The organism is Luteibacter sp. HA06 (assembly GCF_054061215.1).
Map to the genome: position 1 here is coordinate 4305007 of NZ_JBSSDZ010000001.1, position 113043 is coordinate 4418049.

Annotated in this window: 104 protein-coding genes and 2 pseudogenes (2 of these 106 cut by a window edge); 37 read left to right on the top strand and 69 right to left on the bottom strand. The window is 63.2% G+C overall.

What is annotated here, in order from left to right:
- Nucleotides 1-84: the start of an NAD(P)H:quinone oxidoreductase gene (gene wrbA, locus ACVWWJ_RS19935; protein ID WP_456969200.1), read on the bottom strand. It extends 516 nt beyond the left edge of the window; only the first 84 of its 600 coding nucleotides appear in the window; the start codon lies at nucleotides 82-84; its stop codon lies off the left edge, out of view.
- 72 nt (nucleotides 85-156) lie between these two features.
- Here wrbA and ACVWWJ_RS19940 point away from each other — a divergent pair, with 72 nt between their 5' ends.
- The 4 genes from ACVWWJ_RS19940 to ACVWWJ_RS19955 are packed head-to-tail and all read left to right on the top strand — an operon-like array spanning nucleotide 157 to nucleotide 2275.
- Nucleotides 157-429, top strand: a complete 273-nt coding sequence (locus ACVWWJ_RS19940) for a hypothetical protein (RefSeq protein ID WP_159891767.1) — start codon at nucleotides 157-159, stop codon at nucleotides 427-429.
- 54 nt (nucleotides 430-483) lie between these two features.
- Nucleotides 484-1455, top strand: a complete 972-nt coding sequence (locus ACVWWJ_RS19945) for a hypothetical protein (RefSeq protein ID WP_456969201.1) — start codon at nucleotides 484-486, stop codon at nucleotides 1453-1455.
- 43 nt (nucleotides 1456-1498) lie between these two features.
- Nucleotides 1499-1675, top strand: coding sequence for a hypothetical protein (locus tag ACVWWJ_RS19950; protein ID WP_456969202.1), 177 nt, complete (start codon nucleotides 1499-1501; stop codon nucleotides 1673-1675).
- Nucleotides 1676-1696: 21 nt separating this feature from the next.
- Nucleotides 1697-2275 (top strand): hypothetical protein, encoded by a 579-nt coding sequence (locus ACVWWJ_RS19955; protein ID WP_456969203.1) that lies wholly within the window; start codon nucleotides 1697-1699, stop codon nucleotides 2273-2275.
- On the opposite strand, the gene ACVWWJ_RS19960 is transcribed toward ACVWWJ_RS19955, so the two are convergent.
- Nucleotides 2263-3828: an alpha-amylase family glycosyl hydrolase gene (locus ACVWWJ_RS19960; protein ID WP_456969204.1), complete on the bottom strand. Its 1566-nt coding sequence runs from the start codon at nucleotides 3826-3828 to the stop codon at nucleotides 2263-2265. The genes ACVWWJ_RS19955 and ACVWWJ_RS19960 overlap by 13 nt on opposite strands.
- A 163-nt stretch (nucleotides 3829-3991) precedes the next feature.
- Between ACVWWJ_RS19960 and ACVWWJ_RS19965 the strand changes: the two genes are divergently transcribed.
- The 3 genes from ACVWWJ_RS19965 (at nucleotide 3992) to ACVWWJ_RS19975 (ending at nucleotide 7009) form a co-directional block, all read left to right on the top strand.
- Nucleotides 3992-5647, top strand: coding sequence for an alpha-amylase family protein (locus ACVWWJ_RS19965; protein ID WP_456969205.1), 1656 nt, complete (start codon nucleotides 3992-3994; stop codon nucleotides 5645-5647).
- A gap of 103 nt (nucleotides 5648-5750) precedes the next feature.
- Complete coding sequence (locus tag ACVWWJ_RS19970) at nucleotides 5751-6518, top strand: helix-turn-helix domain-containing protein (protein ID WP_456969206.1); 768 nt, start codon at nucleotides 5751-5753, stop codon at nucleotides 6516-6518.
- A 41-nt stretch (nucleotides 6519-6559) separates the two neighbouring features.
- A complete protein-coding gene (locus ACVWWJ_RS19975; RefSeq protein WP_456969207.1) occupies nucleotides 6560-7009 on the top strand; it encodes a MarR family winged helix-turn-helix transcriptional regulator in 450 nt (149 codons plus the stop codon).
- A 531-nt stretch (nucleotides 7010-7540) separates the two neighbouring features.
- On the opposite strand, the gene rhtC is transcribed toward ACVWWJ_RS19975, so the two are convergent.
- Complete coding sequence (gene rhtC, locus ACVWWJ_RS19980; RefSeq protein ID WP_456969208.1) at nucleotides 7541-8170, bottom strand: threonine export protein RhtC; 630 nt, start codon at nucleotides 8168-8170, stop codon at nucleotides 7541-7543.
- A 147-nt stretch (nucleotides 8171-8317) separates the two neighbouring features.
- On the opposite strand from rhtC, the gene ACVWWJ_RS19985 reads away from it, so the two are divergent.
- Both ACVWWJ_RS19985 and ACVWWJ_RS19990 read left to right on the top strand, forming a co-directional pair.
- Complete coding sequence (locus ACVWWJ_RS19985; protein WP_159894607.1) at nucleotides 8318-9622, top strand: nucleoside transporter C-terminal domain-containing protein; 1305 nt, start codon at nucleotides 8318-8320, stop codon at nucleotides 9620-9622.
- A 3-nt stretch (nucleotides 9623-9625) separates the two neighbouring features.
- The gene (locus ACVWWJ_RS19990; RefSeq protein WP_456969209.1) at nucleotides 9626-10474 is read left to right on the top strand and encodes a PfkB family carbohydrate kinase; all 849 of its coding nucleotides are present in this window, start codon (nucleotides 9626-9628) and stop codon (nucleotides 10472-10474) included.
- A gap of 87 nt (nucleotides 10475-10561) precedes the next feature.
- Here ACVWWJ_RS19990 and ACVWWJ_RS19995 read toward each other — a convergent pair whose 3' ends face one another.
- The 11 genes from ACVWWJ_RS19995 to ACVWWJ_RS20045 form a co-directional block, all read right to left on the bottom strand.
- Nucleotides 10562-11341, bottom strand: a complete 780-nt coding sequence (locus ACVWWJ_RS19995) for a glutaminyl-peptide cyclotransferase (RefSeq protein WP_456969210.1) — start codon at nucleotides 11339-11341, stop codon at nucleotides 10562-10564.
- 32 nt (nucleotides 11342-11373) lie between these two features.
- Nucleotides 11374-11496 carry a hypothetical protein gene (locus tag ACVWWJ_RS20000; protein ID WP_456969211.1) on the bottom strand — a complete coding sequence of 41 codons (123 nt, stop codon included), beginning with the start codon at nucleotides 11494-11496 and terminating at the stop codon, nucleotides 11374-11376.
- Between the two features lie 327 nt (nucleotides 11497-11823).
- A complete protein-coding gene (locus ACVWWJ_RS20005) occupies nucleotides 11824-14460 on the bottom strand; it encodes a M1 family metallopeptidase (protein WP_456969212.1) in 2637 nt (878 codons plus the stop codon).
- Nucleotides 14461-14586: 126 nt separating this feature from the next.
- Nucleotides 14587-15828: a tetratricopeptide repeat protein gene (locus ACVWWJ_RS20010; protein ID WP_456969213.1), complete on the bottom strand. Its 1242-nt coding sequence runs from the start codon at nucleotides 15826-15828 to the stop codon at nucleotides 14587-14589.
- Nucleotides 15829-15909: 81 nt separating this feature from the next.
- Complete coding sequence (locus tag ACVWWJ_RS20015) at nucleotides 15910-16929, bottom strand: SDR family oxidoreductase (RefSeq protein ID WP_456969214.1); 1020 nt, start codon at nucleotides 16927-16929, stop codon at nucleotides 15910-15912.
- A gap of 134 nt (nucleotides 16930-17063) precedes the next feature.
- Complete coding sequence (locus ACVWWJ_RS20020) at nucleotides 17064-18998, bottom strand: response regulator (RefSeq protein WP_456969215.1); 1935 nt, start codon at nucleotides 18996-18998, stop codon at nucleotides 17064-17066.
- Nucleotides 18985-19836: an ATP-binding protein gene (locus tag ACVWWJ_RS20025; protein ID WP_159894626.1), complete on the bottom strand. Its 852-nt coding sequence runs from the start codon at nucleotides 19834-19836 to the stop codon at nucleotides 18985-18987. Before ACVWWJ_RS20025 ends, ACVWWJ_RS20020 begins: the two co-directional genes overlap by 14 nt.
- The gene (locus tag ACVWWJ_RS20030) at nucleotides 19833-20846 is read right to left on the bottom strand and encodes an ATP-binding protein (RefSeq protein ID WP_456969216.1); all 1014 of its coding nucleotides are present in this window, start codon (nucleotides 20844-20846) and stop codon (nucleotides 19833-19835) included. The genes ACVWWJ_RS20025 and ACVWWJ_RS20030 overlap by 4 nt, the downstream gene beginning before the upstream one ends.
- A complete protein-coding gene (locus ACVWWJ_RS20035; RefSeq protein WP_159894631.1) occupies nucleotides 20837-21241 on the bottom strand; it encodes an anti-sigma regulatory factor in 405 nt (134 codons plus the stop codon). Before ACVWWJ_RS20035 ends, ACVWWJ_RS20030 begins: the two co-directional genes overlap by 10 nt.
- A complete protein-coding gene (locus tag ACVWWJ_RS20040) occupies nucleotides 21238-21600 on the bottom strand; it encodes an STAS domain-containing protein (RefSeq protein ID WP_456969217.1) in 363 nt (120 codons plus the stop codon). Before ACVWWJ_RS20040 ends, ACVWWJ_RS20035 begins: the two co-directional genes overlap by 4 nt.
- 1 nt (nucleotide 21601) lies before the next feature.
- Nucleotides 21602-22459, bottom strand: a complete 858-nt coding sequence (locus ACVWWJ_RS20045) for an STAS domain-containing protein (protein WP_456969218.1) — start codon at nucleotides 22457-22459, stop codon at nucleotides 21602-21604.
- A gap of 149 nt (nucleotides 22460-22608) precedes the next feature.
- Here ACVWWJ_RS20045 and ACVWWJ_RS20050 point away from each other — a divergent pair, with 149 nt between their 5' ends.
- On the top strand, nucleotides 22609-22962 hold the full coding sequence (locus ACVWWJ_RS20050; RefSeq protein ID WP_159894637.1) for a response regulator: 354 nt from the start codon (nucleotides 22609-22611) through the stop codon (nucleotides 22960-22962).
- A 157-nt stretch (nucleotides 22963-23119) separates the two neighbouring features.
- Here the strand turns inward: ACVWWJ_RS20050 and ACVWWJ_RS20055 are convergent, their stop codons facing one another.
- Genes ACVWWJ_RS20055 through ACVWWJ_RS20065 form a run of 3 tightly spaced genes read right to left on the bottom strand, consistent with a single transcriptional unit; the run spans nucleotide 23120 to nucleotide 25238 of the window.
- Entirely contained in the window at nucleotides 23120-23881 is a 762-nt protein-coding gene (locus ACVWWJ_RS20055) for a tetratricopeptide repeat protein (protein ID WP_456969219.1), read from the bottom strand.
- 53 nt (nucleotides 23882-23934) lie between these two features.
- A complete protein-coding gene (locus tag ACVWWJ_RS20060) occupies nucleotides 23935-24318 on the bottom strand; it encodes a nuclear transport factor 2 family protein (RefSeq protein WP_159894643.1) in 384 nt (127 codons plus the stop codon).
- A 20-nt stretch (nucleotides 24319-24338) separates the two neighbouring features.
- The gene (locus tag ACVWWJ_RS20065; RefSeq protein WP_456969220.1) at nucleotides 24339-25238 is read right to left on the bottom strand and encodes a LysR family transcriptional regulator; all 900 of its coding nucleotides are present in this window, start codon (nucleotides 25236-25238) and stop codon (nucleotides 24339-24341) included.
- 111 nt (nucleotides 25239-25349) lie between these two features.
- Here ACVWWJ_RS20065 and ACVWWJ_RS20070 point away from each other — a divergent pair, with 111 nt between their 5' ends.
- From ACVWWJ_RS20070 to cycA, 3 genes are all read left to right on the top strand, one after another.
- Nucleotides 25350-26414, top strand: a complete 1065-nt coding sequence (locus ACVWWJ_RS20070) for an aldo/keto reductase (RefSeq protein ID WP_456969221.1) — start codon at nucleotides 25350-25352, stop codon at nucleotides 26412-26414.
- Nucleotides 26415-26792: 378 nt separating this feature from the next.
- Nucleotides 26793-28319, top strand: a complete 1527-nt coding sequence (locus tag ACVWWJ_RS20075; RefSeq protein WP_456969222.1) for a hypothetical protein — start codon at nucleotides 26793-26795, stop codon at nucleotides 28317-28319.
- Between the two features lie 151 nt (nucleotides 28320-28470).
- On the top strand, nucleotides 28471-29847 hold the full coding sequence (gene cycA / locus ACVWWJ_RS20080) for a D-serine/D-alanine/glycine transporter (RefSeq protein WP_159894653.1): 1377 nt from the start codon (nucleotides 28471-28473) through the stop codon (nucleotides 29845-29847).
- A gap of 169 nt (nucleotides 29848-30016) precedes the next feature.
- On the opposite strand, the gene ACVWWJ_RS20085 is transcribed toward cycA, so the two are convergent.
- Together ACVWWJ_RS20085 and ACVWWJ_RS20090 are read right to left on the bottom strand one after the other, a co-directional pair.
- Nucleotides 30017-30517, bottom strand: a complete 501-nt coding sequence (locus ACVWWJ_RS20085; protein ID WP_456969223.1) for a PH domain-containing protein — start codon at nucleotides 30515-30517, stop codon at nucleotides 30017-30019.
- Between the two features lie 13 nt (nucleotides 30518-30530).
- The gene (locus tag ACVWWJ_RS20090; protein WP_456969224.1) at nucleotides 30531-31865 is read right to left on the bottom strand and encodes a lysozyme inhibitor LprI family protein; all 1335 of its coding nucleotides are present in this window, start codon (nucleotides 31863-31865) and stop codon (nucleotides 30531-30533) included.
- 320 nt (nucleotides 31866-32185) lie between these two features.
- Here ACVWWJ_RS20090 and ACVWWJ_RS20095 point away from each other — a divergent pair, with 320 nt between their 5' ends.
- Entirely contained in the window at nucleotides 32186-32992 is an 807-nt protein-coding gene (locus ACVWWJ_RS20095) for a restriction endonuclease (RefSeq protein WP_456969225.1), read from the top strand.
- A 60-nt stretch (nucleotides 32993-33052) separates the two neighbouring features.
- The gene (locus ACVWWJ_RS20100) at nucleotides 33053-33853 is read left to right on the top strand and encodes a restriction endonuclease (RefSeq protein WP_456969226.1); all 801 of its coding nucleotides are present in this window, start codon (nucleotides 33053-33055) and stop codon (nucleotides 33851-33853) included.
- A gap of 124 nt (nucleotides 33854-33977) precedes the next feature.
- Here the strand turns inward: ACVWWJ_RS20100 and yjjJ are convergent, their stop codons facing one another.
- Both yjjJ and ACVWWJ_RS20110 read right to left on the bottom strand, forming a co-directional pair.
- The gene (yjjJ, locus tag ACVWWJ_RS20105; RefSeq protein WP_456969227.1) at nucleotides 33978-35378 is read right to left on the bottom strand and encodes a type II toxin-antitoxin system HipA family toxin YjjJ; all 1401 of its coding nucleotides are present in this window, start codon (nucleotides 35376-35378) and stop codon (nucleotides 33978-33980) included.
- Between the two features lie 247 nt (nucleotides 35379-35625).
- Nucleotides 35626-37161, bottom strand: a complete 1536-nt coding sequence (locus tag ACVWWJ_RS20110; protein ID WP_456969228.1) for an FAD-dependent oxidoreductase — start codon at nucleotides 37159-37161, stop codon at nucleotides 35626-35628.
- A gap of 260 nt (nucleotides 37162-37421) precedes the next feature.
- Here ACVWWJ_RS20110 and ACVWWJ_RS20115 point away from each other — a divergent pair, with 260 nt between their 5' ends.
- Together ACVWWJ_RS20115 and ACVWWJ_RS20120 are read left to right on the top strand one after the other, a co-directional pair.
- Nucleotides 37422-37865: a lysozyme inhibitor LprI family protein gene (locus ACVWWJ_RS20115; protein WP_456969229.1), complete on the top strand. Its 444-nt coding sequence runs from the start codon at nucleotides 37422-37424 to the stop codon at nucleotides 37863-37865.
- A gap of 24 nt (nucleotides 37866-37889) precedes the next feature.
- The gene (locus ACVWWJ_RS20120; RefSeq protein ID WP_456969230.1) at nucleotides 37890-39464 is read left to right on the top strand and encodes an XVIPCD domain-containing protein; all 1575 of its coding nucleotides are present in this window, start codon (nucleotides 37890-37892) and stop codon (nucleotides 39462-39464) included.
- Here ACVWWJ_RS20120 and ACVWWJ_RS20125 read toward each other — a convergent pair.
- Nucleotides 39427-40188 carry an SDR family oxidoreductase gene (locus ACVWWJ_RS20125; protein WP_456969231.1) on the bottom strand — a complete coding sequence of 254 codons (762 nt, stop codon included), beginning with the start codon at nucleotides 40186-40188 and terminating at the stop codon, nucleotides 39427-39429. The genes ACVWWJ_RS20120 and ACVWWJ_RS20125 overlap by 38 nt on opposite strands.
- Nucleotides 40188-41348 (bottom strand): MFS transporter, encoded by a 1161-nt coding sequence (locus tag ACVWWJ_RS20130; protein WP_456969232.1) that lies wholly within the window; start codon nucleotides 41346-41348, stop codon nucleotides 40188-40190. Before ACVWWJ_RS20130 ends, ACVWWJ_RS20125 begins: the two co-directional genes overlap by 1 nt.
- 80 nt (nucleotides 41349-41428) lie before the next feature.
- On the opposite strand from ACVWWJ_RS20130, the gene ACVWWJ_RS20135 reads away from it, so the two are divergent.
- A complete protein-coding gene (locus ACVWWJ_RS20135) occupies nucleotides 41429-42334 on the top strand; it encodes a LysR substrate-binding domain-containing protein (protein WP_456969233.1) in 906 nt (301 codons plus the stop codon).
- A 32-nt stretch (nucleotides 42335-42366) separates the two neighbouring features.
- Here the strand turns inward: ACVWWJ_RS20135 and ACVWWJ_RS20140 are convergent, their stop codons facing one another.
- Nucleotides 42367-43722 carry an aminotransferase-like domain-containing protein gene (locus ACVWWJ_RS20140; protein WP_456969746.1) on the bottom strand — a complete coding sequence of 452 codons (1356 nt, stop codon included), beginning with the start codon at nucleotides 43720-43722 and terminating at the stop codon, nucleotides 42367-42369.
- Between the two features lie 149 nt (nucleotides 43723-43871).
- Between ACVWWJ_RS20140 and ACVWWJ_RS20145 the strand changes: the two genes are divergently transcribed.
- Nucleotides 43872-44735 carry a DMT family transporter gene (locus tag ACVWWJ_RS20145; protein ID WP_456969234.1) on the top strand — a complete coding sequence of 288 codons (864 nt, stop codon included), beginning with the start codon at nucleotides 43872-43874 and terminating at the stop codon, nucleotides 44733-44735.
- A 66-nt stretch (nucleotides 44736-44801) separates the two neighbouring features.
- A complete protein-coding gene (locus ACVWWJ_RS20150) occupies nucleotides 44802-45311 on the top strand; it encodes a hypothetical protein (RefSeq protein ID WP_456969235.1) in 510 nt (169 codons plus the stop codon).
- 68 nt (nucleotides 45312-45379) lie between these two features.
- On the opposite strand, the gene ACVWWJ_RS20155 is transcribed toward ACVWWJ_RS20150, so the two are convergent.
- Complete coding sequence (locus ACVWWJ_RS20155; RefSeq protein ID WP_456969236.1) at nucleotides 45380-46930, bottom strand: N-acetylmuramoyl-L-alanine amidase; 1551 nt, start codon at nucleotides 46928-46930, stop codon at nucleotides 45380-45382.
- A 200-nt stretch (nucleotides 46931-47130) separates the two neighbouring features.
- Nucleotides 47131-48000: a hypothetical protein gene (locus tag ACVWWJ_RS20160; RefSeq protein WP_456969237.1), complete on the bottom strand. Its 870-nt coding sequence runs from the start codon at nucleotides 47998-48000 to the stop codon at nucleotides 47131-47133.
- 208 nt (nucleotides 48001-48208) lie between these two features.
- Between ACVWWJ_RS20160 and ACVWWJ_RS20165 the strand changes: the two genes are divergently transcribed.
- Entirely contained in the window at nucleotides 48209-48394 is a 186-nt protein-coding gene (locus tag ACVWWJ_RS20165; protein WP_456969238.1) for a hypothetical protein, read from the top strand.
- Nucleotides 48395-49113: 719 nt separating this feature from the next.
- Here ACVWWJ_RS20165 and ACVWWJ_RS20170 read toward each other — a convergent pair.
- The 8 genes and pseudogenes from ACVWWJ_RS20170 to phnX all read right to left on the bottom strand — a co-directional run bounded on the left by ACVWWJ_RS20170 (nucleotide 49114) and on the right by phnX (nucleotide 56708).
- Nucleotides 49114-49521 (bottom strand): hypothetical protein, encoded by a 408-nt coding sequence (locus tag ACVWWJ_RS20170; RefSeq protein WP_456969770.1) that lies wholly within the window; start codon nucleotides 49519-49521, stop codon nucleotides 49114-49116.
- 129 nt (nucleotides 49522-49650) lie between these two features.
- Nucleotides 49651-49896: pseudogene (locus tag ACVWWJ_RS20175) on the bottom strand (sulfatase-like hydrolase/transferase); the annotation flags it as partial.
- Nucleotides 49790-50710: pseudogene (locus ACVWWJ_RS20180) on the bottom strand (sulfatase-like hydrolase/transferase); the annotation flags it as partial. The pseudogenes ACVWWJ_RS20175 and ACVWWJ_RS20180, both read right to left, overlap by 107 nt.
- 35 nt (nucleotides 50711-50745) lie before the next feature.
- A complete protein-coding gene (locus tag ACVWWJ_RS20185) occupies nucleotides 50746-51738 on the bottom strand; it encodes an alkaline phosphatase family protein (protein ID WP_456969239.1) in 993 nt (330 codons plus the stop codon).
- 50 nt (nucleotides 51739-51788) lie between these two features.
- Entirely contained in the window at nucleotides 51789-53147 is a 1359-nt protein-coding gene (locus ACVWWJ_RS20190; RefSeq protein WP_456969240.1) for a porin, read from the bottom strand.
- Between the two features lie 110 nt (nucleotides 53148-53257).
- Complete coding sequence (locus ACVWWJ_RS20195; RefSeq protein ID WP_456969241.1) at nucleotides 53258-54730, bottom strand: MFS transporter; 1473 nt, start codon at nucleotides 54728-54730, stop codon at nucleotides 53258-53260.
- Nucleotides 54727-55863, bottom strand: coding sequence for an iron-containing alcohol dehydrogenase PsrA (psrA, locus tag ACVWWJ_RS20200; protein ID WP_456969242.1), 1137 nt, complete (start codon nucleotides 55861-55863; stop codon nucleotides 54727-54729). Before psrA ends, ACVWWJ_RS20195 begins: the two co-directional genes overlap by 4 nt.
- Complete coding sequence (phnX, locus tag ACVWWJ_RS20205) at nucleotides 55860-56708, bottom strand: phosphonoacetaldehyde hydrolase (protein ID WP_456969243.1); 849 nt, start codon at nucleotides 56706-56708, stop codon at nucleotides 55860-55862. The genes psrA and phnX overlap by 4 nt, the downstream gene beginning before the upstream one ends.
- Before the next feature lie 174 nt (nucleotides 56709-56882).
- On the opposite strand from phnX, the gene ACVWWJ_RS20210 reads away from it, so the two are divergent.
- Nucleotides 56883-57749 (top strand): LysR substrate-binding domain-containing protein, encoded by an 867-nt coding sequence (locus ACVWWJ_RS20210; protein ID WP_456969244.1) that lies wholly within the window; start codon nucleotides 56883-56885, stop codon nucleotides 57747-57749.
- Here ACVWWJ_RS20210 and ACVWWJ_RS20215 read toward each other — a convergent pair.
- Nucleotides 57746-58369 (bottom strand): cation transporter, encoded by a 624-nt coding sequence (locus tag ACVWWJ_RS20215; RefSeq protein ID WP_456969245.1) that lies wholly within the window; start codon nucleotides 58367-58369, stop codon nucleotides 57746-57748. The genes ACVWWJ_RS20210 and ACVWWJ_RS20215 overlap by 4 nt on opposite strands.
- 61 nt (nucleotides 58370-58430) lie before the next feature.
- Here ACVWWJ_RS20215 and ACVWWJ_RS20220 point away from each other — a divergent pair, with 61 nt between their 5' ends.
- The gene (locus tag ACVWWJ_RS20220) at nucleotides 58431-58814 is read left to right on the top strand and encodes a MerR family transcriptional regulator (protein ID WP_456969246.1); all 384 of its coding nucleotides are present in this window, start codon (nucleotides 58431-58433) and stop codon (nucleotides 58812-58814) included.
- Nucleotides 58815-59312: 498 nt separating this feature from the next.
- On the opposite strand, the gene ACVWWJ_RS20225 is transcribed toward ACVWWJ_RS20220, so the two are convergent.
- A complete protein-coding gene (locus ACVWWJ_RS20225; RefSeq protein WP_159892099.1) occupies nucleotides 59313-61244 on the bottom strand; it encodes a M61 family metallopeptidase in 1932 nt (643 codons plus the stop codon).
- A gap of 80 nt (nucleotides 61245-61324) precedes the next feature.
- Here ACVWWJ_RS20225 and arsC point away from each other — a divergent pair, with 80 nt between their 5' ends.
- On the top strand, nucleotides 61325-61723 hold the full coding sequence (gene arsC, locus ACVWWJ_RS20230; protein WP_456969247.1) for an arsenate reductase (glutaredoxin): 399 nt from the start codon (nucleotides 61325-61327) through the stop codon (nucleotides 61721-61723).
- 140 nt (nucleotides 61724-61863) lie between these two features.
- Here arsC and ACVWWJ_RS20235 read toward each other — a convergent pair whose 3' ends face one another.
- A complete protein-coding gene (locus ACVWWJ_RS20235; protein ID WP_456969248.1) occupies nucleotides 61864-62811 on the bottom strand; it encodes a hypothetical protein in 948 nt (315 codons plus the stop codon).
- 214 nt (nucleotides 62812-63025) lie between these two features.
- On the opposite strand from ACVWWJ_RS20235, the gene ACVWWJ_RS20240 reads away from it, so the two are divergent.
- Nucleotides 63026-63835, top strand: a complete 810-nt coding sequence (locus ACVWWJ_RS20240) for a hypothetical protein (protein ID WP_456969249.1) — start codon at nucleotides 63026-63028, stop codon at nucleotides 63833-63835.
- A gap of 13 nt (nucleotides 63836-63848) precedes the next feature.
- On the opposite strand, the gene ACVWWJ_RS20245 is transcribed toward ACVWWJ_RS20240, so the two are convergent.
- The 4 genes from ACVWWJ_RS20245 to ACVWWJ_RS20260 all read right to left on the bottom strand — a co-directional run bounded on the left by ACVWWJ_RS20245 (nucleotide 63849) and on the right by ACVWWJ_RS20260 (nucleotide 68691).
- A complete protein-coding gene (locus ACVWWJ_RS20245) occupies nucleotides 63849-65117 on the bottom strand; it encodes a retroviral-like aspartic protease family protein (protein WP_456969250.1) in 1269 nt (422 codons plus the stop codon).
- 129 nt (nucleotides 65118-65246) lie between these two features.
- A complete protein-coding gene (locus tag ACVWWJ_RS20250) occupies nucleotides 65247-66182 on the bottom strand; it encodes a hypothetical protein (RefSeq protein WP_456969251.1) in 936 nt (311 codons plus the stop codon).
- Between the two features lie 942 nt (nucleotides 66183-67124).
- Nucleotides 67125-67874, bottom strand: a complete 750-nt coding sequence (locus ACVWWJ_RS20255; RefSeq protein WP_456969252.1) for a TlpA family protein disulfide reductase — start codon at nucleotides 67872-67874, stop codon at nucleotides 67125-67127.
- 22 nt (nucleotides 67875-67896) lie between these two features.
- On the bottom strand, nucleotides 67897-68691 hold the full coding sequence (locus tag ACVWWJ_RS20260) for a hypothetical protein (RefSeq protein ID WP_456969253.1): 795 nt from the start codon (nucleotides 68689-68691) through the stop codon (nucleotides 67897-67899).
- A gap of 188 nt (nucleotides 68692-68879) precedes the next feature.
- Here ACVWWJ_RS20260 and ACVWWJ_RS20265 point away from each other — a divergent pair, with 188 nt between their 5' ends.
- Entirely contained in the window at nucleotides 68880-69140 is a 261-nt protein-coding gene (locus ACVWWJ_RS20265) for a hypothetical protein (protein ID WP_456969254.1), read from the top strand.
- 93 nt (nucleotides 69141-69233) lie between these two features.
- The gene (locus ACVWWJ_RS20270; RefSeq protein ID WP_456969255.1) at nucleotides 69234-70082 is read left to right on the top strand and encodes a hypothetical protein; all 849 of its coding nucleotides are present in this window, start codon (nucleotides 69234-69236) and stop codon (nucleotides 70080-70082) included.
- Between the two features lie 118 nt (nucleotides 70083-70200).
- Here the strand turns inward: ACVWWJ_RS20270 and ACVWWJ_RS20275 are convergent, their stop codons facing one another.
- The 8 genes from ACVWWJ_RS20275 to ACVWWJ_RS20310 form a co-directional block, all read right to left on the bottom strand.
- Entirely contained in the window at nucleotides 70201-71850 is a 1650-nt protein-coding gene (locus ACVWWJ_RS20275) for a peptidoglycan-binding protein (RefSeq protein ID WP_456969256.1), read from the bottom strand.
- Nucleotides 71851-71880: 30 nt separating this feature from the next.
- Nucleotides 71881-72801 carry a hypothetical protein gene (locus tag ACVWWJ_RS20280; RefSeq protein WP_456969257.1) on the bottom strand — a complete coding sequence of 307 codons (921 nt, stop codon included), beginning with the start codon at nucleotides 72799-72801 and terminating at the stop codon, nucleotides 71881-71883.
- Nucleotides 72802-72850: 49 nt separating this feature from the next.
- Entirely contained in the window at nucleotides 72851-74665 is a 1815-nt protein-coding gene (locus ACVWWJ_RS20285; RefSeq protein WP_456969258.1) for a type IV secretory system conjugative DNA transfer family protein, read from the bottom strand.
- A 734-nt stretch (nucleotides 74666-75399) separates the two neighbouring features.
- On the bottom strand, nucleotides 75400-75675 hold the full coding sequence (locus tag ACVWWJ_RS20290) for a hypothetical protein (RefSeq protein WP_456969259.1): 276 nt from the start codon (nucleotides 75673-75675) through the stop codon (nucleotides 75400-75402).
- Nucleotides 75676-75793: 118 nt separating this feature from the next.
- Nucleotides 75794-76165: a DNA (cytosine-5-)-methyltransferase gene (gene dcm, locus ACVWWJ_RS20295; protein WP_456969260.1), complete on the bottom strand. Its 372-nt coding sequence runs from the start codon at nucleotides 76163-76165 to the stop codon at nucleotides 75794-75796.
- Between the two features lie 51 nt (nucleotides 76166-76216).
- Entirely contained in the window at nucleotides 76217-77002 is a 786-nt protein-coding gene (locus ACVWWJ_RS20300) for a TSCPD domain-containing protein (RefSeq protein ID WP_456969261.1), read from the bottom strand.
- A 58-nt stretch (nucleotides 77003-77060) separates the two neighbouring features.
- On the bottom strand, nucleotides 77061-78308 hold the full coding sequence (locus ACVWWJ_RS20305) for a hypothetical protein (protein WP_456969262.1): 1248 nt from the start codon (nucleotides 78306-78308) through the stop codon (nucleotides 77061-77063).
- Nucleotides 78309-78328: 20 nt separating this feature from the next.
- Nucleotides 78329-80476, bottom strand: coding sequence for an adenosylcobalamin-dependent ribonucleoside-diphosphate reductase (locus tag ACVWWJ_RS20310; RefSeq protein WP_456969263.1), 2148 nt, complete (start codon nucleotides 80474-80476; stop codon nucleotides 78329-78331).
- A 308-nt stretch (nucleotides 80477-80784) separates the two neighbouring features.
- On the opposite strand from ACVWWJ_RS20310, the gene ACVWWJ_RS20315 reads away from it, so the two are divergent.
- The 4 genes from ACVWWJ_RS20315 (at nucleotide 80785) to ACVWWJ_RS20330 (ending at nucleotide 86175) form a co-directional block, all read left to right on the top strand.
- The gene (locus ACVWWJ_RS20315) at nucleotides 80785-82209 is read left to right on the top strand and encodes a DegQ family serine endoprotease (RefSeq protein ID WP_456969264.1); all 1425 of its coding nucleotides are present in this window, start codon (nucleotides 80785-80787) and stop codon (nucleotides 82207-82209) included.
- A gap of 347 nt (nucleotides 82210-82556) precedes the next feature.
- Entirely contained in the window at nucleotides 82557-84062 is a 1506-nt protein-coding gene (locus ACVWWJ_RS20320; RefSeq protein ID WP_456969265.1) for a LysM peptidoglycan-binding domain-containing protein, read from the top strand.
- A gap of 5 nt (nucleotides 84063-84067) precedes the next feature.
- Complete coding sequence (locus ACVWWJ_RS20325; protein ID WP_456969266.1) at nucleotides 84068-84766, top strand: HAD family hydrolase; 699 nt, start codon at nucleotides 84068-84070, stop codon at nucleotides 84764-84766.
- 32 nt (nucleotides 84767-84798) lie between these two features.
- Complete coding sequence (locus tag ACVWWJ_RS20330; protein ID WP_456969267.1) at nucleotides 84799-86175, top strand: leucyl aminopeptidase family protein; 1377 nt, start codon at nucleotides 84799-84801, stop codon at nucleotides 86173-86175.
- Between the two features lie 174 nt (nucleotides 86176-86349).
- On the opposite strand, the gene ACVWWJ_RS20335 is transcribed toward ACVWWJ_RS20330, so the two are convergent.
- Complete coding sequence (locus ACVWWJ_RS20335; protein ID WP_456969268.1) at nucleotides 86350-86706, bottom strand: hypothetical protein; 357 nt, start codon at nucleotides 86704-86706, stop codon at nucleotides 86350-86352.
- Nucleotides 86707-86979: 273 nt separating this feature from the next.
- Here ACVWWJ_RS20335 and ACVWWJ_RS20340 point away from each other — a divergent pair, with 273 nt between their 5' ends.
- Complete coding sequence (locus ACVWWJ_RS20340) at nucleotides 86980-87978, top strand: alpha/beta fold hydrolase (protein ID WP_456969269.1); 999 nt, start codon at nucleotides 86980-86982, stop codon at nucleotides 87976-87978.
- A 129-nt stretch (nucleotides 87979-88107) separates the two neighbouring features.
- Here ACVWWJ_RS20340 and ACVWWJ_RS20345 read toward each other — a convergent pair whose 3' ends face one another.
- Entirely contained in the window at nucleotides 88108-89154 is a 1047-nt protein-coding gene (locus ACVWWJ_RS20345; protein ID WP_456969270.1) for an aldo/keto reductase, read from the bottom strand.
- A 133-nt stretch (nucleotides 89155-89287) separates the two neighbouring features.
- Here ACVWWJ_RS20345 and ACVWWJ_RS20350 point away from each other — a divergent pair, with 133 nt between their 5' ends.
- Nucleotides 89288-89947 carry a TetR/AcrR family transcriptional regulator gene (locus tag ACVWWJ_RS20350; RefSeq protein WP_456969271.1) on the top strand — a complete coding sequence of 220 codons (660 nt, stop codon included), beginning with the start codon at nucleotides 89288-89290 and terminating at the stop codon, nucleotides 89945-89947.
- Nucleotides 89948-90058: 111 nt separating this feature from the next.
- On the opposite strand, the gene ACVWWJ_RS20355 is transcribed toward ACVWWJ_RS20350, so the two are convergent.
- The 11 genes from ACVWWJ_RS20355 to ACVWWJ_RS20405 all read right to left on the bottom strand — a co-directional run bounded on the left by ACVWWJ_RS20355 (nucleotide 90059) and on the right by ACVWWJ_RS20405 (nucleotide 101183).
- Nucleotides 90059-90547, bottom strand: coding sequence for a DUF4019 domain-containing protein (locus tag ACVWWJ_RS20355; RefSeq protein WP_159895615.1), 489 nt, complete (start codon nucleotides 90545-90547; stop codon nucleotides 90059-90061).
- A gap of 101 nt (nucleotides 90548-90648) precedes the next feature.
- Nucleotides 90649-91323 (bottom strand): hypothetical protein, encoded by a 675-nt coding sequence (locus ACVWWJ_RS20360; protein ID WP_159895617.1) that lies wholly within the window; start codon nucleotides 91321-91323, stop codon nucleotides 90649-90651.
- A gap of 189 nt (nucleotides 91324-91512) precedes the next feature.
- Nucleotides 91513-92223 carry an SIMPL domain-containing protein gene (locus tag ACVWWJ_RS20365; RefSeq protein ID WP_456969272.1) on the bottom strand — a complete coding sequence of 237 codons (711 nt, stop codon included), beginning with the start codon at nucleotides 92221-92223 and terminating at the stop codon, nucleotides 91513-91515.
- A 186-nt stretch (nucleotides 92224-92409) separates the two neighbouring features.
- A complete protein-coding gene (trpE, locus tag ACVWWJ_RS20370; RefSeq protein ID WP_456969273.1) occupies nucleotides 92410-93885 on the bottom strand; it encodes an anthranilate synthase component I in 1476 nt (491 codons plus the stop codon).
- A gap of 183 nt (nucleotides 93886-94068) precedes the next feature.
- Entirely contained in the window at nucleotides 94069-96066 is a 1998-nt protein-coding gene (locus tag ACVWWJ_RS20375) for an ATP-binding protein (RefSeq protein WP_456969274.1), read from the bottom strand.
- A gap of 292 nt (nucleotides 96067-96358) precedes the next feature.
- Nucleotides 96359-97048, bottom strand: a complete 690-nt coding sequence (pdsR, locus tag ACVWWJ_RS20380) for a proteobacterial dedicated sortase system response regulator (protein ID WP_456969275.1) — start codon at nucleotides 97046-97048, stop codon at nucleotides 96359-96361.
- Between the two features lie 474 nt (nucleotides 97049-97522).
- Complete coding sequence (locus tag ACVWWJ_RS20385) at nucleotides 97523-98311, bottom strand: hypothetical protein (RefSeq protein WP_456969276.1); 789 nt, start codon at nucleotides 98309-98311, stop codon at nucleotides 97523-97525.
- A 41-nt stretch (nucleotides 98312-98352) separates the two neighbouring features.
- Nucleotides 98353-99096 (bottom strand): hypothetical protein, encoded by a 744-nt coding sequence (locus ACVWWJ_RS20390; RefSeq protein ID WP_159895629.1) that lies wholly within the window; start codon nucleotides 99094-99096, stop codon nucleotides 98353-98355.
- 118 nt (nucleotides 99097-99214) lie between these two features.
- A complete protein-coding gene (gene rpe, locus ACVWWJ_RS20395; RefSeq protein ID WP_456969278.1) occupies nucleotides 99215-99889 on the bottom strand; it encodes a ribulose-phosphate 3-epimerase in 675 nt (224 codons plus the stop codon).
- A 170-nt stretch (nucleotides 99890-100059) separates the two neighbouring features.
- A complete protein-coding gene (gene djlA, locus ACVWWJ_RS20400; RefSeq protein WP_456969279.1) occupies nucleotides 100060-100875 on the bottom strand; it encodes a co-chaperone DjlA in 816 nt (271 codons plus the stop codon).
- Nucleotides 100872-101183, bottom strand: a complete 312-nt coding sequence (locus ACVWWJ_RS20405; RefSeq protein ID WP_046967895.1) for a c-type cytochrome — start codon at nucleotides 101181-101183, stop codon at nucleotides 100872-100874. Before ACVWWJ_RS20405 ends, djlA begins: the two co-directional genes overlap by 4 nt.
- Nucleotides 101184-101497: 314 nt before the next feature.
- Here ACVWWJ_RS20405 and ACVWWJ_RS20410 point away from each other — a divergent pair, with 314 nt between their 5' ends.
- The 4 genes from ACVWWJ_RS20410 (at nucleotide 101498) to ACVWWJ_RS20425 (ending at nucleotide 103608) form a co-directional block, all read left to right on the top strand.
- Nucleotides 101498-102394: a phosphoribosylaminoimidazolesuccinocarboxamide synthase gene (locus ACVWWJ_RS20410; protein WP_456969280.1), complete on the top strand. Its 897-nt coding sequence runs from the start codon at nucleotides 101498-101500 to the stop codon at nucleotides 102392-102394.
- Nucleotides 102395-102428: 34 nt separating this feature from the next.
- Complete coding sequence (locus tag ACVWWJ_RS20415; RefSeq protein WP_159896270.1) at nucleotides 102429-102896, top strand: Mpo1-like protein; 468 nt, start codon at nucleotides 102429-102431, stop codon at nucleotides 102894-102896.
- Nucleotides 102897-102907: 11 nt separating this feature from the next.
- Nucleotides 102908-103318: a hypothetical protein gene (locus ACVWWJ_RS20420; protein WP_159896273.1), complete on the top strand. Its 411-nt coding sequence runs from the start codon at nucleotides 102908-102910 to the stop codon at nucleotides 103316-103318.
- Nucleotides 103319-103425: 107 nt separating this feature from the next.
- Nucleotides 103426-103608, top strand: coding sequence for a DUF2061 domain-containing protein (locus tag ACVWWJ_RS20425; protein ID WP_159896275.1), 183 nt, complete (start codon nucleotides 103426-103428; stop codon nucleotides 103606-103608).
- On the opposite strand, the gene ACVWWJ_RS20430 is transcribed toward ACVWWJ_RS20425, so the two are convergent.
- From ACVWWJ_RS20430 to ACVWWJ_RS20460, 7 genes are all read right to left on the bottom strand, one after another.
- A complete protein-coding gene (locus ACVWWJ_RS20430; protein WP_456969281.1) occupies nucleotides 103591-105693 on the bottom strand; it encodes a beta-agarase in 2103 nt (700 codons plus the stop codon). The two genes, ACVWWJ_RS20425 and ACVWWJ_RS20430, sit on opposite strands and share 18 nt — an antisense overlap.
- Nucleotides 105694-105860: 167 nt before the next feature.
- Nucleotides 105861-107189 (bottom strand): APC family permease, encoded by a 1329-nt coding sequence (locus ACVWWJ_RS20435; protein WP_456969282.1) that lies wholly within the window; start codon nucleotides 107187-107189, stop codon nucleotides 105861-105863.
- 212 nt (nucleotides 107190-107401) lie between these two features.
- The gene (locus ACVWWJ_RS20440; RefSeq protein WP_456969283.1) at nucleotides 107402-107860 is read right to left on the bottom strand and encodes an REP-associated tyrosine transposase; all 459 of its coding nucleotides are present in this window, start codon (nucleotides 107858-107860) and stop codon (nucleotides 107402-107404) included.
- 63 nt (nucleotides 107861-107923) lie between these two features.
- A complete protein-coding gene (gene lpdA, locus ACVWWJ_RS20445) occupies nucleotides 107924-109798 on the bottom strand; it encodes a dihydrolipoyl dehydrogenase (RefSeq protein ID WP_456969284.1) in 1875 nt (624 codons plus the stop codon).
- A 15-nt stretch (nucleotides 109799-109813) separates the two neighbouring features.
- Nucleotides 109814-111541, bottom strand: coding sequence for a dihydrolipoyllysine-residue acetyltransferase (gene aceF / locus ACVWWJ_RS20450; protein ID WP_456969285.1), 1728 nt, complete (start codon nucleotides 111539-111541; stop codon nucleotides 109814-109816).
- A gap of 326 nt (nucleotides 111542-111867) precedes the next feature.
- Complete coding sequence (locus tag ACVWWJ_RS20455; protein ID WP_159896287.1) at nucleotides 111868-112716, bottom strand: mechanosensitive ion channel domain-containing protein; 849 nt, start codon at nucleotides 112714-112716, stop codon at nucleotides 111868-111870.
- Nucleotides 112717-112946: 230 nt separating this feature from the next.
- A protein-coding gene (locus ACVWWJ_RS20460; RefSeq protein WP_456969286.1) for a carboxy terminal-processing peptidase crosses the window boundary here: on the bottom strand, nucleotides 112947-113043 show its 3' portion. It continues 2231 nt past the right edge of the window; 97 of the gene's 2328 nt are visible here — the last part of the coding sequence; its start codon lies beyond the right edge, outside the window; it ends in the stop codon at nucleotides 112947-112949.

Consider the following 113043-nt stretch of genomic DNA (forward strand, 5'->3'; position numbering starts at 1 on the left):
TTCACGCGCACCTTCGGCAACAGCGCCAGCCATTTTTTCGATATGTCCGTACGCTGAGTAATAAAGAACGAGGACTTTTGCCATCGGAGTGACTCCTGGTGAAAGGATCGGGAAGGGAAAGATAGGCAGGCTGGCTGTATAGGCGAGGTTATTGGTATGTCGTACGCACATATTGTCGATATTCGTTCCGCCGCCGAAGGCCCGGCGCGGAAGTCGCATGCATGGCAGGTGCTGCGCGAAGCTGCGCGCGTCGAACCCGACGAAGGCCGCCGTATCGCCTGGTACCGCAACGACCCCATCGAACACCTCGACCTGCAAACCGCCGAGGTGCTGGTCGCCTCCGGCCGCTACGAAGAAGTCCTCGCCTTCCTGCGCGGCGTGAAAGTCGACCTCGGCCTGGAGATGCCCGTCGGCTTCGGCGCGTTCTGAATCGGCTCCCACGGTAAAGTGGGACCCAAGCCAGGGAAGCCGGGACTCACCAACGTGTTGATCGAAGAAGCGCACACCGCCGAACGCAACGAACGCCTCACCGCTGAACGTGCCTACGAGCTCTACTGGGCCGACCTGCTCGGCCAGGCCCCCGCGTTCACCTGTGTCGGTCAAGGCTGCAGCGCGCCGATCATCTGCGCCTGCCTCGACAAACCCGAGCAGAACCTCCGCATCCGGCCCTATTTCCGATCGCGTCGACTGGAAGACCACGCGGCAAGCTGCGAAGTCGCGCACGGCAAGGGCGAAACGAAAGCGGAGAAACGGCCGGATGTGTTCGAGGCAGAGAGGCCCGCTGACCATTTTCGCTCGACCTCCGCCGCATCCAAGCCGACCACGCCCCTGTGGGAGCCGCTTCAGCGGCGATCCCGCGATAGCGGGACAGACTCCAGCGAGCACCCAATCGCCGCTGAAGCGGCTCCCACAGAGGGCACTCGAGGGCTACGGCCGCGGGCTAGCCATTACTACCGCCTGTCGTCGTTGGTGCAGAAGTTTCTCGAGCACCGGCGGGACAAGGACCTTGCTGAAGCCACAGTGGAGATCGGTGGGGAATCCACGTCGTACGAAGCGCTATTCCGCAATATCTACCGGCAGAAGGTGGCCGAGCAGCTGAGTACGCGTGCGGTGTGGTGGGGTACGGCGTCGCTACGTGCGACGAAGGAAGGGGGCTACTACCTGCGTTTCTCGCGCCCCTTCCGTCATGACGATGCCGAACTGAAGCCGACGATCACCCTGACCGCGAAAGACATCGACGCCTATCCCGTACGCAAGCTGCTGCGCGCACGACTGGACAAGATCATCGCGGAGGCGGAGGGCTATTGTGTCGTCTTCGTCTGGGCGAAGCCCTGGATGCCGAAAGATGCCGAGAAGCCCTTCGTGCGCTTCTACGTCAACAACCTCGACCACATCGACGTACGCGCCCCCGAGATCCTCGAAGAACTGAAGAACACCTCGCGCATCGGCGAGTGAGCGTTGACTCCACCGACACACCCGGAAAACGAGCATCCCACGCATGCCCCGTAAACGCCGCTTCCGTCTCCCCTTCGTTCGCCACCCGCGCGACGCGTCCCACGATTATGACGATGCGAGCTACGACGGCGGCGTATCGGGCGGGCCCTACCTTCGCCACATCGTGATGGGCGTCGTGATACTCATCGTCGTTGTGGCTATTCTTCGCTGGATATTCTGACTCAAGAAGGAAAGGACTTCCGTGCACCAACACCTATCACGAACACTGCTCGCTCTCACACTGGTTGCATCGGGCGCAGCATGGGCCAGCGGACCGGTTACCGTAACGATAAGCGCACCGCCGAATAAGACCGACGCCGAACGCGGCATCATTGAGGTGAGCATCCGCAACGAGGGTGACACACCCGTCTACATGTTCGAGCCAGCCATGCTTTCCCGCCGGATATTCGTCAACACGCTATGTATCCGGGCTGCAAACGGTGGAGTCGCGGAACACCGCATCAATCCGGGAAAAATCATCTATGGTCCGGAAGCTTTCGGTCGCATCGACCCGCACGACGAAGCGCACCATACAGTCGACCTCGATTACATCTACGCGCTTCCAGATGGCCCCGTAGACATTACCTACTCACCCCATCCGTTCTTCGATCGTCCCCAGGGCGATCCGGAACCGTACGATCCGCCGGCAGGCAAGACGACAAGCAATACTCTCCATGCGTGGATCAACCGAAGCCTGCTTCGCCCGGCCGACGACCATCCCGAATGGGGTTCCGAGATATCGAAGAACCCGGCATGTGAGCCGCAACCTCAGCCCCGATAGACGCGCGCCTCAGCCGCGCGAAGTACCTCGGGCGGATTACCCGGCGAGGTCGACAGCACCAGCGTTCCCGGTGACGGCAGCGGAAGCTTCTGTTCGGAATCGCTGAAGTTCAGCGCGACGACATAGCGCTCGTCGCCGTCACTCCGCTCATAAACCATCACCGCGTCATCGACGGCAAGCAAACGGAAACTGCCCACGTTGAGCGCGCGACTCTCGCGACGCAGGTGAAGCAACGTCTTGTAGAGCGACAGCAGCGAACCATGATCCTCCGCCTCGCTGGCCACGTTGCAAGTCGCTACGTGATCGCCCATCGGCAACCACGGGATACCGCGTGTAAATCCCGCGCCCTCACGGGGAAACCAGCGCATCGGTGTACGCTGCGGGTCACGACCGAGCCCCTTGCCCGGCTCGTTGATTTCGAAAGGATCACGTACCTGGGCTGGCGCAATCGACACGTCATGCATGCCGATTTCGTCGCCGTAGTACATGGTCGGCGTGCCTCGAAGGGTCAGTAACAAGACAGCGGCGACACGCGCCTGTGCATCGCCAACCCGCGAGGCAATCCGCGGTTTGTCATGGTTTCCCAGCACCCAGTTGGGCCAGCCACCGTGTGGCAAGGCGGCCTCGTAGCGCTCGACAAGGCTGGCGATGTAACGCGCATCCCACGGCGCGCCAATCAGCAGGAAATTGAACGGGAGGTTTGCACCGTCTAGCTTCTCGCCGTAGTAGGCGACGATCCGATCGAGCGGCAGGTAAAGCTCGCCGATCAATACCCGCTCGGGGAACTCGTCGATCACCTCGCGCATGGCGGTAACGATGCCAAGCACTTCCGGCAGGTCCGCCGTATACACCGGAAGGAAGCGATTCGCTTCGGAATCGATGCCTTCCCGATACGCCGGATTGAGCGGGTTATCGCGGAATTGGGCGTCTTTCATAACGTGGTAAAGGACGTCCACCCGGAAACCATCGACGCCGCGCCGCAGCCAGAACCGCATCGCCTCGTACATCGCCTCGCGGACCACGGGGTTACGCCAGTTAAGGTCGGGCTGCTTGTCCAGGAACAGGTGCAGGTAGTACTGGCCGGTCGGCGGATCGAAGGCCCAGGCGCTGCCACCAAAGTTCGACAACCAGTTGTTCGGCGGACCACCGCCGGGTGCGGGGTCGTGCCAGAGATACCAGTCGCGGAAGGCGCTGTCGCGGGAGCGGCGGCTTTCCCGAAACCAGGGGTGTTCGTCGGAGGTGTGGTTCGGCACGAAGTCGAGGATCACCTTCAGGCCCAGTTCGTGAGCGTCGGCGATCAGGCCGTCCATGCTTTCGATGTCCCCGAACAGGGGATCGATGCCGCGGTAATCACTGACGTCGTAACCGAAATCGGCCATGGGCGAGGGAAAGATCGGCGAGATCCACAGTGCGCGGATGCCCAGCTCCGCCAGATAGGGGAGCTTGGCGCGAATGCCTTCGAGGTCACCGATGCCGTCGCCGTTGGCGTCGGCGAAGGAGCGGGGGTAGATCTGGTAGATGACGCCGTCTTGCCACCACAACGCTTGTGTCATGCCCGTGCCTTGTCGATCTGTCAGTGGGTCGCTTCGGGCCATCGCCGATGAATCGGCTCGCACATGGAACCGGCACCCCCAGAATGTTGGGGCGAATGTGTAGGGAACGCCTTCACGTGGGACCTCGTAGGCTCTTGCTCCCACCTCGTGCACCGGCGCCGTCATGATCAACGACCTCTGGTACAAGAACGCGATCATCTATTGCCTGTCCGTCGGGACCTTCCAGGATTCCAACGGCGATGGCATCGGCGATTTTCAGGGTCTGGGCCGGCGACTGGATTACCTGCAGGGCCTCGGCGTTACCGCTGTCTGGCTTATGCCATTCCAGACCTCGCCGTGCAAGGACGGTGGGTACGACATCAGCGACTACTACAACGTCGATCCCCGCTACGGCACCCTCGGCGACTTCGTCGAATTCACCCATGCGGCGCATCAGCGTGGCATGCGGGTACTGATCGACCTGGTGGTGAACCATACCTCGGACCAACACCCCTGGTTCCGTGAAGCCTGTCGCGATCCCGACTCGAAATATCGCGACTGGTACGTATGGTCGAAGACCAAACCGGCCAACGCGAACGAAGGCATGGTGTTCCCCGGCGTGCAGAAAAGCACCTGGAACTACGAGAAAAAGGCCAAGGCCTGGTACTTCCATCGCTTCTACGATTTCCAGCCCGACCTCGACACCTCGAACCCGTACGTGCAGGCAGAGATACTCAAGATCATGGGCTTCTGGACACAGTTAGGCGTGTCGGGCTTCCGCATGGATGCCGTGCCCTTCGTCATCTCGACCAAGGGCGCCGAGGTAAAGAAGCCAAAAGAACAATTCGACATGCTGCGCTCGTTCCGCGAGCTGCTGCAGTGGCGCCAGGGTGACGCGATCATCCTGGGCGAAGCGAACGTGTTGCCGAAAGACGACCTGGAATATTTCGGTGACGACGGCGACCGCCTGCAGATGATGTTCAACTTCCAGGTGAACCAGAACCTGTTCTACGCGCTGGCTTCCGCCGACGTTCGCCCTCTGGTCGGCGCACTGGAAAAGACGAAACAGAGACCCGCCACGGCGCAGTGGGCCATGTTCCTGCGCAATCACGACGAGCTCGATCTGGGGCGACTGACGAAGCGCCAGCGCGAGCGCGTCTTTGCCGAATTCGGCCCCGACAAGGACATGCAGCTCTACGACCGCGGCATCCGCCGACGCCTGGCGCCGATGTTACGCAACGACCGCCGACGCCTCGAGCTCGCGTACAGCCTCATGCTGACCCTGCCCGGCACACCGGTGATTCGTTACGGTGACGAGATCGGCATGGGCGACGACCTTTCCCTTCCCGAGCGCGAATGCGCGCGCACACCCATGCAGTGGTCGTCCGAGCCCCTGGCCGGCTTCACCGACGCCCGGCGCGCCGTGAGCAAGGTCATCGGCGAGGGACCCTTTGGCTTTGCCCACGTTAACGTCGCCGAGCAGCGGCGCGATCCTTCTTCCCTCCTCAACTGGATGGAGCGGGTCATCCGCATGCGCAAGGAAATCCTCGAGGTGTCATGGGGCGACTTCGAGGTGCTGCCGCTGGACGACAACGCCATCCTGATGATGCGTTACACCTGGCGCGGGAATTCGGTGCTGTTTCTGCACAATCTTTCCGACGCGCCATGCGAGGCGGCCTTCCACCTGCCCGAAAGGCTCATCAACGTATTGTCGGACGATCACAGCGAGGCGGACGACCGCGGCAGGCACCGGATCCTGCTGGAATCCTACGGCTACCGCTGGTTCCGCGAAGGCGGCCTGGGCTACATCCTCAAGCGCAAGGAAGTCGATGGGGTGTGATATCCGCGTGTTGCACAGGTGATCTACCTCTTTAGGGGGTGGCTTCCGATCCTTGCGTGCGCAATGCTTCGATCCACATCCGATTTCCCACGAGGATCGGCCCATGTATCGCGCCGAAGCAGCCTGTCTCGCCACGTCACCGCGAACGTCCACGGTCATTGTCGACCTGGCGCAGCGCTCCGCCGCCCTCGATCGCGGCAGCGACACCCAGGGAGCGCACAGCCTGCTCCATGAGTTGCGTCAGCGCGCCGAAGTCACCGAGATCCTGCTCGACGCCGTCGACGGCCTCGAGGACGAACTCCTCCTCGTCTATCGCGCCGCCAGGGCGACCGACGAAGGCAGCGGGGCCATCCTGTTTCGCCGGCAACGCCCGGCAGGCCATGTCGCTGTCCATCCGCCAGCCGTGCACACCCTGGCCCAGGTGCTCTTCGACAGCCTTCGCGCCGAAGCGCCCAACACACCCCTTCTCGCCCATGTGGCGCTGGCCCTGCGCGCGATCCTTCCCTGTACGCCCGGCCGGGACGACCCCGGCACCCAGCGCGGCGGCCTCGCCAGCTGGCAGGAACGCCGCGCCATCGCGTATATGGAGGAGCGGCTGGACCAGTCCTTCCCGGTGGCGGACGTCGCCGAGGCCTGTGGCCTCTCGGTCAACCATTTCTCCCGCGCTTTCCGCCGCAGTATCGGCAAGCCGCCCCACCGCTGGCTGCTCGACCGCCGTATCCAGCGCGCCCAGGACATGCTTCGCATCAACCAGCTCTCGCTGGCCGATATCGCGCTGGCCTGCGGCTTCGCCGAGCAGAGCCACTTCACCCGCGTGTTCACCCGCACGGTAGGCATGCCCCCGGGTGCATGGCGGCGTTCCGCCGATTGATTTCCAGGAAAAACACGTATGACCGCGGTACTGGCAGGCTCATGAGCGGCGGCGACGATAACAGTGGGGCCGCGCTCGATCTGGGCCGCGATCTCATGCTGGCGGGCTCGCGTTTACGCGATGCTGTCGGCCGTCGCGCCCAGCGCGAATTCGGCATCACGGCGCTGCAGAGCGACATGCTCCTGTTGCTGGCAACGCGCGGCAGCATGATTTCCACCGAGCTCGCGGCGGCCTGCGGCGTCAACGCCAGCACCGTGACGCACGCGGTGGACGCGGGGATCGAACGCGGGTTGATGCACCGTGTGCGCAATGAGGCGGATCGCCGCCTTGTCGACATCGGCCTGACCATCGCCGGCAAGCGCATGGCCGAGCGGGTACGCGCGCTGGTGGCCGATCTGGCCCGCAGTGCCCTTGAAGGCCTCGGTACGCCGGACCTGGCCGTCCTCGCGGAGAGCCTGGCTCAGGTGACGCGGAATCTCGAGAAAGACTAAAGATTAAGGCTCTTCGCGGAATTCCGGGGACGCTGGGGACGGGCGGCGCAGAGCCTTCGGTGCCCACCCTCGCTGCTCAGACACCCCTTCGCGTTTCGTACCGGAAAGGCCGCTGCGCGGCCCATGTATCCATCTGGCCTACGGCCGCTCCACTTGGCGGGAACTCGCCTCGAGGGTGGGCACCGAAGACTCTTCCTATCCCTGAGGTTCATGCGGGTCGAGCCGACGAAGCAACGCGGCTTCGGCTGTTGGCTCTTCCTTCCCGCTGACCGTATCGTCGTGAGAGACCTTGGCGTCCACCCTCGAGGCGAGTTCCGGACAAGTGGAGCGGCCGTAGGCCAAATAAGTACATCAGCCGCGGTAGCGGCCTTCCGGTACGAAACGCGGAGGACTGTCTGAGCAGCGAGGGTGGGCGCCAAGGTCTCCTCGCGAGACGCCCAAGTGTGCGGCCAACGGGTCATCGCCGCTGAAGCGGCTCACACATGGCCGACGGCGAGCGCCCAATCCCCGGTAATCCGCGAAGAACCAGGATTAAGCCGCGCGGCGCCCGAGGATCAGGTACAGGCCGAACAGGGAGAAGATCGCCCCCGCGCCACCGTCGATCCAGCGGCTGGCCCGGACGTAGCCCCGGCGCATGGCCGGCAGGGCGAAGATCCCGGCGACCACGGCGAACCAGAGCGCCGTTTCCAGCGTGATCATGGCCCAGAGTCCCCAACGCGCCCCAGCCGTCATCTCGTCGCCGACGAAGGCCGAGAAGATGGAAGCAAAGTAGATCGCTGCCTTGGGGTTGGCCAGATTGGTGGCGAGGCCGCGCATCAGGGCTTTCCACGGGCTGGACCCACGCACATCCACCGTTGGCGCCACGGCATTGGGTTTGGTTCGCCAGGCCGAGCGGAGCATCTGGAAACCCATCCAGCACAGGTAGGCCCCGCCGAGAACGGCAATGCCCCTTTCGAGCCAGGCCACCCGCTGCAGCAGCACGTGCAGGCCGAGCAGGGCCAGTGCGGCCCAGACGGCGACACCAAGGGCAATCCCAACCACACCGGCCAGGGCCTCACGTCGCGAGCGGCTGGCTGCCAGCTGGGAAACGAAGAAAAAATCGGGTCCCGGCGTGATCAGGGCGACGATGTGGACGAAGGCGATGGTCAGGAAAAGGCTCATCGCCTTAGGGTACTCCAGCCCAGCGCCCGCTCCAATTTCGCGGGCTACCTTGCCCCACAAGTCCACCTCCCGTAACCTCCCGTCTTTCAAAGAATTCACGACACGCGGTCACGGGGCTACCCCCGGCCTTCATAGGGGTAAGTCACGATGCTGGGTCTGTTAGGCCACGTAGGGTTTGGCCTGTTCGGTTTGGCGATGCTTCTCGCCATCGCCTTCTGTTTTTCGAACAACAAGCGTGTGGTCGACTGGAAACTCGTCGCCACCGGTATCGCCCTCCAGATCGGCTTCGCCGCTGTGGTGCTCAAGGTGCCGCTGGGCCGTGACGTGTTCGACGCCATCGCCACCGGTTTCGTGCACCTGCTCGACTATGTCGACGTCGGCTCGCGCTTCATCTTCGGCAGCCTGCTGGACAGCTCCAAATTCGGCGTGATCTTCGCCGTGAAGGTGCTGCCGACCATCGTGTTCTTCGCGTCCCTTACCGGGGTGCTGTACCACATCGGCGTGATGCAGCAGATCGTCAAGGGCATGGCCTGGGTGATCACCAAGGTGATGCGCGTGTCCGGCGCGGAAACCACCAGCGTCTGCGCCAGCGTATTCATCGGCCAGACCGAAGCACCGCTGACCATCAAGCCCTATATCGAGCGCATGACCCAGGCCGAGCTCATGACCGTCATGATCGGCGGCATGGCGCACATCGCCGGCTCCGTGATGGCGGCCTATGTTGCCATGCTCGGCGGCGACGATCCGGCGATGCGCATGTTCTATGCGAAGCACCTGCTCACCGCATCCGTCATGGCCGCGCCGGCGACGATGGTGCTGGCCAAGATCCTCGTGCCCGAAACGCAGGAGCCGCTCACCCGCGGCACCGTGAAGATCGAAGTCGAGAAGACCACCGCCAACATCATCGATGCCGCCGCCACCGGCGCAGGCGATGGCCTGAAGCTGGCGATGAACGTCGGCGCCATGCTGCTCGCCTTCATTGCGCTCATCGCGCTGGTGAACGGCCCCGTGCAGTGGGTCGGTACGCTCGGCGGCGATCACAGCATCAACGCATGGCTCACCGCCGTTAACGGTCACGAGATCAAGCTCAGCCTCGAGACCATCTTCGGCTGGGTGCTCTCTCCCGTCGCCTGGCTGATCGGCGTGCCGTGGCAGGATGCGACCCTCGTCGGCAGCTTCATCGGCGAGAAGGTCGTCATCAACGAGTTCGTCGCCTATGCCGACCTCGCCAAGCACCTCGACCAGCTGCTGCCGCATAGCCGCCTCATCGCGACGTACGCGCTGTGCGGCTTCGCCAACTTCTCGTCCATCGCGATCCAGATCGGCGGCATCGGCGGCCTCGCCCCGAACCGTCGCGGCGATCTCGCCCGCCTCGGCCTGCGCGCCGTATTGGGTGGCTCCATCGCCACCTTCATGACGGCGACCATCGCCGGTGTGCTCGAGCAGTTCTGAGGAATGACCGCCGTACGTCTTATCGTCATCGGCGGGTACAGCGAAGAAGAGCGCTGGCAGACGCCGCAGTTGCCGCGCAACGGTGAACCCGCCTACGCCGACGCCTTCGAGCGCCGGCCCGGCGGAAAGGCGTTTCATCAAGCGGTGGCGGCATCCCATGCGGGTGTCGCCGTTGGTCTGATTGCCGCGATCGGCGACGACGTGATCGATCCTTCGGGCTTGCCGCCCTTGGTCGATGCACGCTGGCAGATGACGCCCGGTGTGCGTACCGGGCGCACGGCGCTGATCGTCGATGCGAAGGGACAGACGATTTCTGCTCTTTCGTCCGGCGCCAACGATCATCTCTCGATGGACTTCGTCGCCACGCAATCGGATCTTTTCGATTCGGCAAAGGTGATGTTGATCTCGGCCGAAGCGAACATCGACACGGTCGCCGCGGCGCTCGAACTCGCGGGCTCGCGGCGGCTTCTGCGCATCCTCGACCCGGGTCCGCTACCGCCGCAGCTATCGGTACGCGAATTCGCCAGTACCGATGTGCTGCTGCTCAGCCTGCACGAATTCGCACGCTGCTGCGGCCGGTTCCTCTCCATCGACATCACCGCGACCACGGTGACCGGCATGGACGACACCACCATCAACGCCCTCGCCCGCCGCCTCTGCGCCGGCACAGTGGTCGTCTCGCTCGACAAGAGCTGCCTGGTCTCCCACGGCACCGACCGCCACGGCGACCACGCCGACGTCTACCGAGCCGGCACCTGCGGCCTCGGCGACGCCTTCAAAGGCACCCTGGCCGCCAAACTGGTAGACGCTCCCTGCTTCCGAGACGCCCTGACCGAAGCGTGCCTCGCATAGCTGTCTGTGGGAGCCGATTCATCGGCGATGCTCCCCGCTCCCCTGTGGGAGCCGATTCATCGGCGATGCTCTCAGCGTCCGATCACCTCACCGCCCCACCTTGATCTCATAAACAGACTTCCAGCGCTTCCCGGTAACAAACAACCGGTCCTTAGCCGCGTCATACGCAATCCCATTCAAAACATCATTCGCCGCATCCCCGACGACCTGCGCTTCAACCAGCTTCGTCATATCGATCCACCCAACGACATGCCCCGTGGTCGGATCGATCTGCGCAATACGCGGCGTCTGCCAGACATTGGCGTAAATCTTTCCCTTCACCCACTCCAGCTCATTGATCATCTGCAACGGCACGCCATTCGCCGTCACGCTGATCGATCCCGTCTGCGCAAAAGTCTGCGGATCAAGAATGCGAATGACCGGCGTACCGTCGCTCATATAGATGTGATCGACATCGCGCGTCATCGCCCAGCCTTCGCCGGGATAACGAATCTGATCGATAAGCTTGAAGGTCGCCTTGTCATAGATGAAGCCCACACCCTGCTGCCATGAGAGCTGCAGGATGCGCTGGTTCGAGGCAATGATGCCTTCGCCGAAGTAACCGGCCGGCGTGTCGCGTCGTTGGACCACTTCACCCGTTTCCAGCTTGACCTTGCGCACGCCCGCGCCTTCGTACTCGCCGGTGCTTTCGTAGAAATAGCCGTCTTCGTAGAAGAGGCCTTCGGTGAAGGCAGTGGGGTCGTGCGGGTAGGTATGGACGACGCGATAGGAGTGGACGGGAACGGTGTCGCCTTGGGCGCAGGCGACGGGAGCGAGCGCTACTGTCAGGCAGGCCCACAAGGTTTTGCGGGCGACGGGGTGATTCATTGCGAAAGGTCCGGCGTTCGGTAGACAGCAGTTTAGACGGATTGGTCGGTTGGCTTCACCTTGGCGTTGGGTTCCGGCTCAAGCGAAGACGTCATCGCCTCAAACTCGCGAAGCGTCGCGTCGTCGATCAAGCCGATTCCGTGAAAGTCGGCCATGTCGCGCCTTACAGATTCTATGATCTTCCTCATCGACGCGGCCGTTGCAGACTGACCCACCGTAACCTTCCCGACGCAAGTGAATTCGTTGTCGAACGGTAGAGGCGAGACGGAGCGAATGATATGGAAGCATTCTGAAAAAGTTGTCGGATTCCGTAGACGTGTGCTTTTCGCGGCGGAGCCGCAGGAGCATGAGTCGCGCAGCGGCTTTCCGGTAGGCGGGGTATCGCAAGACCCTTTCGCCGATGAATCGGCTCCCACACAGAGCGTGGGCATAAAAAAACCGCCGGCCCGAAGGCCGGCGGTTCAAAGTCACACGACGGCTTATCAGCCGTTCTTTTTCAACCATGCGTCGACCGCCGGCAGGCGCTGCGTGCGCACCATGTTGCGGTAGCGAATGGTTGTAACCGCTGTCTCGGCATCGCGACGCGAGGTCGGGGCGATGCTCTTCTCGGCGAACGCCTGCAGTTTGTCGATCGTCGACAGCTCCATCGAACTCGAGGCGAGCCTCGGGTAGTAGCGCGACGACGACGTCGAGTCGACGAAGGTGTCGACCTTGTCCTTGTGTGCCACGGCGAAGTCGAAGGCCAGCTCCGGGTGACGACGCGAAACGCCCGAGATCAGCGCGGCGCTGTTGGTCTCGCCGGCTTCGCCGGTCAGCGACAAGTCGAGCGCGCGCCTGGCCAGGGCCTCGTCTTCGGTCTGCGCCAGCAGACCGTACAGGCGGTCCTTCACCAGCGGCGACTTCTCCGCCTTGGCGGCCTCGTGCATCTTGTCCCAGGTCGCGGCATCGGCGTGCTGGGCAACGACGCTGAGGATCACCTTGCGCAGTTCGGCCGGCATAGTGTCGGTCTTGTAGCGATGACGTGCTTCGGCAATGACCTTGGTATCGCCCAGGATGCCGAGCGAGGCAATGAGGCTCGAACGCAGGATCGCGACCGGTGCTTCTTCGCCCGCCTTCGCGTCCCAACCAACCTGCGCGAACTTCGGCGCCAGACGCGAGATGGCGTATTTACGCAGCACGGCCTGACGCTTGGCATCGCCCTGGTAATAAGCGTCGAGTGCCGTGAAATCGCCAGCGATGCTGTCCCACAACTGCGGCGGTGCATCCAGCGGTGCGACCTTGATCAGGTCGAGCACATCCGACGCCGGCTCGAGGCCCGCCATGCCAAGCGACCAGGCATCGGCGAAGACACCGAGCTGGTCGATCGGCTCGAGCTTCGCGAAGCTGCCGGTCAACGCCTTGATCTGCGCCGGCTGGTACAGCGTACGGAAGTAACCGGTCTGCCCGGCGTTGACGACCACCGGCGCGCAACCTGCCACCGTGATCGTGCCGGAACCATTCTCGAGCAGCGTGGTGGTCGCGGCGCCACCGATCGTCTTTGCAATCACCGGCACGTGCCAGGCGATCGCCTTCTTGTCCGGGCGGTCACGGGTGAACTCACCCTGCGTCAGCTTGAGCGTGGTCGAGCCATTGGCGCAGGTCGCCGATGCCACGGTCACCAGCGGGATGCCCGGCTGCAGCGTGAAGTCGTGGGCAATCGTGCTCACCGGCTTGCCGGCGGCCGCATCGATCTCCTTCCACAGATCGTTGGAGACCGTGTTCGAATACGCGTGCGCCTTGATGTAGGCCTGCACGCCCTTCTGCCACGCATCCGGACCCACATAGGCCTCGAGCATGCGGATGACGGATTCGCCCTTTTCGTAGGTGATCTCGTCGAACGCCTGGCTGGCCTGCTCCACCGTGTCGATCTTCTGCACCACCGGATGCGTCGTCGCGACGGCATCGCGGGCCATCGCACCTTCGCGCGTAGCGATCGCGTTGAGGTTGGTATGCCATTCCGGATGCAGACGCTCGGTGGTGCGCGAGGCAAGCCACGAGGCGAAGCCTTCGTTGAGCCAGAGGTCGTCCCACCAGCGCATGGTCACCAGGTCGCCGAACCACTGGTGCGCCATTTCATGTGCGGCCGTGTTGAAGACTTCCTGCTTATCGGCCTGCGTGGAGATGCTCGGATCGAGCAGCAGTGCGTACTCGAAGGTGTAGATGGCGCCCCAGTTTTCCATCGCCGCGAAGAACTGGCTCTGGCCCGGCGAGGCGATGTTGTCGAGCTTCGGCAGCGGGTACGGCACGCCGAAATACGCGTTGTATTCCTGCAGCACGGCCTTGCCGGATTCCAGCGTGAACTGCGCCTGCGAGGTAAGGCCCTTCTGCGTGATCACGCCGATCTCGACACCATCGGACATCGTGGTGGCGCGGTCGAATTCGCCCACGCCGAAGAACAGCAGGTAGGTCGACATCTTCGGCGTCTGCGCGAAGGTCACCTTCTTCAGGCCGTTGCCGAGATCCTTGCTGGAGGCAACCGGCATGTTGTTCACCGCCATGTCGCCGGCCTTCACCGTCGCATCGACAGTGAAGGTCGCCTTGTACGCCGGCTCGTCCCACGACGGGATGAAGCGGCGGGCGTCGGAATTCTCGAACTGCGTGTAGAGCGCGCGCTTCTTGCCGTCGCTCTTGGTGTCGTAGTCGATCGCGAACAGGCCGTTGGCCTGCGTGCCGATCTTGCCCGTGTAATCCATGGACAGGCGATAGCTGCCGGCCGGAATCGCATGGTCGAAGGTGAAAGTCACCGTCTGCGCTTCGGCGTCGATCGCTACCTTGGGCGCGGCGAACTTCGCCTTGCCCTTGGCCGGTACCAGGGCGACGTTGGCGAACGTCATGTCTTCCGCGTTCAGCGTGATGGACGGCGTCGAGTCGAGCACGTCCACGGCGATCGCGACCTTGCCATCGAAAGTGAGCTTGTCGGCATGCGGCACGACGGATACGTCGTAGTGCGTCGGGCGAACGCCGCGCGGCAACTGGGTGGTGGCGAGCTGTTCGCTGCTATCGGTGGCCGGGGCGGCGAAGGCCGCGGTGGTCAGGCCAGCAAGCGCGAAAGCGATCGCGGAGACGAGAGGTGTACGCATGTAAGGGGATCCCTGGGGAGTGCGTCGCTACGCCGGGACTCCGGCGCAGTCGATTCCCCTGATCGTGCGACACCCAACCCGGCCGGGAGAAGCCCCGGAAGTCATGCCCGCAGGTTCTTGCGGCTCCTACCAGAATCGCCACCAGGTGCGTTTTTCCAGGCGGCGCATGGCTTTCAGGTGGCCGCGTTTGGCCGCCTTGCGATACCAGGCACGGGCGATCGCAGCGTTGCGGGGTACGCCTTCGCCGCGTTCGTGCAGCAGCCCGAGTTCGAACTGGGCATCGGCATGGCCGTGGCCGGCCGCGGAGCGGTAGAGGCGCACCACCTCGCTCAGGTTGCGCGCGACGCCACGACCGTGGTCGATCATCTGGGCCAGCGCGTACTGCGCCGGCACGTGGTTACGGTCGGCCGCCAGGGCCAGCCAGCGGACCGCTTCGGGCTCGTTGCGTGCCACGCCGTCGCCCGCCGCCAGGCGCTGGCCGAGGAGGAACTGGGCGGGGGCATCCTGCGGGCCAATCTGGCTGATCCGTTCGCCGCCGGGGGCTACCGGCGCCGCAGCGGCTTCGAGTTCGGCCAGGCGCTGCTTCGCTTCGCTGTCGCCCTGCTCGGCCGCGCGACCCAGCCAGAGGCGCGCCTGGTCGCGATCGCCTGCGAGATCGCTGGCTTCCAGATACATCGTGCCGAGAGTGAACTGGGCGATGCTGTTGCCCAGTTCGGCGGCACGGCGGAAGTGATGGGCGCCCATGGCGGTATCGCGCGTAACGCCGACCCCATCCACATACATGCGCCCGAGGCTGCACAACGCATCGCTGTAACCGCGAGCGTCCGGCTGGCCGCGCTCCACCGCCTTGCTGTAGAAGGCGAACGCCAGCTCGGCATCGCGCGGCACGCCGCGGCCGAAATAATGCGAGACGCCGAGGTTTACGCAGGCCTGGACGTGCCCCTGGTCGGCCGCGAGGCCCCACCAATGCAAGGCCAGCAGACGGTCCGCGTCGACACCATGGCCGCGCGCGTAGAGCGTGCCAAGCGCGCACTGCGCATCGGGAAAACCGGCCTCGGCAGCACGGCGAAACCAACCCGCGGCCTCGAACGGGTCGCGTGGCACTCCTGACCCCTCGGCATACTGCGTGGCGAGCCGGCACTGGCTTTCCAGGTGCCCCTGTTCGGCGGCACGACGAAACCAGTGCACGGACCGCGCGCGGTCCTGCGTGATGCTCTCACCCTCGAAATACATGGTGGCCACACGGAACTGGGCCTGCGCGTCGCCGAGCTGGGCATCCCTTTCCAGTGACCCAAACCGCTGCAAGGCATCCATTTCCGCGGCGAACCGCCGGTCGCCCAGCAGCGTGCCTGTCTTCGCTTCCGACATCCCGTTCCCCTGAACCGCCTGCCGATCGTGGGCGCATCATAGGGGGATAAGCGGCCGGAAGATATCGGCTTTTTAGGCAGGTCAGGGGTTACCCGCACCTCCCGAGGCACCGAAGATCTGCCCGGTCTCGTACGTTGCCTCCGACGAAGCCAGCTGCACGTAGATCGGCGCGATCTCCGCAGGCTGGCCCGGACGCCCCATCGGCGTGTCGCCGCCGAACTTCGCCAGGTTCTCCGCCGTCTGCCCGCCCGACACCTGCAGGGCCGTCCAGAACGGGCCGGGCGCCACGCCATTCACGCGTATGCCCTTCTTGATCATCTGCTTGGCCAGGGCCTTGGTGAAGATCATGATGCCGCCCTTGGTGGTGGCGTAGTCGAGCAGGTTGACCGAGGGGTTATACGCATTGACCGAGGCGGTGTTGACGATCGCACTGCCCGGCGGCATGTGCGGAATGGCCGCCTTGGTGATCCAGAACAAGGCGTACAGGTTCGTCTTCATCGTCCAGTCGAAGTACTCGGTCGTGATATCGAGAATGGAATCGAAGCTGTGCTGCCGGCCCGCGTTGTTAACCAGGATATCCAGGCCGCCAAGGCCGTCCACCGCCTTCTGCACCAGTTGCTGGCACCACGCTTCGTCGCGGATATCGCCCGGCAAGGCCACGCCCTTGCGGCCCTCTTTTCGGATGAGGTCGATCACTTCCTTCGCATCGGATTCTTCATCGGGCAGGTAGCTGATAGCGACATCCGCGCCTTCTCGCGCATAGGCGATCGCCACGGCCCGACCGATACCCGAGTCGCCGCCGGTGATCAGCGCCTTGCGCCCGGCCAGCCGTCCGCTGCCCTTGTAGCTGGTTTCGCCATGGTCAGGCCGGGGGTTCATCTTGCCGGCGAGGCCCGGCCAGGGCTGGCTCTGGGCCGTGAACGGCGGGTGCGGGAAACCCTGGCGCGGATCCACGAGGCCGCGAGGGCCGGTCGCTGCCAGGGGACTCGCCGACGCGCCCCCTGCCACGGCGAACGTCGAACCGGCGATGGCCGCGGCGGCAACACCGAGCGAGGCGTTCTGGACGATACGACGACGGGAGGACGAGAAGTCATCAGTCATGGCGGGCTCCGTACGAAGAAGTGGCCTCAAGCGAGGCGTGTCGACGAAGCTGCACCTCGCGGGGTGGACGACTCGTAGTCGCCGCGCGAAGGAATGGCGATTTCATTGGCGGCTCCCACAGAGGGAACCGGGGGTTAATCGAACATCGCGTGCACGCTAGCCAACAGTCCATCGATCTCGAACGGCTTGGTAATCATGTCCATGCCCGTCCCGAGAAAACGCGACCGCTGCATGGCGTTCTCGGCGTAGCCGGTCATGAACAGCACCGGCAATGTCGGACGCCATGCGCGCGCAACCTCGGCAAGATCGCGCCCGTTCATACCCGGCATGCCGACATCGGTCAGCAACAGGTCGAGACCATCATCACCACGCAGCACGCGCAGCGCATGCTCGATATCACCGGTGGCGATGCACTCGTAACCCGCGCGAATCAGGATTTCCTCCGTCATCATGCGTAGCGAATCGGTGTCCTCGACCACGAGGATCTTCTCGCCTTTGCCGCCGCTGATCGGCGCGATACGCTGCATGAGGGGCACCACCTCGCCCTGACCGACCGGCAACAGCAGCGAAACCTCGGTGCCCTTGCCCACGGTACTGACGATGCGCGCATGTCCACCCGACTGCCGCGCAAAACCGTAGATCATCGACAGGCCGAGGCCCGTGCCCTGCCCCAGCGGCTTGGTCGTGAAGAACGGCTCGAACACCTTGTCCAGGATCTCCGGCGGAATGCCACCACCGTTATCGGACACGGTGAGCATCACGTAATCGCCGTCGGCAAGTTCGGCATCGCGCTCGATATGCACCTGCGCCGTGATGACGCGAATAAGGCCCCGGCTGTCCATCGCGTCACGCGCGTTGATCACCAGGTTGATGACCGCGTTCTCGAGCTGGTTCGCATCCACGCTTGCAATCGCCGGCGACGCGCCGAGCTCGAGGTCCAACGAGATGTGCTCGCCGATCGTCCGGCGCAGCATGTCTTCCAGCGAGCGCACGCGATCATTGACGTCGGTGGCTTGTGCGTCGAGCGGCTGCTGACGAGCGAAGGCGAGCAGGCGATGGGTCAGGGCCGAGGCCCGGCGTGCCGAACCCAGCGCCGCATCGGCGAAACGCTGCACACCCTGCGTCTTGCCCGCTTCCACCGAGCGGTTGATCAGGTCGATACCGGTGATGATGCTGGTAAGCAGGTTGTTGAAGTCGTGCGCGATGCCGCCGGTGAGCTTGCCCAGCGCGTCCATCTTCTGCGCCTGCAACAGTTGCGATTCACTGCGCTCACGCTCCGCAATCTCGATGGCAAGCTGCGTGGTTGCGCTGTCGATCTGCTCGAGCTGCGCGCGCTCGCGGTGACGTTGTTCGGTGACGTCGTCGATGAAGACCAGCCCGGCGTCATCACGGTAAGGCGTAACGCGCCATTCCGTTTCGCGCGTACCGAGGAAGCTATGCATGCTCAGGTCGCCGCGCCAGCGTTGACGGGTGGCGAGGGTCTGGCGCATCTCTTCGAGCAGGCTGTCCTGGCCCGGGACAAAGCACTCATCGAGGGTGCCGTCACAACCGGCGTCGCCGGCCAGGCGACGGAAGGCATCGTTGGCCTCGATGACCTTGAGGTTGCCGTCCACCACGCCGATCGGCGCAGCGATGTTGATGAAGATCTCGCGGAAACGCGCCTCGGACTCGCGCAGCGCGTCTTCCGTCTCGCGCACGCGCAGCAGCGTACGGATCGTTGCCAGCAGCACGTCCGGATCTACCGGATGAATCAGGTAAGCGTCAGCGCCGTTGTCGAGGCCGGTGATCATGTCGCCGGTTTCGATCGACGCGGCGGACACGTGGATCACCGGAAGCAGTAGCGTTTCGGGCGCATCGCGCAGTTTGCGCACGATGTCGAAGCCACTCATGTCCGGGAGGTTCACGTCGAGAATGAGGCCAGCGAAATCGTTCGCGGCGATCATGTCGAGGCCTTCCGACCCGGTGCCTGCCTCGAGCACGGTGTAGCCGTGACGCTCCACCGTGCGACGCATCGCGTAACGCGTGGCCGCGTTATCGTCGACGATCAGCAGACGGTTATTCGGCGGCATCGGCTGCTCCCTCGGTCACCTTCAGGGGTAACACGACGTGGAACACCGAACCGACGCCCGCCGTACTTTCAAGACCCACCTCACCACCGAGGAGGTGCGCGAACTGACGACACAGCGACAAACCCAGGCCCGTGCCACGCAAGCGCTTCTGCAACGGCGAATCGATCTGGGCGAAGTCTTCGAACAGCACGCTCTGCAGTTCTTCCGGAATACCTATGCCGGTATCGGTCACCGCAAAGCGCACATGGTCCGGACCATCCATCTGGGCGGTCACACGTACTTCACCACGCGGGGTGAACTTCAATGCGTTGGAGATGAAGTTGCGCAAGATCTGGGCGAGCTTCTTGTCGTCGGTGTACAGCTTGGGCATGCCATCCGGCGCTTCGAAAATCAGGTCCGCTTCGGTACCGTCGACAATCGGGCGGAACATGCCGCGCAGCGCCGTGAACAGGTCCATCAGCTCGAACCACGCCGGCGAAATGGTGATGCGCCCGGCCTCGATCTTCGCCAGGTCGAGCAGGTCGTCCACCATGTCGCTGAGGTCGCGGGCGGCCGTGCTGACGAAGGCCAGCTGCTTGTGTTGTTCCGTGGTCAACGGGCCGTCGAGTTCGTCGTCGAGCAGGCGCGTCATGCTGAGGATGGAACCCAGCGGCGTACGGAATTCGTGGCTCATGTACGACAGGAACCGGCTCTTCAGCTCGGACGCCTGGCGCAGTTGCTCGGCCTGGTTGTCCAGCTCGGCATACAGCGCCAGCACGCCCTGATTCGTCTCGTCCAGCTCCGCGCGCAGCGCGTCGTTCTGGGCGCGAAGGCTATCGATGTCGTCGGCGCCACTCATGCGGAGGTCTCCAGTCGGATCGCAAATACGGCGGTGTCATCGCGGCCGCGGGAGAAATCCCGGTGCAGCAACGCGGTCACCACGGCCGGATGGCGGGTCGCCAGGCCGGGATAATCGCGCAGGTTCCAGCGCGACTGCAGGCCGTCGCTATGCAGGATAAGCAATCGGCCATGCGCAGGCGAGAACTCGAAAGGGCGGCTGCGCCGTGCCTGCATGCCGACGATGCCGGGGTGCGAAGCAAGGCCGCGCGAGGTTTCCAGGTCCAGCAGGATTCCGGCGATGTTACCGATACCGGCATAGCGGAGCGTATCCGCCTTGCGGTCGTAGCGGGCGGTCGCCGCAGCACCACCACGCGTGCCACGCATGGCGGCATCCATCGCCGCGAGCGCATCGGACGGTTCGGCATCCGGCTCGGCAAGCCAGGCCTCGGTGCCCGAACGTGCGGCGGCGTGCGCGAGCGGGCCGTGACCCAGGCCGTCGATCACCATGACGGCATAGGCGTCGTCGCCCAGGCTCATCGCCCAGCCATCGCCGCTCACGGCTTCGGTGTGCAAGGGGTGGTAGCTCGCACCGAAGCGAACGTCGGCAAGGCCGAAGCCCTTCGGGTATGTCCTGGTGAGAAGAACCGAACCGCGGTGGTCGGCATACACGTCGAACAGGTCCGCCGCGCGCTTGACCGCACCCAGGCCTTCGCCACGGGTGCCGCCGGTGGAATAACCGTCGGTGAGGCCATCGGCGAGGTTGAAGCCGGGGCCACGATCCACGGCGATGACTTCCACGCCGCGGGTGCCCACACCGGGAACGACGGCCACGTGGATCTCACCGGTGCGCGCGTGCTTCAACACGTTGGTCGCCAGCTCGGTGGCGATCAGGGCCACACGGGCCGCGTCGGTCTCGTCGAAACCGGCACGGGTGGCTTCTTTCAGCGCGACGCGGCGCGCATGGCCAATCTGGCTGCTGTCTTCCACGGGGAGCACCAGTGTAGGCTCCCCGGCGAAGGTCACGTCCATTTGCAGATCATCACCCGGGTGCCTTCCCCGGGTGCGCTCTCCACGGAGAAGTCGTCGACAAGGCGCTTGGCGCCAGTGAGGCCAAGGCCCAGACCACCGCCTGATGTCCAGCCGTCCGTCATCGCCAGCTTCATGTCGGCGATACCGGGTCCCTGGTCGCGGAACGTAAGGCGCAAACCCTTGCGACGTTCCTCTTCGAGGATTTCCCAATCCATGTCGCCGCCGCGGCCGTAGACCACGGTATTACGCGCCAGCTCGCTGGCGGCGGTGACCAGCTTGGTCTGGTCGATCAGGCGCAGCCCGGCTTCGACAGCGAGCTTGCGCGCGACCTGTCGCGCCATCACGACGTCCTGTTCGATGCGAACCGGTTGGGAGCCGCTCTTGAGTACGTTCATTCCGATTGCACGCGTTCACGCAGGAGCTTCATGCCGCGCTCCACGTTGAGTGCCGTGCTGACGCCCGGAAGCGTCAGGCCGAGTTCGACCAGCGTGATTGCCACGGCAGGCTGCATGCCGACGAGCACCGTCTCGGCATCCATGATCTTCGACAGGCCGGAAATGGTGCCGATCATGCGACCGATGAACGAGTCGACCATGTCCAGCGCGGAGATATCGATGAGGACGCCGCGTGCCGAGGTCTTGCTGATGCGCTCGGACAGGTCGTCCTGCAGCGTCATGGCAAGCTGGTCATGCATGTCGACCTGGATGGTGACCAGGAGGAAGGCGCCCATCTGGAGGATGGGGATGCGTTCCACGTCAGTTCGCCTTCGTGACGGTAAGACCCGAACGCTTCAGTGCGAGCGCGAGCGCATCCGCAAGATTCGCCTTCGTCACGATGCCCTGCAGGTCGAGGCCGAGATGCACGATGGTCTGCGCGATCTGCGGACGCACGCCGCTGATGATGGCATCGGCACCCATGAGGCGGATGGCGGTCACGGTCTTCAACAGATGCTGCGCGACCAGGGTGTCGACGGTCGGCACGCCGGTGATGTCGATGATGGCGATTTCCGAACCGGTTTCCACGATGCGCTGGAGCAGCGACTCCATCACCACCTGGGTACGCTGCGAATCGAGCGTGCCAATCATCGGCAGGGCGAGCACACCGTCCCACAGCTTCACGACCGGCGTGGAAAGTTCGAGGAGCTCTTCCTGCTGGCGGGCGATCACTTCCTCGCGCGACTTCTGGAAAGCGCGCACGGTGTAGAGGCCCAGGCCGTCGATCAGCTCGGTCACCGCCCAGAGCTGGGCAGCGAGCTCGCCGGGGTTGCTGGCGTATTCGGCCTGGAGCAGGTCGAACAGGGGACGCTTCAGCGAGAAGATGAAGTTGGCGGTGCTCTGCGAGTCGAGCCCCAGCAGGGCCCGTGTGCGCGAAAGGCCATCGAGGAAGCTTCGCGCGTCGGCCCATTCACTGCCGGCGATGTTGCTGGCATCGCCAGCATTGGCACCGGTGACCAGCAGGCGCAGGAACTCACGAGTCTGTGCCTGGAACTCAGCCGGGTTGATCCGGGAATCACGCGACGCACCGCTCGCATCCAGGTTCGCCTGCCAACTGGCCAGCACCTGGCCCTCGTTCTTGCGGGTGGCATCGATCGTCTGCTGGCTGAGAGCTGTCATGGTGATCCCCTTAAAAGCTCTATGATGCGGCCCAGCCTGAGCCAATGGAATAGCACATGGCATGCCTGAAGCATTGACGCCCGGTTCACATCGAACCGGCTATTTGCCTCGCCGATAACTCCCTTCGATTAACCCGTGAAGTACCGTCCATGACCAATGAAAAGCCCATTTTCGTCCTCCTCGTCGAGGATGAACCCTCGATCCGCGAGATCTCCGCGATGATCCTCGAGGATGCGGGCATGACGGTCCACACCGTTTCCAGCGGGGACGAAGCGGAAAAGTGGCTGGAAACCGGCAAGGCCGACGTGCTGTTCACCGACGTGCGCATGCCCGGGACGATCACCGGAAAGGAACTCGCCACGCGCCATAGCGACATGCACGTGCTGGTGACGTCTGGAGAAGCCCAGGAGCAGCACGACTGGCTGCAGGATTCCATGGGCTACCTGGCCAAGCCATACGACCGCAAGTCGTTGCTCGCCGCCGTGCGGGATATCGCCGCCTGAACTGCTTCCCGGGATGCTTTCTGTGATGCTCTCTGTGTGAGCCGATTCATCGGCGATGGGTGCTAGCCGCAAACTGCCCCGCTAACGCGGGATCGCCGATGAATCGGCTCCTACAAGAGCATCGCCGATGAATCGGCTCCCACAGGGGGGGGGCGATCTACTTTGCCGGTGGTGCGGTCTTCAGGCCTTTGAGCGCTTCGAGGCCGGCTTTGGACTTGGCATCGGTTGGCTTCAGTTTCAGGCACGACTCGAATGCCTTGCCCGCCTCGTCATAGCGCTTCAACTGCGTCAGGTCGACACCTTGCCCGCCGTACGCGCGGCACAGGAAATCGCTCTTCTCCGAGTCCTTCCAGACATCCATCAGGTCGATGTTCCGGATCGCCGCGCGATACAGCTTGAACGAGTCGTCGTAACGACCTTCGTGCTGGTTCACGTAGGCAAGCTCACCCAGGTACTGGGAATCCTTCGGCGACAGCGCCAGCGCTTTGCCCAGTTCGGCCTCGGCCTCCGGGTAACGACCCAGGTCGCTATAGGCGTACCCGCGCGCCCAATAAGCCATCGCCCAGGACGGTCCGATATTGATGATCCGCTTGCCGTTGGCCGGGTGCTTCTTGTCGCCCTTGGCCAGCGACGCGTAATCCGCACTGAGCGCCGGACCGCGCGGCGAATACACCTGGTCCTGGCTTTGCGCGTACTGGTGCTCCAGGCGGGTGACGACATCGGCGAGCGGGCCGTCGATCGCCGCCTGCGGCTTGCCGGCCTTGATCATGTCGATGCCGTCGGATACTTCCTTGTCGTCGCTGCTCTGCTTGATCACCTTCGCCGACTGCGGCGTTTCCTTCGGGGGAAGCGCCGCCTCGCAGGCGGTGAGGGACATCATCAGACACGCGACCGCGGCGTGCTTCCATAGCATGGGCATTGCAGGAACCCTCATCGTGAATGAGGCGAAGCTTGCCACAACGCCGGTGAACCTCAACCGCGATCGATGATCCGGTTGATCTTGCCGCCGTGGAAACCGAATTCCGAGGTGCCCTGCATCTCGATGATGCTGCCCGCGCCGGGGCCGTCCGGGATGTCCTCGCCGATCTCGCCATGGAAGTCGATGGTGGCGATCACTACCGTGCCTTCTTCGTGCATGTCGATCACCGTCTGCGTGCGCGCAGCGAACAGCGCGGCACCTACACGAGCCAGCTTGCCCAACTCCGCCTTGCCGGTCGTCTCGACGCTCAGTTCGTCACCGGTGTGGTGCTCGAAGTGCACGTCGTCCGTGACCAGGGCAAGCATGCGTTCAATATCGAACTGGTTATACGCGGCGATGTAGGCGTCGATGAGGTTGCGGCGTTCGGCGTCGATCATGGTCGAGGGTTCCTGGGTGGTCATAAAGCGTGGCGTTCGCGAAAGAAGTCGATGAACACGCGCAGCTTGCGCGGCACGTGCACCCGGCTGGGATAGTACAGATGGAAGGCGCTGTAGGTGGGCCAGAAAGATTCCAATACCGGCACCAGGCGGCCACTGTCGAGATCGGCCCGCACCATCTCAACCAGATGGGTCCCGATACCGACACCCTGCCGTGCGCCTTCGACCAGCAGCTCGCCGTCGTTGCTGATCATCGACGGGGCGGCCTCCACCTCGACGATCCGGCCGTCCAGCTCGAATTCCCAGCGCATCAGGCTGCGCTCCTGGTCCAGGCGGATACAAGCGCAGCGATGGGTGAGCAGGCCCGCCGGCGTGCGCGGCTCGCCGTGCCGCGCGAGGTAGGCGGGCGACGCAAACGTCGCAACCGTCAGCGGACCGCCGATCGGTACCGCCACCACGTCATTGGCCAGGCTCTCGCCCAACCGGAACCCGGCATCGAAGCCACCCGCCACGAGGTCCTTGAAGCGGTTATCGCAGTGGAGTTCGACGACCACGTCCGGATAGGTGGCCATGAATTCGCCGAGGTGGGGCATGATCACGAGGTCCGCCACCACGCGGGACAGATTGATGCGCAGGACACCAGCCGGCGCCTCTCGCGATTCGTCCACGGCGTCCACGGCCCGGGCGATGGCGGTCAGGCCGGTCTGGGCCTCGGCCAGGAAACGGCGACCGATTTCGGTGACACCCACCCGGCGCGTAGTCCTGTCGAGAAGGCGCACGCCCAACCGCGCCTCCAGCGAGCGAACCGTCTGTGACAGCGCCGACGGCGATACGCCGAGCTCCCGGGCAGCTCGGGTAAAGCTCTCGTGGTGCGCCACGCGCGCGAAGGCGGAGATGGCAGGCAGGAGATCAGGTGACATCGCGCCCTCCATTATGAAGCAGTACTTCAAAGCCTATGCCTTGATCACCCATTTATCCAGAGGCAATCGCGAGACTATCGTGAGCGGCATCCCTCCACGGAGAACGCCCCCATGAGCAAGCGCCTCAACGACTACATCACCCTCGGCCGCTCCGGCCTGCGCGTCAGCCCCGTCTCGCTCGGCACGATGACCTTCGGCGAGGAATGGGGATGGGGCGCCGGTGAAGCAGAGTCACGCACCATGCTCGACACCTATATGGAGCGCGGCGGCAACTTCATCGACACCGCCAACTTCTACACCGGCGGCACGTCCGAGAGCTTGCTGGGCAAGTTCCTCGCCGGCCGCCGCGACCGCGCGGTCATCGCGACCAAGTATTCGCTGACCACCGATCCGGCCAACGCCAATGCCTCGGGCAACCATCGCCGCAACATGGTCCGCGCCGTGGAAGACAGCCTGCGCCGTCTCGACACCGACTACATCGACCTCTATTACCTGCATGTATGGGACGGACTGGTACCGGTCGAAGAAATCATGCGTGGGTTCGACGACCTCGTGCGCGCCGGAAAGATCGTGTACGCGGGCATCTCCGACACGCCGGCCTGGCAGGTCGCTCGCATGCAGACGCTCGCCGATCTCCGCGGCTGGGCGCCCCTCATCGCACTGCAGATCGAACACAGTCTCATCGAGCGCACGGTGGAACACGACCTCGTGCCCATGGCGCAGGAACTCGGCCTCGGCGTGGTCGCGTGGTCGCCGCTGGGCAGCGGTGTCTTGTCGGGCAAGTACACCCGCGCGGATATCGAAAAGCACAAGGGCGGCGACATGTTCAACGGCGGTCGTGCTGCCGTCGCCGCCGGCATGGGCGCATTGAGCGAACACAACCTCGACATCGTCGATGTACTGAAAGCCGTTGCCGAAGATGTCGGCCACACGCCCGCACAGACGGCCATCGCGTGGCTGCTCGCCAAACAGGCTCCCGCGATCATCCCGATCCTGGGTGCCCGCACCGCTGCGCAGTTCGAGGAAAACCTCGCGGCACTGGAGGTGACCTTCACCGAAGAGCACATCCGCAAGCTCGATGAAGCCAGCGCCATCACCCCGATCTTCCCCAACTCGATGCTAGCCCGCGTCCACGACACCGTCCGCGGCGGCGCCAACGTCGAGAGGCTTTGGTAAACACCAAGCGCGCCGCCGGTTAGGAGCCAGCCCCCCTGTGGGAGCCAGCCCCCCCTGTGGGAGCCAGCCCCTTGTGGGAGCCAGCCCCTTGTGGGAGCCAGCCCTTTGTGGGAGCCAGCCCTTTATGGGAGCCGGCCCTTTGTGGGAGCCGCTTCAGCGGCGATAACCGGTCGCCTCGCGGCCCCATCGCCGCTGAAGCGGCTCCCACACAGAGCGGCTCACACACGAAGCGGCTCACACACAAGGACAACGTGGCGTCCGCTGTGTCCACGCCGTTCGTCCGCGGACACAGCGGCGCGGCGCACATCCCGGCGCTTCCAGCACTTCCCGCTTTGGCCCACCCCTTGCAACCCCGTTCCCGACCTAAAGGGAGCGGCTATGGCAGGCACATCAAAACGGATCTGGGTTTTCCTTATAGCGACAAGCGGCATCGCACCACTCGCTCACGCGAACGACCCGCCCCCGGTGCACTACGACATCGGTCTCGACGTAAAACAAAACGCCGTCGAAGCCATCACCGTTCGGGCAACCGTGCGCACGGGCGACGACGGCATCGTCGACTTCGACCCACCGAAGCAAAACCCCGCCGAGGTACACGCCGAACGCGGCCAGCTTGATACCTCCGTGGCTGGACGCTGGCGAGTCACCGCCGCACCCGGCACGGATATCGCGCTTGCGTGGCGAAGCCAGAAACCCGAACCGATGTCGACGCTTAGCATGGTCGCCTGGGAGAAAGCCGTCGCGCCTCCCGATGCCGTGTTTTCGTATGGCGCCATCGTCCTTGCCGTTCCACGAGGCCCGGGCACGCGCAAAGTAACCGCCACCATGACGTTACCACCGGGATGGCTGGCTTCCAGCGACCTGACGAACGGCACGCTGAACGCAGCGAACCTCACCTTTGCGTCGATCCTGGCGTCGCGCGAGCTCAATTCGACGACACACCCGGTCGGCGCGAGCACCCTGCACCTTGGCTCCATCGGGACGCGTCGGCAGGAGGCTGACTCCATCGCCACGCTGCTCGCCTCATCATTGAACGCGTTGCGTAGCACCGTCGCGCCAAAGGATGCAGCCAGCAACGACAGCACCGCAGGCGCCACACAGCTCACAGTCAACCTGATCACCCTCAACGAGGGAGACGCCTGGGGCAGTAGCGCCGGAGGTGCATCCGCGACCATCTTCCTGGCCCACGAAGACCCCTCGCGATCCTGGCTGTTCGAGATACTGCGCAGTCTGGCGTGGGCGGACGAGCCACCGGGTGACGCGTCCACCGCGTGGTTTACGCGGGGCGTCACTGGCTATCGCGTCGCCAGCGCCCTTCGCGCCGAGGGAATGTTCGACAACGTCACGTTCGCCCGGCATATAGACCAGACCCTCGGCATGTACGGTGGATCGCCTTTTCGGCGGGTGTCGAATGCGCGGGTCGTCGAGGACTATGACCGTATCCGCGAGATGCAAAGCCTGCCGTCCGCACGCGGCGAACTCTTCGCCTGGCTGCTCGATGCGCAGATGAGGGAAGCGACCCAGGGACGCAAGAGTCTGGCGGATGCGCTCCGACGCATGGACGCCGAGACGGCCGCGGCGCATACAACCTTCCACCCGGGTCCAGCTTTGATCGCCGCCGTCGCGGCTGAGGGCGGCGGCGATATCGCCCCGCTCTACCAGCACTACATCGTGGATGGCCAATTGCTGCAATTACCGCGCGACGCGCTCGGCCCCTGCTTCAGCATCGGCACCGTCGCCTACGACTACGGCTGGCAGCAACAGCATGTTTTCGCGAAGGCGAGTGGGACGTGCGAGGCGCCGGGAAATGCGGAAGCTGCTTCTGTGGGAGCCGCTTCAGCGGTAGCCACTTCTGTGCGAGCCGCTTTAGCGGCGAAACCCGGTCGCGACACCCTTCGCCGCTGAAGCGGCTCCCACATGAGGCATTCGCCGCTGAAGCGGCTCCCACAGAGGCTCCCACAGAGGCTCTCCAGACGCTCCCACGTGGCACCGCCGCCTTGCCGGATGGCGGCCACCCCCGTATGTTCCGTTCTTCCGTCCCGATCGAGCACCGTCGATGTCGCACCCGCAGGAATCGCCACCCGAACAGCACCTCAGGCGCAGCCTGTCGAACCGACATCTGCAGCTGATCGCCATCGGCGGCGCCATCGGCACCGGCCTGTTCATGGGTTCGGGCAAGACGATCAGTCTCGCCGGGCCGTCCATCCTCTTCGTCTACCTGATCATCGGCGTGATGCTGTTCTTCGTCATGCGCGCGATGGGTGAGCTGCTGCTCTCCAACCTCGACTACAAGTCGTTCATCGACTTCTCGACGGACCTGCTCGGGCCGTGGGCCGGCTTCTTCTGCGGCTGGACGTATTGGTTCTGCTGGATCATCACGGCCATCGCGGATGTGATCGCCATCTCGTCGTACGCGCAGTTCTGGTTTCCGGGCCTCGCGCCATGGATACCGGCGCTGCTCTGCGTGATCCTGCTGCTGGTGCTGAACCTCACAACCGTCAAGCTCTTCGGCGAGCTGGAATTCTGGTTCGCGCTGATCAAGATCATCGCGATCTGCGCACTCATCGTCTGCGGTTTTGGCATGGTGGCGTGGAGCTTCCATTCGCCGGACGGCCACGTCGCCTCGCTGCACAACCTGTGGAATGACGGGGGCATGTTCCCCACCGGCATCAGCGGCTTCTTCGCTGGCTTCCAGATTGCCGTGTTCGCCTTCGTCGGCATCGAGCTGGTCGGCACCACCGCCGCCGAGACAGCCGATCCGGAGCGTAACCTGCCCAAGGCGATCAACTCGATCCCCGTGCGCATCATCCTGTTCTACGTACTGGCCCTGGTCGTCATCATGTCGGTGACGCCGTGGCGCCAGGTGCTGCCGGGCAAGAGCCCGTTCGTGGAACTGTTCGTCCTGGCCGGTATTCCGGCTGCGGCAAGCCTGATCAACTTCGTGGTGCTCACCTCGGCCACTTCGTCCGCCAACAGCGGCATCTTCTCGACCAGCCGCATGCTTTACGGCCTCGCCGAGGAAGACCACGCGCCGTCCGCATTCAAGCGTCTGTCGAAGGCAGCGGTTCCCTCGCGCGGCCTGCTGTTCTCGTGCATCTGCCTGCTCGGCGGCGCGACGCTGGTCTATGTGATTCCTGACCTCGTCACCGCATTCACCTTGGTCACGACGCTGGCCGCGATCCTCTTCATGTTCGTCTGGTCGCTGATTCTCGCGGCGTATATCGCGTATCGCCGCAAGCGCCCCGAACTGCATGCAGTGTCGAGCTACAAGATGCCCGGCGGGGTGTTCATGTGCTGGGTATGCCTGGCGTTCTTCGCCTTCGTGCTGGTGCTGCTGGCATTGGAAAGCGATACGCGGCAGGCGCTGATTGCGAGCCCGGTGTGGTTTGCGATTCTGGGTATTGGTTACGCGCTGCGTCGTCGCAAAGCCTGAAGAAAATGTGGGAGCCGGCAAACCGGCGAATGTGGGAGCCGCGAATGTGGGAGCCGCTTCAGCGGCGATCCGCGGCAGCGGGCCAGAATACGGCGAGCACCCATCGCCGCTGAAGCGGCTCCCACATAGAGCAGGCACCCATCGCCGCTGAAGCGGCTACCTCAAAAGATCAGGGGGCGGCCAGGACAGCGCCCTGCCCTAGCGCCGCCGTGACAAACGCATCCGGCTCATCCGGCGACAGCACCAGCTTGCGGCCACCGGCGAGCACCACGACCACGCCGTGCTCCCGGTTACGCGCATAGCTGCGCACAAAGCCAATCCGGCGCGAGTAGAACAAGCCGTCGAAGGCGAAGAAACCGCCGTTACCAAACACCCGCGTCATGCCCTGGAACGCCAGCGCATCGCGGCCAACGGACGTGCCACGGAGTTCGAACGACTTGCAACCGATCACCTTGCGCACGATGAGCTTGCCGTCGCCGATCTCGTACTCGCGCGTGGAGACCAGATAGGTCACGCCAAGGATCAATACCAGGACACTGCCCAGGTACGGGCCGACCAGCTGCCCCGCATCCCGGCCAAACAGGATGACCAGGGCGACGACAAGAATCGCCACCGTCGTCAGGCCCAGCCAGCGGGCCTGGGCGGACATGCTTGTGGAATAGATCGTCATGCGCCGCACCCGCTCAGTGCGTCTCGGGTGGCGGCGGGGTGACGGGTGCCGACAACAACAGGCCACCGCGCACCACGTCCACGTACGCCGAGGCAACCGGCTCGAGCTTGCCATCCTTCAATCGCCACGCCGACACCATCCAATCGTCGTTCGCGCGCCAGCCCACGTGGCCATGCCCGATCAACCCGACCAACGTCTCGTCGCGAAAGGTAAGCGGAAACAAGGTCGCCTCGGTGTCATACCCGGTCATGGAACCGGCGGCGAGATCATCGCTGCCGAAGTCCGGCAGGGTCGGCGCATCACCCTTCGAGGCGATACCGCCCGGCGCCTTAGCACGGGCAACAGCCGCGTCGTAAGCAACCTTGTCCGTACCCTCCAATGCACGATCCAGCGTGCCTGCCTGGGGATTGCGGTCGTACTTCGCCACATACGTCATCGCTGCCGTGCCGAACTCGTCGCAAGGCGATTGCTTCGGCGCGCATACAGCGCCGTCCAGCTTCAAGGCGTGATCGAAGCGCAGCACTAGCTCCACGGCCGGACCGAAATCCTTACCCGTCCATCGGCTGGCTTCGATAGATTGCTGGTCCGCGTCGCCGATGTCGACATTCAGCGCAGCGAAGTCGTCACCGATCTTCGCCACGAGGTGATTGGTCATGCAGTCGTCGCCCCACACCGGCGGGCCGTCGATAGCGACGGCTTTCTTTCCATCGATGCGATAAGGCGCCTCGGAAAGACAATGCGCCGTGCCACCCATCGAGTACGCCGAGCTGAAAGGCGAGCCGGCTAGCACGCGGTTCGTCAGGCTCTCGTCGAGCTCGCCGATGACCTTCTTGAGTGCGGCATCGGGCTGGTACGGCAAGGCAGAGGCATCCTTCATCTCGACCTCGGTGGCGAGGACGATCGGCGCACCCTTCCCCTTCAGGTCGTTGAGGATGTCGCGTGAACCGGAAGGCAGCCTGGGCAGCGCGGCCGACACGACGGTCAACGGAGCCTTCGGTTTACCCGCGTCCAACCCCGCCAGGAACTCGATGCGCCGCTGGTACTGCCCCGCCATGACGTTGACCAGTTCCTTGTCGAGACCACCACTGATGTACGTCCAGGCGGTGTCGTCGCGGCTAGCGAGCCAGTGGCGCTGGTCCAGCTTGAGGGCGTCGGCCTTATCGGGGTGGTTCTTCAGGGCCGTGCGGAAGGCATCACCCAGCTTGCCATCCAGCGCCGAGACCTTGGGCGAGGCGCAGACCGCCTTCTCACTAGGCGACCCCGCTTTGGCGCAATCGAAGCTCGCAGCCTGACCAACCAGCGGCGCGGCAAGCAGCAGCGCAACACTGGCGACTCGTAGATTCTTCAACACAGGCGATCCTTCGTCTTGCCGGCGGGTGGCGGCAATATCTGTATCTTGAACAAAACCAGAGGTGCCGCCAAGGCCAAACACCACCCTCAAGAGCCCCTGATTCTCTGTGGGAGCCGATTCATCGGCGAAAGGCGTAGCCCCAGACCTCCCTGCTGACGGCTCAATGTAGGAATCGCCCTACAGAAATCCACACAGAACCCCGCTATATTCCCCGAGTCCCATCGAGGCAGCCGGGGGGTTTGCTCTGATCGGGAAACCATTGAGGGGGAAGTCATGGAAGTCCCGTACCTGTTGGAGTCGGCCCGATGAGGCCTGGCATGAAATCCGTTCGCCATCGCCAGGACGATGCGCTGAGCCGGCTCACCTGGGGAGCCTTCGAGCATCTGGTGGCCGTGCACTTCCGGCGGCAGGGCTATCGCGTCGAGCACACCGGCAGCGGCGAAGGCAGCAGCGTCACCGACGGCGGTATCGACCTCAAGCTCTACCGCGATCAGGAACTCATCGTCGTCCAGTGCAAGCACTGGAACTCCTTCCAGGTGCCGCACAACGACGTGCACCAGCTCATCGGCGTGATGCACACGGCCGGCGCCACCGCCGCAATCTCGATCACCTCGGGCGAATTCACCACGGCAGCGTGCGAGGCAGCGGCGAAGTTCCGTCATATCAAGCTGATCGATGGGAAGACGATCCGGGCCATGCTCGGGCCGGTCGCCGAGCCAATCGTCGAGGCCCCCACGTTGCCCGAGTTTCCACAATGGTCGGGCGCGGCTCGCCCGCCTGTGCGACACACGCACCAGCGTCGGACCGATCGTGCTGCAGCCGTCGCTGCCGTGGCCGCCGTCGTGGTGATGGCCGGTGCGCTGGTGATGCTCTACACCTTCTACATTCACGAGATTCAGCAGGCGCAGATGGCGAAGCTACACGGAGCGACGCAGCCTGCCGTGGCCGAGCAAACAGCTAACAGCTCGCTTCCGACCATTCTCCCCGGTCTCGTGTCCGCTTCGAAGGCAATCGATGGAACAACGAAACGGCCCCTGATCGTTCATGGCACGCCCGCAGCGCGTGACGTCATCGCGGAGTGGAACGACAAGCCGCCCGTGGCTGCCGCGATCAAAGATCAGTAAGCAGGACGCTTCATGTGACACAAGGAGGTCACGTTCCGCCACACCGATTCCCTGGCCAGCATGCCCTGGGATGACTTCGAACGCCTGATGGCGAGGCACTATGCCGCTCGCGGGTATCGGGTCGAACACACGGGGACGGGGGCGCACACGTCGTCGCGCACTTTCGACGGCGGCATCGATCTGAAGTTATTCCGTGACGATGAATACATCGTCGTGCAGTGCAAGCGTGAGAGCGTCCTTCAAGTCACGCATAACGTGGTTCACCAGCTCATCGGCGTGATGCACACACAGCACGCGACCCGCGCCATCGTCGTCAACACGGGCGAATTCAGTGACGCAGCCCTCGTTGCCGCGGCAGAGTTCCCCCAGGTCGAGCTGATCGACGGAGTGCAGTTGCGCAACATGCTCGCGCAGACGGGCGACCTCCCCACGACACGGGCCGATGACATTATTGCTTCGATGACTGAGACACGGGGTCGTCGGCAGCCACCGCGCGGGTCCCGGCAGAGATCTCGACAGGCCACGGTGGGCTCTTGGGTGGTGAAGGGCATCCTTGCCGTCGGTGCTCCCTTGTTTGTTGCTTACGTGTTCATTCCGTCGGTTCTGAAGACAGCCACTGCTCCGCTTCTCCACGTGTCGCAGCGCGAGGTTGTTCCTCATCCTGCGGCAGCCAGCAGGCCGCCCGCCGCGCCGCTGGAATCGGCGCCGCCGTTGCAAGTTAGCGGCAGCGAGATCGCAAAGTCGTCATCGTCAGCTCAACCGACACTCACGAAGCTCAGCAAGAAAGAAGCCGACGAGTGGGAAAAGAAAAACGCCGAATCGATGCGCATCCTCGAAAAGACCACCCCGTCGCTCGAGTAACACGACACACTGATCCCATCCCTTGTGGGAGCCGATTCATCGGCGAATGTAGGAGCCGATTCATCGGCGATCCCGCGGCAGCGGGCAACGCCCCGCTAGCACCCTATCGCCGATGAATCGGCTCCTACAATGGCGCGGTCGCGGTGTTGCCAGCGCTGAATCGGGCACGCATTCGTTCGACGGCTTGCAGGTTCGCCTCGGCGATCATCCTGAAGTCGTGACTGATTTCGGCATGTGCAGCCACGCGCTGCCAGTATGTCTCCGCCCAAGCAGCAACCGTCCGCCAGACAGGGAGAATGGCAGGCGTCGGCACAGGCACCTGAAACTCACGCGCAACAACTTCACCGCTACTGGCCGGTCGGTACAACATCGGAAGCATGTCGTAGCTGGGAGTGAGCAGCAGCGGCAGCGCGTTATCGAGAAAGAAACTCAGGTTGCCAAAGTGCATATCGGTGTTCCCGATCAAACGACCGAACCACCACCGCTCGCGAACCTTCGCCACGACGTCACCGCCTACCCACCCATTCGTGAGCATCCGCTGGGTAGCACTCGGCCAATCGTCACGCTCACCGTCGTGTGCGTCACTCCAGGCGGCGAGAGTCACGGTCCCACGACGTCCGTGCGCACCCACGCGATCAAAGCGCGTTACTTCGAGGCAGAGTCTTCCCTGTGACCAGATCAGTTCAGTGGGGGAGCTGGCGTTTCCCTGCTCGGCAAGCAGTTCGCCCGCGAGGTGTTCGCACATCAGGAGATCTGCCCAGCGACGCGCCGCCGGGTGATTGTCGACAGGCTCGCTGAACTTGACGATGACGTGGCGAAGGTTGCCTTCGCCGTCGTCGACGATGGTCGTGAACTTGGGCTGCTCTCCGGCGGCCGACGATCCTACTGACTCACCCGCGAGTGCGGCGGTAGCAAGCTCCGCATAGCGATGCGCGCGGGACTCGGCCGGGGTCACATCGGGATCGGACTGCAGCGCGCGTTCCAGCGCTCCCTCCCCAAGCACAAAATTCCCGGGTCCGTCTTCCCCATGCAGCAGGAGAGCCGCAAGCACCGCGTCATCGTTCCAACGAAGAATGTCAGGGGAAAGACCGAGCTCGCGGGACCAGCGCTGCGCAAACTGCCGACCAAGGAAACCTTGTGGACGCTGGTCGTCAAGAAACCACGGCACGCCCGGAAAAAAGCCGTCAACGAACTCGTCGCGAAGCCAATCGACAGCCCCAGCCGGCGATACCAGGCTGCCTGAGCCATATAGAGCAGTCAGCGCACCGAAGTCGTGCGGCTGACCATCTACGTCGATACGGAACAAAGGCCACGTCGTGCCGAGGCCACGCACATCTCGGAGCGCCGCGTACCGAGCGCGTCGGGCTCGACCTATATGCGCAACACGGGTTCCGGCCTCCGCAAGCACGCGCGAGACCGTTGGCTGACTTATCCCCATAGCCTCCGCAAGCGCACTCGCACTGGACGGCCCACGCAGGCGTAGGGCATCAATAAGTGGGACGAGGCGATCGGCTGAGGCGGACATGACTGAATAGATAGTTGAATAGATCTTTAAAGTCAAGATTCTGTAGATTCAATGCGTTATAAACGTCGGTCTCGTCTATTTGAATAGATCTTTCAGGAGATTACCCCAGGTGATGAGTCACCGCCCGGCTCTTGTAGGAGCCGATTCATCGGCGATTGGGTGCTTGCGGGAATCTTGGGTGCTCGCGGGAATCCTGCCCGCTGCCGCGGGATCGCCGATGAATCGGCTCCCACAAAAGCGGGGGCGGCTAGGACTTGAGAAACTCTGGCCTGGACGCGAGCAATTCGGCGGCTTTCAGGGAATCCATGTCGCGGTTGATGGTGGCTACGGCGATGACCCGGCCGTCTTTCTCGTAGCGCACTTCGGCGTCCTTGTCCGCGACGGAGCCCTCTTCGCGGATCGCATCCCAATCCTCGGCGTGGCCGACGTAACGAATAGTCGTGTCGTAGTGCACGCTCCAGAAGAACGGTGGCTCCTCGAACGGGTCATGGATATCGAGCATGCTGGCGGCAGCGACCTGGCCGTGGCGCTCGGCGAGCACCCAGTGCTCCACGCGCGCCGGCTCGCCATGCGCTCCGGGATACCTCGCAATATCGCCAGCAGCAAAGATGTTCGGGTCCGACGAGCGCATCGACGCATCCACCACCACACCGCGATCGATCCGCACACCCGCCGCCTCGGCTAAAGACAAACGCGGCTTCACGCCAATGCCAAGTACCACACGCGTCGCACGTACGGACGTGCCATCGTCCAGCTGCACGGCACCATCGGCATAACCCTCAGCGCGTCGTCCAAGGTGGAAAACCACACCGTTGGCCTCGTGCAGCGCCTTGATCATCGTCCCGATCGAGGGCCCGAACTTGCTCCGCAAGGGAATCAGTTCCGGCCCGATCACGTGCACCTTCGCACCGCGATGGCGAAGCGAAGCGGCGGCCTCGAGTCCGATGAAGCTGCTGCCGATCACCGCAACCACATCGTCCGCGCTCACATCCGCAATTACCCGCTCGGCATCCTTCATGCTGCGTAGCGTATGCACGTGCGGTTGATCGAAGCCAGGCGACGACGGACGAATCGGTTCCGCACCGGTGGCAAGCAGCAGCTTGTCGTACGAGAGCGAGTCGCCGGATTCCAACACCAATGAGCGCGAGCCGGCATCGATCGAGCGAACCACCGTGCCCAGCTTCAACGAAATTTTCAGATCCTTATAGAACGCGTCGTCCTTTAGCGGCATCCATTCCGGCTCGGCCGTCCCCGCCAGATAGTCCTTCGACACGTTGGGCCGGTCATACGGCGCCTCCGCATCCGAACTGATCATGGTGAGCTCACCAGCAAATCCATGCTCACGAAGCCGCTGCGCCGCAGCGAAGCCCGCCGCTCCGCCGCCAACGATCACGAAATGCTTGTCCGCCATCAGCGCGCTAGCCTGAGACGCCTCGTCAGTCAGAGGCTCGCGAATAAACACCTTACCGCCCTCCTCCTCCACCCTCCATCGCGCAACGGGCGAGAGCGCCGGCGCCTTGAGCGCCCTACCCGTATGCAGATCGAAGCAGGCGTGATGCCATGGGCAGTTGATTGTGTCACCGACGCGCAGGCCCTCGTGCAACGGCCCGCTGTAATGACTGCAAGCGCCACCCAGTGCCACGAGGCCATCGCTGGTGCGTGCGACGATGATCGCCTCGCCCTTTACGTGGCCTGCAAAAACACCGTCGTCGGGAATGGTCGAGGCATAGACGCCCTGGCTGAAATCAGGCCCGACCGGTGCGGCGTCAGATTCGTTGGACATGGGGGGCTCCCGTACGGGCGGTGGCTGATCGTCCAATGTATGGACCAAATATGACGCTGGCTAGGCGGTTCTGTGTGCGCATGGTGATGTCTTGACCTCACCAATGCCCCGCGCGTTCCGTGCGATGTGCAATTCCGGAAGAAGTTGATGATTTTGTGAACACGCCGTTCTGCGACAACCGTCTCTTGGCATTTGAGCCTGTGTTAGGCAAGCTGCGGAGTCGTAAGAAACCCGACGCATCGCACGATCAGGAGTTACACATGAGAATGGTTCGCTCGCTCGCCGTTACGTTCGCCCTCCTCGTCACCGGCACCAGCGCCTTTGCCGCCGACAGCACCAGCCAGGTGATCAAGCGCCAGGCTCCCAAGAGCATCACGGCCACCTTCTACGGCTGCGTCGACAAGGCTGGCTCCGATGCCACGGCGCAAGGCGCCTGCATCAATGCCGAGAAGAAGGTGCAGGACACGCGCCTCAACACCGCCTACAAGACGCTCACGGCCAAGCTCACCGGCAATGCCAAAACCAATCTCCTGAACGCCGAGCGCGCCTGGCTCGAGTTCCACAACAAGAATGGCGACTTCGAAGCGTCGTTGTATGGCGATATGCCGGTGGCCGACCTCCAGGTCACTCAGAACGAAACCTTCCGCATCGCCGAACGTGCCGATGCGCTGGAAAAGTACCTCACCATCGCCAACGACCAATAACCGATCGCTTCACGGAGAAACGTCATGGCTGGTATCGATACGCATAATGTGAATTCGCTCGCGGGCGCCACGTACTTCGTGGTCGGACGCGGCACCGAAGGCGGGCCGTCTTCTTATCACCTGTCCATCACCGGCGTGACCTCGGGCACATCCGATCCGCATTGGGGACAGGCAAGCAGCATCGTCGCGGATAGCGGCTATTCGCTTGGCACCATCCAGGTGGACCTCGGCAAGCGTGGCACCTGGGCCCTCGGTGCCACCGATGGCGCCGCACTGAAGCCCGGCGAGACCACCTACGTGGACGGCATCATCGCGGAGTCAGCGAAGTACGCGAAGGAACACAACCTGCCTCACGCCGCCGACACCGCCAAGCTGCGCAGCGAACTCCTGACGCATGGCAACGGCGAGCACGGCCGCACCACGCTGCAGTTCATCGACAAGAACACGCGTGACAGCATCGACGCCTGGGCCGGCTCACAAGACGGCCAGAAGTGGATCCACACCAATATCGACTACCCGCAGATCAAGAACGCGACGCAGTCGGCCATGGATACGCTGGACAAGTACGGCAAGAACATCCCGGAAGATCGCCGCCTCGAAACCGTCGCCATCCTCGCCAAGACGGAGAACCAGATCCCGTCGCAGATGAAGAAATTCGAGAAGGTGCTGCAGGACGGCGGAAACTACGACGACGTGCTCGCCAAAGCCAACGAGATCAAGCAGACCTACTCGTACTACGACGGCCCGAAAGCCGCCGCGCTGGCCGAACAATACAAGAATGCCGCGAAGGACCCAGAGAAAGCCGCCGCCCTCGAACGCGCCAGCACCAAGGTCGGCGACGCCAACTTCGATCCCTCGAAATCCGGAACGGACCCAGACATCAAGGAAGCACTGAAAGCCATCGGGCAGGGCGGTCGCGCGCACGCTGCCGCCGGCCATGGCTCATTGAAGGATGGCTCGCACGGCGACAAGGTCACGGCCTTGCAGACCGATCTCGCAAAGCTTGGCTACACCGATGCGAAGGGCCACGCGCTGCGTCCGGACGGTGACTTCGGTCCGGGCACGAAAGCAGCGCTGGAGAAGTTCCAGCGCGCGAACGGCCTGACGGCTGATGGCGTGGCCGGCCCGAAGACATTGGAAGCCGTGCACAAGGCGACGCATCCGCAGCAGGCGACGACGCCTGCCACGGCGAGCCATCCGTCGGTGCCGAGTCTTTCCGATCCGGGTCATCCCGGCAATCCGATCTACAAGCAGGCCCTGGACGGCGTAAAGATCATCGACGCGAAGATGGGCCGCCCATCCGATCACATGTCCGAGAACCTCGCTGGCTCGTTGGCCGTAGCGGCGCGGAAAGAGACCTTCACGAACCTGGATCGCGTCGAGATCAGCGATGACGGCAAGCGTGCCTACGCCATGCAGGGCGAGACGAATTCGCCGTTCAAGCGCGTGGCCGAAGTAGATGTAGCGGCGTCGGTCGCAAAGCCGCTCGAACAGAGCAGCGCCGAGTTCACGAAGCTGGATCAGCAGCAGACGCAGGCCGCGAGCGTCCCTGCGCCGAGCCTTACTTCCCCCCCGTCACATCAAGGAATGTCCCAGTAATAAAGGACGCCTCGGCGCTCGCCAACCACAGGATCGCCCGGGCAACTTCCTCGGGCTGGCCACCGCGCCCCATCGGGATCGAGTCTTTCACGCGATCGACTCGTCCCGGTTCGCCGCCGCTGGCATGCATGTCCGTGTAGATATGCCCGGGGCGTACGCAGTTCACGCGTATCCCGTCCCGGGCAACTTCCTTGGCAAAGCCGGTAGTGAAGGTCTCGACGGCACCCTTGGATGCGGCGTAGTCGACGTATTCATTCGGACTGCCAAGCCGCGCGGCCGCGGAGGAGACATTGATCACCGCGCCGCCGGTTCCGTTGTAGCGGGTCGACATTCGCCTCACCGCCTGCTGCGCGCACAAGATCGGACCGATCGCATTGACCGCAAAGATACGTTGCATCCGCGCGAAGTCGAGATCCTCGATGCGAGACTGCAGGGCAAGCATGGCGGCATTGTTGACCAACACGTCGATGCGGCCGAACACCCGATCGATCTCCGCGAACAAATGCGCGACCTGATCGGGGTCTGCGCTGTCCGCGCGTACCGCCAGGGCTCGACGACCCTGCGCTTCAACGTCTGCCACGACGGCCTGGGCGGCAGACTCATGGGAGATAAAGCTGATCGCAACGTCGTAACCTTGCGCGGCAGCCAGCCTCGCGGTCGCGGCACCAACGCCGCGGCTGCCTCCGGTGATCAGGATCAACGGTACCCGTGGAACGTTATTCATCAGGCGAACCTCATGGCCGGACGGCGCAGATAGCGGCCCAGCGTCAGGACAAGGGGGACGATAAGCATGGCGGTCGCGGCGGAGGCCAAGACGGCGATGGTTCGGCTACTGTGGTCGGCGACAGCACCGTACACAATCGGTGCAATGCCGCCTGCGCCGATCACGCTGGTATAGAAGACAGCGAACGCGCGTCCCGTATCGCCATCGGAAAGCTCCGGCACCGTCCCGTAGAGTACCGACGACGTGCCGTTGAGCACGATACCCAGCATGGGAAGCAAAACCAGTGTCGGCATCAGTGGCGTAAACAACGTGGCGACGATGAGTAGCGCGGTGGCAGCTTCCGTCAGCGCGACACTTCCAACCACGCCCAGTCGCTCGCCCAGCCAGCTGCATGTCGCCTTGCCCAGGGCGCCGCCGATAAACAGCAGCGCGAGTGCGACACCCACCGTCGGCGAGCCACCGCCTTTAGCGTGCACAAGGAAAGGCAGGAACAGCAGGTAGCCCATGCGCGTCGCCGTATCGAGGGCACCGATCGTTGTGAGGATGACGAAGCCCGGACCGCCACGACCCGACGCTTTTGCGCTCGCGGTGTGTGGAGCGACGACCGTCCTGGGCGCCAGCGCCAGCAGGGCGAACGTCAGCATGACACCGAGGATCGCCATCATGCCCAGCACGGGCCGCCAGGAGATCACCGGCAGCAGGACGGCGACGATAGCAGGCAACGTGGCCTTGCCCAGGTCGCCAGAGAAATTGTAGATACCAAGGGGCCGCCGCGCGGCGGCACCATAGGTGTCGGTGACGAGCATCGAGCCACGCGGGTGCTGGATACTCGATCCCACGCCTGCCACGACCAGCCCCACGCAAAGGCCACCGAAACCGAGCGGCAACGCCATGATCAGGAAACCCAGGGCGGCCAGCAGCGTCGACAGGATCAACGCCGCTCGCGGCGACAGGCCACGGAGGACGCGATCGGCAGGAATCTGCAGCCCTCCCATCGTCGCGTAGTAGAGAGAACGAACCACCGCGAGCGCGGCGTACGAGAGACCGAATTGCGCCTGCCACCCCGGTAGGAAGGCGTAGAGGCTATCGGTGTAGCCGTCATGAAGCGCATGGGTGAGGGACGCGGCCAGCAGACTGCGCGGAGCGGGTGGAGTCGCCATGGCGCTATGATAGACAGACGATAAACCTGCAACAAGACAGCCTTTAGTCACGCTACCCGTCACTTTTAGTCACTGAATTTATGCGCCGCCTGCCACCCCTGAATGCCCTGAGAGTTTTCGAGGTCGCCGCCCGAACGGGCAGCTATGCCGAGGCCGCGACGGAGCTCGGTGTCACCCACGGCGCAGTGAGCCGGCATGTCGCCGGGCTTGAACAATGGCTGGGGCAGACCCTCTTCGTGAAGGACGGCCGCCGCATGGTCGCCACGCCGGCGGCGAGAATCTTCGCCGCGGAAGTCGGCCTTTCGTTCGACCGCCTTGCCGCAGCAGCGGAAACATGTGGCCGTCCCGGCGCGCGCCGCATCCTGCGGGTAAGCGCGCCGACAAGCTTCGCGATGCGCTGGCTGATCCCTCGGTTGCCTCGCTACCACGCAGACCATCCCGGCGTGGAAGTCGTGGTGACGACAGTTTCCACGATGGTTGAGGAACTACGAGGCGGCGTGGACGTATCCATCCGGCGCGGCGTCGCTCGCGATCACCTATGGCCTAACCATCGCGTCGTACCGGTCCTGGACGACGTCGAAACGCTGATCATGAGTCCGACGCTGTTTGCGCAAAGACCGATCATGAAACCTGCCGACATCGAGGGCCATGTGCTGCTCGCCACGGAAACGCGCGCGGGCGACTGGGAAAACTGGCTCGACGTGGCCGGGCTTCAGCACCTGGCCGATCACCCCCGCCAGACGTTCGATCATTTCTTCGTGACACGCCAGGCCGTGGAAGACGGCCTCGGCATCGGCATCGGTTCCTTGCCGATGCTCGACATCGATCTGGAGAACGGCAGGCTGGTCGCACCGCTGCCAAACATCCGGGTGGCGAAGACAGGTTACGTCGCGATCATTCCACGCCAGTCCGATGCCATGGATCTCTTTGCCGGCTTTGTTGAATGGCTCGCCAGTGAGACGGGACCGGCGCGTCGCGCCCGTTAGCTTCAACGCCACCATTTCGCGGCGAGTGTCTATTAGCCTTGTCCTGACATAGCCCTCGCAAGCACCGTAAACACTTGCTCATCCTGTGATTGCGCCACGTTGAAGCGCAGGAAGCCACTCGCGCCTGGCGCCTGGCTGAAGGCATTTCCTGGCGCCAGCACCACCCCATCCTTGAGACAGGCTCGGGCCAACGTCGCCGCATCCATGCCGGCAGGCAGCTGGCACCAGACGAACATGCCCGCACTGGGTGCGAGCCAGGGCGTGATGTCGAGTTCGGCAAGCCGTGCGATGGTTTGCTCCATGGCTCTCGCCAGTCGCTCGCGTACCGTTTCCATGTGCCGCCGATAGCCACTGTCGGTCAACGTAGCGAACAGAATCCCGGCAGACAGGCGCCCACCGCCGAACGAAGTCGCGATCTTCAAATCGGCGAGCCCCTCGATCCAGTCGGCACGCGCCGCGATGTAGCCACAGCGCATCGACGCCGAGATCGTCTTCGAGAAGCTGCTCACGTGAATCACGCGCGAAAGGCCGTCGAAGGCTGCCAGCCTGGGCGCAGGCGCCACTTCGAAGTCAGCGAAGATGTCGTCTTCGATGATGACCAGGTCCGACGCCTCGGCGAGCTTCAGCAGACGATGCGCGACTACCGCCGACAACACGGCACCGGTCGGGTTATGCAGACCGGAATTCGTGATGTAGAGACGCGGCGAGTACTCCTTCAGAATGGCTTCGAACATGACCACATCCGGCCCGCTCGGCGTATACGGAACACTGACCACGTTGACGCGGTGCGCCTTGAGCAAGGCGTGGAAATTGAAGTAACACGGGTCGTCCACGATCACCGTGTCGCCCGGCTCCAGCAGGAACCGACAGATCAGGTCGATGGCCTGGATGCCTGAGTCGGTGAGCATGAGCTGGTCGGGTGCGGTCTCGATACCGAAGCCATGCAACCGGCGCGCGAGCAACTGACGCAACCCGGCATGCCCCAGCGGCGTGCCGTACTCGACCAGCTCCATCGACTCGGCTCTCGCCGCGCTGCGCAGAGCCCGCCGCATGCCCGCTTCGAATAGCCAATCCGCCGGAAGCCAGCCGCAACCCGGTTTGAGTAGCGAGGCGTCCGCTTCGAGCGATTGCCGGGAGATCCAGAGCGGGTCAACTTCCCTCTCTACCTTCGGACCCATGCCCGCAAGCGCCAGAGGCGCAACGGGACCCGCGACGTAAAACCCCGCACCACGCCGGGAGGTAATCACGCCTTCAGCCGCCAGCCGCTCATAAGCTTCGACCACGGTCGAAACCGACAACTTCATGCCCAACGCCTGCGCGCGCACAGAGGGCAAGCGGGACCCTGGCACATAGCTGCGCGAGGCGATTCGCGCCCTTACCTCGGCCATCACCGCTTCGATTCGACTACCGCTACGCATGGCGCGCCTCGACTGTACTGGGTGAGATAACACTACAGTTTCTTTTAATTGTACTGTTTTGTGCCTCGTTAGCGCCCTATTCGAGTGCTCAACTTCGTCGGCCCGACAAGGAATGACCGATGGAAAGAACAACGAGTGGGTGGATCAACGGCTTTATCGGCGTCGCGATCTTTGCGGGCTCACTGCCGGCAACGCGCGCGGCCGTCGCCGACTTCGATCCCATCTTCCTGACCTGCGCACGGGCATCCATCGCCGCCCTGTTGGGACTGGCGCTCCTGTTGGTGCTGCGGCAACCGCGACCGGCCCTCGTCCATCTCGTGCCCCTCGCGGTGACGGCTTCCGGCGTGGTCGTCGGGTTTCCGTTGCTGACGGCCCTCGCATTGCGCCACGTCACCTCCGCACACTCGGTCGTCTTCGTTGGCCTCCTCCCGCTGTGCACGGCCATCTTTGGCGTGATTCGCGGAGGCGAGCGACCGCGCCCCGTCTTCTGGGCGTTCTCCATCTGCGGTGCCGCGCTGATCGCCGGCTACGCTGCCACGAATAGCGCGGGAGGCTCGACCCAAGGCGATCTGCTCATGCTCGCCGCCATCATCGTTTGCGGCATGGGGTATGCAGAGGGTGCGCGCCTGTCTCGCATTCTCGGCGGTTGGCAGGTAATCAGTTGGGCGCTGGTGCTGTCGCTGCCGATCATGTTGCCGACGGCGCTCATCACCCGGCCCGCTTCGTTCGAACACGTTAGCCACGCGGCGTGGCTCGGCCTCGCCTACGTGTCGGTATTCAGCATGCTGATCGGCTTCGTCTTCTGGTATCGCGGCCTGGCACAGGGCGGTATCGCCGCAGTAGGCCAGCTGCAGTTGTTCCAGCCGTTCATGGGCCTTGCGCTCGCCGCCATCCTGTTACGCGAGACGGTGAACTGGACGATGTTGACCGTGACGCTCGCGGCCGTTTTGTGTGTCGCGGGGTCGAAGAAGTACGCGGCGTAATTCCGGACATGCCACAACGGTAGAATTCCCAGGCGGCCGGGATGCGCCGTTTCAACAGGGACAACCATGAGAGTACGTTTTCGTGTTGTGGCCGTCGCCGCCATCGCACTGGTCGGATCGATGTCGGCAACGCGTGCTACCGAGAGATGTCCCCTCACCAAGGCGCATTACACGCTTTCGTCAGACAAGGGCTTCTCGATCCGCTTTATTCCTGTTGGGAAGCTCGAGGGCTGGAGGTCCGACGTAGCCCTGCGAATCGATAAGACGGGATTTCCTTCGTACTGGTTCCTGTTCGACGGCGGCAGTGCTCGGTACATCAATATGATCTCTACGACTAACGTGCAGGCCGCCAACTGGATGCCGCCTACCGGTGACGGTGGTATCCGTCCCTTGGGTGAGATGCACTACTTCGCATGGTCGGGGAAATACGATTTCAACAACGAATTCCCTCAGGCGAAAGCCACGGCCCCGGAACGGATCTTCCTACCCGATCTTGCTGAGACCATGTGGTACGCGGCCAGCCCACGATTGGGCGTCAAACATGGTGTTTTCATCCGCAATCGTTGCGATAGATAGCGTCTGCGCGCCCGACAAGAGGCCGGAGTCGACCGGCCCTCGCTGTCGAGCGCGCGCCTAATATCGCGTCATATCCCGCGAGCTTTGCAAGTCAACCGATAGATCACCGGTTCTGTCTCCACAGCCCATGTGTCCTTTGCCCAAACCGTGAAGTCGATCGGCCCCTTTGAAACGTCATCTGCCGCGCAGAAATACGGGACGCGAAACGCGTCAATGCCTGCCTGATCGAAAACAACCTTACGCTCGGCGGTGCATGGCTCGCGCCGGCAGCGCGACGGACGATAGGCCAAGTCGACCGGAAAGACTGGGTGACCGGAAAGTGCTACCGGTTGATTGACCTGCTGACCGACAAAGGCTTCGACGCTGGCGATCTCAGCCACTGCGAACGGATCGCACGACTTGCCTTCGGTGTAGAGGCGATATCCCTTTGCCACCCCCATCATTGATAGCTTCTGGAACTCAGGGTCCTTCAGGAGCTCGGCGTCGGAAGCATTTGTATGAAAGGCTGTCTCGACGATAATCGATGGCATGTTCGCGAGGTTGTTCTCGGCGTTGTCCGTCGCTGGATGCGGTTCTGTCGACACGCTAAAGCTCTTGAAGCGTTCGACGGTATGAATTGCTTCGCGCATGCCACAAAGTGCGAGGCGGGCTAGCTTCACATCCTCGAGCCTTCCCGGCGCAACGTAGACTCGCGCGCCACTCGTATTGACCTTGTCGTCTGCGTTCGTATGTACGTGAATAATGGCCGGGGACTGGACATGGTTTGCGTAAAGCGGGCGACTCTTAATGTCCTCCCTTCTGTCTCGCGAACCATCCGTACTTGTAGGAAGCGAGTGCCAAATTTCTGGGTTGTCCGGAAGACTAATTTCCAGACGGTACCGGGCCCCTATATGCCACCACGGAAGTCCACTAGGTTCATGCGGCGGCTCGAAGAGTGTCGGCCTGAGCTCTTCGGCGCTTATTTTGTTCACGCCTAGGTAGCGCACGAGCTCCGCAGCCAAAACCGGCGTGATGGTGTCTTCGAGCACCCCATTGATCGGATCACGGTGCGGTTTCCATGTTTTCTCATTCTGGTGGTAGTAATAACCATGACCAGCTGCGACGACGACCGGAATAGTCGCTAGTGCACCCGTGTGCACGGAGGTGGTCCCGCGCAGAATCCCTCGCTGACTCTTCGGCCGGGGCATCCAATGCTCGATGTCCTTGCCACCGTATGTCCAGTAGACCGCATAGAAATCTTCGATTCGACTCGTCAAAGGCTCAATGGCGCTCTCGATCGCCCGGTGCATATCTGAAAGCTCGTCGTACCCCGCGTCGGGACCGAAGCGTTCCTCCATATCGAACTGAAAGACTTTCTTTTCGACGTCAAACGCCCCAGTGATCTTTATTAGCCCCTTGTCAGTCTCGAAGTACCGCCTCGCATTAGCGACACGATTCGCCACAGCGACGATCTCAACGGCCATCTTGTCCCGGTCTGCCTCGAACATGGAACCTAACGGCATACGCGGCTCTTGAGGCGCTTGGCAGAACGCTGGTGTCGAGAACATTGTGCCGACCAGGAAGAAAGCAGGCAGAAGAATCGGCCCACAGTGAAAGTGACAGCGCTTTGCAGAATGCATCCCCATCTCCATGATTCGCCGCGATTTACGGCAAAGACATCGTCGTCGCGTGATCCCCCGCGAAATATCAGGGCGACGAGACAAAACCTGTGAGCGACGGCTTCGACGAACGAGGTCGAGCCCGCAATCCAGGATTTCATGGGAACACCGAGATGGTTTTCTTCGATATGGAAGAATTCTCAAATTTCAGAAAATGTTTGTTAAAGGTCAGGACCCCAAGCCTTTTCAGACGGCTTTGCAACCCAGGCACGCCCCTGCCGCAGATCCAGCGTCAGATCGCGATCGCCCAGGAACTGCATGCCGATGTTCCCGTCCATGATCATGTCCGGGAACACACGGGCACGGCCGGTGAAGACCACACCAGGTGCCATCTGCAGCGTCACCGGCTGCGCCTCACGCGTATCGGTACGCAAACCCAGAAGCGGTGCGATGCCAGGCGATACAAAAATCGTCGGCCCCGCGTTGCCCGAGTCAAGCTCCATCCAGGCACGGCCGCGTGGTGTGTCGACGCCGATGTTTACGTCGAGTGCAGCGCCCTCGCTCGGTCGGGAAAGACGAATGGGCACCTCCGTCCCCTGACGAATTCGCTGCGCTGCCGACGCAGGACTTTCCACCACGACCTGCCGGGTGGCGAAGCGGATCGTGATGACCTGCCCCGCGAAGAGATCCAGCCCGATAGCGCCATCTATCCCGGCCATGCTCGAGTCGATCTTGGCCAGGTCGTAGACGATGGTGGTCGGCGCCACGAAAGTGCGACCACTGAGTTCGAAGGAGATATCGTCGCAGCGGGGCGTATCCAGGCGCTCGCCCAACATGCGAAAGGCCACGACATTGCCCCAGGGCTCACACTTCGCGTCTTTCGCGAGGCCCGGGGAAATCATGGTCAGACCCTCGCCCGTGTCGAAGAGGAAGGTTCGCTTCGTCCCGGCCACGACTGCCTGGATGGTGAACTGTTTGCCGCTGGGCGATGCAACCGGCAGCGTCAGGGGCGGAGAAGGTAACTGGGTGTGCGCCGGCGTCGTACACGGGAGAACGAATGCCACCAGTGAAGCGATTACCGGGAACTTCATCCAATTCTCCTGAAGACGCAGGTCCGCCGCCGGACACCGCAGGGATAAGTCGTCCGGGCAATATGCCACTTCTGCGACTGGCCCGCCGCCGCGCAGCAGTCTTGCCACCGAATTTCACGATTGTTGTAGCGTCCGTCAGGCTCTCTCAATGACGTCTTGACACGACAGTGGTCAGCCTAAGGTCGCCCGCCCTTATCTGGAGACTTTGGTGGCTGACGAATACGCCGGTCACTCGACCCGCATCGAGGTCGACGACGCCTTCGACGTTATGGCGTGGGGCCTTGTGCTGAATGTCAGTGCGGCGACCATCGTCGCCGCGGCACACGAAGTGGGTGCCGACGCGTTGCGAGTCCAGTCGTACCTGGCCGGCGTAGGCAAAGCACCCCCCGATTGACCATGAGAAGCAAGGAGCCTACCGACGGTGGCTGTATGGATTCCTCGTCACTTTTCGTGACCAGGGGGAATGGGAGTGGCTGTCACTTTGTCGATCGACTCCACAATCAGCCTTGGAACTACTCCTGAGGGATCCAGACGGCCCGTCCAGCGCGCCTCTATGACCCTGTCAGAGGTGCCTGGACCACCACTGTAGAGCGCGTCGTTGAGGCGATCCAAGGTAGATCCGGTGCCGGATACGTCGACGGTAAGCGCGCCAGTACAGGCAGGCTCGTCTAAGACAATGTCGTGAATGCCGTCGCTCTCGACGCGGGCTATCAGGGCCACGCGTCGATGAGCATAAAGCGACGGGTTGGCAACCACGCTGCACAATGCGACTACCTCAGCTGGCGATTCAGGTGCACCGACCAAGAGAAGGGAAAATAAGCTCGTCAGTTGCATAAACCGTTGCCTTGGCACCAAATCCTGGCGCTCTCTTCAGACCAATGATCCACCCTTTCGGGATCGACATCTACGTCGCCTTTTTTCCATAACCCATAGCTGGAATCCGAGCTCAATCCCTTGTTCACGTACCCTTGAACAAGATAAGACCACTGCTCCCCACCCTTTTCCTCCGACCGATTGCGTGGCGGCTCCGAACGGGACATCTGGCCGACGCGACCGTGATTTCCCTCGTGAACGCACGGCTGATCTGGATGGTCGGGCCGGTGCCGGGGATCGTCACGACTTCGGCATCAACGCCTCGACAATCTGATCGATGCTGAAACTCGCCGCCTTCGCGCGGGGTGGAAACGCCTTGAAGCTGTCCAGCCATTCGTGAACCACGGCCTGGGCGGCGTACTGGAACGGCACCTGCTCGACGAACCAGTCGTTGTACTTGAAGCTCTCCTCACCACGCTCGAAGGGATCGGCACGAAGGTCGAATATGCGCGGAATGCGCAAGGTCACCAGCGGCTCACGCCAGACCTCCAGACCCTTGGCGCGCTGCTCGGCGAAGACGATCTTCATGCGCCCCATGCGTAACGCCATCAGATCACCGTCGTCGCCCCAGTACAGGAAGCCTTTGCGGGGCCCTTCCTTCTCCTTACCGGACAGGAAGGGCAACAGGTTGACGCCATCCAGATGCACCTTGAAGGTCTTTTCGCCCAGCGTGTGGCCTTTCCTTACCTTGTCGACCAGATCCGGCTCGCCGTTCGCTGCCGCGAAGGTGGGGATGAAGTCCAGCAAGGCGCAGATGTCGTTGACCACCCTGCCCGGTTCGATCACAACGGGCCAGCGCATGACGCACGGAATCCGCCAGCCGCCTTCCCAGTTGGTGTCCTTCTCGCCACGGAACGGTGTCGCGCCACCATCCGGCCATGAGAGCACCTCGGCGCCGTTGTCGGTCGTGAAGACGACGGCCGTTGTCGGTCGTGAAGACGACGATGGTGTTTTCCGCAATGCCCAATTCGTCCAGCCTCTCCAGGAGCTGCCCGACGAACCCGTCCAGTTCCACCATGCCATCCGGATACAGGCCCAGGCCGGTCTTCCCCACCGAGGATTCTTTGAGGTGCGTGAAGACATGCATGCGGGTGGGATTGAAGTAACAGAACCAGGGCGCGTCCTCGCTGGACTTTCGGTCGATGAAGTCGAGCGCCGCGTCGATGAACTCTTCGTCCACCGTTTCCATGCGCTTACGCGTGAGCGGCCCCGTGTTCTCGATGACCTGCTTGCCTACCCGGCCAAACTTGCCGTCCTCCGTCGCATCGTCCTTGCTCGTTGCCTTGCACTTGAGCACCCCACGCGGCCCGAACCGTTCGCGAAAAGCCTTGTCCTTGGGATAGTTCGGATACTCCGGCTCCTCTTCCGCATTGAGGTGATAGAGGTTGCCGAAGAACTCGTCGAAGCCATGAACGGTCGGAAGGAACTCATTGCGATCACCAAGGTGATTCTTGCCGAACTGGCCCGTCGCATATCCGTATGCTTTCAGAAACTCGGCAATCGAAGGATCCATGGCCGAAAGGCCCAGCGTCGCGCCCGGTGTACCGACCTTGGTCAACCCGGTACGAATGGGCGACTGTCCGGTGATGAAGGAAGCACGCCCCGCCGTGCAACTCTGCTGCCCGTAGAAATCGGTGAAGTTGGCGCCCTCCTTCGCGATCCTGTCGATGTTCGGGGTGCGATACCCCATGACGCCGTTGTTGTTGCAGCTGATGTTGAACCAGCCTATATCGTCGGCCATGATGAAGAGGATGTTCGGCTGTTTCGGCGACGCGGCCATGGCGGGCTCCGGAGAGGGATGCTCCTCGAGCATTGGGCAAGTCGCCAGCGGGCGCATCGGCAAGAACCCCGAGGCCCGCTAAGCAGAACTACTTAGGGTGCATGAGCCCCACAAGCCGCAAGCTTCTTTCCCGCCGTCGGGTTAGAAATCCCCAGGAAGTCGAGCACGTGAGGCGTTACCCCGTCGATCTGGACCAGCGGATAGCTAGTCAGGTCACCCCGGCAATACGGAACACCAGCTGGCTTCCCATACGTGTTGTTGATGATGAACAACGCGTCTCGCTCCGACGCACTCTGCCCACCGTGGTTATCATTGAGTCCACCATGGTCAGATGCGACGACGACGAGCCAGTCTTCATTCGCGTAATCCGGGCGGTGTACCAACACGTCGAGCACCTGGGCGATCTGCGCATCCTCGTCCAGGATCTTCTGCTTGTACACGGCATTCAGCGGGTCGTAGCAGCAGGTGTGGATATCCACGTTGTGCAGGTAGTAGAAGATCGCCGTCGGCGCGTTGTCCCAGGAGAGCCACTCCTTGACCACGTCGGTCGCCTGCTGCGAATTCTTGGCGTCATTACGCGAGACGAAATCAGCGCCCGTTGGCAACAGCCCCTGGGTCAGGTTCGCCCAGTCCGCAACGACCGCCGTCGTGGCCGTGGGATACGCCTTCTTGATCAGGTCGAACACATGCGGCTTCTTCAACACCTGGGTGACATCGTTGGAGGTCACCCCATGATCTGCCGCCCAGTACCCCGTGAAGTTGCTCGCCCAGCCCGGTCCACTCAGGGTGACCTGGGGTCCACCGGCAAGCATATCGGTGTGGAAGGCCCCGCCGTCCATGAGCGCATTGAGCGCAGGCGGATTGGCGCAGCCGGTGCACCGCACGGCGTCGCCCCGCAGGCCGTCGATCCCGATGACGAGAACGTGCCGCTTGCCGGGAATGGGATCAGGCGCGTTCACCGCCGGGGAAAGGCTGTAGTGGTCATACGGGTTACCCGCGTAATCCGTCTTCAGGCCACCAACGTCCGCCGCCCTCTTGTTGCTGAGGTCGCACTGGCCAGACGAACGGTAATAGTCGAACGACACGCACCATCCAACATTAGCTTCTTCATGGTCACTCCCTTCCAGTGATTGAATCAGAACTGCACGCGCACACCCGTCATTACATTGACGACCGAGGTAAACAGGTACCCATTCGCAATACCATCCGCGACATGCGAGTACATGACGCCGCCGTACACGTCGAAGCGTTTGTCGAATCGATAATCGAGGACGCCGGACACCGCGTTGAGCGTGCCGCTGCAGGTGCTGGCCGACCGATCGGAGCAGCCCTTGCCGTCGAAGCTGTCCTGGCCGTAGTGGTACCAGGCACCGGTCAGGGTCAGTTGATCGGTCAGGCGGACGTTGGTGCCGGCCCACGTCACCTTCAGCACCTTCTCGTGGGCGTAGGCGTTGTTGTTGATGAAGCTGATGAAGTAGCCACCCAACGAGCTGAAGCCGGCGGCCAGTGGCGCCGAGGGATTCTCATACGTGATCCGCTCGAATCCGCCCATGACATTCCAACGGCCGCCCGGCCGATAGGCCGCGGTCAATGCATACGAATGGTTATCGGAGACCGTCGCCGCCAGTGAGTCGTGCGGCACGCCCGGCGTGGCCAGCTGCGCGGCCGACAACGATCCCGCGAGCAGCGCCTGCTTCTTCGAGGCATAGATGGCGTCCAGCGTGACCGCACCGAACTGCGCGCCGGCATCGAGCTGGATTGCCCTGCCGGGGCTCGTGTCGTTATGCCCGAACTGATACAGCGCGCCAGCATGCAGGTTGCGCCACGCGATGATGTACTTCACCGAGTCGTCCAGGCGTACATCCTGCGTGTTGCCGCCGCCCGCCGTCGTACCCGAGGCCCCGAGTACCGAGAAGGCATACGACGCGGCCAGCGGATCGTACTTCGTCACCGCGTCCGTCAGGAAGGTATTGTGCCGGCCGAACGTGAGGATGCCGTACGTCGGTGATGCCAGCCCCGCAAACGCCGGTCCATTGAACAGCTGACCTGCCCGCGAACCATCGGCGCCCGTCGTTTGTACATCCGCCGTCTTGCCATTGTTGTGCACCAGCGCCCCCAACGCATCGGAGAGGCGACCGGATTCCGGATTGAAACCCGATTCCAGGTTAAAGACGAAGCGAAGGCCATCGGTCAGCGGAACGTCACCCTTCAATCCGAGCTTTGACTGACTCAACCCATTAGGTGCGACGGACGTGATCGCGTGATTGCTGTTCTTGGTAACCATGTACGCCAGGCCCGTATACATGTCCTGGCTGAGCGGCGCGCCGTGATTCTGATGCGCGACGCCGATATCCACCGTGCCGTAGAGCGTGATGCCTTGCCAGGTGAGACTGTCGCCGTCGGCGGCAAACGAAACCTGGGCCATCGCCAGGGCGGCGAGACCGAGAACCGCAGTGGGCCTCTTCCGGTGTGCCGAAGTGTTGTGTCGTGCCACGTTGTAGCCCCCATCGAACGTTGCGAATGTTTGGAAATGCTGGATTCGGGCAAGCCCTTCCCGTGGCGCGCCGCAAGGCGAGGCGCCGGAGCGAAACCCGTGGGATGAACTCAGTGCGTGTGCGTGTGCGAGAGCGAGCCGTAAGGCTGGCCGCGTGTCGCGGCCTCACGGACGTGCAGCGATTCCACACTGCCCTCTTCCAGCGAGACGTTCCGGGTCTCGCGACCCAGGCGCCACCACAGTGCCGCGGCAATCGGGCCCGGCAAGGCCAGCGTGATCAAAACGATCAGTGCCGAGGAAGGCTCACCCGACATCTGGTACGCGTAGGTCAGCATCAACGGCGCGATCATCGCGCCTACCCGGCCGACGGCGACGGAGATGCCCAGTCCCGTGGCACGCATGCGGGTTGGCAGCACTTCCGAGGAAATGACGTAGCCGGAGATATAAGCCCAGGTCACGCCGAACTGGATCATGCAGTAGGCGGCAACCATGCCGGGCAGCGTATGCAATACATAGAGCGGGACGATCGCCAGCGCCGTGAAGCTGTAGCTGACCAGCAACGACCACCGGCGTCCCCAAGCCTCGACCGCCCACGATGCCGTGAGGCCACCAAGCAAAGCCGCAGCATTGCCATACACGTAGTAGATCGGCATGTGATCGGCAGGCACCTTCATGTACGGAAGGATCACCAGCGCCATCAGTGACAGCACGCCATACACCACGGCGGCCTGCGAGAAGTTCAGCGCACTGGCGAGGCCGCAGCGCAGTCGATACTGACCGAACAATTCGCGAATGTTGCGCAGAAAGGCTGGCGTCGTCGGCGTGAACGGCACGGACCGATAGCGCTTGCGTGCCTGCAAACGGTGCTGTTCTGACGTGCCGGCGCGCTCGGCACTCGCAGCGATGCGGTCGACGATGGCTTCCGTTTCCGCGATACGGCCCTGCTGGAGCAACCAGCGCGGTGACTCCGGAATCACCCGACGAATCCAGAAGAACATCAGCGCAAGCGTCGTCCCCAAACCGAAACCCACTCGCCAGGCGATATTGCCGGGCAACTGGTTGAGAAGAAGCAAGGTCACCGCTGCCGAAGTCAACGCACCCAGCGGGAAGCCCGAGAGAATCATGGCATCCGTTCGTCCACGATGCCGCTTCGGAATGAACTCGCCCATGGTCGCTGTGACTGCGGAATACTCGCCGCCGACCGCCAGTGCCGTCATCACGCGGAAGAACAGGAAGGACTCGTAGTTCCAGGAGAACACCGTGCCGGTGCTGAACACCGCGTACCAAAGCAGGGTGCCGAGAAAGAGCCGCTTACGCCCGTAGCGATCCGCCAGATACCCGAAGCCGATGGCGCCAATCAGCATGCCGATCACCCAGAGGCTCACGGCAAGCGAGCCCTGCGTCGACGACAGGTGCCACTGTGCCTTGAGCACGCCGAACACACTTCCGATGATGTTCGTTTCGAACGAATCGAGCGCCCAACCCACGCCAAGCGCAATCGTCAGGATGGTATGGAAGCGCGTCCACGGCATCTCGTCGAGGCGGGTGAGTGCGTCGGTCTGGATCGTCTGTTGCGCTTTCATAGGGAAGTCCCCATCACGTGGCTACCCGGTACGTCGACCACGTCCCGGAACGGAAAGCGCTCGATCGCGCCGATGAAATTGCGACCGCGCACTCCGTCGAACGCATCCGCCACGACTTCGCGCCACTGCACGGGATCCATGCCGTAGTCGCGCGGGTCTGACGACACCCCCAGGCCATCCAGGAAGATGCGCAGTGTCTGCGGAGCGCTGCGCAGGTCGCCGAAAATGTCCTCCAGCGCGGCGTCGCACGCCGCGTCCGCACCGATCGCCGCCGTCATCACGTCCGGCAGGCAGAACGAGCAGGCGATGCCATGCGCAATACCCTGGCGCAGCGTGATCGGGTAGGAGATGTTGTGGGCCAGTGCGGTGCGTGTGTTAGAGAACGCCAGACCAGCGCGAAGCGAGCCCAGGGCCATCAGTGTGCGTGCGTCGAGATCGCTCAGGTCACCGTTCAGGCGTGCAAGGCCGCGCATGATCTCCTTCGCTGCCTGCACGGCGAGGCTGCGTGTGATCGGGCTCGCGTGGACGTTCCACAGGCTTTCCAGCGCATGGGAAAGCGCATCGAGACCGCTGGCGATCGTCACGTGGCGCGGCAGCCCGGCGACCAGGCGAGGATCGACCACCACGGCTTCGGGATACAGATCGTCGCGTGAAAGCGACAGCTTCCGGTCGTGCTCCGGATCCCACACCGTGGCCCAGCACGTCACTTCGCTGCCTGTCCCCGATGTCGTGGGAATGGCGATGATCGGCAAGGCGCGCGGCGTCACGGCACCCGGGTTGCTGAGTGCTTCGATCACGGGCTGCCAGCGCCCGTGCCCGGTCGCCAACACCTTGGCAGAGTCCATGACCGAACCACCACCCAGCGCGACGAGCACGTCAGGCTTGATGGGCAGCGCCTCCAGCTGCGCGCAGACGGTCTGCAGCATCGTCAGCGTCGGATTGGGTTCGATGGCATCGATAATCGTCAGGGCCGACCCGGCCTGGGCTTCGATACGGCGCGCGAAGCCTTTAAACGTCTCGTCGGCATAGGTCACCAGCGCGTAACTACGCCCGTGCAAAAGGCGACCTATCGTGTCGAGCGAATCCACACCGAAGTGCACCCGCACAGGGTTGTGAAACGACCAGTCCTTCATGGCGCCACCCCATCGGCAAGGCGCGCTTCGATGGCATCGATCACCGGCATCAGGTCCGCGATGCTGTCGATGACAAAGTGTGCGCCCGCCGCTTCCAGATGCTGCCGCGCCACCGCCAGCCGCTCCTGCTGCTGCGCCGCATGCAGTGCGCGCCAGTCGTCCAGCGATAAGCCGATCTCGTTGCCACTCACTGAGATGCCCACCGCCCACATGCCGGCGGCACGTGCAGAGAGCAGACCACTCGGGCTGTCATCGACGACCACGCAGGCGCGCACGTCCGGCGCTTCGAGCGCCAGGGCGTTGACCAGGCACATGTCCGGTGCCGGGCGCCCACGCGGCACATCGCTGACCGTGCAGGTGTGGTCCGGCTCATACCCCTGCGCCTTAGCCAGCGGCGCGAGGTTAACCATGACCTCGCGCGGGTAGCCCGTGGTGCTGCCGATGCGCATGCCACGCGAACGAAGCGCCGTGATTGTCTCGAGGGCACCGGGGATGAGCGCACTGTGGCGCTCCACGTTGGCGGCATCCACGCTCAGGAAGGCGGCATAGAGCTGGTCAAGGTCGGCTTCGGTCGGCAGGGCGCCCTTTGCCGTGCGCCAGCGTCCTTCCACCACGCTCATGGCCAGGATCATGCCGATGTGCTCGCGCTTGGCCGCACCCATGGGCTGGCGGGCCTCCGCGATGGAGATCGGCACGCCGGCAGCGTCGAACACCTGGCGGAACGCGTCCACCGGCGCCATGCAGCCAAAATCGAGGACGGTGCCCGCCCAGTCGAAGATGGCGGTGGTGAGCGGCCCCGGGTAGCTGCCGCGGGAGGGTTGGGAGGTGGAGATAACCGATGACATGAGGGACGGGGTCGCTATTCCGCGGATGATGGACCGCAGGTTAGAGACGCCACGTTGCACCCCAGTGATCGAATCCCTCCCCCTATCCCGATCAATCCATCGGTTTTTTCGGTGGGTAGCTGTCACACGAATCATTCACGCTATGGGCCCGTCCCGTCCCACGGACCGCTCGCCATGACGCTCACCCAGCTCCGCAGCTTCATCGCCGTCGTCCAGCACGGGGGATTCACCGCCGCCGCGCGTGCCATGCACACCAGCCAGACCACGGTGACCTCGCAGATCCAGGCGCTGGAGGAAGAACATGGCGTGGAGCTGTTCCACCGTCGCGGTCGCCGGGTCGATCTCACGGCAACGGGAAGCGAGTTCCTGCGTGTTGCGCGACAGATTGTCGACCTGGAAGACGACGGCCGCGTGCTTCTGGAAGACAGTGGATCCATGCGGCGCGGCTCGCTGCGGATCGGCGCGGTCAGCCCTTTCCACGTGACGGAGATGATCGACAAGTACCACGCACGACATCCGCAGATGTTCCTGTCGATGTCATTGGGAAACTCCGAGAAGGTGCTGCACGACCTGGAGCACTATCTTTGCGATGTGGGTGTCATCGCCAGGGGCTCGGTCGATGCGCGGTATCACATGCAGCCGTATGCGACGTATCCCGTGATCGTCTTCGTGCACCGCGAGCATCGCTGGGCGAAGCGCGAGGCCGTCAGTCTCGACGAGTTGAGCTCCGAGCCGCTGCTCGTACGCGAGCCCGGATCGACGACTCGACTGGCACTGGAGGCAGCACTACGCGAACGCGGCCTGGCCGCTACCGTGGCGATGGAGATCGGCAGTCGCGAGGCATTGCGCGAGGCAGTGATACGCCGCTTGGGCGCAGGCACCGTATCAAAGTCGGAGTACGTCCCGGACGAGCGACTTGTCCCGCTGCCGATCGAGGGCGAGCCGGTGGTGACGCATATCCAGGTGTGTTGCCTGAAGGAACGGCGGCGGACGCAGTCGGTGGCGTCGTTCTTCGATGCCATCAACGTCGCGAGAGGCTAGGCGGCCGATGTTCTTACGAGCGGCGCCGCGGCCCGGATAACCGAGACCCCCGTCTGTAGGAATAACCCGGCCAACGCCGCCCCAAAGATCAGATCCAGCCACCACCATCCCGTCCAGGCGATCAGCCCACTCGTAACCAGCACGCCTGCATTCCCGATCACGTCGTTACGCGAGCACTGCCAGACCGAGCGCATGTTGATGTCGTCGGCGCGATAGCGCGTCAGCAGCGCCAGGCACGTACCGTTGAGAACAAGCGCGCCTGCGGCAGCCAGACTCATCAGGCCGGTCACCGGCGGCACGCCGTGCGACAGGCGATACACCACTTCAGCCATCACCACGATGGCGAACGCTACTTGCAGCGCACCCTTCGTCAAAGCGGAAGAAGCCCGGGCGCGGAGGGAGCGCCCCACCACCAGCAGGCTGATGCCGTACACCAGTGCATCACCCAGGCTATCGAGAGAGTCGCCTTGCACCGCGCTGGAGCAGGCCACCCAGCCCACACCGAACTCACCGCCGAAGATCACCAGGTTGATCGCCAGCACGATCCAGAGCACCCGGCGGTGCGCCGCGGTATCGGCCAGGGAACGGGCCTCGCAGCTATCGTGGTCACAGCAGCCCATACGCGGAGGTCCAGCCAGGAAAGGCCTAGAATCGGGTCCGTAGTTACTACGGAGTCAACCCATGCGCATCAGCGAACTGGCCGCCGCCACCGGGTGCAACCTGGAAACGATCCGGTATTACGAACGGATTGCCTTACTACCTGAGCCGCCGCGCCTTGGGACGTATCGTCAGTACGGAGCCGACGATGTCGCCCGCCTGGACTTCATCATGCGCTGCCGGCACCTGGGCTTCAGCCTTGAGGAGACGCGCAGCCTTCTTGGATTGAGTACCAGGCGTGACGAGTCATGCGCAGCGGTCGACGGGATCGTCCAGACGCATCTCGAACAGATCGAAGCGAAGCAGAACGCGCTGGCGGAGATGGCGGCGGATTTGCGCGGCATGCTCGCGTCTTGTGCGAAGAAGACTGTCGCCACGTGCAGCGTCGTTCGGAAGCTGGCTCGCTGAGCGAAGTAATCCGCATTCCGCTGCATCGCCGGTTCGAGCACCTTCAACAACTCCCCTGCCTGGTTCCTCACAGTCACCCATGAAGGATGCTTCATGGCCGCGACGCAAGCTTCGTGAGTGGTCGGGCTGAAACCTTCAGGGAAAAGACCTTCCTGGGGGATTTCGTTCATCGCGTCGGCCAGTCGAACCAGAGCAGCCGACTGTCCCTCTGTCAGGTGGGATACCGGGTTCTTCACCATGAAGGGAATTGGCCCTGATATGTCGTGGAGTATTTCCCACGCGGTGTTGTAGTCACCCATCACCTCGCATTGCTCCTCAGCCTCCATGGCAAGGACCTGAAGCGCTTTGTGGAAATAGAACAGTTCGTTCTCGAACCAATCTTCCTTAGTCAGTTCCTCACTCACGACGACTCCTAGAGGGTGGATCTCCGATGCAGCAATGCCGCCACCCGATGGCTCCAGGCGGCGGCACTACTCAGTCGAAATCGATCACTAAACCTTACTTCTTCGCAGCAATAATCTCGCTCAGATAATCAGGCGTCCCTTCAACCCGCACCAGATGCGGATACTGCAAACCACCGTGATAATCCACGGGAATGGTACGGACGCGACCCTGGTACTTCACCGTGAACTCGATCGGTGCCTTGCTGCCCTTGGCCGCGATGATCGCGTCGTTCAAAACGTCCTTCGAATACGCCGTGCCGTTCACCGCAATGATGGTGGCGCCAGTGCTGATACCGCCCTTGAACGCCGGACCATCCCAACGCACGTCGTTCACCTTGCCGCCGCTGGTCAGGGTCAGGCCGATCGAGAAGGTGAAGTTCAACATGTGACGCGACGATTCGGGACGGCCGTCGTACGCCTTCTGGTAATCGCTTTCCTTGTCGTCATAGACCAGCTTCCAGCCGGCGGCTGCGAGGCCTTCCTGCAGCGGCGGATTCAAGGAATACGCATGCTCCTTCAGGAAGCTCGCCCAGTCGTACTTGGCGACGCCGTTCAACGCAGCAACGACATCGTCGAACGTGTAAGTCTTCGGCACATAGCTGCCATTCTCGACACCGAAGAACGCGCTCGCAAACGTGTCGAGCGACTGCTTGTCGTGCGTCAGGCTGCGCAGCTTGGCGTCGACGGTCAGCCACATCAGCTGGCCACCGCTGTAGTAGTCCTCGCTCATCTGCCAGCTGCGATACGGCAGCGGTGAACGACGGGCGACAGTCGGGTCGTTGGTCGTGTCTTCCAGCGTGCGCCACTGGAAGCCCTGGCGGTTACGATCGTAATTCGCCGCGACCATGGCCAGGCCATCGCGGAACTCCTGCGGCGTCCACATGCCGGCACGCGCGGTCAGCACGAAGCCCCAGTACTGCGTCTGGCCTTCGTACACCCACAGCAGCGAATCGCCCATGGTGACGTTGAAGTTCGGCGTCCACAGGTCGGCCGGGCGACGGAACTTGCCGTTCCAGGAATGCGTGTACTCATGCGCCAGCAGGTCGCGGTCGGAGGCATTCTCTTTCCACGCCGTGAAGTAATCCGCGCCCAGGCCATCTTCGCTGGACTGGTGATGCTCGGTGCCGTTACCCGCCAGTTGGTCCGACAACGAGAACAGGAAGTCGTAGTGGTCGTAGTGATGCGAGCCGAACAGCTTCGTCGCCTGGGTGACCAGGTTGCGGTGCACCGTCAACTGCTCCGGCGTCATCTCCAGGTACTTCGGCTCATCGGCAACGACGTCCATGAACACCGGCGCCTTGTCGCCCGGGTTCAGCGCGACGCGCTTGAAGTACTGGCCGGCATACACCGGCGAGTCGACCAGGTTCTCGAAGCTCACCGGCTTGAAGTTCGTGGTGTCGCCTGACTGTGATGCCGTCTCCAGCGCGGTGCCCAGCTGCCAGCCATGCGGCAGCGTAACGCTGGAGGCGAAGGTGATGCCGTGCGTGTAGTAGCCGGCCGGATAGAGCGCCACCTTGCTCCATTCCATCGACATCATGCGATCGGTGATCTCGAAGTCCGCTTCATCCGCACGCTCGGACAGGTACTGGAAGTCCGCATCGATCGAGGTGACATCCGCCGGCACGTCGACGTGGAAGGCGTAGACGTTGTACTCGTCGCGCTTCCACGCCAGCGGCTTACCGTTGGCGCTGAACTTGAGGCCAGCGAGCATCGCGATCGGACCGGTCGGCGAGTGGTCGCCGGGGATCCACTGCGGGTAAAGCAGGGTCAACGCGCCCGCCTTCACCGGCAGGGTTTCATGGACACGGAAGATGCCCTGCACCGTGTCGTGGGCATCGACGTGGAGCGATACCGTGCCGGCGTAGGGCGTGTCCTGGGGGGGCGGTACCTGGTCGGTGGGCAGTTGCTGGGCACCGGCCGCGCCGGCGGCAAGCGCCAGGGTCACAGCGGCGGCGATCCGCGAAAACTTACGAGGAACTGGGAGCATGGATGACTCGCGATGTGGGTGAAATGCCGCACAGCATCGCCGCCTGTACCATGGCGCGTCTACTGCCACATGGACTACCGATGAAGGCGATGATCTACCACAACCCCCGGTGCGGCACCTCGCGCAACACGCTGGCTATCCTTCGCCACGCTGGTATCGAGCCGACCATCATCGAATATCTGAAGACCCCGCCGGACAAGGCCACCCTGCTGCGGCTGATCAAGGACGCCGGCCTGACCCCGCGCGGGGCCGCGCGGCAGAAGGAAGCGCTGTTCAGCGAATTGGGTTTGAAAGATCCGTCGGTCACCGATGAGGCGATTATCGACGCCATGCTTGCCAACCCCATCCTGATCGAGCGCCCGTTCGTCGTGACGGACAAGGGCACGCGTATGGCCCGGCCGTCGGAAGTCGTGCTGGAGATCCTACCGCCCTTGCCCGGCCCATTCACCAAGGAAGACGGCGGCATCGTCGGCCCCTGAATAGACCGCCGGCTGCTGCCCCGGTTGCGGCCATTTCTGGACCATGACCCAGTGCCTTTCATGCAAGCGCTCGTCGCCGCATGAGTATTGGTACCACTTCCGTCCGCCGGACGCAGCCAGGAGTCGGGGTATGGCCAAACTTAAATCAAGAAGTCAGACCCGACCAACGCTTCGCGAGAACCTAACACCTCTGCATCTTCCAGAACCAGCAAATGCCTGTCGTCGTCGAGGCGTGCGAACCTCTCGTCGTGCAGCCCCATTACGTCTTGCATGATCCGCTTCTGGAGAGCGTTCAATACGTTCACCGGGTAGACGTTTCGAATCTTATCGCGGGTATATGCACGATCATCCCGATGCTTACGCGTCCTTTGGAAGAAGAATCTTCCTAGCTCGTGTGCCAGCATGTCCTCGTAGTGGGTTCTGACTTCGCCAAAGGTGATGCCAAGCGCATAGTACAACGCCCTCCTCCCAAGGATGGCGTCGAAGGCGATGGTGTAGCCGATACCGTCGACCTCGTGCAAGGTTCGGATCACGCCCTCGATCAAGCCCGGCCGTAAGTGATGATTTGGAATGGCGATGCTCAGCACGGCCATGTCCATGCCCTTGCTGTAACTGTAGAAGAGGCTACCTAAGCCGCTGGCATTGCCACGGTCGTCGACCGTCTCCACCGCCTCGATGATCGAGAGATCCTCGATCTTGAATAAATCGACGGCGGTCGGCTTCTTCTTTCCATAAGCCGCAGCAAGAACGGGCAGGTCCACAAGCCCCAACTGGCCGACGATCCCCTGCAACCGCGCCAGGATTTTCGCCGTCTCGGCCGCCACGGGCCAGTCGTAGCTAACCAGGTAGCGGGCAGCGACGCCCTTGTCCTGATGCGCCCCCGGGTAATCGTTTTTAGGTAAGTTCATGTTGAACATGATGTACAGGGTCGCGGCAGAGTTTCTTGGGTTCGCAAGCCAGCCGGGCCTCGGCCACCTCCCCGCGAATGACGGATCGGCATCCATGATCCGGGAGATCGCACCGCGGGCGAGGAAGTACTGTATGTAGGCATATCCGACAGCGAGAAACATCAGTTGCGCGGCGGGCATAGATCCAAATCTCCATTGAGGCCATTCGCAACTTATTGCGGAGCGCGGCCCATCTTGCCGAAGATGCAGCACGATCAAAGGCGCATTGTAGGAAAAGCCCTACATAAATCCCCATATCGCATTGCTAGCATCCCGCTGAGTCGAGCGGAGCCGAGGAATCCCTCAGCCCGAGTGGACAGTAGTCGAGACTTGGACAGGGAGGCTAGGGACAGCAATGAGCAAGAACGGCGTCGGCACGACCAACGGCAGAGACGATCTCTGGGGCACCCTGGCCAAGTTCGAGGATGCCGAGGACATCGCAGGCTCACTCGCTTTCCTTCTTAGCTCGACGCTCAGGGACGACCCGCTTGGGCAGCGCTATATCGGATTGATTTACACCATACGCAATGACTTCGTCGTCGCGGGATCGTGGTACTTGAAGTCCGTCCAACAGGGCAACCAGGACGCGCTCGCCGACTGCATGGAGTGTGTCATTGCCATGTGGCGGGACGGCCTTCATGAAGAAGCCCTCGCCCTCACCGCATCTCCGCCGCTGTCGTCTCTCGAAACCTTTCAGCGCTTTTCGATGTCGCGTTACTTCGATCTCGGCAACGAAGGAAAGATGCTCGAATGGGCGATCCGGCTCGCGGTGTCCGGCAAGGAAGCAGACGTGATGTACGCCGCGAGGCTTCTTGTCTCACGGAACGATCCCGCAGCAGCCGTCCCCCATCTCGAGGCTACCGCCGAACGAGGCAGCGCAGCAGCACATCAGTTGCTCGGTGAACTCCACCGGCGAGGCCTCGGCGTCGTGCAGGACGAGCTGAAAGCAAACCAGCATTTCAAGGAAGCTGCCAGGCACGGCTACATCCTGAGCCGGACCCGCCTCCTTCACTTCGGCCGCGCCAGCCGGGGCGCCTGGTATCTACCGATCTTTGCAGGTCGGCTTCTGGCCTTGATGGTCAGGACTGTCACACTCAACACGATGAAGCCAAGCGATCCGCGACTCGCTGACCTGCCCAATGGCAGGCTTCAAGAGAGCGCCTGACCGTCGCTGACGCTTACTTCTCAGGAAACCGCGGCAACAAACAGCTCACGCGCTTCTTGAAGTCCACGAACAGATTCACATCCTGCAGCGCACCCTCGCCCAGGATGTACTTCTGGTTCACCCGAATGTCTTCCATGGTCGCGTAGGTGAGCTGGTAATGCTTGCCTGCCATGTCGACATTGGACGTGGTGCGGGAGAAGCGCACGGCTTGGCTGCCGTTGTTGACCACCTTAAGGCGGAGCTGACCGCCAGCCTCCAGAGGACCCTGTGTGGCCGGCTGGTTGGACGTGAGGTAGAGCGTCGTGCCGGTGTCGAACAGCGCGTTCTCCGGGACACCGTCGACGGTGATCTGCGCCAGCACACGGGGCACGCCACCCCAGAAGTTGGTGCTCACCAGCAGCGGCGTCTCGCAAGCCGGCTGGGCGGCGTTGGCGCCGTAGACAATAAGCGCGTCGCGCTGGACCTGCAACGAGCCCAGCCGTTGCAGCACGTCAATGCCCAACAGGTTGAGCTTCTCGTCATGCACGAGCGACACCGGCACGTTGTCGAGCTCGATGTTGCCGATCTTCAGCTTCTCGATGAAACCGAGCTTCTTGTCCGTCGCCACACCGACCGGCCCGTGGATGCTGCCGTCCTTCTCGAGCAGGACCTTGACGCCCAGATCCTTAGCCGTGTCCTCGCCGAGGATGGTGTAAGCACCCGTCCCCAGCTTCATCAGCTGCGACTTACCGTTAACCGTCACGTCCACCATGCTCGAACGGCCGACGCTCTTCTTCAGGGGGATCGTGGTGATCCCTTCGGGGACGTTCGCCGTGGTGATGGGCAACGTCTCATAGAGCGCTGCCTGGGTGAGATCCGGATTGTTGATGACGCTGCTCGGCAGCACCGTCCTGTATGCCTCTGCGATCCGCTTCTCTTCCGTCGCCGCCTTCTGCCGCTCGCCCATCAGGCGAAGGTTGGCCGCGACGAAGCGGGCGCAGTAGTGCGCCACGAAAGGCTCGGAGGTCTTGAGGCTGGACTCGCAGGTCCGCCCGATGTTGCTGGACTGTTCGAAGTTGCCGTGGACCCGCTCGATCGCCATCGCGGCCAGCGCGTGCTCCACGGGATCTTTACTGCCGTAGCGCGCGGTCAGCCCGTCGAGGTCAGCGACGCTCAGGGCGTGATTGAGGGAGGTGATCAGCGCCTCTCGGGGAGAGGCAGATCCGTTCTGATCGGCGGCGATGGCCGCGGCGGACGTCAGGCACAGGGAAAGCGCGAGGGCAATCAGGTTCCGTCTGAACACGAAGAGACTCCATGCAAGTTGTCGCCGGATAGTGCGGTAGGTCCTGTGTGCTTTGCAAGGCAGGTCCATGACCGCCGCATGACAACCGGAGGGCGCACAGCCCGTGAGGCTGTGCGCCCTCAAGAACACTTACTGCGTCAGACCCGTATCGATCGCACCGGCGTACGCGGCCGACATCGTCTTACCGTTGTACGTCTTCCCGGCCACGTCGTCATACAGCCAGAGGAAGGCGCCGGTGATGTTGCACTGGTCCGTCCAGCCAGCGACCGTGCTTTCGGCGACGGGCGGCAAGCCCCCGCCGTTCGCCGTATCACCGAGACCGGGATAGACGGGAACCCCACCGAAGTCCCAACCCGAACACGGGTTGTTACCCGAGCCGCCTGCGTACGCCTGCAGATGCACGCCATCGACCGTACCGGCGCGCTGGGTGTTGATCTGCTTGACCACGGAGGTCCAGTACGAAGCATTCGTGTAGGCATCCGGCATAACGTGGTAGCCGAGCTTGCCGAGCATCACGGAGAACGCCACCGTCGATGCGGCGTCGTAGCCGTTCTCGTCATCCAGGTCGATCGCATCGATCGACGGGATGGCTTTCTTCAGCGCCTGGAAATTCTTGTAGAGCGTGCTCGTCGTGCCCGTGCCACCACCGGTGGCCGTGCTGTTGACGAGTGCCTTGATGTCCTGGAAGTCGCCGAAGTTCGAGGAGCCAATGCTGAAGGTGATGCGCTTGACGCCTGCCGTCTTCAGCTTGGCAAGGTTGGAGACGAAGTTCGGGTAGGTCTGGTTGCCGATGTAGGCACCGTTGGAAACGATGGGGAATTCACCGTTGAGGTTGAGGTCGCCGTTCGACTTGACCTCGACGCTCCATACGATGACTTCGGTAAAGCCCGACTGGCTGAGTTCGGTGATGTTGTTGTTGGCGTTCTTGTAGATCGGGCCGCCACCGAAAATGCCTATGTAGCCGGTGGTGTCGGCAAGGGCGGCCGAGGAGGCGGCCAGGCCAGCAATCGAGAGAAGCCATGCAGCTGCGATGTGCGTGCGCTTAAAACGAGACTTGGGACTCATTACCTGCTCCGTTGGATGGTGTATGAGGTGCTCCTGCATCGGTTTAGATCGATCTAAACCGAGCTGGCAAACACTATCCTCGTCAGCACGGAGACGCACGCTGCAACGCAAAAAGGATCAGAGCGGCGGCTAACGTCGCTGCACCCTGATATCGAAATCAACTGGCGTCGGAGACACGACGATGTAGCAGCTCCAAATCCTCGTCTGCTTCCTCGTACCACGTCAGACTTCCTGAAAGGTCTGACGCACATAGAAATCCGTGCCGAAGATATTCCCACTCCGCTTTATCGATCGAGGCATCGTACTCATGCCTGGAGATCACGGCGACGATTCTTCCGACGGAATCGGTAGAGGTCCTTACCTCGTCACCCACCTCCACTCGTTCAAGAGAGAAATAGTGATCGAGAGGCGGAGGGACAGGACCGTAGTCCATTCCCGGGACAGCGGCGTCGCGTTGCAATCCTTCGTCCGGAGGAGATGAACTACGAAGAAAGACCATTTGGGAACCGGGAAATGGCCGCCAATGGAGCGCTCCGTCACTTGATCTGACCAATGCGCAACCGGGCGACGCTCGTAGGCGCGCCTCCTCCAGGCCGGGGAGGAACTGAGCCTCGTCCGCCAACCCGACGACCTGGCAGGTCTGACCGTTATCGACCTCGACAAGGTCGCACATGCAAACATCTTTTCCGGCTTCATAGCGCATTCGTCTTGACCAATGAGGGCTTGAGGCCTTGCTCGCGCTCGAACCGGCGCAGAGAAAAGCTTAGCGACGCGATGATTTTCCCAAGCTCCATTCGATTCTTCCTCATCAAAGTATCAGCAGCCAAGCCGCCGATCGACGAATCACGCCGACCGGCTTAGATGGCGACATGACCGCATCAGAACGCCCAATTCAAACTAACGCGCGCCGACTGATCCTTCGCATCCTTGGCAAACTGCTACTCATCTCGACCGAGTCCCCCGCCGAACCCTCACACTGGCGACCCAACGCGCCAAGTCCTCTGCCTCCAGCTTCCGTCCGGCGGGATGCAACGTCCAGCTACCCTGCAGGTCGAGCAGACGACCATTTCGATCTACGATGCCAAGCGTTGGATACATCGCGATGTTGGCCTTGTCGAAGAAGGACACAGCGTCCGTGACGATTTCCCACTGCAGGCCGTACTTCTTCCGGAAGGCGGCGAGACCTTCCTTTGCGTCGTAAGTGATCGCCAGCGCACCGGTCTCAGGATGCGCCGCGTGGAATGCGTTGAGAGCGGGAATCTCGGCGATGCATCCGGTGCACTCGTAGAAGAAGAAATTGACGACGGTGAGTTCGTGGTCGAAGTGGTTCGAGCTGATCGTGCGCCCCGCGCTTGAGGGCAACGTAAATGCGGGTAGTGGATCGCCGACGATGAGATCGCCCCACTTGTTCGTCGGCTTCGTAGGCGAGTGGCTCATGGTCAGCGTGACGATGCCGCTGCCCTGATCGGGAATGAAGCTGATGTCACTACCGGGGGCGTTCGCGAAGTCCAGAAAAGCCTTGATGTCGACGGGTGAGCCGTCTCGTCCGCGCAACACGAGCTTTGAATGTGGATCGATGCCTAGTCGCTGTCGCAGGGTGGCTTCGTCGGGGAAGGCCTTGGACTGGCTGTCGGCCGCCGTCGTACTGATCGACAAAGTGGCTAGCAGGAAGAGAACACCGATTCTGTGCATGGCATGCTTCCGTAAGAGTGTTTCAGGAGACCCAGTTCCGCCGGCTCGAAACGATATGCCAACCCCACTGGTCGTGTGACATCACCGCCGTCACGGAGCTGCCGCAAACCACGCCGCAGTACCAGCCGTACGTCACGTCGTAGTTACCGTCCGGACGCTTTAGCGGGATGCCGATGCCGATGTGATAGTTCCCTTGCGTGGCGCTGTTGCTCATGCTGCCACTTGGCGCGGCACTTGCCGGAAGGATCGTGATACCGGAGATCTGCGTCTTCGCAATAGCGGTGGCCGGGAGATCGACAGGGTTGTCACCACCGGTGCTGACGCTGACATACCACATGTTTGCCTGGCTTCCCGGTGAAGGCGTCGTGCTCGGAGCCATCTTGAGCAGGAGCGTGAGCCAGAGGTCTTCGAGATCCGGCGGCGGATGCAGCTTTGCGTCTTCGCTTGCCTTGACGACGGCCCTGGCCTTCGCGATCTCTTCGGTGGCGCTGCCCTTGGCGGCGCATTTGTCCTGATGTTCAAACAGGGCACAGATGTCGCCGGTGGTCTCGTCCAGTATGACGATGAATCCATCCCCCGTATTCGGCTTGAATAGGGTTACCCATCGATGGTTGCCGGCCTCGTAGGGCATGGGGGTAATGACCAGATCAGTCACTCCGGGAACCTGGCGGGCCACGCGACTGCTTACGTCGATGGCTTGCATCTGGGGAAGGATGGGGGAGTCGTTGGCCAGGATGGGAGTGACGATAAAGGCCGCGAGGGCCAGTGCCGGCCAACGGGCGTGGCGGCTGAGGGTGCGAGCGATCGGTTTGCTCATGGATCCTCCCTATGCCCGCCGTTCCTGGGGGCTTGAGGCTGAGCATAGGATTGCGTGCGGGTGAAGTCGAGTTCTTGGGGTTGCCGATGGACCGGGCGGACGCAGTCGCAGTCGCAGTCGCAGTCGGTGAGACAGTCCCGTGCTCAGATTGCCACGCGCGGCTCGCGCGCGGATCGGAGGCTTTCACGATGAAAATGCAGGGTGCTGTCATCAAGGAACAAGGGATTACCTTTGCGATCGCACTGGTGAAGCCAAGCTCAGTGCGAACAACCTCGGAAGCGCAATCGACTCGTCAGACGTTCCAACCGATCTTCCCCGGTCTGGAACTGGTCTTGGCATGCCAGGAACAAGGGACATTCAAGTACTCAGGTCGACGTGACATCGTGAATTTCCTCGCATCAGTCAACCCGAACCGCATTCCGTGGCGCGAGTACTCGGTCACGGGCTAAGGCTCGGACAACTCGTATATTGCTGTACAACTCTCCTAGCGCTATCCGGCCGCAGCGGCCGGATAGCGCCCGATCCCACGCCTCGGAAATCTCATGGAACCCTTGCAACTCTGCGACCGAGTAGCTGAAGAGATCTCGCTCGCCTTCAAGCATGTATGTGAGCGTTGGAAGATGCTTACAGTCCTAGTTCCAGGACTATTTCTCTCTATGTACGGGCAATACGCTCTCTACCACGGCCTCGACGGCGACATGCCTCACAGCCCTGCTTTCTTCGCTGCGGTGACGGGGAGCGTGACCAAGATGGTGTTAGCACTGGCGGGAATACTATTCCTCCCGGCAATGACTCTCATGGTTCGTGTGAACAAAGGATCTGACCCGGTCGTTACGGCTTGGGAGCGCGGATCCCGTGTCAAAGACAGGCACGACGGCGTCCGAAAGTGGATGAAAGCCAGCTCGTTCCTTCTCGTTGCCTGGGTTATCTTAGGTGGCCTTCCTGCTGCGTGCGGCGTCGAGGCCAACGTTGTCGGCATACTCGCGTCGGTGGCGCTGATGATGCTTGTTTCCCTCCGCATCGTATTGAGCGGCCGTAATGAGAAAGCCTCAAGCGATTTTTATACGGCTGCTGCAGTTGGCCTTTACGTCCAAACGATTGCCATCGGCGCTTCGATCTTTGTCCTTGACTCGAATCTCGGTGGCGACGTTCGACAGTGGCCCGAGAGATTTCTCGTATTTCTAGTCTGTTTCGCGGCTGTGAGTCTGGCACAGGCTTTCGTTGCGCGGGCCGCCCGGCCACTTCTTTCAGGTCCCGGCGTTTTGACCAAGATCGGTTACATTTGCTTCGCCCTCCTCGCGCTTATCGCAGCCGTGTCGCCACTTGCGAATAAGGCGATGGAGAGGGCGGTGGAACGCACTTCAGCGGGTAGCAGTTCGCACACTCGGTGAACTTAAGTCTGCCAATCCGTGAAAGCAAACCGATAGTCCTATGCCGACGTCTTCATCGTTCTGAGAACGCGTCCGCAGCCCAAATGCGGAAACAACGTCGCTTACGGACCCTGCCGCATCATCGCGCCATACCTTGTTGCCCCATCTGCATGCTTTGCGCCTGGAACGCCTGCGCCATCTGCATCTCCTGTTGGTCAAACGACTGAATCTGCTCGATGGCCTGCTCTGGCTTCGGCGGGGGCGCGCTGAGGTCAACCTGGGCCGGCGTGGTGAGCGGCCCCGATCCGCGGAAGTCCAACGTCATCTTCTCTTCGTCCAGATGCACCGTGGTCAGGTTCTCCGCGGTGATCATGTTCTCGTGGCAGGCAGCCGTGAACTGGAGGAGTCGGTTCTCTGAGGCATCGGGGACGCATCGTTGCAACTCGTTGTAGAGCCCATGCGTCGAACTGTCAGGGTTCCTCGGGTCATTGGCTGCGAGGCCCACCTGCGGCGGATCCATCACACCCGTTGGACGTGATACGCCCGCTTCGGACGGCGTGTTCTGCTCAGGTCCCGGTGGACGCATGGTCTCTAACGCCGGAGCATCCCGTGCCGCCGTGTTAGGCGCAAGCTGCTGCAACTCAGCGATGAACGCTTGGCTCTGGGCCATGGAACGGGTTGCCTCATCGGCCTGGCCGGTAATCGGGAGCTCGTGCCCTGATTGGAACCGCGCCACGGCAGTGCGTGTGGCAGGGCCATACAAGCCGTCCACCGCCAGGGCCTCGCCCTTCATGTCGACGACACCCAGCGCATTCAGGTTCTCTTGCAGGGCGCGCGTGGTGCCGATATCCGGCCGATCGAAGGCAGCGGCCTGGAGCGCATCCACTCTCGGCTCGGCCTGCATCGTGCTGGTAACCGGTAGTACCGGCGTCGCAAGAGTCGGCTCAGGGGCCAGTGACTGATAGGTAGCGAGCGCTTCGTCGCGTTCGTCGGCCTGCAAGTACGGCGCGTCGGGCTGACCTATGGAACGCAGCTCAGTCTGGACGGCACGTTCGATAGCAGCGAGTGTGGCTCGACCAGCGATGCCGTCGGCTTCTAGCTGGTGCTCGCGCTGGAAGGCTTCCAGGGCGAGCCGGGTTCGACGGCCAAAGTCTTGATCGGCAGTAAGGGATGCGCCATCGGGCCCCGTACAGCCGAGTCGGTTCAGACGTGTTTGCAGTTCGCCTACAGCTTCCGAGTGTTGGCCTTCCCGAAGGGTAGCGCCCCTGAACGACCCAGCCGTAGTCGCACGCGCGATCTCTTGACCGCTGGCCAAGGCGATGCTGTGGCGCATGGTTCGACCGTTGAAGACCTTAAGAAGTGACTCGACATAGGCGTTGTCCGTTGCAAAGCCCGCCTTACGCAACGCCCTGGCTTCCGCCTCAATGTCACCAAGCGTCCCCTCATCAAACAGACCTGCCTTCGCATATCTAGGGTTTTCCGCCAGGAACTTCGCGCGGTCCCAGAAAGATTCCTCCACCGTCTTATAGACACGAAATGGGTGGTCCTCCCACGTCTTTTTATCCGTGTCGTCGTACGTCTCGTGGACATGGGCGGTCTTTTTCTCACCCGTCCACCGACCAAACGCCTTGATGTTGAACATGTTGTTCGTGCCAGGAAGAACGTGCTTTCCCCACCCGGTTTCCACTACGGCCTGCGCCAGCATAAGCTCCCAAGAAAGGCCTGTTTCCGCAGAGACCTTTCTCGCGATCGGATACAACCGTGCTATGAATTGTTCGTTGGTTTCCATGGATCTCTCGCGAAATAGTTTCTAGGACGACTACAGATTTACCGTGGCGGAGAACGGAACACCGTCTTCCATATCGATGTATCGATACTGGCCGGTTACCAGCAAGGTACCGTTGACAACACTGAGTCCGTCGTCGTCCCACACCCATGACGTATAGGCGCGCTCGACGCCGGGCACAGGGACGTCTACTGCGCCTTGGGTGCCCCCGTCGTCCATGCCAACTTTCACCATGCGTTGTAGGGTTTGCGGGAGAGATCGCGGGTCCCGGATGTCGATTTGGAGGAGCACGTAAAGCGAAGACCCCTTTCTCACGCAATGAGTCGCCCTACCCTCGTAAGCAGCCTCTGGCATATCCAGAAATCTTGCCCATTTGACACGGCCGCCCACCGCGTCCGTGACATACACGAAGGGTCTGGAAAACATTCCGTCTTCGTCCGTCACTTTTCCGGCAACACAGGTCCCGTCATCACCCACCGGTGTCTTTAAGTAAGGTTCGAAGTGCTCTGGAACGCCATGGACCATTTCAGCGCCTGCCGTCGGCCGAATTGAGTCGCGCGGCGATGCGGATGCAGGGCCGCCTACCAGCGTCGCAGCACCAACAGCTGCCGCCATCGCAAGGGAATGAAGTCTCATGCTCTCGTCCTCCTGGGGGTTGTGGGACATCGGGGGTTCGTAATCGTCAGGCGACGGTGTCTCAGCAACGCCATCGGGCGGAGCGTCGACGCATGCGCCAGCCGTACCGCGAAGGTTGGGCTTTCTCTTTGCCATCACTGGCAGCCCATCGGGTGGAAGGGGGCCGAGTTCGGCCCGAGTGCGCGCGTTCGCTATCTCCAGCTCGCGCCGTAGCTGGAGGTCGTAGTGGACATCTGGGCTGGGAAGCTTGTGGACAGAGATGAGCGACGACGGCCGTGCGCCTTCGTCCTTACCCCAGGAGTCTTCTTCCGTATTCATGGCACCTCGGGTCGGTTGTCGAGGGTGGAGTGGCTCGCGCCGCTAGCGATTACTGGGCCAGTGCCGCGAGCACACGTGTGTTCGCTGGCTTCCGCACCGCCACGGTACGTGCCGAGGTACGTGGCACCTGCGCAGCCCGTGCCACCTTTGAAACTGGCATGCCGGCTCGTGCCTGAAACCGTTTGTCCTTGAAGAACCAGTTCTTCTTCGCCCGGATGGGTCGGCAACCTTCGTAGAAGATCAGCTCTTCATCGGCCGGGAGCTCCTTGATCTCCTGGGGCAGAAGAATGGCTCGTCGCTCTTCACTGAAGCTCGTCGACACCTGAGGTGCTCCACCACCACGGCTGGTGCTCCGGTGTTCCTTCCGGACCGTCTTGTAGCCAAGCATTTCGCTGTATTCGTTAGCGTCGCTTTGCTCACGAGGCGCGAAGACGATCTGAGCACCGTGGTTAGTGATGAAGTTCTGGGCGTCGTTCTCGCCATAGGCGGAGCGCAACTGAGCCCTACTCTGGACGATGCACAGGTCTCGTACGCCGTAGCTGGCGGCGATAGATATCCGCTTCGCCCACACATCCACCCTTCCCATTGCCGTGAATTCGTCCATCAGCATGAGCATCTGGTACTTGAGATCGGGCTCCTCGCCGAGTTGCTTGCCCAGGTTGTTTCCGATCACGGTACTGAAGAAGATATTGAGCAACTTGCTGCTTTCGTCCAGCTTGTTCGTGGGAATGATCACGTACAGGGTGGTCGGTCGCTTGCGCAGGGAGCCAATGTCGAAATCCGTGGCATTGGTGGCGGCGGCGAGGATCGGACTGAGAAACTGCTGTAGGGGCGCCTGCATGGTGGCGATGACCGACGAGAACGTATCGTCGGCCATGCCTGCGAGGTTGCCGAAGACGGTCCGGGTCTGCTGGCTCACGAACCTGTACCGAGGTTTCCGGAGAATCGAACCGATGACTTCCTTCGTGGTTTGCGTGTTCGTTCCACTGGAAAACTTCAGGATACGTTCGAAGCTCGGGAAGTCCGGGGACGTGTTGATGTCGGCGACGATCGGCTCAGATCCGTCCACCTCCGGCGAGATCGCACCGTCGTCCCACGCTTCAAAGAGGTAGGAAGTCATGGCGGTGAAAGCCGCACGGCTCTGCGACGTCCAGAAGGGGTCGTTGCCCGGCTGATCCGGATAGAGAATGGCGGCAATGGTCTGGATCTCGCCGATACGCTTTGCGGGATCGATACCCGCCAGGATGGACATCGGGTTGAAGCGATGCGTGTTACCCGCGTCGTCGTAGGGCGCCCATACGCAGATCTTGTGGCGTTGTGACTCACGCCAGCCGGATGTTGCCTTGTACAGCTCACCCTTGAGGTCCAGCACCACCATCGAGTGCTGGTACGAGAGCAACGCCGGAATGGCGATGCTGGTCGTCTTACCGGAGCGCGTAGGGCTGATGGTAATGACGTGCTGGGCGCCCCCCAGCCAGAGGTAGCGGCCCTTGTACTTTCCCATGAGGATGCTTTCTGGGGTCTGCTTGAGTAGCCCCGACTTTTTCATATCCGCGAGCTTCGCGAAGCGCGCGTCACCATGCATGGCCTCCGGTTTAGACCTCAGCACCGGCACGAGCAAGCTCAACCATGCCACCAACGGGCCGCCGAATCCGAAGGCGCCGCACAGCTTGATCTTGAGGACGTAGGGAGCGACCTGCGGCAAATCGAGTGCGCGAAAGTACTGCCAGTAAGTGGCTGCCTCAAGCGGCACCTGGCCGAGGCCTAAAATCCAAAGAGTGAGAAAGCCTGCGAGGTACTCGCCGCCCACCAAGGCGGTGAGCCCGAGAACAAACAACGTTATTGCCTTCGTCTTACCGCTCATCTAGCTGCGTTCCATCACACGAATGTCAGCCTGCAAGGATGCGTTAGTCCGGCGCGAAATCGGAGGACCCAACGCAAGTTGGGCTAACTTTTCCGATTTCTTCTATGCGGCCTGACCGCCTCTGCTTACATTCGTCACTTCCTTTTCGGACTGATCTTCCCGTCCTTCGTTCTCGCAATTTCCTCCATACATCCACTGTCCACGCCATGGACGGCGTACGCGATATTCGCGATGAACGCTGTGCTCTACCCTTACGCGAGACACGCTTACGAGAGCATCGTCGGCTACATCCTTGGCAACAACATCGTACTCACCGGCCTTTGGCTTCGCACTCATTCTTAAGATATTTACGATGCTTCTTTGCTGGGGCGGTGCAATTTTCATCGCGCCGGTAGGCCTTCTGTGCCTTTACTTTCAGAACAGTAAAGACAGAGGGGACTTGCGATGACTCATGGTTGCTAGCCCCAACGTCCGCTGCTTGACACGCATTTACGACGCGAGGCTTTGCGCCCGTGCGGCCCGTCGCCTCGCATCGACCTGCGTAACTACGGCGACACTTTCCCTGACCGCTCCCACGATATCCGCGCATGCGCTTCCGTCGTGTACCGCACACCCAGGCGCGTAAGCGCACCAATAGCTTCCAGATATCCCGGACAACTCATGCCACACGCCCGCGATCGACCGTGTCTGACTCATGTATGAGTTCAGCCTGGAGCTCGGGGAGCACTCCTTGCTCAGTAGCTATTCGTCCATGCGAGGATCAGGTCGTCGCGGAAATGGCTCTTGCTGTTACCCGGAATTTGCTCTGCCTCGGTGGCGACGAGCGCTCGCATGAAGACGTTAACGACGGTGTCGTTCACCTCTACGAGGATGTCCGGGCCGACCGGGTCTAACGACTTCGTTCCCAACCAACCTTCCTTGACCTCACTCCGCTCTACGTTGTGCAGAACAAGACGGCTTTTGAAGATATCGTCGAGCTCAAGCGAAAGGCGGTGGTGACGTCCGTCCATCGAAGACCACTCGATGTCTACCGGACCGGAAAACGTCTCTCCGTTCCTGGGCAATATGCCGTGGTGACCCGTCCAACGGTCTCGCCATGTCTCGAAGGGCGGCTTGTCGGAAGGACTGTCAATGGGGCTTCTCCGCAAGTATTCTTTCAATGTCGAAGAATAGCGTTCCTTGCGTCTCACAGTCGAATCCGTGCGGCACGCCCAAAGCGTTCTTCTTGCTTACGCCTGCAAGCGAAAAGGGCTGACATGGAAAGCCCGCGAGCAGAATGTCATGAGACGGGACGGAATCGGCGGAGACCTGCGTAATGTCGCCCACCAACGAGTCGTGCGCTCCAAAATAAGCCTGATAAGATTTTTGCGAATAGGTGTTCCACTCACTCGTGAATACGCACACACCTCCCGCCCTCTCAAACCCCAAGCGAATTCCGCCAATTCCGGCAAAGAGATCAATAAACTTAAACGAAGTTTTAGCGGGCACGATAGCGAACATCCCAAGTGCAACTCATGTCAAGATCGAGGCCAGTGGAGCCACGACTGCAATTCAACCGCACTTCGAATACCCGCAATTCAAACAAGTCTGGCACCCATCCATCAGCACCAACGCCTGCGTATTGCACTTAGCGCAAAGCGTGGCGCCAGCCGGGAAGCCTGAAGCGTTCATGTGGGCGGCTTCTGCGGCGGCCTGAGAGGCATCGCCAGCGGAGCCGGCTCCCACGGGGGCTGACGCGGTAGCGGCGGCCGGCGTTGCGGGCTTGGCGGCCTTTTCGTAGGCGGCGCGCTTTTCGGCGATGAGGGCGCGCGTCGCGTCGCTCATTTCCGGGTCGTGGATCAGGCCGATCGACTTCATGTGCTGTTCGACGACCGCGCCGATCTCGGCGACGATGCTCGGCATGTAGACGCCGCCGGCCTTGAAGTAGCCGCCGCGCGGGTCGAAGACAGCCTTGAGCTCTTCGACAATAAACGTCACGTCGCCACCCTTGCGGAAGACGGCGGACAGAATTCGGGTGAGCGCCACGATCCACTGGAAGTGGTCCATGTTCTTCGAGTTGATGAACAGCTCGAAGGGGCGCCGCATTTCGTGCTTGGTACCGGCGTTCAGGACGATATCGTTGACGGTGACGTACAGCGCATGCTCGAAGAGCGGCGACTTGATCTTGTACGTGCTGCCGACGAGGGTCTCCGGTCGCTCCAGGCTTTCGTGCATCTGGATGACTTCGGCCACGGGCGCGGTGTCTTTCACCGGCACGGGCGCGGGGGCCGGAGTGGCCTTGTCCTCAGGCTTGACTACGTTATAGCCCTTGATCTTCTTTTCGATCTTGATCGCCATCGCTCTTCTCTTATAGGTATCCCGCCCGGCGCCTGGCGCCGGACGGGATGGGTGCTACTTACTTACGACGGCCACGTACGGCGCTCTTGCGTGCCGACGTACGACCGGTCTTGCTGGCAGTGGACCTCTTGACCGCCTTGGGGGCGGTCTTCTTGCTGGCGGCCTTGCGGACCGTCTTCTTTACAGCTGCGACGCGGCCGGCGCTCTTGCGAGCTACCTTGGCCACGCCCTTCTTAACGGCCTTGCGAGCCGTCGAGACCTGCTTCGCGACGCGACCAGCTGCCTTCTTGACCGTCTTGCGGACGGCGGCGGCCTTCTTCACGACGCGACCGGCTGCCTTGCGGGCAACCTTCTTGACGGCTGCCGTACGGGACGAGCCCTTCTTGGCGGCTGCCTTCTTGGCGACCTTGGCGACCTTCTTCGAAGCTACCTTGCGAACCGGTGCCTTCCTGACGGCCTTCTTCACAGCCTTCTTGGCCGCTGCCTTCTTGACCGCGACTTTCTTCACGGCCTTCTTAGCGGCGACCTTCTTGACCGCAGCTTTCTTGACGGCGGTTTTCTTGGCCGGAGCCTTCTTGACTGCCGACTTCTTCACCGCAGCCTTCTTGACCGCAGCCTTCTTGACCGCTGCCTTCTTGGCCGCTGCCTTCTTGGCCGGAGCCTTCTTCGCAGCAACCTTCTTCACGGCAGCTTTCTTGACGGCCTTCTTGGCCGTCGCCTTCTTGGCGGCAACCTTCGTCGGCGCAGCCTTCTTGGCGGCGGCCTTCTTAGCTGCGGCCTTCTTCGGCGCAGCCTTGGTCACTGCTGCCTTCTTCGCCGGAGCCTTCTTGGCAGCAGCGGCAGCCTTCCTCGGAGCAGCCTTCTTGGAAGCAGCCTTCTTCGGCGCCGCCTCAACAACAGCAGCCTTGACCGGAGCAGCAGCCTTGCGAGGAGCCTTCTTCGCGGCCTTCTTAGCCGGAGCCGGCGTCTCCACCGGGGCAACCTCGACGACAGCCTTCTTGACTGCCGGCTTGCGAGCCTTCTTGACAACCGGTGCGGCGACAGCTGCCTCGACCGAATCGGAAACCGGGTCGGACTCGAAGTCGGGCTCACCCAGATCGCGTTCCGCCGGAGCGGCCGCAACCGGCTCAGCCGTCGGTTCGATGGTCTTGATGGCAACCGGCTTCTTCTTGACGACCGGCTTGGCGACGACCGGCGACGGCGTCACCTCAGCGGTGACATTCGTCTCCGCTTCGGGCGTGTCGCTGGTGTCATTGGTGTCGATATCGGGCAGCTCACCCTCGACAACCTGGTTTTCATTGGACATGTTTTTCCCTCTCCGCGGGGTCAGAACTTACCGTAATAGCCTTCCTTCAAAGCATCGAAGAGGTTCGCGGCGGTGTGCATTTCACCGTCGTATTCGACCTCTTCGTTACCCTTCAGTTCGACAACGCTACCGTCTTCCAATTCGAAGCGATAGAGGGTGTTCTCCAGGTCGGTTTCTTTTACGAGCACGCCCTGGAACGCGGCGGGGTTAAAACGGAAGGTAGTGCAGCCCTTCAGACCCTGCTTATGGGCATACATATAGATGTCCTTGAAGTCCTCATACGGATAATCCGTCGGGACGTTCGCGGTCTTGGAAATGGAGGAGTCGATCCACTTCTGCGAGGCCGCCTGGATGTCTACGTGTTCTTTCGGGCTGATGTCGTCGGCGGAGACGAAGTAATCCGGCAGGCGGAACTTCGGGTCGTCGGAGAACGGCAGCGCCTCGGAATTGATCAGGGCGCGGTAGGCCAGCAGCTCGTAGCTGAAGACCTCGACCTTTTCCTTCGACTTCTTCCCTTCGCGGATCACATTGCGGGAATAGTGGTGCGCGAAGCTGGGCTCGATGCCGTTGGAGGCGTTGTTGGCCAGGCTCAGTGAGATCGTGCCGGTGGGTGCGATCGACGAGTGGTGGGTGAAGCGCGCGCCGGTCTCGGCCAGGGCTTCGATGAGCTCCGGGGCCACTTCGGCCACGCGCTGCATGTAGCGCGAGTACCTGGCGTGCAGCACGCTGCCGCGGATCGCCTGACCGACCTTCCAGCCGTCCTTGACCATCTCCGGGCGCTTGCGCAGCATCTCGGCGGTGACGTCGAACTCACGCGACAGGACGGGCGCCGGGCCCTTTTCCTTGGCGAGCTCGAGGGCCACTTCCCAGCCGGCAATGGCCATCTCACGCGAGACTTCCTCGGTGAAGGCGACCGCATCGGCGTTGCCGTAGCGCATCTTCAGCATGGTGACCGTGGAGCCGAGGCCCAGGAAACCCATGCCGTGGCGACGCTTGGACATGATCTCTTCGCGCTGCTGGGCGAGCGGCAAGCCGTTGATCTCCACCACGTTGTCGAGCATGCGGGTGAACACGCGAACCACTTCGCGGTATTCCTCCCAGTCGAACCGGGCCTTGGGGCCGAACGGATCGCGCACGAACACGGTGAGGTTGATCGAGCCGAGCAGGCAGGAGCCGTACGGCGGCAGCGGCTGCTCACCGCAGGGGTTGGTCGCGCGGATGTGCTCGCACCACCAGTTGTTGTTCATCTCGTTGACGCGGTCGATGAGGATGAAGCCCGGCTCGGCGTAGTCATACGTCGAGACCATGATCATGTCCCACAGGTGCCGCGCACGGATGTGGCCGTAAATCTTGCAGGCGACCAGGCCGTCTTCGCGCGTCACGTAGTTCTGCTTGGTCGGCCACTCGCGCCAGAGCACCTTGGCGGCGTCGTCGAGGTCGATCTCGTGCTGTTCTTTGACGTGCACCGGGAAGACCGTCGGCCAGTCCTGGTCGTTCTCGACCGCTTCCATGAAGCCGTCGGTGATCAGCAGCGACAGGTTGAACTGGCGCAGGCGACCGTCTTCGCGCTTGGCGCGGATGAATTCCTTGGCGTCCGGATGCGCGATGTCGAACGTGCCCATCTGCGCACCGCGGCGACCGCCGGCGGAGGAGACGGTGAAGCACATCTTGTCGTAGATATCCATGAAGGACAGCGGACCAGACGTGTGGGCGCCAGCGCCGGACACGTAGGCGCCGCGCGGGCGCAGCGTCGAGAACTCGTAGCCGATACCGCAGCCGGCCTTCAGGGTGAGACCCGCTTCGTGCACCTTCTCGAGGATGTCGTCCATCGAGTCGTGGATGGTGCCCGACACGGTGCAGTTGATCGTGGAGGTGGCCGGCTTGTGCTCGAGCGCGCCAGCGTTGGACGTGATGCGGCCAGCGGGAATGGCACCGCGGCGCAGGGCCCAGAGGAAACGTTCGAACCAGTGTGCGCGAAGCTCGTCGGTGGCTTCCGTCTCGGACAGTGCGCGGGCGACGCGCTGGTAGGTGCCGTCCACTGACTCGTCGACGGGCACACCCGACTTGGCCTTCAGACGGTACTTCTTGTCCCAGATGTCGTACGAGGCGGGCTGAAGCGGAATGGCCGCGGTCTCAAGCCCCATGGCTTGCGCACGTGCAGTGCTCATGTATGTGTCGTCCTCGAGTCTCGGCCCTGGTAGGCCTCTTATTGGTATGCATTGACGCAACCACCTCGACAGCTCTCCCCCCGGAGCCTCTGCCGACCATCCTTGCTCCCTTCGCCAGGCCCTGAAAAGCCTTTCCTGACGATGGTTTGTAGCTTGTACCTGAGTAACCGCAGCACCAGTGCTAGGTAACGAGGCAGCCTGGGAACACAAGATGTTGTGGTTACGACCGGAGTGAACCTTAATCCCGGAAGGTCCCGAAGTAAAGTGTCCGTGATGGGTGTCTCACGGTTTGAAACTCACGGCGTTCGATGAAGTCGAAGGGTCGATTCAGGCTTTCAGTCAGGCAAACAAGGAGTTCCTTAATGACCGCCAGTTCTCGTCGGCGAAATCGGATTTTTTCTGTCATCACGGCGCTGGGTTTTACCCTCGCCCTGCCCGCCTGGGCAGCCATTCCACCGCTGATCGACGGTCAGCCGATGCCTTCACTGGCACCGATGCTGGCGAAGGTCACACCGGCGGTGGTGAACATCTCCACGAAGACCCGCGTGCGGGCTCGCGATCCTTATTTCGAAGACCCGCTGTTCCGTCAGTTGTTCGGCAGCCAGGGTGTCCCGCGCGAGCGTGTGGAGCAGAGCCTGGGCTCGGGCGTGGTCATCGATGCCGATAAAGGCTATGTGCTGACCAACCACCACGTCGTTGGGGGCGCGGACGATATCACGGTGACGCTGCAGGATGGCCGCGACTTCAAGGCGAAGCTGCTCGGCAGCGATCCGGAGACGGACGTGGCGGTGCTGCAGATTCCGGCGGAGAAGTTGCAGGCGCTGCCGATCGCGGATTCTTCCTTGTTACGTGTGGGCGATTTCGTGGTGGCCGTGGGTGATCCCTTCGGGCTTGGTCAGACGGCGACGTCGGGCATGGTCTCGGCCTTAGGTCGTTCCGGGCTGGGCAAGGGCTTCCAGAACTTCATCCAGACCGATGCCTCGATCAATCCCGGCAACTCCGGTGGCGCGCTGGTGAACCTGCGCGGCGAGCTGGTCGGCATCAACTCGATGATCTTCACGCCCTCCGGCGGCAACGTCGGTATCGGCTTCGCCATTCCGACAGACCTGGCGACGGGCGTGATGAAGCAGCTGCTGTCTTACGGCAAGGTGCGACGCGGCAACCTCGGCGTGGAGGTGCAGGACATCACGCCGCGTATCGCCCAGGCGCTTCGGTTGAAGGATGCCAACGGTGCGGTGGTGACGCGGATCAACGAAGGCTCGCCGGCGGATGGCGCGGGGCTGCAGACGGGAGATGTGCTGACCGCGATCGATGGGAAGCCGGTGCGCTCGGCGCAGGACGTGCGCAATACCGAGGGGCTGCTGCCGCTGGGGGCGAAGGTGAAGCTGTCGGTGCATAGGGAGGGGGCGTCGCGGGATGTGGAGGCGACGATTGCTGCTTCTGTGATTGCGTCGGTGGACGGCGGCAAGGTGGATCCGCGGCTGGCTGGGGTGACGTTGAGTGATCTCACGGCGGATCAGAAGGCTGCGGGTGGGTTTGGTGTGGTGTTGAGTGGGGTGAAGCGCGGGTCGGCGGCTGCGGCTGCCGGTCTTAAGGACGGCGATATTGTGGTTGGGGTGCAGCAGAGGAAGGTGATGTCGGTGAAGGGCTTGCCGGTGGACGCTGGGGTGGGTGGGGGGCAGTTGTTGTTGACGGTGGTGAGGGGTGGTGGGGTGTATTACGCGGTTTTGTGAGGCCAATCGCCGCTGAAGCGGCTCCCACAGGGGCACGAGCATCGCCGCTGAAGCGGCTCCCACAGGGGCACGAGCATCGCCGCTGAAGCAGCTCCCACAGGGGCACGAGCATCGCCGCTGAAGCGGCTCCCACAGAGAGCATGGGCCCCGGCTCCGCCGCTCTGTGTGGGAGCCGCTTCAGCGGCGATGCTCTCCCCACCAAAAATCCACGCCCTCCCCTACAGCCTACGTTCCGTTTCGCCCCGGCAGGATGCCGATTGACGTCAAAGGGTGCGCCGAGGGCCTCAATAGCCCACAATTGCGCCCCAATGCCCAACCCCGCTTCCGTCCCGAGGTTCTTGCCGTCCATGTCTCTCCGTCTTGCGCGACTGTTTACCGCCACGCTGATCGGCCTTAGCGCCTCTGCAACCCTTTTCGCCGCCGATACCGCCCTCGTGTGGCGTGGCGATATCACCACCGCGCGCGGCGTGGTCATCGACGTCGCCAAGGCCTGGGAGAAATCCGGCAAGGGCAAGTTCGAGCTGCAGCCCTTCAACACGGCCTCCGGTATCGACGCTGTCGTCAAGGGCACGGCAGATATCGCCGGCTCCGCGCGTCCGGCTGTCGGCGCTGCCGAGCAGGCGCTCACCTTCACGCCCGTGGCGTGGGACGCCCTGGTCATGGTGACCTACCCGTCCAACCCGGTGAGCAACATCACGCTCAAGCAGCTCCATGAGATCTACATGGGGCACATCACGAACTGGAAGGACCTCGGCGGCGCTGACCAGCCGATCAACCTCTACGCCGTGGCCAGCCCGGCCGATGGCGTGGAATACAGCATGCGTCGCCTGCTGTTCGGACGCGGCAACCAGCCCGTCGCCGCTCCGCGTCTGTACGTCAACGTGGCCAAGCTCGAAGAGGGCGTGACCCTCGACAAGCAGGGCCTCGGCGCGACGACGCTCGCGGGCGTCGCCTCGAACAAGAAGGTGAAGATCCTGCAGATCGATGGCGTCACGCCGTCGGCCTCGACCGTCGCCAGCGGTGCGTACGTGCTCTACACGGAGATCTACCTGGTCACCAACGACACCAACCCGAAGGCTGCGGAGATCAAGGAATTCCTTTCCTTCGTCACCTCGGGCACGGGTAGCTCGCTGCTCCGTTCGCACAGCCTCGTGCCGTACGCCGACGGCGCTTCGCTCGCTTCGGGCGACGCCGCTCGCCGCGCGACCATCGCTTCGACAGTCGGTACGCGCGCCAACGTGGGTCAGCCGATGACCACCGCGCCGACGGCCGTTGCCGCCGCGCCGGCGGAAGCCGCGAAGGAAGTCGCTGTTGCCCAGGCTCAGACCAAGGGCAAGGGCGCCAAGGTCGCGAAAGAAGCCAAGGGCTCGGTCGCTACCACGGCTGCTCCGTCGCAGTTCGCCCAGGTCATGGCCAGCGTCAGCACCTCGGCGCACATGGGCTTCTCCGGCGTCCACGCGGAAGCCTTCTCGGTCTCCGACAACGCCAAGGCCGGCGGCAAGTTCGCCAAGGTCCTGGCTGATGCTGTGACGGTGAAGGGCAAGCTGGCTGCGAAGCCGGCCGCTCCGATCGACAGCTCTGAGAAGTCGAACAAGATCGATACGCCGAAGGTGAGCGAGGCCAAGCCGGCCGCTGCGAAGCCTGCCAAGCCGGAAGCCAAGGCCGTCGCCGCCGCGAAGCCGGAAGCGAAGAAGCCGGCCGCCGCGACGCACACCTACAAGGTGTCGGCCGGTGACACGCTGTACTCGATCGCCAAGAAGAACGATGTGGACGTGAACCAGCTGCGCGCCATGAACGGCCTGAAGGACAACAACGTTCATGCAGGCCAGGTGCTCAAGGTCAGCGCACGCTGAGCCCCATGGCCGTCCGCGCCGTCTCACTCGACCTCGACGACACCCTGTGGCCGGTTCTTCCGGCCCTGATCGAGGCCGAGCACGTCGTCGACCGCTGGCTCAGGCAACACCATCCCGATGTCGCAAACGCATGGCCGATCGAGGCCATGCGTGAGCTTCGCGAGCAGATCGCCCGCGACAACACCCATCTCTCCCACGACTTCAGCGAACAGCGCCGGATGACCATCCGCGCGGCGTTCGCCCACTGCGGCATCCACGATGCCCCGGTGGACGAGCTGTGGCGTATCTACTACGCCGCCCGCAATAACGTGGAGCTCTACCCCGATTCTCTGCCGGCGCTGGAGCGCATCGCGCACCGCGTGCCCATCGTCAGCATCTCCAACGGCAACGCCGACCTGGAGATCATCGGCCTGCACCACCTCTTCCACACGCGCCTGAGCGCCGGTGGCCTGGGCGTGGCCAAGCCGGACGCCCGTATTTTCCTGGCAGCCGCCGAGGCCCTGGGCATCGAGCCGGGCGATATCCTGCATGTTGGCGACGATCCCCTACTAGACGTGGTCGGTGCCCGTGAGGCCGGCCTGCGTACGGTCTGGCTCAATCGGACGGGCGAGGCCTGGTCGCATGGACCTGCGCCTGACATGGAATTTGAGAATATGACGCATTTAGCCGATTGGGTTGAAGCGTCGGCCCTTACGGACAGTTAGAATAGGGGTCTACCTGAGGAACGGGAGGCCTGATGTCGCCGCTGATCGAACGCAAATCCGGGAAACGAATCGCCATCCCCATCGAGACCGTCGATGTGGCCGGCATGGCGGCAGCCGAAGCTCGCCTCGGAGCGGTCCATCAGCAATGGCTGGCATCGACAGCGTTTCGTCCCACGCCGGGTGCGGTGCTTGTCCTGCCGGGTGTCGATGGGAAGATCGCGCGCATCCTTGTCGGCGTCGACCGTTCCGATCCGCTCGCGGCGCTCGGTTCCCTGCCCTCCCGTCTCCCCGAAGGCCTGTACGAGCTCGCTGAAGAAGGCGTCGTCGACGACCGCGACCTGCTCGCGCTCGGCTGGGCCCTCGGCGGGTATCGCTTCGATCGTTACCGCTCACGCGTCCGTCCTTCGGCCCAGCTGGTGGTGGACGCCGCGACGCTGCGCTCCGTGCAGCCAGTGATCGACGCGACCACGCAGGTGCGCGACCTGGTCAACACGCCCACCGAAGACATGGGCCCGGAACATCTCTCCGCCGCCATTCATGCCCATGCCGAGATCCATAAGGCGAAGGTGCAGGAATGGGTAGGCGACGAACTGCTCGCCGCGAACTTCCCGACCATCCATGCCGTAGGCCGCGCGAGCCATCGCGCGCCGCGCATGATCGAGCTGACCTGGGGCAAGAACTCCAATCCGAAGCTGGTGATCATCGGCAAGGGCGTGTGCTTCGACACCGGCGGCCTCGACATCAAGCCGTCCGACGGCATGCGCTGGATGAAGAAGGACATGGGCGGCGCGGCACACGCGATCGCCCTGGCCGGCCTCGTCATGCAGGCGCGCCTGCCGGTGCGCCTCACCTTGCTGGTGCCCGCGGTCGAGAACGCGATCTCCGGTAACGCCATGCGTCCGGGCGACGTGATCAAGACGCGCGGCGGGCACACGGTGGAAGTGGACAACACGGATGCCGAAGGCCGCCTGGTGCTGTGCGACGCGATCGCCTACGCCGCCGAACAGGCGCCGGATCTCATCGTCGATTTCGCGACGCTCACCGGCGCCGCACGCGTGGCGCTCGGCCCCGAGCTGCCCGCCCTCTTCACCAACCGCGACCAGCTCGCCGACCACGTCATCGGCTCCGCCGAACTCGTCGGCGACCCGCTGTGGCGCCTGCCGCTGTGGCGCCCCTACCGTCGCATGCTGGAATCGTACGTGGCGGACTTCGCCAACGCCGGCCCCTCACGCCACGGCGGCGCCATCACCGCCGCGCTCTACCTCGAACGCTTCATCCCCGAGACCCAGAACTGGATGCACCTGGATACCTACTCGTGGAATGACACCGACCGACCGGCGCATCCGCGTGGCGGTGAAGCGCAAGGCCTGCGCGCGTTCTACAGGTTCCTCTCCGAGCGCTATTCCTGAGCGCGCTCCCTCTGTAGGAGCCGATTCATCGGCGAAAACCAGATCGCGACACCCCACTCAAAAAGGAAAGCCCGCTAACGCGGGCGTTTCTTTTTCTGTAGGAGCCGATTCATCGGCGAAGTCCAGGTCGCCGGAACCTTGCCCGCTGCCGCGGGCTCGCCGATGAATCGGCTCCTACAGGTGCGGGGTTTCGCTATCGAGCGCGGCAACCGTCCCGGTCGAAGACTCAGCGGCCGCATCGATCGCCTCAGCCCGCTGCTTCTTCAAAGCAACCACTGAGCGAAGATTCCGCTCCAGCTCCGCCAGCGACAACGGGAAATACGCGTCGTCCTGATCGCTCACCTGCCAGCTATGCAGGCGCTTGCTGGTCGCCGCGACTCCGCACGCCAACAGTGCTTCGCGCACCTCGTCCGGATCCAGGTCCGTCGACTGCAGGATCAGCTGCCAAAGCCAGTTCATCCGCTGCGGGTCGACGCCACGCGTCATCGGCGGACGCGTGTATTCGCGCGACGGCGTTTCGTAATCGCTCATGACACATCCCCGTTCTGGCCCGTACGGCTGGATTATGGCAAAAAATGGCGGCCCTTCGGATGATGCGGACAGCGCGCGCTCTGTGGGAGCCGATTCATCGGCGATAACCAGATTGCCGCAGCCTGGCCCGCTGCCGCGGGATCGCCGCTGAAGCGGCTCCCACAGATGACTCGGCTCCCACAGACGAAGCGGCTCCCGCAGACAGTCGGCTCCCACGACGGCTATACACCGCTGGCAGTATTGTTGGGGTCGGACTGCACAGGACTCCCCACCATGCGTCGCACGCTCGTTGCCCTCGCCCTGCTCTGCACCGCCATGCCGCTGCTCGCGGACGACACGCCCGCCATCAAGGAACTCGGCCCGCGCCTCGAGCGCTTCGACTACCCGTACCCGGTCGCGATGTTCCCGGTGAAGAGCCAGGGCCAGTCGCTCGAGATGGCCTACATGGAGCTCAAGCCCGAGAAGCCGAACGGACGCACCGTCGTCCTTCTCCACGGTAAGAACTTCTGCGGCCCGTACTGGCAGGCGACCGCCGAGCATCTACGCGCGCAGGGTTATCGCGTAGTCATTCCCGATCAGATCGGCTTCTGCAAATCCTCCAAGCCGCACGATTACCAGTACGGCATCCAGCAACTCGCCGCGAATACGCATGCCCTGCTCACCAGCCTCGGCGTCGACAAGGTCACCGTGGTCGCCCATTCGATGGGCGGCATGATCGGTGCGCGCTATGCGCTGATGTTCCCGCAGGGCGTGGAGAAGCTGATCCTCGTCGATCCGCTCGGTTTGGAAGACTGGCAGGCGAAGGGCGTGCCGTGGCGCAGCGTCGATGAATGGTACGCGAGCGAGATGAAGACCTCGTACGCGACGATTCGCGCGTATCAGTTGAAGAGCTACTACGACGGCAAGTGGAAGTCGGATTACGACCGTTGGGCCGTGATGCAGGCTGGCATGTACGAAGGTAGCGGTCGCGAAGACGTCGCGTGGGCCGGGGCGCTTACGTACGACATGATTTTCAGCCAGCCGGTGATTTATGAGTTCCCCAACATCCGCGTGCCGACGGTGTTGATTATCGGACAGGCGGATAAGACGGCAATCGGGAAGGATGCCGCGCCTTCGTCTGTGCAGGAGAAGCTGGGGAATTACGCGGAACTCGGTAAGGAAGCTGCCGCGAAGATTCCCGGGGCGAAGTTGATTCCGCTGGACGGGCTAGGCCACGCACCGATGATCGAAGCGCCCGAGCGTTTCTACAAAGCCCTGGATAGCGCGCTCTAACTACAGGAGCGAAGAAGCCGATACTTGCGGGAGCCGCTTCAGCGGCGATCCCGCGGCAGCGGGCCAGGTTTCGGCAACCTGGTTATCGCCGCTGAAGCGGCTCCCACAAGAAGCTTTTCAGCCTTTAGGTCAGGCCACCCTCTCGCGCGGCGGAACGAACCGATCCAGTTTGCCGCTGAAGATACGATCGCGGTTGGCAGGATCTTCCAGCAGCGAATGCGGAAACACCGGCCGCAATGCACTAACTGCATCAAGCCGCTCGATCTGCTCAGGCGTCAAAGCAACCTTCGCCGCCGCAAGGTTCGCCTGCAGCTGCGCAACACTACGCGGCCCGATAATCGGCAGCGCACCCTTGGCGGCGACCCAGGCGATAGCCACCTCGCCCGGCGTGACGTCCAGCTCGTCGGCCACTGCAATCACAGCATCGAGAATCGCCGTGCGTTGCTTCGTATCTTCCGCCTGGAACACCCGTCCGCCGAAACCTTCGGCGCGGCCTTTCTCACCCTGACGGTATTTACCCGTGAGCATGCCACCGCCCAGCGGCGACCAAGCGACCATGCCCAGACCCAACGCTTCACCCATCGGCAGCAGTTCTTGTTCCGTGGTGCGTTCGACAAGACTGTGCTCGACCTGCAGCCCGGCGATCGGGATGCTGCCGCGCAGTTCGGCGATGGTCGCAGCACGTGACACGCGCCACGCGGGGAAATCGGACAGCCCCGCGTAGAGAATCTTTCCTGCACGCACGAGGTCGTCGAAACCGCGGACGATCTCCTCCATCGGCGTCACGCCGTCGGCGTAGTGCACCCAGTAGAGATCGACGTGATCGGTGTTGAGTCGTTTCAGGCTCGCTTCGAGCGAGGCCACCATGGCCTTACGGCTGTTGCCGGTGACCAGCAGGCCCGCGTTGGGCTGTGCGCTCTGGCTGAACTTGGTCGCCAGGACGAACTCGTTGCGACGACCGACGAGCAATCGGCCGAGAATCTCTTCCGACTCGCCGAACTGGTAACTGTCGGCAGTATCGATGAAGTTGCCGCCGGCGTCGGCGTATGCGTCGAGCATGCGCTTCGCCTCGTCGGCCTCGCTGCCGTGACCCCACCGGGTGCCGAAGCTGCCGGTACCGAGTACCAGCTCGGAGACGCGAAGGCCCGTGTGCTTACCAAAAAGCTTGTAACGCATGATGTCCACTTCCTCTGCCAGGCGAGAAAGCCCTCACCGTCCGATGGGCGGGGCTTATGATTACGACTGCAATCTAATACCTTTTGATAACGGTTACAATCAAAACCGTCGGAAGCATTCAGGAGTGCGGGCATTGCGAGTTTCGAAGGAAAAATCAGCGCAGAACCGTGAAGCCTTGCTCCTGGCGGCCAGCCGACTGTTCCGGGAAAAGGGCGTCGATGGTGTCGGCGTAGCAGAAATCGCGAAGGAAGCCGGGCTGACGCACGGCGCGCTCTACGCTCACTTCCCCTCGAAGGACATCCTCGCGGCAGAGGCGTTCTCGCACGGGTTCGCCGAGCGAATGGAACGCGCGCGCGCCTGGGCCGGTGATCGGCACCCGTCGTTCGAGGAACACCTGGGCAGCCTCTACACCACGCGCCAGCGCGATGAGCTGACCACGAGTTGCCCAATGACGGCGTCCGCGAGCGATGTCGGACGGCAAGGTGAGGCGCTCAGCAAGAGCTTCGTGGAGGCGTTCGAGGAAGAGGTCGCGATGATGGCGGGAGCGATCGACGAGACGATGCCGCATGACGCGCGACGGCAGTTGGCGGTGGCCTCGATCGCGGCGCAGATCGGTGCGATCGCGGTCGCGCGTGCGGTCGCGAAGACGGATGCCGCGTTGTCGGAGGAAGTGCTATTGGCTACGCGCGACGCGATTGCCGCGGCGTTCGCGGCGCGCACCGCAGCGGAGTCATCTGTGGGGGCCGAGTCATCTGTGGGAGCCGATTCATCGGCGAAAACCCGGTTGCCGTAACCTTGCCCCGCTGCCTCGGGGGTCGCCGACGAATCGGCTCCCACAAAGGCATCGCCGATGAATCGGCTCTTACAAACAGCAGGTAGTACGACTGCAAGCGCGTTTGCCGGCTTACTGCACGAACGAGATCTCGCGCTGCACGGGGCGGATGACGTAACCGACGGGCATCCACCCTGCACTGCCGGGCGCCAGCGAGACCGTCTCGAAGAGAACGGCCCGGGCGAACTGCGCGATGAAGATCACGTTGAGGTAATCGCCGGTTGGCAGTCCCACCGGATCGCGCACGCGGGTGACTTCGAACCACTCGCGACTGTTCAGCGCACCGCGGTCCAGGCGAATCTTCCGCAGATAGCGCACCCAGTCCGAACGCGGTACCAGCCGCTGCATCATCGCCCCGGCTTCGAGCCACATGGCATCCGGGCGGCGCGCCGCGTTGGAGAGTTGCACCCAGTGCGTGGCGTTGGCGACCGCGTTATCGAGCGAGTTCGGCTGGGGGCCCAGCCGCTGCTCGTGGGCGACGGTGAGCAGCGCCCCAAAGGGGTTCGTCCCGGTGAGCCGGGGTGCGGGGGCCTTGCGTACAACAGCGCTCGCCGGGGCCATGGGGTGCCTCCACCTTATGTGGTCCCCAGCTTCAGGCGCCGGCGGGAAGCTGCCAAGTCAGCCGGATGGAATACGGCGGTTGGTGGGGGGCTAGCCCGCCCTCAGCGGCGGCCGAAGGCCAGCACTTCCGAGGTGTAGGTCTCGACCACCAGGCTAAACGGCTGGCTGCTCTCGTTGAACAGCACCGCCCGGTGCCGCAGCAGCTCATGGGGGATCGCCAGCGGGCCCTTCACCGTCGGAGGCAGCGGCGCTTCCATCTCCCAGCCCTTGGGCAGCGGTGACCAGAGCAGGTCCGCGCTGATCGTCTGGCGGCGGAAATGCAGCGGCTGGACGACCTTGCCGAACGGTTGGTCGGTGGTGTCGAGGATCTGGTTCATTTCCGGGGTGAGGCGCGACGGGACGTACCAGTTGTCGGCTTCGGAGAGGACGTGCTCGCCGCAGGCCAGCTGGACGCGGCGGTACTTCACCGGCTCGTTCGGGCCGATGCCGAGTGTCTGCCGGTCATCGTCCGGCAGCGCCTTGTCTTGGCCCTTGATGCGACGCGCGAGGATCTTTGCGTCACCCGCCAGCGCGTGGTCGCTGCACCAGCGTTCCAGCGTGAGCGTCGCGCTCGGGTGGCTGAGCAGATCCGCGTTCAACGTTTCCAGCAGCGCCAGCGCCTGCGTGCGCGAGGCCACGTCGTCGGAGAAAGGCTCGCGTGCCTGCACCGAGGGCGACGCCGTGGCGGCCATGACGGCGAGGCTTCCTGCGGCGATGAAGGTGCGGGTGCTGGTCATGATGTTCATTCGGTCCGTGAGGTTGGTGCGCGCGGTGGCGTAATCGGTTGCGAGAAGTGTTCGGCCTGCGCCGCATTTTCTGTAGGAGCCGATTCATCGGCGATCTTTGCGGCAGCGGGGTAAGGATACCGCTAGCACCCTTTCGCCGATGAATCGGCTCCTACAAGGGGTTTCGGGCCGCGAGAAGGCTCACTTACCCGCGTCCATCAAATAGATGGCGAAGACGTCCTGTTCGACCTTGATGCTACCTACCTTCAAATCGATCTTCGCGGCAGGCTCCAAAGCGGCAGGGGCGTAAAGACCAATAGCGGCGCCACCTCCCGAAACAGCATTAGGCTGGTCGCTGACGGTGTAAAGCGCACCCAACCTGACCCCGTAAGCTTCTGCCATTGCCTTGGCGGATCGAATGGAGTCGTTGATGGCGGCGCGGCGCACGTCCTGGCGCACAGTCTCAATGTCACTGCGCGTCACCGTCGTACCGGTGATCTGTAACTCACGATCTGCGTCGACGCCGTCGATGAAGTCGCGAAGATCGTTCAGATTCGCGAAGACAGCGTGTGCTGTACGCCATACCTCGGTCCCGATGAACACGTTTTCGCCGTCGCGAAACTCGCTCTTCGCGCCCACGCGAAGAGATGTCGCGTCAATCGATTCGGGTATGGCGTGGTGCGCTTTGAAGCCGGCCAACACCCCGGCCATTTTGGTCTCGGCGCGCGTCCGGGCGACCGCCGGCTTCATGTCGACGACAATGACCCTCAAGTCGATACCGAAGCGATCCGGCTGGACGCTGCGCTCGGCATGCCCCTTCGTGGCGAGATACGGGGAGGCAGGAGCCGCCGCCTGCGCGGAAGCTAGCAAAGGCAACGCGGCAAGAACGACAGCAAGCAGATAACGATTCATACCCGACGATCTCCTTTCGAAACGGATGAGACATCTTTTGTGCGGTGTGCTTTTATGCAGTGGTGCTTTTTCTGCACTGGTGCTTTTTGTGGGAGCCGATTCATCGGCGATCCCCGCGGCAGCGGGGTGACAGGTCATCGCTAGCACCCTTTCGCCGATGAATCGGCTCCCACCACAGCGCGATCGTTACAGGCCTTTGGCAGCCTGGGCTACGGCGCGGAAGAGCGCGCGGCCTTTGTTCATGGTCTCTTCCCACTCGGCTGCCGGATCGGAGTCGTAGACGACGCCGCCGCCGGCTTGCACGTGCAGGCGGCCGTCCTGGATCACGGCGGTGCGGATGGCGATCGCGGTGTCCGCGTCGCCCCACCAGCCGAGCCAGCCGATGGCACCAGCGTAGATGTTGCGCTTGAAGGGCTCGAGCTCCTGGATGATCTCCAGCGCGCGGATCTTCGGTGCACCGCTGACGGTACCGGCCGGGAACGTCGCCTTGATGACATCCATGTACGAGAGGTCGTCGCGGATCTCGCCTTCGACCTGGGACACGATGTGCATCACGTGCGAGTAGCGTTCGACCACGAAGGACTCGGACAACTCCACCGTGCCGGTCTTGCTCACGCGGCCGACATCGTTACGACCGAGGTCGATCAGCATGAGGTGCTCGGCGCGTTCCTTCGGATCGGCGAGCAGTTCGGTTTCGAGGGCGACGTCTTCCGCTTCGTCCGCACCACGGCGGCGTGTGCCGGCGATGGGACGCAGCACGACACGACCGGCCTTCAGACGCACCAGGATTTCCGGCGAGGAACCGACGATCTGTGTCGGGCCCATGTCGATGAAGAACATGTACGGCGAGGGATTCATCGCTCGCAGTGCGCGATAGACATCGACCGGACGCGCGTTGAATTTGACGCTCAATCGCTGCGATGGCACGACCTGGAAGATGTCGCCAGCGCGGATATATTCCTGCGCCTTGCGCACGACTTCCTCGTACTCCTCGCGGGTGAATGAGGATTTGAAATCGGATTCGTCGATGGCCGCCGGCTGCAGCATCTGCGGGTACGACACACCACCCTGACGCAGGCGGAAGGCCAGCGCGTCGAGACGGCGCGAGGCATCGGCATAGGCCTGCGGCTTCGACGGATCGGCGTGGACGATGAGGAAGAGGCGACCCTTCAGATTGTCGAATACGGCCACTTCGTCGGCAAGCATCAGCAGGACGTCGGGCGTGCCGAGTTCGTCGTGCTTGTCCCACTGCGCGAGGCGCTTCTCGATATAGCCGATGGTTTCAAAACCGAAGTAGCCGACGAGGCCGCCGGTGAAGTCCGGCAGGCCCGGCAGTTTGGGCACGTCGTACTGCTTGCGCAGCACTTCGATCTCGGCGAGCGGATCGTCCAGGTGACGACGCTCGATGACCTCACCGCTCTCTTCGACTTCCAGCTCGTGTCCGCGCAGGCGATACACGCGCCGCGCCGGCAGGCCGATGATGGAATGGCGTCCCCAGGTGGCGCCGCCCTCGACCGATTCGAACAGGAAGGTGTACGGGCCATCGGCTAGCTTCAGGTACACCGACAGCGGCGTGTCGAGGTCGGAGAAGACCTCGCGCACCAGCGGAATGCGCGTATGGCCCTGCGCGGCGTAGGCGTCGAATTGTTCGCGGGAGATCATTCGGGGCGTCGAATCGGGTGGGGTGACCCGGGATTGTAGGATATGTGGGCCGCAAGGCCGATGGCTGCTCCTTGTGGGAGCCGATTCATCGGCGAATGGGGGGTGCGGTGACCTGGCTATCGCCGCTGAAGCGGCTCCCACAAGGGCGCCACAAGGGCACCACAGAGGCCCGGTAAGGTCGGGCTAGGCCAGGCGCTGTCTGGGCAGGCCTTTGAGGTGGAGCGTAAACGCCACGCCGCCTTCGATATTCCTTGCACTCGCGCTGCCCTGGTGGCGTTCGGCGACGAGGCGCACCACGTACAGGCCTAGCCCCAGGTGCGGCGCATCCCCGGGCGTGGCCTTGTCACGCAGGCTCACCAGCGAATCGAACAGGCGGCCCTGCATGGCGGCGGGCAAGGACGGGCCCTCGTTCGCCAGCTCCACGTCGGCGCCGTCGGCAGTCGGGGTTAGGGTGATGCGCAGCCAGCCGCCCGGCGGCGTGAAGGACACCGCGTTGTCGAACAGCTTGTCCAGCGCCTGGGCGATCAGCTCGGGCGAGACGTGCATCGGTACGGGGTCCGCCGGCAGCACGGCGTCGAGGGTGCGATCGCCGGCGAGACCGCGATAGCCGTCCGCACAACCGCGCACGATGTCCGCCAGGTTCACGTCTTCGGCTTCGGCCGAGGCGATCGCGCGCTCCATGCGGCTGGCTTCGCTCATCGCGCGGACCAGGGCGCCGAGGCGGGCCACGCCGTCACGTGCACGTGCGAGATACGGCTCGGCTTCCGCCGGCAGGCCGGCATGGTCGAGGTTATCCAGCGAGGACTTCACGATCGCGAGCGGTGTATTCAACTCGTGCGAGAGCTTCGACGCGAGGGTGCGCAGGTAATCCGTGTAGCCACCGACCACCTCGAACAGTCGCGCGAAACTGCGGGCGAGGTCGCCGAGTTCGTCCGTGGCGTCGATAAGCGGGAACGGGCCGTCCAGACGTCCATCGTTGTCCTGTGCGCGCTCAGCCGCATTGCGCAGGCGGCGCAAGCGGAAGGTCAGTCGCGTGGCGAACAACAACAGCACGCCACCGGCAACGAGCAAGACGGCGAAGCTGGTCAGCAGCAGGCCGAACAGCGCGCGGTTGGCCAGCAAGGGCACCGCGCGACTAGGCTGCTCGAGCAGCACGACCCCATGCAGCTTGCCGCCTTCCTGGATCGGCAAGGCCGCCGCCAGCACGACGCTGCCGCGCGATTCACCGGCACGCCATGCCGTGGCTGGCTTGCCCTGTAGCGCCTCGCGAACTTCCGGCAGGTCGATGCGCGGCGCGTCTTCGGCCCAGCCGCCCTCTTCGTCCAGACGCGTCGCCAAGAGCGAGCGATAAACGAGCGAGGCGAACCAGCCCGGACGTTCCGCAGCGGGAAGATCCGGCAGATCGAGCTTGCCGCTCTGCGCCATCAGCCACGCATCGGGCGAGAGCACGCGCACGCGCACGCCGTCGGGCGCCAGGCGCGCCAGCTCCTGCGAGAGCGGCGCGGAGAAGTCGAGCAGCGGGCGCGCTTCGGCGGTGAGCGGCTCGCTGTCGCCATCGGCGGCGAGGTGCACGCCGAGGCCGAAGTGGTCCAGACGCAGCCCACGCGGCAGGCGGAATTCTGCGCGGAAGCCGCTGCCATCTTCCTGCCACTGCGCGTTGATGCGGTCGGGCAGCACACCGGCTTCAGGGTCGAGCGCGATGGCCGTGGTCGCGCCGGGCGCGGCGCTGGCCATGAGGTAGCGCTGCGCGTCGTCGCCGCTGGCGATGGAAAGAATCAGGTGGTCCGCATTGAGCGCGAGGCGATCCCCCGCATCGGCACGATGACGGCGCGTGGCACGCACGTCGATGTAGAAATACAGCCAGCGATCGTCCTCGGCGAGCATGACCCGGGCGTTCTTGCCGAAGTTCTGCGCCCACGGGCTCAGCGACGCCCAGTCATCCCCGTAGCCGTCCATGGTGATCGTCGTAGGCGTGTGCTGCACGTACCAGGCGTTACCCGCCGGCGGCAACGGTGCATCGACTACGACGAGACTGCGCGCCAGCGCACGCCCCGACGCGACCAGCGCCTGCGCCTGGCCTTCGCGCAGGAGGGTTTCCATCTGGCGCACGTAGAGCCACCCGGCCACCGGAAGGGCCAGGGTGCACAGGGCGACAAGGAGGAGTTTCTGACGAAGGCTCATGCAGGCTGACTAACGCGACGCTGTTGTAGGAGCCGATTCATCGGCAATTGTAGGAGCCGATTCATCGGCGATCTTGTGGGAGCCGATTCAGCGGCGATCTTGTGGGAGCCGATTCATCGGCAATCTTGTGGGAGCCGATTCATCGGCAATCTTGTGGGAGCCGCTTCAGCGGCGATCCCGCGGCAGCGGGCCAGGTTAGGGCAAGCACCCAATCGCCGCTGAAGCGGCTCCCACAAAGGCAGCGGCTCCCACAAAGGCATCGGCTTCACCGCTGCGGCTCCCACAAACGAGCTCACGAAGTCCAGCGATAACCCACACCATGCACCGTCTCGATCGCATCGAACTCCGGCGCCAAAGCGATGAACTTCTTCCGGATGCGCTTGATGTGCGAGGTGATCGTCGCATCGTCGACAACGAGCTCCGCTTCGCGCATCAGCTGGTCGCGATTCTTAACGTGGCCCGGAAAACGCACCAGCGTGTGGACCATCCAGAACTCGGTGACGGTAAGCGGAATCTCAATACCGTTCCACAGTATCCGCATGCGCTCGGATTCGAGCTTCAGCGGCCCGTGTTCGATCACCGTCTCGCTGGAGGCCGGGGCCTTCAGCGATTCGATCCGGCGGAACAGCGCCGCGATGCGCGCCGCGAGCTGATGCAGGCTGGTGTCCTTGGACAGGTAGTCGTCCGCGCCCAGGCGCAGGCCGGAGATGACGTCGAAGTCCGAATCGCGTGCCGTCAGGAAGATGATCGGTAGCGTGGCTGACTTCGCGCGGAGCTCGCGGCAGAGGTCGAAACCGCCTTCGGGTTCATCGCCCAGACCAATGTCGATGATCACCAGTTCCGGCAGCCGCATGCCGAAGGCCATGGAGGCTTCGCCGCGTGAGCCGTAGCCGCGGGCCTCGTAGCCGAAGCGGTTGAGGGCTTCGACGTAGTTGGCGCGGATGAGGGGTTCGTCTTCGACGATGGCGATACTGCGGGCCATGGGCATTCCGTTGAGGTGATTGAGCCAGCGCAGGTTCCTATGCCCGACGTCCCGTCCGCAAGGCCCCGGCCGCGATTGCCCGCGTCTTGCCCCTTCTCGCACTCACGCCGGGCCGGCGCCTACACATTTTGTTTGCCCGGAATTTGCCACAAACGGCCTGCGGATTGCCCCAACCCGGACGCTCCGCCCACCGAACCGGCGCCGAGAATCTCAATCATGAAAACCAAACCCGACGCCGACAACACCGAACTGGAACGCGACTTCGAGCCGCTCCGCGTGGCACTGGCCATCGGCGCCCTCGTCCTCGGCGTGCTGTTCGGCATGCACTAATGCACTCTGTGGAAGCCGCTTCAGCGGCCATCCCGCGGCAGCGGGCAAGGTCACGAAGGATGCCGCAAGCACCCTATCGCCGATGAATCGGCTCCCACAATGGCAACGGCAACCGCAACCGCGACCGCAACCGCACGACGCTTGTCAGTCAGCGGCCTTCGGCTGCTGGGCGGCGGCTACCTGGCCGATCGGGACAAGGTTGGTCGGCGTAACGTCGCCGACGGTGACCGTGCCGGCCATGCCGCGGAAGAATTCTTCGCCCTGCTTGTTCAACGACCGGTTCACGGCGAAGCCGTGCGAGCCGGAGACGCGTGAGCTCTCGCCGTTGTTGAACTGGCCGAAGCCCGGGCCATCCGGCGGCGTGATGCCGTCGATGAAGATCGAGCCACCGAACATCGAGGCGGCTTCGATGTTACGCATCTCATTGGTAAACCGGCGCTTTGCGCGCTGGCCAGCGACAGCATCGCTGAAATCATCCCTGAGCTGAAGCCAGTACTCGTTGGCCTTCGCCCGTTCGGCCGGCGTCGACTGCGTGTAGGCCTGGATAAAGGCACCCTCGAAACGCGGGTCGTGGCGCTCATCGGCGATCGCTAGCCAGGCCAGACCCAGCGGCCGATCGGACGGGCCTTCGTCGCCATTGAAGTACATCAGGCCGAGCGCGTACTGGGCTGGCTTACTTGCCCAATGGGCGGCATCGCGCAGGCGTTCGCGCGACAGACCGTTGTGCCCACGGCTCAGGTCACGGGCGGCGGCACAGAAGTAATAGTCACCGGGCAGCAGGCGCTCGAGGCCCTGCGCGCAGCCCTGGATGGTCTTGCGGATCTCCGCCTTGGCATCCGCTGCCGAACGAGCGGGCGCTGCCGCTTCGGTGGCGGAAGCGGCGGCGGCAACGGTGCAAAGCAGCGCGAGGGCGGCAGTACGAAGGTGTTTCATGGGCTTCTCCAAAGCGAGCTCCAGGGGAGCGTTCCTGTTGATCAATCGGACCGGCGTGTATTGACCTGGCTGACCGGAACGAGCTCGGCGTCGCCGACGAACACGTGGCTGTCGTAACCGTAGAAGTACATGGCTTTCTGCGCCTGCAACAGGCGGCCCACGCTGAAACCACTCTGCAGCGGCAAGTTATCGGCCGAGGCGGCGGCGGTCGTCGGCATGAACACGCCGTCGATGAAGACGCTGCCGCCGAAGTTCGCGGCCCACTCCAGTTCCTTGTAGGCACGATCGAACTGACGTCCCGCGCGCGGCGCAGCGACGACGTCCGCGTAGGTCGCTTTCATGTCGTTCCAGTAGGCGTTGCCTTGGGCAAGCTCTTCCGGCGTGGCCTGCTGATAGGCCGAGATGAAGGTGGGTTCGTAGGCGGGATCGTGACGCTCGGCGGCGAGCGCCAGCCAGGCAAGGCCAAGGGGACGGTTCTTCTCGGCATGGTCGCCATTGAAGTACATGACACCAAGAGCGTATTGCGCGGGCTTGCTGGCCCAGCGAGCGGCGTCTTTCAGGTTCTCGCGCGCCAGCCCCATGTGACCGCTCCAGAATTCCTGGGCGGCCGCGCAGAAGTAGTATTCCCCGGGAAGGAAGCGCTCAAGACCACCCGGACAGGGCTGCAGTGAATCAGCGACCTTGGCTTGCTGGTTGGGCAGGGGGACAGGGCGCTCGGCGGCGTGGGCTGCGACTGCCGATACGGCGAGTGCCGCGATAAGGCTCAGTACGGACAACGTTTTCATACGTAGATCCTCGCCTGTGACCCACCCCGAGTCTTGATTACAGTACCACCCGGTTCGCTTTTTATTCGTGAAATCTTGTTCATGAGTGCCGCGTGGGCACCCATGGGGTTGCGGCGGCTTACTTGCCGTCGATCGCCGCGTGCATGCGGCGGATCACGTCGGCGTAGTCCGGCGCGTTGAAGATGGCCGAGCCGGCGACGAAGGTGTCCGCCCCCGCTGCCGAAATCGCGCCTATGTTGTCGGGGGTCACGCCGCCGTCCACTTCGAGCCGGATCTTGCGACCGCTCGCGTCGATGCGCTCACGCACCTGGTGAATCTTCTCCAGCGCCGACGGGATGAACTTCTGGCCGCCGAAGCCCGGGTTCACTGACATGATCAGCACCATGTCGATCTTGTCCATGACGAAGTCCAGCCATGACAGCGGCGTCGCCGGATTGAACACGAGGCCGGCTTCGCAGCCCTCGCCCTGGATCAGCTGGATGGTGCGATCGACGTGTTCGCTGGCTTCCGGATGGAAGCTGATGCTGCGCGCGCCGGCCTTGGCGAAGTCCGGGACGATGCGGTCCACCGGCTTGACCATGAGGTGCACGTCGATGTGCTCGGTGATGCCGTAATCCCGCAGCGCCTTGAGCACCATCGGCCCGATGGTGAGGTTGGGCACGTAGTGGTTGTCCATCACGTCGAAATGCACCCACTGCGCACCGGCGTCGAGCACCTTGCGCGTGTCCTCACCCAGGCGGGCGAAGTCGGCCGAGAGGATGGACGGGGCGATAACGGGGCTTTGCTTGGACATGATCGATACCGTGTTAGATGGAAAGCCGTTGTAGGAGCCGATTCATCGGCGATCCCGCGCCAGCGGGCCGGTTAACGACAAAGATGGGGTCTGGCGAAGCGTGATCCAGTGCGGCGTGTATTTCTAGTACAGATGAGTGTTCTGTGGGAGCCGCTTCAGCGGCGATGCTCTTACTTAAAGCCCCGCTCAGCCTTGATCCGCTCATACGCCGCATTAATCTCGCTCGCACGCGACTCGGCCCGGCGGCGCATGTCTTCCGGCAGATCACCCAATCGATCCGGGTGGTGCTCCGAAATCAGCTTGCGATACGCACGCTTGATCCCGCGGTCGTCGGTGTCGCGCTGGATGCCGAGCACCGCGTACGGGTCCGGGCCCTGCGCGCTGCGCTGCGGCGGCACGTAGCCACCGCTGCTGCGACCCTGGCTTCCACCGTACGAGCGACCACCCGCATTCGCATTCCAGGCATAGCCCTTCATCGCCATCAGCGCCATCAGCTCCATGTCGCTCACGCGCAGGGCGAAGGCGAGCTGGCGCAGGATCGCCATTTTCTCGGGCGAGGGATTGCCCTCGGCGAGGACGGTTTCGATCACCACGTCGATGACGGGGAAGGCATGGTCGCGGCGATGGCCGACCCACTGGCGCAGTTCGTCGATCACTTCGGCAGCGTTGAACTCGGGCTGCTTGCCTTCGTTGAACGCGTCGACGGCGACGGTCCGCTGTGCCTGGTCCAGATTCATGCGCGCCATGAGGCGCTCGGCGATGGCGATCTCGGCTTCGGAGATGCGTCCGTCGGCCTTGGCCACGGCGCCGATCAGCGTAAACAGCGGCGAGATGTAGCCGCCTTGCGTAGGTGCGCGTCGGCGCTGGTTCTGCTGGCGACTGGCGTCGAACATGAAGCCGAGGGCGCCGCCGATGAGGGCGCCGAGCAGGTTGTGGGTCAACCAGATACCCGCGACGATGCCGATGAAGGTACCGGTAAAATTCATGGAGCCGCTCTGGATGGGGTTTGCGCGGAGAACCACTGGGCAAGCTGGTCCAGTTCCGCATCGGTGAGGGGGCCGGTCGCGGCGCGCATCACGGGGATGTCGCGGCGGCCGTCGCGGTACTGGCGCAATGCTTCGCGCAGGTAATCGAGTTTCTGTCCGGCCAGGTTAGGTGCGCCGGGAATGCGTGCCATGCCGTCCTCGCCATGACACGCCGCGCACAGCCCGAGACGCGCCGGCTTTGCAGGCGGCGTCGCAAGGACAGGGGCGGATAAGGCCAGGGCAAGCGCCGCGGTCGTGAGGATTCGCATGGCAGGGCAATGGGGGCAGTAACCGTAAATTCTAGCAGGCGCAGAGCCACAGGCCCTGTCAGAGTGCGCTTTGCGTGCTGCTGCCTGTGCTGCTGCCAGTGCTGCTGCCTGTGCTGCTGCCTATGCTGCTGCCGATGCTGCTCTGTGTGGGAGCCGCTTCAGCGGCGATAGGGTGCTTGCCTCAACCTGCCCCGCTGCCGCGGGATCGCCGCTGAAGCGGCTCCCACAGTGAAGCGGCTCCCTCCGGGCAGTCTTCCGGGCAGCGCCGCCGTTACAATAGACGGCTCGAACCGCCCTACCCCGGAGTCCCCGCCGTGCCTACGACCCTGAGCCAATCCGACCTGCCGGGCCTGGACCTCATCCATCGCGGCAAGGTCCGCGACGTCTACGCCCTGCCGGGTAACCGCCTGCTCATGGTAGCGACGGACCGGCTTTCGGCGTTCGACGTGGTGTTGCCCGACCCGATTCCGGGCAAGGGCGAGATGCTCACCCAGATCTCCAACTTCTGGTTCGGCAAGACCGCGCACATCATTCCGAATCATCTCACTGGCGAGGACGTCGCCTCGGTGCTGCCGGCCGGTGTGGACGCGGCGCTGTACGCGAAGCGCGCCGTGATCACCAAGCGCCTGAAGCCGGTGCCGGTCGAAGCCATCGCGCGTGGCTACATCATCGGCTCGGGCTGGAAGTCGTACCAGGCCACCGGCGACATCTGCGGCATCAAGCTGCCGGCAGGCCTGCCCATGGCAGCGAAGCTGCCGGAGCCCATCTTCACCCCGTCGACCAAGGCCGCTGTCGGCGATCATGACGAGAACGTCAGCTTCGACGCCGTCGTCGCGCTGGTCGGCGAAGACATGGCGAACGCGGTGCGCAAGGCCACGCTCGAGATCTACGCCTGGGCCGCAGCCTACGCCGCCGAGCGCGGTGTGATCATCGCGGACACCAAGTTCGAGTTCGGCACGGATGAGAACGGCGTGCTGCACATCATGGACGAGATGCTCACCCCGGACTCCTCGCGCTTCTGGCCGGCCGACGAATACCAGGTGGGCATCAGCCCGCCCAGCTACGACAAGCAGTTCGTCCGCGACTACCTCGAGCAGATCGGCTGGAACAAGACGCCGCCCGCGCCGAAGGTGCCGGCGGACGTCATCGATGGCACGGCCGCCAAGTATGCCGAGGCGCTGGACAAGCTCGCGGGCATCCGACTGGACTAAGCTCTCGTCAGACGGTTCTTACGGGGGTACGACCATGCGCGACGCAGCCACCTGGTTCAACAACTACGCAGCGGATCACCAGAATCCGACGAACCGGCTGATCCACTGGATCTGCGTGCCGGCGATCACGTGGACAGTGGTCGCCCTGATCTGGCTCATCCCGGTGCCGGGGTGGCTCGGTCGTCCGGGCCTGTGGGCCGTGCTCGCCATGTTCCTGGCCTTCTGCTTCTACTACTACCGCCTGTCGCGACGGATCGGCCTGGCCATGGCCGGCGCCTTTTTGTCACTGGCGCTGGTCACCGACTCGCTTTATCGCAGCATCGGTAGCAGCGGCCTGCTCTGGCTGGCCGTCGGGGTGTTCGTGGTGGCGTGGATCGGCCAGTTCATCGGACACAAGATCGAAGGACGCCGGCCGTCGTTCCTCACCGACCTCCAGTACCTGCTGATCGGACCGGCATGGTTGATGAGCAAGGCACTTGGCCGCTTCGGCCCGGCGTACTGACGGAAAACGAAGTGACCCAACCTCTCCTGACCTTCCTCTCCGCTGCCATCTGGTGGGTGATCTACTCCAGCGCTGCCGCCGTCATCCCTGCCCTGATCGTCTGGCTCGCCCTACGCTTTCTTGAGAAGACGCCGGTGGTGTTCAACCGCGCCTACATGGCCAGCCTCATCTGGGCCCTCATCGCGGTGCTTACGGGCGGCCTGGTGATCGCCGCACAGCACGGCCAGGCACCGGGACAGTCCGTCTTCGTCCTGCCCTGGATGCGTGCCTCGCTGGTCCTGGACATGCTGATCGGCGTCTTTCTCATCTGGCGCCTCGTCCCACGGATCGACGCGCGCCGGGTCAAGCCGACCAGCGCCTGCATGGCGGTCGCCCTGGTTATGGTCGTGGCAATGGTGATCGGGACGACGATTCGCCGGTAGGGGGTCGTCGTCGATAGGAATTCCCTATCGATTCGATGCGAACCATCAGTTGGACTCGGCGACTGGCATCCCCATAATGAGAGTCATTCTTATTGGAGAGTCTGGCCATGACCAGGAAGATCAAGTACGCGGCGACGCATTTCAGCATCGCCTTTTCGATGAGCTACGCGGTGAACCAGAACGTGGCGCTGAGCGCCATCGTCGGCCTCGCCGAGCCGCTGGCTTACGCCTTCGGCCGTGAAGTCGCCCGCGAAACCCGCAATGGCCTGCAGCTAGCGCCCGCCGCCTGAGCGCGCGTTCGCGTCGGTGACGGCGCGCGTAAAACCCTCGAACGGGATGTCGGTAATACCGACCAGCCCGATATGGGCGTTCTCACCGTCGAGGATACGACCGGTCACCGGCTGGTCGACGTACTGGAACCAGTGCGTGCCCACGATGACGCCCGATGCCACGGCAGCATCCACGAAGCGCGCGTAGGCCTTGCCCCGCTCGTCTTCGCTACCGACGGCGGCAACGCCATTACCGAACGGCCCACGATCCGCCGAGCCAAAGTGGAACTCGGTGATCATCACCGGCTTGTCCAGCTTGTGGAATGCCACTACGTCGAAGCCATGCTCCGGCAGGTCCGTGTAGGTGTTGATGCTGGTTACATCGGCGTAAGCCGCACTTGCTTCTTCGGTCTCCGGCGTACGCACAGCGAGTCGTCCGCCGAGAAAGAGATGGTGCGGATCGGCTTTCTTCAGCGTCTGCGCCACGGTGCGGAAGTACTGGCCTGCGTAAAGCTTGAGGAAGGCGATGTAGTCGACTGCCACCGCAGGATGCGCTTCGCTCGGGTCCGGCGCCTTGAAGCCCTTCGCGGCAACCTGATCCCATGAACCCGCTTCGACGCCCCACGCCTTGGCAAACGCCGCAACGTCACCGTGCGTCTTCTTCAGATACGCGAGAAAGGCCTGCTTCGCCGGACTCTCAGGACCTTGTGCAAGACTGCCGACAGCGAGCGCCCAGCGTCCTTGCGGTCCCTGCCCTGCCCACGCGAGTTCATTGTCGGCGAAGTAGCCGAGCAGCCAGGGATCGTCACGCACGCTCTTCGTCGCGGCGCTGACGGCGGCTTCGGTCGCTTTGACGAAGCGCGGGTCGAAGGGATCCGGCATGCGCCCCCAGTAGTCGTAGCCCGTGCTCACCGTATTGAAGTCGCCGTGGATGAGGATCGGCACGGTGTAAGCCATGCGGTGATCGCTGGCGAAGCCCGGATCGCTCCAGTTGCCGAGCGTGTTGAAACGCCAGGCCTTCAGGCGATCGACCGTGCGTTTGCGCCACGCGTCTTCGGGATGATCGCCTAGCGAGCGCGCGACGTTGTTCGCGTAGACATCCCACCAGCGACCGTGATTCATGCCGTTGTCGCGCTGCGAACCGGCGTCGCTGCGACTGTCCGACGTACCGCCGAACGGGCCGTTCGCCGAAGCAGGGTCGGCGAACATGAACTCGCGGCCCTGCACATAGGTACGGCCGTCTGTCATGTTCACGGCGTTCACGCCGAGCGAGAAGAAGGCGTGGCCTTCCGGTGTGACCAGCCACCAGCGGTCGCCCTGTTTCTGGGTGTGGAACCAGCCGGTGGTCTGTAGCGCGGGGAGATCGGTGCGGCCACCGTATTTATCGAGGCCTTTGATGTTGGCGGCAGCGGCCTGCACAGCGTTCGCACGCTGCTTGAGCGCGGCGTCGCTGTCGATCTTCTCCGGCCACGTGCTGCGCGTGTACTGACCGTAGCGATCGACGATCGCCGTATAGGCGTGACGCAGATCGTCGTCGTTGGACGTCGTATCGAGCTTACCGAACAGCAGGGTCTGCGCCGCGCCGGGTTGTGGCATCGACAGCGTCACCGACGTGATCGCGCCCGCGTCGACGTTACCTTCGACAGCCGTCGCGACGAGATACTTTTCCTTGCCCTCGTCGTAGGGCATAGGTGGCCCAACCTGCATGCCGAACGCACGCGGCGACGTCGGCTTCAACGATACAGAAAGCGTTTGCGGCGGCCCCGGCGGTACGCCGACCGTGGTCGTCGTGTGCTTGCCGTTCGATGCGATGTCGACGATGAGCGTCACCGGCCAGGGCATGCCGTTCTGCACGCGCAGTCGCATGGCGCCATCTGCCGGCCAGGCCCACGTGCCCTGCTTCGGGGCGATCACCAGCGATGGCGATGGCGACGGCTGGAACGTGACGGCGACAAGGTCACTGCCGTCCGCCGCCTTGCGCACCGTGGGATCCAGCGTCGCACCCTTCGGCGTCACACGCACGGCATCCGGATGAGCAAGATCCACCGTAGCGGCCTGCGCCGACACACTGGCACCCAAAAGCAAAAGCGAAATAAGTGTACGCATCCCCCGATGCTGCCACGCCAACCGTGAAACTTCCTACCGCGAGCCATTGGCCGGTAGGAGCCGATTCATCGGCGATGCTTTATCCCTGTGGGAGCCGCTTCAGCGGCGATGCTTTATCCCTGTGGGAGCCGCTTCAGCGGCGATGCTCTACCCCTGTAGGAGCCGCTTCAGCGGCGATGCCCCAACCGCTTCCGCCAGAAATAAAACACCGGGACCCCCAGCGCGATGATCAACAAACTCATCCCCGCATCCCCGGGTTCCGTAACCGCCGTCGCCCCGATCACGCACAGCACCGTGACCGTAAACACCAGCGGCAACACCGGATACCCCGGCACCAGATACGGCGACGGCTCCGACTTCAATTTCTTGCGATACCAGAAAATGGTCGCGATGCCGAACGCATGCGACAACCACTCGCCCACGGTCGTGTAATTGAGCAGCGCATTGAAGCTGCCAGAGACCAGCAACACGATCGCCCAGCCGCCCAGCGCCACCAGTGCAAACTGCGGCGCACCCGTACGCGGTTCGATTCGTGCGATCGGTTTGAAGAACATCCCGTCTGCGCTCATCACCTGCAACACGCGCGCACCGCCGGCAATGGCGATGCTGCAGTAACCGAAGGTGGAGCACGCGATGCCGACGGCGATGATCGTCGCACCGGATTCGCCGAAGACGCGGCGCATCAGGTCGGCTGCCGGGGCCGTGCTCGCAGCGAGCCCGGCGTGACCGAGGCCGGCCATGTAGGCGATATTCACCAGCACGTAGCAGACGACGACACTGGCCATGCCGAGCCCCAACGCACGCGGCAAGGTTCGCTGCGGATCCCGCACTTCCCCGGCGAGGTCGTTGAGATAGTGGAAGCCACCGTAAGCGAACATGGCGGGAAGGAGCGCGCCGATGATCGTGCTCGCTGGCACGTCGTGTGTCGGATCTGCCGCGAACGCGGCGCCGAGGTGGCCCTTCGCCAGGAAAAGGCCGACGACGATCAGCAGCGCCACGGCACCCAGTTTGAGCACGGTGAAGATGTTCTGCACCAGGGCACCGGCACGAATACCGAACAGATTCACCGCGACAATGAAGCTGATCGCCCCGACCGCCAGCGGCTTCACCCATTCGTGCGGCAAGCCCATCGCCCGACACGCGTAGTCGGCGAACGTGGTCGCCACCGCGGCCACGCTGCCCGGGTAGTTGATGAGCGCCATGGTCCAGCCGAACAGGAACGCCGGCAACTGACCGAAGGCCTCGCGCAGGTACACATACGTCCCACCCGCCTGCGGCCGCCGCGCACCGAGCTCGGCGTAACACAGCACCCCGGCTAGGGTAAGCAGCCCGCCAAGCGTCCAGAGCAGGATGACTTCCCCACCCGAACTGGTCAGCTGGGCCACGGTGGCCGGCGTACGGAAAATACCCGCGCCGATAACACCGCCAATGACGATCATCGCGGCATCCCAGATGCCGAGGCGACGGAGGTAGTGAGCAGGCTGAGGGGCAGACATCCCCGGACGATGCCATAAGAGCAGGAGCTTGTGGGAGCGTGGGTGAGGTTTTTCTGACGCTGGGTGCAGAAGCTGCTTCGGTGGAGCGCGTTTTTTGTGGGAGCCGCTTCAGCGGCGATAGCCAGGTTGCCGCAAGCTTGCCCGCTGCCGCGGGATCGCCGCTGAAGCGGCTCCCACAATCGCCGCTGAAGCGGCTCCCACAGGGAGCGGCGCTACAACCAGGTGGCATTCCAGTAGGGGTAGTCGCCGTGGCGCGTTACGAGGCCGGCTCGTAATGGGTTCGCAATGATGTAGCGCGCAGCGGCCTTTACATCGTCTTCTTTGCGAAGCGCTCTATCGTGGAACGACTTCTGCCACACGGGCGACTTCCGCCCCGTCGACCGCTTGATGGAACTGGAGACCATCGCTTTGTATCGCGCGACAACGCGCGAAAGGTCGCCGTCATGAAGCTCGACCAGGCCATGCCAGTGGTCGGGCATCAGGACCCAGGCCAGGCAGGTGGCGTCTTTCCAGGTTGCAGGGGAGTGGCAGATGCGCGAAGTACGACGGGCGGTGGCGACGTCACGGAACAACGGCGCCCTATTCCAGGCGACGGCGGTGATCAGGTAGATGCGGCCAGGTTCGGACACACGGCCGCGACGGACATCGCGCGAATGGGGTGATGTATTCATCACCCCACGATGCAACCCGACGTCTCCCCCGCGATGCCATCCGGCACCGCGGGTGAGCGTGCGTTACTTCTTCTTCGGGATGTACAGGTCGGTGATCGTGCCTTCGTACACCTCGGCGGCCATGCCGACGGATTCGCCGAGCGTGGGGTGCGGGTGGACGGTGCGGCCGATGTCGCCGGCTTCGGCACCCATCTCGATGGCGAGCGCGAGTTCGGAGATGAGGTCGCCGGCGTGGACGCCGACGATGCCTGCACCAACGATGCGGTGGGTCTCTTCATCAAACAGCAGCTTGGTGAAGCCTTCGGTGCGGTCGATGCCGATGGCGCGGCCGGAGGCTGCCCAGGGGAACTTGCCGACGCCGATCTTCAGGCCCTTTTCCTTGGCCTCGCGCTCGGTCACGCCAACCCAGGCGATTTCCGGGTCGGTATAGGCCACCGACGGAATCACGCGTGCGTCGAAGAAGCTCTTCTGGCCGGCGGCCGCTTCGGCGGCGACCTTGGCTTCGTGCGTGGCCTTGTGCGCTAGCATGGGCTGGCCGACGAGGTCGCCGATGGCGAAGATGTGCTTCACGTTGGTGCGCATCTGGCGATCGACCGGGATGAAACCGCGATCGGTGACTTCCACGCCGGCATTGTCCGCACCGACCTTGTTGCCGTTCGGCGAGCGGCCGACGGAAACCAGCACGCGATCGAACACCTTCGTTTCCGGGATGCTCTCGCCTTCGAAGGTGACTTCGATGCCGGCCTTGGTGGCCTTCGCCTCGACGACCTTGGTCTTGAGGTGGATGCCCTTGTAACGCTTGGCGATGCGCGCCTGCAGCGGCTTGACCAGGTCGAGATCCGCGCCCGGCATGAGCTGGTCGGCGAGCTCGACCACCGTGACTTCGGAACCCAGGCGCGCGTACACCGTGGCCATTTCCAGGCCGATGATGCCGCCGCCGACCACGAGCATGGTCTTGGGCACGTCGCGCAGTTCAAGGGCGCCGGTCGAGTCGATCACGCGCTCGTCGTCCCACGGGAACGAAGGCAGCTTGACCGACTGCGAGCCGGCCGCGATGACGGCGTTCTCGAAACGGATGAGCTTGGTGCCCTCGGCCGTCTGGACTTCCATTTCGTTCGGCGAGATGAAGGTGCCGACGCCGGTGACGGTGCGGACCTTGCGCGCCTTGGCCATCTGGCCGAGACCGCCGGTGAGCTTGGCGACCACCTTTTCCTTGAACGAGCGAAGCTTGTCCAGGTCGATGGTCGGCTTGCCGAAGGTGATGCCGTGCGCGGCGATGGCTTCCGCCTCGTCGATCACCGCGGCCGCGTGCAGCAGTGCCTTCGACGGGATGCAGCCGACGTTGAGGCAGACGCCACCGAGGATGGCGTAACGCTCGACCAGCACGGTATCCAGGCCGATGTCGGCACCGCGGAACGCGGCCGTATAGCCGCCCGGGCCGGAGCCGAGGACGACGAGCTGGCATTCGATGTCGGCCTTGCGACCGGAGTCGGGGGCAGCCTTCGGTGCGGCGGACGTCGCCTTGGGAGCCGGGGCCGGGGCTTCTGACACCGTTCCGTTAGTGGATGGCGTGGCAGGCTGTTTGGCGGCAGCGGCCGCCGGTGCAGACGCAGCAGCCGGCTTCGCAGCCGAGGCAGCGGCAGCGGCAGCCTTGTCAGCCGCCGGCTTCTCAGCCGACGCCGACGCCGAAGCGCCAGCCTCGGCTTCGATCAGCGCAATCACGCTGCCATCGTTGAGCGCATCGCCGATCTTGACCTTGATCTCGACGATGGTGCCCGCCTGCGAGGCCGGTACGTCCATCGTGGCCTTGTCGGATTCGAGCGTGACCAGGCTCTGGTCCTTGGCGACGGTGTCACCCACCTTCACCAGGATTTCGATGACCGGCACGTCGTGCGAACCGCCGAGGTCCGGGACTTTCAGTTCAATCGTGTTAGCCATGTGCGTGCGCCCCCGTCAGAGCAGCAGGCGACGGATGTCGCCGAGCTGGTTGGCAAGGAAGACCGCGAAGCGTGCCGCCAGCGCGCCGTCGATAACGCGATGGTCGTACGAGAGCGACAGCGGCAGGATCAGGCGCGGTGCGAATTCCTTGCCGTTCCAGACCGGCTTCATCGCCGCCTTGGAAACGCCGAGGATCGCTACTTCCGGTGCGTTGACGATCGGCGTGAACGCCGTACCGCCGATGCCACCGAGCGAGGAGATCGAGAAGCAGCCGCCCTGCATGTCGGCGGCGGTGAGCTTCTTGTCGCGCGCCTTCTTCGAAATCTCGCTGAGTTCGGCGGCGAGTTCGAGCAGGCCCTTCTTGTCCGCGTCGCGGATGACCGGAACGACGAGGCCATCCGGCGTATCCACGGCGATACCGACGTTGAAGTACTTCTTCAGCGTGAGCGTTTCGCCCGCGGCGTCGAGCGACGCGTTGAACTGCGGGAATTTCTTCAACGCGGCGACGACGGCCTTGATCTGGAAGACGAGCGGCGAGACCTTGAGGTCCTTGTTCTCTTCGCCGAGCTTCTTGCGGAAGGCTTCCAGCTCGGTGATGTCGGCGTCTTCGAACTGCGTGACGTGCGGGATCATCGCCCAGTTGCGGGCAAGGTTCGCGGCCGAGATCTTCGGGATGCGGCCGAGCGGCTTTTCTTCCACTTCGCCGAATTTCGAGAAGTCGACCTTCGGCCACGGCAGCAACGTGAGGCCGTTACCGCCGGCAACCGCGCCACCGGCCGACGACGGCACGCCGGCCCTCATGACCTGCTTCACGTAACCGGAAATGTCTTCACGCTGGATGCGACCACCACGGCCGCTGCCCTTGACCTGGGCCACGTCCACGCCGAGCTCGCGAGCGAACGCGCGCACGGCCGGGCTGGCGTAAGGGGCGGAGTCCGGCATCACGACGCTGGCGTCGAACGACACCGGCGGCGTGCGCGGCGTACCGCCTGCCTGGGCGTCGGACGCGGCGGGCGCGGGTGCGGCCTCGCTCTTCGCCGGTGCGTCGGACTTGGCGGCGGAAGCAGCCGGCTTGTCGGCGGCCGGAGCAGCCGGTGCGTCGGCTTCAGCAGCAGCGTCGCCACTCTCGCCTTCCAGCACCGCGATCAGGTCGCCGTCGTTGACCTCGTCGCCGACCTTGACCTTGAGTTCCTTGATCACGCCGGCGGCCGGCGCGGGGATGTCCATCGTGGCTTTGTCGGACTCGAGCGTCATCAGGCTCTGGTCCTTGGTGACGGTGTCGCCGACCTTGACCATCAGCTCGATGATCGGCACCGGCTTGCCGCCGATGTCGGGCACGGTGACGTTGACCGGACCGGAGGACTTCGACGCGGACGGCGCCTTGGCGGCGGCCGGAGCTGACGCCGGTGCAGCGGCCTTGGGCGCGTCAGCCTTCGCGGCGTCAGCCTTCGCGGCTTCGGCCTTCGGCGCTTCCGCCTTCGGGGCCTCGGCAGCCGGGGCATCGCCGTCGGCTTCGACCAGCGCGATCACGTGGCCTTCGTCGACTTCGTCGCCGACCTTGACCTTCAGCTCCTTGATGACGCCAGCGAAGGGCGCCGGCACTTCCATCGTGGCCTTGTCGGATTCGAGCGTCACCAGGCTCTGGTCTTTCTCGACGCGATCGCCGACCTTGACCATGATTTCAATGACGGGGACCGCGCTGCCACCGATATCGGGGACACGGGCTTCTTTGACGTCGGCCATAGGAACTCCTGGAGCAGGCGTCGGCGGGCGGCAAACCCACCGGCGGGGGAAGGACGGGCGCCGCTGGACGGCGCAACCGGTCGATTGTAATCCCTCGGACGCCGTTTCCCACGATTCAAACAGTTGTTTGGCTGTATTTCAGCTAGAACCATTGTGGGAGGCGGACCACTTCAGAGCCCTCCCCGTCCTGGGAGAGCCGATCAGGCTCTAGTGTGGGAGCCGCTTCAGCGGCGATGCTCTGGGGCAACCTGGCTATCGCCGCTGAAGCGGCTCCCACATAGAGCGGCTCCCACAGAGCGGCTCCCCCGCAACGCCCCTTCCCCGGCTTACTCGGGTTTCGGCTCTGCCGCGGGCGCGCCGACCAGCCGGATTTCGCTCTGCGGGTACGGAATGGTGATCCCGGCCTCATCGAAGCGCTCCTTGATGCTGCGGATCAGTGTGGTCTGCGTTTCCCACAGGTCGCCGGTGGCGGCCCAGCCGCGGATCACCAGGTTGACGCTGGAATCGCCGAGGGCCTCGGTCCACACGCCCGGCTTCGGATCCTTGAGGATCCGCTCGTCGGCAGCGAAGAGGTCACGCACCGTTTCCATGGCCTTTCCGATGTCGTCGTTGTAGCCGATGCCGACCTTGATCTCGAACCGACGCGTGCCGCGCACGTTGAAGTTGATGATCGCGTCACCGCCGACCTTGGCGTTCGGCAGCACCGCCTGGCGGTTGTCGGGGGTGATGAGGTAGGTGTGCATGAGGTTCACGCTCTGCACGTCGCCTTCGACACCGCCGATGGTGACGTGGTCACCGACGCGGAACGGACGGAACAGAATCAGCAACACGCCCCAGGCGAGGTTGGACAGCGAGCTGTTGAGGGCCAGGCCGATGGCGAGGCCGGCGGCGCCGATCGCGGCGATGAACGAGGCCGTCGGGATGCCGGCCATGCCGAGCACCTGGATCAGCAACAGCGCAATGAGGATGCCGTAGATGATGTTGCGCAGGAACATCGCGAGCGTGACGTCGACGCGGGCACGTTCGAGTGCGCGGCGGCCGAGATTGGCGATGCGTGCAGCGATCCAGAAGCCGATCAACAACAACAGCACGGCGAGACCGATGCGGATGGAATACGTGACGATCAATGCGCGCGTCGCGGCGTGGATGCCGAGATTGTCGAGGAAATCGTTCATGGGCTGTGCCTCCTGCGGTGTCTAATTCGGGACCGAGGCTAGCAGGGATCGCTTTGTGTGGGAGCCGCTTCAGCGGCGATGGGTGCTTGCAAGAACATCGCCGCTGAAGCGGCTCCCACAGGAGGCGGGGCCAAGAGCATCGCCGCTGAAGCGGCTCCCACATGAAGCTGGCTCTACATCATGAAGCCGGCTCTATATAACGAGAAGCCCGCCGGTGGCGGGCTTCTCGTTTACGGGGTGGTCGCGGCCGGTGGGCTCTGCGGCACCAGTGCCGTTTGCGGGCTGTCGATCTTCTTTCCGCCGTACGGCAACACCTGCGCGGCAACC

Excerpts from the sequence above, each read along its gene's own strand:
- ACVWWJ_RS19940 (WP_159891767.1), top strand. The coding sequence starts at position 157 with ATGTCGTACGCACATATTGTCGATATTCGTTCCGCCGCCGAAGGCCCG.
- ACVWWJ_RS19950 (WP_456969202.1), top strand. The coding sequence starts at position 1,499 with ATGCCCCGTAAACGCCGCTTCCGTCTCCCCTTCGTTCGCCACCCGCGC.
- ACVWWJ_RS19960 (WP_456969204.1), bottom strand. The coding sequence starts at position 3,828 with ATGACACAAGCGTTGTGGTGGCAAGACGGCGTCATCTACCAGATCTAC.
- ACVWWJ_RS19965 (WP_456969205.1), top strand. The coding sequence starts at position 3,992 with ATGATCAACGACCTCTGGTACAAGAACGCGATCATCTATTGCCTGTCC.
- ACVWWJ_RS19970 (WP_456969206.1), top strand. The coding sequence starts at position 5,751 with ATGTATCGCGCCGAAGCAGCCTGTCTCGCCACGTCACCGCGAACGTCC.
- ACVWWJ_RS19975 (WP_456969207.1), top strand. The coding sequence starts at position 6,560 with ATGAGCGGCGGCGACGATAACAGTGGGGCCGCGCTCGATCTGGGCCGC.
- rhtC (WP_456969208.1), bottom strand. The coding sequence starts at position 8,170 with ATGAGCCTTTTCCTGACCATCGCCTTCGTCCACATCGTCGCCCTGATC.
- ACVWWJ_RS19985 (WP_159894607.1), top strand. The coding sequence starts at position 8,318 with ATGCTGGGTCTGTTAGGCCACGTAGGGTTTGGCCTGTTCGGTTTGGCG.
- ACVWWJ_RS19990 (WP_456969209.1), top strand. The coding sequence starts at position 9,626 with ATGACCGCCGTACGTCTTATCGTCATCGGCGGGTACAGCGAAGAAGAG.
- ACVWWJ_RS19995 (WP_456969210.1), bottom strand. The coding sequence starts at position 11,341 with ATGAATCACCCCGTCGCCCGCAAAACCTTGTGGGCCTGCCTGACAGTA.
- ACVWWJ_RS20000 (WP_456969211.1), bottom strand. The coding sequence starts at position 11,496 with ATGGCCGACTTTCACGGAATCGGCTTGATCGACGACGCGACGCTTCGC.
- ACVWWJ_RS20005 (WP_456969212.1), bottom strand. The coding sequence starts at position 14,460 with ATGCGTACACCTCTCGTCTCCGCGATCGCTTTCGCGCTTGCTGGCCTG.
- ACVWWJ_RS20010 (WP_456969213.1), bottom strand. The coding sequence starts at position 15,828 with ATGTCGGAAGCGAAGACAGGCACGCTGCTGGGCGACCGGCGGTTCGCC.
- ACVWWJ_RS20015 (WP_456969214.1), bottom strand. The coding sequence starts at position 16,929 with ATGACTGATGACTTCTCGTCCTCCCGTCGTCGTATCGTCCAGAACGCC.
- ACVWWJ_RS20020 (WP_456969215.1), bottom strand. The coding sequence starts at position 18,998 with ATGCCGCCGAATAACCGTCTGCTGATCGTCGACGATAACGCGGCCACG.
- ACVWWJ_RS20025 (WP_159894626.1), bottom strand. The coding sequence starts at position 19,836 with ATGAGTGGCGCCGACGACATCGATAGCCTTCGCGCCCAGAACGACGCG.
- ACVWWJ_RS20030 (WP_456969216.1), bottom strand. The coding sequence starts at position 20,846 with ATGGACGTGACCTTCGCCGGGGAGCCTACACTGGTGCTCCCCGTGGAA.
- ACVWWJ_RS20035 (WP_159894631.1), bottom strand. The coding sequence starts at position 21,241 with ATGAACGTACTCAAGAGCGGCTCCCAACCGGTTCGCATCGAACAGGAC.
- ACVWWJ_RS20045 (WP_456969218.1), bottom strand. The coding sequence starts at position 22,459 with ATGACAGCTCTCAGCCAGCAGACGATCGATGCCACCCGCAAGAACGAG.
- ACVWWJ_RS20050 (WP_159894637.1), top strand. The coding sequence starts at position 22,609 with ATGACCAATGAAAAGCCCATTTTCGTCCTCCTCGTCGAGGATGAACCC.
- ACVWWJ_RS20055 (WP_456969219.1), bottom strand. The coding sequence starts at position 23,881 with ATGCCCATGCTATGGAAGCACGCCGCGGTCGCGTGTCTGATGATGTCC.
- ACVWWJ_RS20060 (WP_159894643.1), bottom strand. The coding sequence starts at position 24,318 with ATGATCGACGCCGAACGCCGCAACCTCATCGACGCCTACATCGCCGCG.
- ACVWWJ_RS20065 (WP_456969220.1), bottom strand. The coding sequence starts at position 25,238 with ATGTCACCTGATCTCCTGCCTGCCATCTCCGCCTTCGCGCGCGTGGCG.
- ACVWWJ_RS20070 (WP_456969221.1), top strand. The coding sequence starts at position 25,350 with ATGAGCAAGCGCCTCAACGACTACATCACCCTCGGCCGCTCCGGCCTG.
- ACVWWJ_RS20075 (WP_456969222.1), top strand. The coding sequence starts at position 26,793 with ATGGCAGGCACATCAAAACGGATCTGGGTTTTCCTTATAGCGACAAGC.
- cycA (WP_159894653.1), top strand. The coding sequence starts at position 28,471 with ATGTCGCACCCGCAGGAATCGCCACCCGAACAGCACCTCAGGCGCAGC.
- ACVWWJ_RS20085 (WP_456969223.1), bottom strand. The coding sequence starts at position 30,517 with ATGACGATCTATTCCACAAGCATGTCCGCCCAGGCCCGCTGGCTGGGC.
- ACVWWJ_RS20095 (WP_456969225.1), top strand. The coding sequence starts at position 32,186 with ATGAAATCCGTTCGCCATCGCCAGGACGATGCGCTGAGCCGGCTCACC.
- ACVWWJ_RS20100 (WP_456969226.1), top strand. The coding sequence starts at position 33,053 with ATGCCCTGGGATGACTTCGAACGCCTGATGGCGAGGCACTATGCCGCT.
- yjjJ (WP_456969227.1), bottom strand. The coding sequence starts at position 35,378 with ATGTCCGCCTCAGCCGATCGCCTCGTCCCACTTATTGATGCCCTACGC.
- ACVWWJ_RS20110 (WP_456969228.1), bottom strand. The coding sequence starts at position 37,161 with ATGTCCAACGAATCTGACGCCGCACCGGTCGGGCCTGATTTCAGCCAG.
- ACVWWJ_RS20115 (WP_456969229.1), top strand. The coding sequence starts at position 37,422 with ATGAGAATGGTTCGCTCGCTCGCCGTTACGTTCGCCCTCCTCGTCACC.
- ACVWWJ_RS20120 (WP_456969230.1), top strand. The coding sequence starts at position 37,890 with ATGGCTGGTATCGATACGCATAATGTGAATTCGCTCGCGGGCGCCACG.
- ACVWWJ_RS20125 (WP_456969231.1), bottom strand. The coding sequence starts at position 40,188 with ATGAATAACGTTCCACGGGTACCGTTGATCCTGATCACCGGAGGCAGC.
- ACVWWJ_RS20130 (WP_456969232.1), bottom strand. The coding sequence starts at position 41,348 with ATGGCGACTCCACCCGCTCCGCGCAGTCTGCTGGCCGCGTCCCTCACC.
- ACVWWJ_RS20135 (WP_456969233.1), top strand. The coding sequence starts at position 41,429 with ATGCGCCGCCTGCCACCCCTGAATGCCCTGAGAGTTTTCGAGGTCGCC.
- ACVWWJ_RS20140 (WP_456969746.1), bottom strand. The coding sequence starts at position 43,722 with ATGGCCGAGGTAAGGGCGCGAATCGCCTCGCGCAGCTATGTGCCAGGG.
- ACVWWJ_RS20145 (WP_456969234.1), top strand. The coding sequence starts at position 43,872 with ATGGAAAGAACAACGAGTGGGTGGATCAACGGCTTTATCGGCGTCGCG.
- ACVWWJ_RS20150 (WP_456969235.1), top strand. The coding sequence starts at position 44,802 with ATGAGAGTACGTTTTCGTGTTGTGGCCGTCGCCGCCATCGCACTGGTC.
- ACVWWJ_RS20155 (WP_456969236.1), bottom strand. The coding sequence starts at position 46,930 with ATGCATTCTGCAAAGCGCTGTCACTTTCACTGTGGGCCGATTCTTCTG.
- ACVWWJ_RS20160 (WP_456969237.1), bottom strand. The coding sequence starts at position 48,000 with ATGAAGTTCCCGGTAATCGCTTCACTGGTGGCATTCGTTCTCCCGTGT.
- ACVWWJ_RS20195 (WP_456969241.1), bottom strand. The coding sequence starts at position 54,730 with ATGAAAGCGCAACAGACGATCCAGACCGACGCACTCACCCGCCTCGAC.
- psrA (WP_456969242.1), bottom strand. The coding sequence starts at position 55,863 with ATGAAGGACTGGTCGTTTCACAACCCTGTGCGGGTGCACTTCGGTGTG.
- phnX (WP_456969243.1), bottom strand. The coding sequence starts at position 56,708 with ATGTCATCGGTTATCTCCACCTCCCAACCCTCCCGCGGCAGCTACCCG.
- ACVWWJ_RS20210 (WP_456969244.1), top strand. The coding sequence starts at position 56,883 with ATGACGCTCACCCAGCTCCGCAGCTTCATCGCCGTCGTCCAGCACGGG.
- ACVWWJ_RS20215 (WP_456969245.1), bottom strand. The coding sequence starts at position 58,369 with ATGGGCTGCTGTGACCACGATAGCTGCGAGGCCCGTTCCCTGGCCGAT.
- ACVWWJ_RS20220 (WP_456969246.1), top strand. The coding sequence starts at position 58,431 with ATGCGCATCAGCGAACTGGCCGCCGCCACCGGGTGCAACCTGGAAACG.
- ACVWWJ_RS20225 (WP_159892099.1), bottom strand. The coding sequence starts at position 61,244 with ATGCTCCCAGTTCCTCGTAAGTTTTCGCGGATCGCCGCCGCTGTGACC.
- arsC (WP_456969247.1), top strand. The coding sequence starts at position 61,325 with ATGAAGGCGATGATCTACCACAACCCCCGGTGCGGCACCTCGCGCAAC.
- ACVWWJ_RS20235 (WP_456969248.1), bottom strand. The coding sequence starts at position 62,811 with ATGCCCGCCGCGCAACTGATGTTTCTCGCTGTCGGATATGCCTACATA.
- ACVWWJ_RS20240 (WP_456969249.1), top strand. The coding sequence starts at position 63,026 with ATGAGCAAGAACGGCGTCGGCACGACCAACGGCAGAGACGATCTCTGG.
- ACVWWJ_RS20250 (WP_456969251.1), bottom strand. The coding sequence starts at position 66,182 with ATGAGTCCCAAGTCTCGTTTTAAGCGCACGCACATCGCAGCTGCATGG.
- ACVWWJ_RS20255 (WP_456969252.1), bottom strand. The coding sequence starts at position 67,874 with ATGCACAGAATCGGTGTTCTCTTCCTGCTAGCCACTTTGTCGATCAGT.
- ACVWWJ_RS20260 (WP_456969253.1), bottom strand. The coding sequence starts at position 68,691 with ATGAGCAAACCGATCGCTCGCACCCTCAGCCGCCACGCCCGTTGGCCG.
- ACVWWJ_RS20265 (WP_456969254.1), top strand. The coding sequence starts at position 68,880 with ATGAAAATGCAGGGTGCTGTCATCAAGGAACAAGGGATTACCTTTGCG.
- ACVWWJ_RS20270 (WP_456969255.1), top strand. The coding sequence starts at position 69,234 with ATGGAACCCTTGCAACTCTGCGACCGAGTAGCTGAAGAGATCTCGCTC.
- ACVWWJ_RS20275 (WP_456969256.1), bottom strand. The coding sequence starts at position 71,850 with ATGGAAACCAACGAACAATTCATAGCACGGTTGTATCCGATCGCGAGA.
- ACVWWJ_RS20280 (WP_456969257.1), bottom strand. The coding sequence starts at position 72,801 with ATGAATACGGAAGAAGACTCCTGGGGTAAGGACGAAGGCGCACGGCCG.
- ACVWWJ_RS20285 (WP_456969258.1), bottom strand. The coding sequence starts at position 74,665 with ATGAGCGGTAAGACGAAGGCAATAACGTTGTTTGTTCTCGGGCTCACC.
- ACVWWJ_RS20290 (WP_456969259.1), bottom strand. The coding sequence starts at position 75,675 with ATGGACGGACGTCACCACCGCCTTTCGCTTGAGCTCGACGATATCTTC.
- dcm (WP_456969260.1), bottom strand. The coding sequence starts at position 76,165 with ATGTTCGCTATCGTGCCCGCTAAAACTTCGTTTAAGTTTATTGATCTC.
- ACVWWJ_RS20300 (WP_456969261.1), bottom strand. The coding sequence starts at position 77,002 with ATGGCGATCAAGATCGAAAAGAAGATCAAGGGCTATAACGTAGTCAAG.
- ACVWWJ_RS20305 (WP_456969262.1), bottom strand. The coding sequence starts at position 78,308 with ATGTCCAATGAAAACCAGGTTGTCGAGGGTGAGCTGCCCGATATCGAC.
- ACVWWJ_RS20310 (WP_456969263.1), bottom strand. The coding sequence starts at position 80,476 with ATGAGCACTGCACGTGCGCAAGCCATGGGGCTTGAGACCGCGGCCATT.
- ACVWWJ_RS20315 (WP_456969264.1), top strand. The coding sequence starts at position 80,785 with ATGAAGTCGAAGGGTCGATTCAGGCTTTCAGTCAGGCAAACAAGGAGT.
- ACVWWJ_RS20320 (WP_456969265.1), top strand. The coding sequence starts at position 82,557 with ATGTCTCTCCGTCTTGCGCGACTGTTTACCGCCACGCTGATCGGCCTT.
- ACVWWJ_RS20325 (WP_456969266.1), top strand. The coding sequence starts at position 84,068 with ATGGCCGTCCGCGCCGTCTCACTCGACCTCGACGACACCCTGTGGCCG.
- ACVWWJ_RS20330 (WP_456969267.1), top strand. The coding sequence starts at position 84,799 with ATGTCGCCGCTGATCGAACGCAAATCCGGGAAACGAATCGCCATCCCC.
- ACVWWJ_RS20335 (WP_456969268.1), bottom strand. The coding sequence starts at position 86,706 with ATGAGCGATTACGAAACGCCGTCGCGCGAATACACGCGTCCGCCGATG.
- ACVWWJ_RS20340 (WP_456969269.1), top strand. The coding sequence starts at position 86,980 with ATGCGTCGCACGCTCGTTGCCCTCGCCCTGCTCTGCACCGCCATGCCG.
- ACVWWJ_RS20345 (WP_456969270.1), bottom strand. The coding sequence starts at position 89,154 with ATGCGTTACAAGCTTTTTGGTAAGCACACGGGCCTTCGCGTCTCCGAG.
- ACVWWJ_RS20355 (WP_159895615.1), bottom strand. The coding sequence starts at position 90,547 with ATGGCCCCGGCGAGCGCTGTTGTACGCAAGGCCCCCGCACCCCGGCTC.
- ACVWWJ_RS20360 (WP_159895617.1), bottom strand. The coding sequence starts at position 91,323 with ATGACCAGCACCCGCACCTTCATCGCCGCAGGAAGCCTCGCCGTCATG.
- ACVWWJ_RS20365 (WP_456969272.1), bottom strand. The coding sequence starts at position 92,223 with ATGAATCGTTATCTGCTTGCTGTCGTTCTTGCCGCGTTGCCTTTGCTA.
- trpE (WP_456969273.1), bottom strand. The coding sequence starts at position 93,885 with ATGATCTCCCGCGAACAATTCGACGCCTACGCCGCGCAGGGCCATACG.
- ACVWWJ_RS20375 (WP_456969274.1), bottom strand. The coding sequence starts at position 96,066 with ATGAGCCTTCGTCAGAAACTCCTCCTTGTCGCCCTGTGCACCCTGGCC.
- pdsR (WP_456969275.1), bottom strand. The coding sequence starts at position 97,048 with ATGGCCCGCAGTATCGCCATCGTCGAAGACGAACCCCTCATCCGCGCC.
- ACVWWJ_RS20385 (WP_456969276.1), bottom strand. The coding sequence starts at position 98,311 with ATGAAACACCTTCGTACTGCCGCCCTCGCGCTGCTTTGCACCGTTGCC.
- ACVWWJ_RS20390 (WP_159895629.1), bottom strand. The coding sequence starts at position 99,096 with ATGAAAACGTTGTCCGTACTGAGCCTTATCGCGGCACTCGCCGTATCG.
- rpe (WP_456969278.1), bottom strand. The coding sequence starts at position 99,889 with ATGTCCAAGCAAAGCCCCGTTATCGCCCCGTCCATCCTCTCGGCCGAC.
- djlA (WP_456969279.1), bottom strand. The coding sequence starts at position 100,875 with ATGAATTTTACCGGTACCTTCATCGGCATCGTCGCGGGTATCTGGTTG.
- ACVWWJ_RS20405 (WP_046967895.1), bottom strand. The coding sequence starts at position 101,183 with ATGCGAATCCTCACGACCGCGGCGCTTGCCCTGGCCTTATCCGCCCCT.
- ACVWWJ_RS20415 (WP_159896270.1), top strand. The coding sequence starts at position 102,429 with ATGCGCGACGCAGCCACCTGGTTCAACAACTACGCAGCGGATCACCAG.
- ACVWWJ_RS20425 (WP_159896275.1), top strand. The coding sequence starts at position 103,426 with ATGACCAGGAAGATCAAGTACGCGGCGACGCATTTCAGCATCGCCTTT.
- ACVWWJ_RS20430 (WP_456969281.1), bottom strand. The coding sequence starts at position 105,693 with ATGCGTACACTTATTTCGCTTTTGCTTTTGGGTGCCAGTGTGTCGGCG.
- ACVWWJ_RS20435 (WP_456969282.1), bottom strand. The coding sequence starts at position 107,189 with ATGTCTGCCCCTCAGCCTGCTCACTACCTCCGTCGCCTCGGCATCTGG.
- ACVWWJ_RS20440 (WP_456969283.1), bottom strand. The coding sequence starts at position 107,860 with ATGAATACATCACCCCATTCGCGCGATGTCCGTCGCGGCCGTGTGTCC.
- lpdA (WP_456969284.1), bottom strand. The coding sequence starts at position 109,798 with ATGGCTAACACGATTGAACTGAAAGTCCCGGACCTCGGCGGTTCGCAC.
- aceF (WP_456969285.1), bottom strand. The coding sequence starts at position 111,541 with ATGGCCGACGTCAAAGAAGCCCGTGTCCCCGATATCGGTGGCAGCGCG.
- ACVWWJ_RS20455 (WP_159896287.1), bottom strand. The coding sequence starts at position 112,716 with ATGAACGATTTCCTCGACAATCTCGGCATCCACGCCGCGACGCGCGCA.